We start from the raw sequence: 115,343 nt of genomic DNA on the forward strand, positions 1-115,343 counted from the left end.
GGAGGCGCCATCCGCAAAATGATACTTATGGCAATTAGTGCATCAGACAAGATCCTTAGGCTACGAGAGGCCGGATTAAACCAAGATAATGAGACTTCAGCGCTTACTATTTTTACTAAGAAAGAGGTTGATTTTCTCGAGACTTATTTTTGTAGAACATCTAGACGGAAGAAAAAAGAGCCCTTACAATAGTAATCCATTTAACTCTAAATCAATGGCTTGGGCCTACTGGGTCATAGCCTCGCTCGGAGGCTTTGATGGTATTGTAAAGAAAATAAAACATGCGGCTTCCATTAAAAAAGTAGAGAAAGGACTTGAGCGTTTTTACATTATGTATGACACGGCCAAAATGCTTGGACAGATCACATAAAATAAAAGTGGGTAATAGAAAGGCTACGCCGCTCGCAGGTCTGCTCGGCCCTGCAGCCGCCTTCGGCGGCTTGGGTCTGGCCCTTCGGGCCACGGCTGCGCAGCGCTGGGCCATTTGGCCCTGCGGGCCAAGGGGGCTTCGCCCCCTGCATCCCTAAACCTACCATAAAACACGCCCATGATCAACTACTATGCTTATTACATCCCCTTCCTCCTTATGCTTGGCCTCAACTTTTACCTCTACAGAAAGAAGGCCATTCGCTACAATAAAAACCCACTAAATTGGGGACTTATTAGCCTCCTTATCTATTACCTTTGCTTTGAACTACTCTTTCATATGGCCAATTTGTTATTTGCGTTTGTTGGGTACAGCTACATTTTTTACACAAAGCAGTTTTCAGAAAAAGAAGAGGGATCTCAGCTTGTATATATTCTACTTTATGGTCGCCAAGCAATAGCCTTCCTGTCCACCTTATGGCTAAGTTTGCGCATAGGAGAATTCCTTATCCGCCCTAGTAAAAATCAGTCTAATGCCGACAATCAACAACCCTAGGCCTTCTGCTAAAAAAAAACGGCCCTAAGATAACCTTCTCGCTGTCGACCTCCTATCTATCTTGCGCTTCCCTAAGGTCCGCAATAAGCTCCCATAAGCAAAGGCCGATTTTAATTTTTGCGCCCCAGACCGTATCCGCATTTCTTCCATCGGAAAGCGCTGTATGTGCCGCCCCAACTGCATTTCTTCCTTAATGCCCGCCCCGCCAAAGCTAAGGTCCAAATTGGCCCGCTCAAAAAAATCGAGCCCCACTTTATGGTCCGTAAAAGGAAACGCAAAGGCCCGAATAGGCTGCCGCAGCCAAGCCACCAACTGCTGCTGGTTTTTCTCGGTCTGTACCAATTGCTCCTCCAAAGACAGCTTTTTGTATAAAGGATGATCCCAACTATGCCCGCCTATACTAAACCCCATAGTTTGCAGGGCTTTTAGCTCCTCTAATGTCAAATAAGGTTGTTTTTGGGCCAAAAAATCAGGCACCAAACAGCCAATTCGCTCTGCCCAAACCAAAAGCTCATTCTCCTGAGCATGCCCCGCAGAAAAAAGCAAGTCCGCATCTTTGGCCCCCAAGTCATTCCGCGCTTCCAAATGGCTGTAAATCAAAGCCGCCAAATGCCTAAACATCAAGCGCTTGTTATCTATAAAAGCCCCATTGATAAAAAAAGTAGCCGGAACCCCCAAACGCAACAAAATGGGCGCAATCACATGATAACAACTACTCAGGCCATCATCAAAACTCAAATGAAAAAATGGCTTTCGAGCAGGGCGCCCCGCTTCTACCCAAGCCAATAACTCTCCCAAATCTATGGGCTCAAAATGGGCCAAAATGAGCTGTAGCTCGGCCTCAAACTGCTGAGGCGAAATAAGCGGATAAAGGGGCGAAATATGCGGCTGCGGCTCCGCTTCTACCGCATGATAAAAGGGAAAAAACGCCGCTACCTTTGCTTTTTCTTGCCAAAAAGAAAGGGAAAAGGCCTGAGCCAATTGGTCCAGACCTTTTTTCATATTATTCTTTATCCAAGGCCCTAAGCCTTGTCTTTGGGCATAGTACATTGGCCATTAAATATTGCTCCTTGTTCAATCTGCAATCGCTCGCAATCAATATCTCCTTTCAATTGAGCCGAAGCCTGCAAATAAACCAAAGCACTGGCCTTTACATTCCCCTTGCTCTCCCCCTCAGAAATGAGTTCTTTGCAGTTAATCTGGCCCATGACCTTGCCTTTTGGCGCCATCACTAGGCGCCCCCCACAAGAAATCGTTCCATGCACCTCGCCCTCCAAACGAATGTTCGAGTTGGTCTCTAAACTCCCCTCAATAATGGTCCCCTGCGCCAAAATACATACATCCTTGGCGCCAATAGCTTTCTTCTCTTCCATAAAATTTAATTCAAATTTGGTCTTCAAGATAAGAACTTCTCCTTAATAGGCCAAGTTTTTCCTCTTTTTGGGGCTGCCCCGCCCTGCGGGCGGGTCGGGCTCTGTCGTGGCTCGCTGCTCGCTCGGCCCTGCAGTTTTTTCGCTGCGCTCAAAAACTTGGGTCTGCGGCTGCGCCGCCCCACTTTCCATCCCTCAGCCTGCGGCGCTCCGCGCCTGCAAAACGCAGTTGGACCTATTTCAAGCCCCGCTTTTCACAAATCGTATCATAGGCCTCTTGCAAACGCTTAAACTTAGACTCTCCCACCTTCTGAAACTCCTTGCCCAAGCTCGCCAAACTATCCGGATGATACTTCTTCACCATCTTGCGATAGGCCGCCTTTAATTGGGCATCAGAGGCAGAAGGAGGCAACTCTAAGATCTTATAATGGCTGTCCATTTCATCATAAAACATGGCCTTAATAGAAACAAAATCACTATGCGGTAGGTCCAACTCCAAACTAATGCGCTTGATGGTATCCACCTCCACCTGGTCAATGCTATAATCTGCATTGGCAATGCCAAACAGAAAATAAAGCATCTGCAAGCGGGTTTCATAGCTGCTGCTCAAATAAATTTGCCGACAAGTTTTGGCCATATCCCAATCTTGCTCTAAGGCGGCACTCAAAATGCCCATATATTCCTGCAAGTTGTCTTGGCCAAACTGCTCGACCAAAAACTTTTGAATATAGCTCAGCTCCAACTCTTCTACTTCTCCATCTGATTTGACCACCGCAGCGGCCAAGATGAGGGAGCTCAAAATAAAGTTGGTGCTGTCGTTGGGTTGTGGCAATTGTCTTTTGCGCTTTTTTGGGCCTGTCCCCCCTCCTTTTTGAAGCAGGATATCCAGAAAAAAGCCAATTCCTAAGCCCAGCAAAAGACCAATTGGAAAATAGAGTAAGCCGCCCAACAGCAGACCTAAAATCTTTCCTATATGTTGTTTTAGTACCTTCATCTATGCTATTTTTTACCCAAGGGCCAACTTTGCTGCAGCCACTCACTACTTTTTTGCCACCATTCTACAAAGGCTGGGCTTTTTTCTTCCGTTTTGGCCAATTGCTCTAAAATGGGTTGCTCGGCGCTGGGGTTTTGCTCTTCGCTCAGGATGGCCAAAAAGCGACTAATTTTATCTATGGCCTGTTGGGCCTCGGGTACATAGGCCCAGGCAAACTGCCAAACATGTGGCATCCCCTCCCAGAGGTCCACCCAAATTTTGGCCCCAGCAGCAGCTGCTTTTTCTCCTAGGCGGCGGCTATCATCTAATAAGATTTCATGCGTGCCTACTTGGACCAAAATCGGGGCCGTATCTTTCCAGTCTCCAAACAAAGGAGAAACCAAAGGCGACTTAGGGTTGGCCGAGCCATAATAAGATTTGGCCCAACTTTCCGTATGCTCGGCCCACAGAATAGGGTCATTTTTTTGGCAACGCTCTAGGCTATCTCCAGACAAAGTCAGGTCGGTCCAAGGAGAAAGCACCACCGCCCCCAAAGGCTGTGGCAAATCTAAGGTTTTTAGTTTTAGGAGCAGACTAAGGACCAAACCGCCCCCAGCCGAGTCGCCCATAAAAAATATATCTTTGGGGCCATAGCCTTGGTCCAATAAATAATGGTAGGCAGAAAGTGCGTCATTTAGGCCTGCGGGAAAAGGATGCTCTGGCGCCAAGCGATAATTTATACTCAAAGCGGGGATGCCCGACTGGGCCACAATTTTGCCCACCAAGGCCCGATGCGCTCTGGCCGAGCCCAACAAAAAGCCCCCACCATGTAGGTACAAAATTACCTTGGGGCTATGATGATTCTTTGGGCGGCAAAACTCTGCCGAGCAGCTGGGCAGTTCTATTTCCTCATAATTGAGCTCTTTTGGAGCCGACAAGCGGGCCAAGGCTTTATCATGCTCTTGGCGCATTCGCTCAATATCATCTAAATAGATGAGGCTCATTTGGCGCATAGCGCGCATAGCGTATTTTACAAAGGTCGATTGTATACTTGGCATAGTTCTGACATAATTAAACGCATGATTCCAAAACGGCAGGGAAGGACGCAAATGGCCCAGCGCTGCGGAGCGGGTGGCCCGAAGGGCCAGACCAAAGGCAGGCGCAGCCTGCCTGCAGGGCCGAGCAGACCTGCGAGCCCCGCAGCATAGCGGCGGCCAGCTTCGCTGGCCGCGGGCCCCAAAAAAAACAAAATAGTACAGGGCTTTAAGCCTTTAGAAACAGAAAAATAACAAAGATAAAGAAGGCGCCGTTAAAAAATCGGTTATTTTGCTTTTTAGCACCCCAGTTGCGCCTTATCTTTTGCCAGCTAATTGAGTTTCACCTAATTTAATAGAACGTATGCCAAACTTATTAAAACTTGCCCTACTGGCCCTCCTCTTCTTGCCGCTTCATTTGAGTGCCCAAGACTCGGACGGCCTTTATAATGTCAATATGAAATTTTATCATCTCGACTTGGATATAGACATTGACAAGCCCAAAATTAAGGGCTCGATCTATATTGAATTTGTGGCCGTGAAGGACCAAATAGACGAGCTCTACTTGGACCTTGGCGAGGGGATGAAAATAAGTAAAATTGATGGGGCCAGCGCTTTTGAGCGAGAAGGAGAAGAAATTCTGGTCAAGCTCTCGGGCAGGCCCCTACGCAAAGAAGAAAGAGGCAAAATTACGGTTCATTATGAGGGCGTTCCGCAAAACGAACAGCTGGATGTAGATGGGGAAACCGTGACCAAGGGGTTGCTTGTTAAAGATCGAGGAAAGGATAAATTTCAGAGTCGTTTGCTCGCCCTAGCGGCCTATCCGCAGGCGGGTTATCGTTGGTTTCCCTGCCGCAGAGGCATTGGCGATAAAGTGGATTCAGTTTATGTAGATGTAACGATTCCTGTTCGTTTTAGTACGGCTGTGGTGCAAGAAAAAGAGCGTAAAATTCCTTATACGGCTGTTTCTAATGGCGTTTTGGAAGGGACCGAAATCTTGGAAGATGGCAAAAAAAGAAAGTTCAAATGGCGGCATCGCCACCGCATTGCGCCCCATCATTTGACCGTGGCCGTTTCTAATTTTGCCAAAATGGAAGTGGAATACAAGGCCAAGGGCTACAGCTTTCCGATCAACTTTTACATCTTTCCCGAGCATCTAGAAGAGGCCAATGCCACCATCAATCGCTCTAAGGAAATTATGGCTTGTTTGAGCCGCACCTTTGGTCCCTACCCCTACAGAGACGAGGGCTTTAGCGTGATAGAGCTGGGCTTGCCCTTAGGGTTGGACGGCATGCCGACCCAAACCGCCGTTTTAGTAGAAGACCTCAGAAGTTTTCATATGTACCAAGTGGTGCACCAGGCTGCCAATATGTGGTTTGGCAACCATATTTCGCCAGAAGCTTGGCAGGATGCCTGGATCACCGAAGCCCTAGCCACCTATGCCGAGGCCACTTGGCAGGAGTATAAGCGGGGGCTCAATGTTTACCAAATCATTTTGGACCAAAAGGAATATTATGAGGGCGGAAAACTCTATCTAGACAATATCAATGAGTACTCTCAAGAACGCCTTTCTAAAAAGGGAATGTACGTCATTCACATGCTTCGAGGCATTATGGGCGATGAGTATTTTTATCAAACCCTAAAGGGAATTACGGAGCTCAAAAGAGGCAAAAGCACCTACCTGAGCACCCAGCGCTTTAGAGAAATTTGTGAATATTACGCCAGCGAAAATGAGCCCAAAGACTTTAAATACTTCTTTGACCAATGGGTCTTTGGCGAATATTACCCTACCTACAAAATAGAGTATGAAAAAACCCGCAGCGGCATCAATCTTCGGGTCCTACAAGAAAAAATAGAGGGCCAAAAACAGTTTTTTGAGATGCCCGCCCGCATCCGCTTTACCCTAGAAGATGGCAGCACAGTAGAAAAGGTCGTGCAACTCAAAGCCCTAGCCGATCAAACGATAGAAGTTGAGCTCGGCAAGGACTTTAACAGCCTAGAGTTTGACCCCTTCAACTGGATTTTCAAAGACCTCCAATATAGCCGAGAGATCCTATCTAGCCGCAGCCCCATCGAGAACATGAGCATCAAGACCAGCCAGGGCCGCCGCAAAATTGCCCTCAGTTTTGCGAGCCCCAAAAAACAAAATATCGAGATTCAGCTCATCCAAAAAGCCAATGGCGTAGATATTCTAGAGGATAAAATTCTCCAAAGCCAAGAAATCAAAAAGGTAAAAGGCAAAAAAGAACTAAGTTTCAAATTGCCTGTTCCGCCCAAAAGCCGAGGCGTTTTTGAGCTCAAAATTATCGGAAAATCAGATGTTTTCTCTAAAACAATTCGCGTAACGCAATTAGAAAAGCGCTTTAAGTAATTCCAATTTATTCTTCTGTAGGCTAGTTCTTTATTCAGGACTAGCCTATTTTTTTGGGGCCTGCCGCCTTTGGCGGCCGGGCCCTTTCGGGGCTCGCAGGTCTGCTCGGCCCTGCGCCGCTTTCAGCGGCTGGGTCTGGCCTTCGGCCACCCCTTCAGGCCCCTAGGCCAGATAGAAGTTCTGCGCTTCGGCCATTCTTTGATAAAAATTTTATGCTAGTCAAGGTATTTTTTAAAGACATAGCCTTAGCTATAACTGAGAAAAATGACGATGAATAGCAAGAAATTAAAGCAAAGGATAGAAGTGGCAGGGCTTCTATTTGGCCTTTGCCTGCGGCGGCTTCGCCGCCTGTAGTATCCTGAAATTCATATTCAGAATAATTTCAAATCAGAACTAAAAGCTGCAAAGTATAAATTTCAGCTAATAAAATTTTAAATTAGAGGGCAAACCAATTCATCATTACAACCTTATAGTGTATGCGTATACTTTATGCTTTTGCAGCTGCACTTTTGCTCTCTAGTTTTGGTCTACAAGCCCAAACGACAGCAGGAGACTGGCTAGCGCTGAAGTCGGGCCGAGAATTTATTGCCGCCGACCTCAGTAGCTTTAGCAGCCCACAGCAACAAGATGCCTATCAAGGCAAACTCTTTCGCTTGGCCAACTTTAAAGAACTGCCCAATGCCAAAAAACGGGCAGCCATGCAAGACCAAGGCATTGTCTTTTTAGAATACTTGCCCAAAAACAGCTACCTGCTTGCTATTCCTAGCCGCCTAACTGTTCAAGATTTAGAAGGCTTTGGTATTCGTGGGCTCAAACTGCTCGCTCCCAAACATAAAATGGATGCCCGTCTAGAGGAGCGTCCATTTCCTATTTGGGCCATGCAAGGACAGCAACTTAAGCTTTTTGTCCAAATTCATCAAAGCATCAACTGGGAACAAGCCCTTCAAGAACTACAAACAGAAGGCTACCCCCTGCTGTTTGTCAACCCCCTAAGTAGAACGCTAGTAACAGCCCTGCCTCCTAGCCAAATTGAACAACTGGCCCAAAAACCCTTTGTTCGCTACTTAGACTTACCCTCCGATCCTGGACAGCCAGAATCAGACGATGGGCGGAACCTCCACCGAGCCAACCTCATTGATGGCGATTATTATGGCGCCTATGCCTATAATGGTGCAGGGGTGGCCGTCGCTATTAACGATGACGGTTTCGCTGGTCCACATATCGACTTTAAGGGCCGAGCCAACCAACAAGATGTAGCTGGCGACCTGACCGGTACACATGGCGATATGACCGTGGGTATTGTTGGCGCAGCAGGTAACCTAGACCCTGTAATGAGAGGAATGGCCCCTCATGCTTATTTGCACGTTCGCCAATATAATGGTAGCCTGCCCGGCACAGTGGCCCTCCACCAAGATAGCGCCGTTATGGTTTTCTCTAGCTCTTATTCTAACGGCTGTAATGCAGGCTATACCACCCTAGCCAGAACCGTGGACCAAGAGATTTATAGCAACCCTAGCCTTATTCAGGTCTTTTCGGCCGGAAATAGCAACGGTAGCGACTGTGGCTATGGCGCCGGTAGCCAATGGGGAAATATTACAGGAGGTCATAAAGTAGGAAAAAATGTCTTGGCTACCGCCAACCTCTATAATGATGATGCCCTCGCCAACAGTAGTAGCCGTGGCCCCGCCTCCGACGGAAGAATCAAACCCGATATTTCCGCTCATGGCCAAGGCCAAATGTCTACCGACCCCGATAATACTTATGTACCCGGTGGAGGAACTTCTGCCGCCGCTCCTGGTATCGCAGGGGTCCTCACCCAATTGCATCAGGCTTATCGAGACCTAAATGCTGGCGCAAATGCCCCCTCGGCTCTACTAAAAGCCGCATTGCTCAACTCGGCCAACGATCTAGGCAATGATGGCCCCGATTACTCTTTTGGCTGGGGAAAAGTGAACGCCTATCGCACACTCAAAACCCTAGAAGAAAACCGATACATTAACGGATCGGTCGGACAAGCAGGCAACACTAGCCATACCATCAGTATCCCCGCTAATGTTCGCCGAGCAAAAATTATGGTCTATTGGCACGATAAGGAGGCCTCTACTTCTGCCGCCCTTGCCCTAGTCAATAACCTAGACCTTACGGTTAGCGATCCTAGCAATACTACGCATTTGCCTTGGATCCTCGACCCCAGCCCTACTGCAACTACCCTAGCCCTGCCCGCTACTAGAGGGGTGGATACCCTTAATAATGTAGAACAGGTAGCTATTGATAACCCTAGCGCAGGAACTTATACCATCAATGTAAGTGGTACAGCCGTGCCCTTTGGCCCACAAGACTACTATATCGTCTATGAGTTTCTTACCGACGATATCCTACTCACTTATCCAGTGGGGGGCGAAGGCCTTATCCCCGGCAGCCAAGACCGTATCCATTGGGATGCCTATGGCACAAGCGCTAGCTTTAATATTGAGTATAGCGCCGATAATGGCAATTCTTGGGCTACCGTACAATCTAATGTAGCCGGTAGCGCTCGCTTTATTGACTGGACCGTACCCGCTACAGTAACTGGCCAAGGACTTATCCGCATTACCCGAGGAAGTAACTCGGATATGAGCGATGCCAATTTCTCCATCCTAGAGACTCCGCAAAATATTCGGGTAGTTGCGGTCTGTACCTCTGCCAATACTATCCGCATCAATTGGGATGCCGTAGCTGGTGCCGCCGAATATGATGTCTTTGTTCTTGGAGCCACGCATATGGATTCTGTAGGCTCTACCGCTAACCTTAGTTTTGATGTCCCCGTCAATAATATCAATGACGACCAGTGGTTCTCGGTTCGAGCCAAAGGCCCCAACGGCCTTAGAGGCCGCCGCGCTATTGCGGTCCAAATGCAAGGAGGAAATACTGGAAGTTCAGCCTGCCTCATGGATTGTGGACTAAATGACGATGCCGGAATTAGCCAACTCTTTAGCCCCCAAACACAACAGCAAAGTTGTAATGGGAATAGCCTGCCCGTAGAAGTCGAATTGACCAATATTAGCAATCAAGCACAAAGCAATTTTGAGGTCTATTATCAAGTCGATAACCAAACTATTGTTACCGATACCTTTACCGGCAGCCTAGCCGGAGGCGCTGTTGCTAACTTTAGCTTTAGCCAAGCCCTTACGCTTGCTGGCCCCGGCCAATATCAGTTTAAGGTCTGGACCAATATCCCCGGAGATGGCGCCCGCTGTAATGATACGATCGCCATGACAATTGATTTTAGCAATACTATTAGTGCGTTCCCTTATATCGAGGACTTTGAATCTGGCGTTTTTCCTCCCGCCAATAGCTACCTCGAAAATAATGATGCCGACCTCAGCTGGCAGGAAGATAATGTGACGGGTAGCGATGGCAACCCCACTACCGCTATTGTGGTCAATAACTTTTCCTATAATGCCGCTGGTGAAGAGGATGTCCTCGGCTTCTTTAGTATGGACCTCACTAACGCTCCCGCCGCTCAACTTAGCTTTGATGTAGCCTATGCTCGCTATAGTGCCTCGCTCTATGAGGGCCTAAGAGTAGAGGTCTCTACCGATTGTGGCCAAAGCTATAGCCAACTCTACTTCAAGGAAGACCTTAATCTCGCTACAGCAGGTACCCAAACTGGGCAGTTTAGCCCCGCCGCCGCTAGCGACTGGAGAACAGAGGTCATCGATCTCGCTCCTTATATTGGCAATAATGTGGCCTTCCGATTTGTGAATATCTGTGGCTATGGCAACGACCTTTTCCTAGATAATATCAATGTAACGACGCTTAATAATGCGCCCAGCGTGGCCTTTAGCGCTGGAAGTACCACTAGCTGTAATGGTGCGGTCTCTTTTATGGACCAATCTACAAATACCCCCACTAGCTGGGCCTGGGATTTTGGCGATGGCAATAGCTCTACACAACAAAACCCCAACCATCTGTATACCACCAATGGCAACTATACGGTCCAACTAATTGCAAGTAACCAACTCGGTAGCGATACCCTGGTCCAAAGCAATTATGTAACGGTCAATTTCCCTACAGCCCCCACTGCAGCAACTCCCACTACGGGCTGTGTTGGGCAAACTGTTGCCCTTAGCGCTACAGGCACAGGCAGCATCTGGTGGTCCGATGCAAACGGGAATTTCCTCTTTGAAGGCAATACCTATAATGCAACGCCTACAGCTACAAGCACAAGCTATTCGGTCCAAAATGTAGTCACTTCTGCCGCTCAGCAAGTTGGCCCAGCCAACCCCGCTGCCCTAGGTGCAGGAGGCTATTTTACAGGTACCCAATACCTGAATTTTGACGCCAACAGCCCCATTCGCATCCTCTCCGTTTTGGTAGATGCCGATGGCGCAGGCAACAGAACGATTGAGCTTTATGATGCAGCCAATGGCGGCGGTAACCTGATTCAATCCACTACCGTAAATGTCCCTAACGGACAAAGCCGCATTACCCTCAATTTTGAATTGCCCGCCGCAGGTACCTACAGTATCGGTGGCGCTGCCCTCGATCTCTACCGCAATAATGCTGGCGCTAGTTATCCCTATAGCATCGCTGGCCTGATGAGCATCACGGGCTCTTCTTTTAGCCCCGATTACTACTATTTCTTCTACGACTGGGAGGTCCAAGATGCCCCCTGCCGCTCTACCGCCGTTACGGTTAATGTCTCTGCCGATCAGGCAAACTTTAACCATGATGCCAATGCAAGTACTCTGGCAGTTAACTTCACAGATCAATCCGCTGGAGCCAATAGCTGGAGCTGGGATTTTGGCGATGGCAATAGCTCAAATCAACAAAACCCTAGCTATAGCTATGCCGCCCCTGGCGTTTATCTGGTCCAATTGACGATCAATGGCAACTGTAACTATACCGATACGGTCACGGTTGGCCCCACCGCTATCCAAAGCTGGAGCAATGGCACCGATGTTCGCATCCTGCCCAATCCTAGCCTCGGCCAAAGCCGCCTGCAACTCTCTAGCGCCCTCAGCAATACCCTAAAGGTTCAACTGATTGCCCTAGACGGACGTATCCTCCAAAGTTATGAGCTGCCCGCTGGCCAAAATAGCCTCGACCTTAATGAGGAGCTCGCCCCCGGCGTCTATTTCTTGCGCCTGCAAAATGAACAGGAGCAACTCCTACTCAAATGGATTATTCAAGACTAATCTTTTCCAGTTTTTCTTGATTTCTCATCTAGAGGCCTTCCTTTTGGAAGGTCTCTTTTTTTTGGGGCCTGCCGCCTTCGGCGGCCGGGCCCTTGCCGGGCTCGCAAGCCTGCTCGGCCCTTCGTTTTTCGCTGCGCTCAAAACTCGGTCTGGCCTGCGGCCACCCTTTCAGGCCCCTAGGCCGATAACACTGCGGCTTTCAGCCGCAGCAAAATGAGCGTAGCGAATTTTTGCGCAGGGCCGAGCAGACCTGCGAGCCACGACATAGCCCGACCCGACTGAAAGGACAACCAGCCCCAAAGGGGCGCCAGTTCGACAACCGAAGGGCGTAGCGGCAGCCCCAAAAAATTATCATCCAGTATTAAAGCGATAATTCCCAACTCAAGCCCGAAATATCCACTAATTTTAGAGTTTTGGCCTTGGCCGCTAAGGCTTTGGAAATCGGCAAACGCAGGCGGGCCTTGGCCCCCAAGGGAACCACTAGGCTATGTGCCCCCGCCTTGATTTTAGCGGGATAAGCATTCTCAATTTGTTGATCGGGCAGGCTGGAAAGAGCTTTTTGGTCCCAGTGCTTTAGAACTTGGCCCGCCTCATCTAGCAATTCAATTTGGATAAGAAAGGAGCCATAGACATCTACGCCCTCTATGCGATAGAGCTCAAAGCTCAGGCTATCGGCCTGAAAAAGCGGAGCCGAAAGGGCCAATTTGGGCTTAACCGATTTGTTGTGTAGCTGTCCCCAAAGGCCAGAATGAAAGTATTGATTGGTATAAAGCGCTAGGGCCAAAATGAGCAAACTGCTCCATAAAACGGGCTTTTGGAAGCGTTCCCAGCGGATAGGACCCGAGCTCCAGAACGATAGATAGCCGGCCCAGCCCCAACGCTCCAAAGCATAATGGTCTAGACTATAGCGGCCGCCGCCTGTCATAAATATACTGGCCCCAGCAGATACCCCCAAAATGCCAATTTGCCATTCATCTAGGCAGGTGGTGCCCAGCCAGCCCGAACCCAACAAAATGCCTAGGGCAAGGCCCAAAACGGCCAAGCTCATCAGGCGGCTCAAGAAGCCGAGCATAAAAAAGAGGCCCACAACGCCCTCTATTAGGGTAAAAAAGAGCATGGCCCACCACAAATAGGCGGGATGTTCGAGCAAAAACTCGATGATTGGGCCAATGCCAAGGGCCTGCGGCAAAAAATGGTTGAACTTGATGCCGATATAATTGGCGGCATCGGGATCTAGCTTATTGGAGAGGATCAGGCGGCGCCAAAAAGCCGAGAAATAGGTCCAGCCCACCACTAGGCGGAGGCCCAAATTGAAAACGCCCAATAATTTATACGAAAGGAATTGCTGCCCATCTTGGGGCAAAACTGCTGATTGATTTGACATATAAATGAGTTTTTTTAATGAATGAATTGCTTAATTGCCAAGCATTCATCAACTCATTTTTCCATTGTTGGTAGAGCAGAAAATAGGGCCGAGGAGGGCCTCTGGGGCCTTCAGCATCGAGCATCGCTCTATTTTTCCGCTTCATTTGGCTCAAAAAAAATAGCGAAGCCGAAGAAAGAGGCGCTAGGCCTATTTTCTTTAGCTTCACTATCCTTTGGCTCCATTGCAGCAGCCTGTTTTCGCTTTTTTGTTCTGTTTTCGCACAACTTAGGCCTTTGGCTTTGGCGGCCACAGCCGTGGGCAATTGGTCCAGACTGCTTTGCAGGGCCCAGCGCATTTTGCAGGGGGCCAGCAAGAGCAAGCTGCCCAAAAAGAGCAGACCAATATATGTGCGGAGCCTATTCATAGGCACAAACATAAGGCTTTATTCCTTTCCCTTTTCTTAGCTATTTACTAAGGCTTTCTAAAAGGCTTTTGGCCCCTTCAAACAAACTGTCTAGGGCTTTTTCCATTTGCCAGGCGGCTCGGTTGCGGGGCTCTACATAATTGGAGATAGACCGCAGGGCCACAAAAGGCTGTTTGGCTTGCAGGCAGGCAAAGAAAAAGGCGGCCCCCTCCATACTCTCCAAATCGGCCTCGGGGTATTTGGCCCGAATCTGCTCGATAGAATGGGCCGAACCATGGGCTTTATTGACCGTTAGGCCCGTAGCCAAGGGCAAAAACTCGCTTTCATCGGCTTGAGGGTTATAGAGGCGCTTATTGATATAAGGCGGATTGCTCGGTGCTAAGAGGCCCAAATCAAAGAGGTCTAGAAGGCGACCATCTTTTTCCTCGGCCCCTAGGTCCCCTAAGATTTCGGCCCGAACGTGATAGAGCTGCCCCAAGACCAAATCGGGATTCAAGGCTCCCGCTACCCCTAGGTTGATGGCCAAATCGGGGGGATTTAGGAGGAGTTCTTGGCCCAAAGCGTGGGCGGTGTGCATACTGCCCAGCCCAGTAATTAGGCAATGTAATTCTAACTGACCTTGCTTAAAGCTGCCCGCTCTTCGCTGAGGCTCCCAGTTTTTATATAGCCATTGCAAAAGGGGCGAAATTTCTAGTTCGGTGGCGGCGACAATTAGGAGTTTCATAGTTGAGTGGCTTGTTCGGCGAGATATTCTTCTTGGCTCATGCGGTCATAATAACGCATCTTAAAGCGCTCCTTTTCGAGGACCACTTGGGTGTGGCTGACCGTCTGCACAATGCCATTATTGCGGTACATCACTAGGCCATTTTCGATATCGCCTTGGCCCCCTTCCTGATGAAACTGCCAAACAGATTCTGGGCGGTAAGTTCCTTGCTGGCACTTCCAATCCGTAAACCAATCGGCTCTTTGGGCCTGAATAGGAGCGGGATAAAGGGTAGCTGAAGACCAGATATAGGCTTCGGTGGGCATCAATGTTTCTACATGGGCTTTTTGTTCATCCCAGCGCAATTGGTACAAACTGCCTCGCTCATAAATGACCAAAGTAAAGGGTTCGATGCCTTCAAAATCGTAGTGTTCAAAAAAGCTGGGCGCATCCTCATAATCAAAGAAATCGAGGACCAGCAGGCCACGGCTACGCTTATAAGGCGGTTGGTGTTTATGTTTCACAAAGGCGCCATTGAGCAAACAAAGCAGGCGGCCATTATCTGAGGCGGCAATCCAAGTTCCCCCTTGGCTCGGCTCTTTGGGATAAATTAGTCCCTTTTCTTCATTCTTAAAAATCCCCTCGGGTTGGCGGCGGGCGCTCTCATCTCGGTTAGAGGTCAGTACAAATTGGTCCTTGCCTAGGGGCAAGTAAGTTACGGTACACATAATATTATATAGTTCTTGTTTTTCGGTTGGGGTTGGGGGATATTTTGGGGCTGCCCCGGCCTTTGGCCGGGTCGGGCTGTGTCGGGGCTCGCAGGTCTGCTCGGCCCTGCGCAAAAATTCGCTACGCTCATTTTGCTGGGTCTGCGGCTTCGCCGCCCCCCTTTCCATCCCTCAGCCTGCGGCGCTTCGCGCCTGCTTGCTGCAAATTATTGGCCCAATAAAATTTGCTGGGGAAAGAGTTTTTTGAGGCGGGCATCATGGGTCACAATCAGCAGGCTAGCCTTTAGGGCTTCTGATTGTTCTCGGAGGAGCTGGGCCACTTCTTGGGCATTTTTATCGTCTAGGCTAGCCGTGGGTTCATCGGCGAGGATGAGTTGGGGGCGGCGCAATAGCACTCTAGCGATAGCGATACGTTGTTGTTCGCCTTGGCTTAGTTGCTGGGGTTTGGCCTTGCGTTTATCGGCTAGATTTAGGCGATCTAGCAGTTGGATAATCGCATTTTTATCTTCTTTAATTTGGGCAAAATGCTGGGCGGCCAATAGGTTTTCCTCCACATTTAGGGAGCGGATAAGGTGAGCTTGTTGGAAGACTACGCCTACCTTTTGGCCTCTATATTCATCTAGGCTCCCCTTCATATTTTCTAGGGCCAAATCGCCTAGGCGGATACTGCCTTTTTGCAATTTCCGGAGGCCTGCGATCAGGTGGAGCAGGGTGGTTTTGCCGCAGCCAGATTGGCCTAAAAGTAGGCGTTGTTCGCCGGCGGGGCAGCTAAAATTGGGAAAATCAATCTGTTTTCCATCGGGATATTGGTAACTAATATCTTGAACGTGTAGGTCCATAGGAAAGAAGTTTCTGGTCCAAAAAAATGGCGGCTTTGCCGCCTTGGCCGCAGGCCAAACGGCCTAGCGATGTGCAGGGGTGGCCGCAGGCCAGACCGAAGCGCGCAGCGCTGAAGGGCCGAGCGAACAGCGAGCCCTGGAACGTAGCGCCGCAAGCGGAGCGCAGCGGAGGCCCCAAAAAATCAGCGAGCCCCAGAACGACAACAAGGTCTTTAGACCGCAGTTTGACGACCGAAGGGAGTAACCGCCGCCTCATAATATGAGTGGAGGCCCCAAAAGGGCATAAAAAAGGGGAGAACAGCGAACTGTCCTCCCCTCAAAAGTACAATATTTTGGCTTATTTCTGCAAAATAATGCGTTCGGTCAATACTTGCTCACCGATGATGATGCGGGCGAGATAAACGCCAGCGCTATAATCGGCTAGGTTAATTTGGTAATTGAGGTTTCGGCCCAATTGGCTGGGGAAGCGTTGAACTTCTTGGCCATTGAGGTTATAGATGGTCAATTGTACTTCCTTCTCATTGGCTAGTTCAATTTGAAGCTGAGCGACATTTTGAGTAGGATTGGGGAAGAGATTCAATTGATTGAGGCCTTCAACGCCATTGATATTAGTGGGTTGAGTATAAGCCACCGTGATTGTTTGGCTAGTAGAGCAACCTACTTGATCGTAGACAGAAACTTCATATTGGCCAGAAACGAGGTTATTGATACTAGCGGTAGTATCGCCGGTATTCCAAACGATATAGTAAGGAGCAACACCGCCAGAGACAGAAACATCGATAGATCCAGCGAAGTCGCTGCTTTCGTTCACGATATTACCCAGATTGATGGTCAAAGCGGGGTTAGCGCTAATGGTATAGCTTTCGTTGTAGGTACAGCCAGAAGCGTCGGTTACCGTTACGCTATAAGTTTCGCCATCAAGGACATTGCTTAGAGCGGCAGTAGTTGCGCCATTGCTCCAGTTGTAGGTATAGGGAGCGGTACCGCCTTGAACGTTAAGTTGGAGGGTACCGGTATTGCCACAATCTACGCCATTAGCCATAAAGCTAAAGTTGATAGGGGCGGGACCATTGACGGGGTAAGTTTCGTTAAACTCACAGCCATTATCGTCGGTAATAGTTACGGTATAAGTTCCAACATCGAGTCCGGTGATATCTTCAGTGGTAGCGCCGGTGGTCCAATCGAAAGAGAAAGGAGCCGTACCGCCGGCCAAAGTAATATCAACAGCACCGTTGCCATCGCGTCCGCAGTTTAGCGTACTCAGCTGAGCGCTAACCGTGGGGCCAGTAAAGAAAGAAATCTGGATAGAGTCGGTCAGTGCGCAGCCATTAGCGTCAGTCATTGTGACGGCATATTGGCCCTCCATATTAGCGACAATACCGGGAGTAGTTTCTCCAGTGCTCCAGAGATAGCCTTGAGCGCCTGGGGCGGCAGCAAGGCCGATGGGGTTACTTTCACAGATGGTCGCATCGGGGCCAAGGTCTAGGTTGGCTGTTGCCACCACAGTAGCGGTAACGGGGGTACGAGTTGTACCGCCAGCACAAGAAGTAATTTCTGCGTAGTAAGTAGTAGATACTTGGAGTGCAGGAGTAGTAAATACGGGATCGGTAGACAAGAGCGTACCGCCAGTAGCTTGGTCGTACCAGCTAATTCCGCCAGCGGGCATAGAGGTCAAGCTAGCGCTATTTCCGACACAAGTAGTATCGCCCATGAACGTGGGGTTAGGATTAGCGATGCTCACACAAACGTTAGCGGTATCATTGCTTGCGTTGCCATCGGCAGCAAGTTGAGTAATGATTTCGAAGCAGTAATTTCCGCCACCGGTTGTATTAAAGGTACCTACAGTGAGGGTATCTTGAGCGGCAGAGGCTAGAGGGCCTGCATAAGTAGCGCTAAAGGTTTGCGTACCGTTGGGGCCGTTCAAGTTTACGGTTACAGGAACATTGCTAATGCTATTGCTACCATTATTAGAGAGTGTAATCACCAACACTTCATTGGCATTTTCGCAGGTACCTACGCTAGGTGCGTCAACACCAACAGCTACGGCATCATCGGTAAAGATAGTAATCTCATCGGCTCCGATATCGGGTAGTGTAGTACTCGCAGAGGGGCGAGTTTCGCCATCGATATCTGTAGCTACGCCTACAAGAGCGCCAGCGGCATTGAGTTGGATATTTTGAACGTGTAGGTCCGTGTAGTTAGCTACAAACTGAGGATCGATATCCAAAGAGTTAGCATCATAGCCATAGGGGCCCGAAGCCTGCCAGGTAGCCAAATCGTAGGTCGTTGTACCATAATCGATATGGTTAGTTCCACTCGCTTTATAGAATACGTTGTTATCCATAGCGGTCAAAGGCAAAGCATCGGCAGATTCGAAAGCGTAGGCAGAAGCATTATCGGCCACAAAGATATTATTGCGAATATCTAAATCTGTGGGGTCATTCATATAGAGACCAGAAGCGGCAGTACTACCAGAGCCGACCAATGTATTGTGCCAGATATCTACAGATTGGATATCATCCATATAGAGAGCATCATCACTCTTAGAGAACACCATATTGTTAATAATCTGTCCACGGCGAGTAATAGCGCCATCAAAGTTTCCGTCAGAGATATAGATACCGTAATCTTCTGTCACCACACGGTTGTAGTTGATTGTAAAGTCCATAATATCGAAGCAATAGATTGCATCACTGAAGCTAGAGCCCACAGTTGTTTCAATCGTATTGTAGTTAATCTCTAGAGAGTCTTGATCATCGACATAGATACCGTAGTCATCAAAGTCTACAATTGTATTATTGATGATTCGGTTATATTTATTGCGAGCAGCGCTAGCGCCTTCAAGGTGAATTCCTTTTTCGCCACCGGTGATATAGTTATTTTCGATGAGGGTATAATTAGCATTATTACCTTCAGTCAAGTCGTTTGTATAGCTCCCTGAGATGACCACAGGAATCACATCAAATACAGAGGTTTGGAAAGTAGCTGAGATATAGTTATTCCGGATACTATTGTGATCTGCGCCATTGATTAGATGGACGCCCCAGCCGTCAGCGCCAGAAGCGGCAGTAGTAGCGATATTGAAGTTTTGTACCGTTACATAGTCTGCACCATCCAATAATACCGTAGCATATTGGCTATTAGAAGCGTCATGAGTAAGGAAAGTGGTTGCAGTGTCGCCACCATCAAAAGTGACAGTATTGCTCATGCTAGCACCAGAGATTTCTCCAACTAGGGCCAGTTGTTGTCCAGTATAAACGCCAGGAGCGACTTGGAAAGTAACGGCACCGGCCAGACCACATTGGTAAAGGCGATCTACAGCATCAGTAATGGCGGGGAAATCAGAAGTGGGTGTACCTACAGTATAAGTGCCCACTAGGCCTTGGCAAAGCTCGGCATAGAGCGTATCATTGCTCATACGGTCATCTGTTTGGCCGTTGGGCATGCTGGTCCAGAAAACAAAGTCTACATTTTGGCCAGCGGGGAAGTTAATGCTACTTAGGGTAACATCTACTTCTTGTTGGGGAGCAAGAGGAGCTCCAGTGTAGCCAATTGTTCCTTGAGGCGTTCCGTTATAGGTCCAATCAATATTAAAAGTCGTTAAATCTTGTACACCAAAGTTACGTACGCGTACGGTTACGGCTTGGAAGCCAGGAGTTAGTGGAGAAACGGGATTGACCAAAGCGATCACACCGGCATCATTATCTTTGGGGCGGAACTCATCTGCTCCAATATCTACGGTAGTTGCGCCAGTAAATGGACGGCTTTCGCCATCGATATCTACAGTAACGCCAACAGTATTATCACCAGCATCATTAGCAAAAGCGCCGTCTACGTGTAGGTCCATAGGGCCAAAGAAAACGGGATCAGCTTCTACAGAGTTAGTACCATGGCCAAAAGTGTTACTATTTTGCCAAGTCACTACATCAACATAGTTAGAGGTACCAAACTGGATAAAGTTAGTTCCGGGGTTGAAGCGGAAAAACAGGTTGTGGTCCATATCGGTTAGGGCCAAGGCATCCGCATGGCGGAAAGTATAGCCAAAGTCTGAGGTAAAGATATTGTTCACTGCAGAAACATCGATCAAGTCATTACCATAGAAAGATGCGCTAGTGGTGCTTGTATTTTTGTTCCAAGTGCTGTTATGGAAAACATCAGTTTCGTTCACATCATCTAGGTAAATACAATAGAACCCTTCAGCGATAGACATATTGTTGATCAGCTCTCCACGACGGCTAGGGGTCGCATCAAAGTTTCCATCAGAAATATAGATACCATAATCCTGAGCATGAACATTATTGCTATTGATACGGAAGTTCATCAAGTCAAAGCAATAAATAGCATCAGAGAAGGTAGAGCGAAGGTCATTCACGGTGTTTCCGATGATCTCGACAGAATCTTGATCATCCATATAGAAACCATAATCATCTACGCCAGTGATTGTATTATTGATAAAGCGGTTGCCTACATTGCGGTTAGCGCTAGCGCCCTCAAAGCGGACGGCATAGTCTCCTCCTGTAATATAGTTACCTTGGATCAGGTTGTAGTTGGCATTGTCGCCTTCGCTAAAGGTGCTAGTATAACTAGCAGAAGCAAGAATAGCTACAGCATCAACGATACCTGACTGATAAGGCATTGTAATTTGGTTATTGAGGATTTGGTTATTATTGGCCGAGTTAGTCAATAATACTCCCCAAATATCGGTAGTTCCGGTACTTTGAATCCCTAGGTTTTGGATACGCACCCATTCTACGCCATCTAGAGCCACAGTAGCATTACCATTGGCCCCAGAGCCATCATGCGTTACCATAGTATTAGCGGCATTTCCACCATCAAAGGTTACCGTATTTACTGCAGAAGCCCCTGTAATAGGACCAACTAGGGCAATATTTTCAGTATAAGTACCTGCTTGAATATTAAGCGTAACTGGGCCACTGATTCCGCAGCTATACAAAGTAGCGACAGCATCTCCAATTGTAGCAAAATCTGCCGTTGCGCCTCCTACAGTATAAGCCCCGTTAAGGCTGGTACAGAAGAAAGCAGTTATGGTATCATTGCCCGTAAAGTTATCGGCATTACCGTTGGGCAAAGAGGTCCAAGCTTTGATTGTCGTCAAACCATTGACAAAGTTGTAGTTTCCTAGGTTCACAGTTACGCTAGCCTGAGGAGCCACCAATGTGCTATAATTTACCTGCGTTTGCATCACCCCATTCATTTCCCAGTCAATATTTACTGAGTTGAGGGCATTGGTGCCAAAGTTAGTTAGGGTCACATCTACGGCTTGGTTACCTGCTGTACCGGGTACAGTGGGCGCCACCAAGGCGCTAATTCCAGCATTATCGGGAACAGGAGGCGTACCTGTAATGCTAAAATCATCTAGGGTGAATCCATCAGAACCTGTGATACTCGTGGCTTGAAAGTTATCAGACCAGCCAAAACGCACCTGAAAAGTACTACTGACCAACTGGCTATTAGCCGCTAGAGTAACATCGATATCGATCCCCGTTTCATTAAAATAAACACCATTGGTTGTGTTTCCAGACCAATCTAGAACCTCAATCCAAGCATCGGTATTACTTCCACGGATCCAAACGCGGTCCTCTGGCTGCGACTCATCGCCATGGTCCATCCACCAAAAGCTAAGCTCTAGGTCATTAGAACCCAAATAAGCGCTAAGGTCTCCAGTAAAGGTCAAATAAGAAATACCCATAGTACCGCTCACTTCTGCATCTAGGGTCATGGCGCGGTTGCCACCATGATAAAAACCTGCTCCAGCATCAGTACGAAGGCGGCAGTTCGTGGTATTTTCTTCAAAGTCCCATTGGTAGCCTGTGCCGCTAAGTCCAGGAATAAGGTTGGTAGTGGCTACATAAGTGCCGGCTGTGGCCCCCTCAAAGTCCTCATTATAAGGAAGGGTTAGCTGGGCCTGCGCAGAGGTCCAACTTGCCAAAAGCAGCGCTACACAATAGCCTAATTGTGTTAACGTTTTTCGCATCGTTTAAAATTAAATTTGATGAAGAGTTAATAAAATTGTGAAATCTTCCTAGGTAAAGTTAAGGATTTTTAAATGGAAAACAAACCCTCTTCCCTCCCCTATCTTCTCTCTAAAATTAGATCTGCAATTAGAGGAGCGTAGCGACTGGCTGAGGGATAGATAGCAGGGCCGCCAAAGGCGGCAGACCTAGCGGGCACAGCCCGCGCAGGGCCGAGCAAACCTGCGAGCTGCGACATAGCCCGACCCGACCACAAGGGAGGGGCAGCCCCAAAAAACAACCCTAATCTTTCAGAAAAACCGACTTCCCACAAAAAAGCAATAAAAAACAAACCGAAAAGCTTAGATATTGTTAGCTTAACAACTACAATTTTAAACCTTATTATATGTCTGCTCTGCCCAAAAAAGCCAAAAGAGTTATTGCTTGGTTTCGCCTAGATTTGCGACTACACGATAATGAAATGCTCACCGAAGCGATTAAGGCCAGTGAGGAGGTCTACCCTGTCTATGTCTTTGATGAGCGGACCTTTGGCGGCAAGACGGAGTCTGGCTTTGCCAAAACTGGCCCCAGAAGATGCCAGTTTATTATTGAGGCGGTGGCCGACCTCAAGCAACAACTACAAACCCTTGGCATCGACCTCATTATCCGAAGGGGAAAGGCCGAGGAAGAACTCTTTGAGTTGGCCCAAGAACTCAAAACGGGCTGGGTCTTTTGCAACCGAGAAAGAACCTATGAGGAAGAACTTCAGCAAAACCGCCTAGAAGAAAAGCTCTGGTCTATTGGCCAAGAAATTCGCTTTTTTAGAGGGAAAATGCTCTACTATACCCAAGACCTCCCCTTCCCTATTGCCCATACACCCGATATTTTTACGCAGTTTCGCAAGGAGGTGGAAAAACTAACGCCAATCCGCGCCCCCCTGCCCAAACCCCAGGCATTTCCCCCCTGGAGCCACCGTTTGCCCCTAGGCGATTTGCCGCAATTGAGCGATTTTGGCTGGGAAATGCCCCCCCAAGACCCTCGGACCGTCCTGCAGTTTAAGGGCGGAGAAACAGAAGGACTCAAACGCCTACAATATTATCTCTGGGAGTCGGATTGTATTGCCAGTTATAAGGAAACGAGAAATGGCCTGCTGGGCGCCGATTATTCCTCTAAGTTTTCGCCCTGGCTGGCCCAAGGCTGCCTTTCGCCCAAACAGATTTATGCCGAAATTAAACGCTACGAAAAAGAAAGAACAAAGAATAAATCGACTTACTGGCTCTATTTTGAACTGCTCTGGCGCGACTTTTTCCGCCTGATGGGCAAAAAATATGGCTCGCAAATTTTCTTGCCCACTGGCCTGCGGGGCAAAAAGAAGAAAAAACTCTCTAATAATATGCAAGCCTTTGAAAGTTGGCTGCTGGGCAAAACCGGACAGCCCTTTATCGATGCCAATATGAGAGAACTGGCCCAAACGGGCTTTATGTCGAACCGAGGCCGCCAAAATGTAGCCAGCTACCTCATTAACGACCTCAAAGTCAATTGGCAACTGGGCGCCGAATACTTTGAATCGACCCTGATCGATTATGATGTAACCAGCAATTGGGTCAATTGGCTCTATATCGCTGGCCTAGGCAATGACCCCCGAGAAGATCGCTATTTTAACCCCATCAACCAAAGTAAACGCTATGATCCCGATGGCGAATATATTAAGTTTTGGCTGCCCCAATTGCAGACCCTCAATAACCGAGAAATTCATGAGGTAGATAGCCGAAAAAAACATCAATCCTAATGAGTAGAGGTCCATTTTTTGGACCTTTTTTCTTTTTTGGGGCTGCCCCTCCGGCCCTACAGGCCTTCGGGTCGGGCTGTGCACTAGCTCGCTATTCGCTCGGCCCTTCACTTTTTTCGCTGCGCTTCAAAAAGCTCGGTCTGGCCTTCGGCCACTAGTTTCCATCCCTCAGCCGAGGCGCTGCGCGCCTCTCGCCTAAGCTTAGTCATTAAGAAGAATTTAAAAGCGAAAAATAGGCTTAAACTCCTTTCAAAACAATTTAATTTTAACCCAAGTTAGTAGAGCCTAAAAAATTGCCTATTTTAGGGCCCTTAAACACTAGAAAAATAAAGGTGGCCCAAACCACCCTATATAATTAACATCCAAACCCTTAAGGGGTCAAAAAATAATACAGATGCAATCTTCGGCAGATATTCAAGCCCTGAACGAACGCATTTTTGCAGAAAGCCAAGTCATCGAGCGCCTACTGGCCGAAACCTCTAAGGTGATTATTGGCCAAGAATACATGATTGAACGCCTGCTAATGGGCCTACTCACCAAAGGACATGTGCTCTTGGAAGGCCTGCCCGGTTTGGCCAAAACCCTAGCCATCAATACCCTCTCTAAGGCTATTGATGCAGAGTTTAAACGGATTCAATTTACGCCCGATTTGCTGCCCGCAGATATTTTAGGGACCATGATTTACAATCCCGCCAATAACAGCTTTTCGGTCCGTAAAGGGCCCATTTTTGCCAACTTTATCCTTGCCGATGAGATCAACCGCGCCCCCGCTAAGGTCCAATCGGCCCTGCTAGAGGCCATGCAAGAGCGACAGGTCACTATTGGCGAAAAAACCTATAAATTGCAAGAGCCCTTTTTGGTCCTCGCTACCCAAAACCCCATCGAGCAAGAAGGAACTTACCCCTTGCCCGAGGCCCAAACCGACCGCTTTATGCTCAAAGCCAAAATTGGCTACCCCAAAAAGAGCGAGGAACGCCAAATTATCCGCCTGAATATGAGCGGAGAGTTTAGCCAGGTCCAAAAAGTAGCCAGTATAGAGGATATTTTGCGCGCCCGCAAAACGGTCCGAGAAGTGTATATGGATGACCGCATCGAGCAGTATATTTTGGACCTTGTTTTTGCCAGCCGCTTCCCCAAAGAACACGGCCTAGCCCAACTAGAAGACCTCATTACTTATGGGGGCTCGCCTCGGGCAAGTATCAACTTGGCCCTAGCCGCCAAAGCCCATGCCTATATGCGCCGCAGAGGCTATGTGATTCCAGAAGATGTGCAGGCCATCGCCCCCGATGTGCTTCGACACCGTATTGGCCTAAGCTATGAGGCCCAAGCCGAAAATATTAGTCAAGAAGATATTATTGAGCAATTGCTCAATAACGTAAAGGTCCCCTAAAGATGAGCCAGCAAGTTCGAGATTTAATCAAGAAAGTGCGCAAAATCGACTTAAGGACCAGAGGCCTCTCTGCCATGGCCTTTTCGGGCAGTTACAAAACCCACTTTAAGGGTAGAGGAATGTCCTTTAGCGAGCTGCGCAGCTACCAATATGGAGATGATATCCGAAACATTGATTGGAATGTGACGGCCCGCACAGGTACGCCCTATATTAAGGTCTTTGAGGAAGAACGAGAGCAGAATTTTATGCTTTTGGTAGATGTGAGTGCCTCCACCAATTTTGGGAGCCACGATATCAATAAACGAGAGTTTATGGCCGAGCTGGGCGCCACTTTGGCCCTAGCCGCTATCCGCAACAACGATAAGGTGGGCGTCATCTTTTTTTCGGATAAAATTGAGCAGTATTTGCCGCCCAAAAAGGGGCGAAACCATGGTTTGCGGATTATTAGGGAGCTGCTCCAATGCCAGTCAGAAAGTCCGCATACAGACATAGACCAAGCCCTGCGCTACCTCACCGGCCTGATTCGCAAGCGCTGCACCGCTTTTCTTTTATCCGATTTTTTGGACCCCAATTATGGCCGCTATCTCAAGGTGGCCGCTAGCCGCCACGATTTGGTCGGCCTACAGGTCTATGACCCCCGAGAGGTAGAATTGCCCAATTTGGGCCTTTTGCCTATCCGCGATGCCGAAACCGGCAGTTGGCGTTGGATAGACAGCGCTTCTGCTAGCGTTCGTCAGGCCTATAAAGCTCGTTTTGAGCAACAAACCGCCAGCTTTAAGGAGCAATTTGGAAAACTAGGGCTCGACTCCTTGAGTTTGTGCAGCGATCAGCCTTTTGTGGGCGCTTTGCGGCAGTTTTTCCAGGAACGTCCGGCCTTATAAATGATTAGAAACTACCATGATGCACCGCCTCCTTTTGTGGATTCCTTATATATTTTGTTGTTTTTATTCTATGCTAAATAGGATTTGGGGCCTCCTGCCTTTGGCAGGCGCTATGTCCGGCAGCTCGCAAGTCTGCTCGGCCCTGCGGCCCTACGGGCCTAGGTCTGCGGCTGCGCCGCACTGCCTACCAGCGCTAGGCCCTGCCCGCCCTCGGCCCAATAGCGTCCTACAGGCGGCGATAGCCGCCGCAGGCCTAGGGATGGAAAGCGGTGGCCGCAGGCCAGACCGAGGCGGCTTTGCCGCCGAAGGGCCGAGCGAAGAGCGAGCCGCGACACAGCCCGCCGCCAAGGCCGCAGGCCTGCAGCGGAGGCCCCAACTCCTGCTGATTATTCTTGCCTTTTTGCTGCCGGTACTGGCTTCGGCCCAAGCCAATATTCAGTTTTTGGTGGATAGTACAGAGCTGTTGATTGGGGACCAATTGACGGCTAGGATGCGGCTAGAAAGCCAAGAGGATGTGCTGGTCCGCCTGCCTAATCCTGCGGTATATTGGAGTAATGAGGCGCTAGAAGTGATTCGACTTTCGGATCAGTTGGAAGAAAGTAGCCCTGATGGGCTGAATAGTTTTGAGAAAAAGGTCACTTTTACCTTTTGGGATACGGGCCATTATCAGTTGCCTGATTTGCCTATTTTGTATCAGAAAGATGGGAAAATAGATAGTCTTTGGTTGGAAGTGCCCATAATTCGGGTAAAGTTTCCGCCGGGTATTCGGGGCGATTCTAGTTATGTTGCGCCGATTAAGGACATAATGGATGAGCCGCAGAATTTTATAGAAAAGCTGCTAGAATGGTTCTTCTTTTATCTGCCGATCATTGCGGTAGTTTTTCTCATTTTGTTTGCTGCTGTCTTGGGCTTTTTGGCCTATTTGCTCTATAAAAAAGCGCAGGCTAGAAGAACCTACAAAACGCCTGAAGAGCGGGCGCGTATAGCCCTAAAAAAGCTATTGGCCAAGGGCTATTTGGAGCGAGAAGAATGGGCGGAATTTCATACGGGCATCAGTTGGATTATCCGGAGTTATTTGCGGCTTCGTTTTAGAGTTCGGGCCTTAGAGGCCACAAGCAGTCAGTTATTGGATCGGCTAAACTATGAGCAACTAGAGCAGAGTTTACTCTTAGAATTGAGAGAAGTACTAGAAACTGCGGATTTGGTTAAATATGCCAAGGCTTCGCCTTTGCCTGCGGCCAATGATTTTTCTTTGAAATTTATTCATAAAATGTTGGAATATGTAGAGCGGCAGGAAGCCCTCCGCAATAGTTCAAATTAAGCAAAAGCATGTCCGGTCTTTCATCTATTATATTTGCACAAGCTTGGGTCTTGCTTCTTTTGCCCTTACTGCCTTTGTTTTGGTATTGGCGGAAGCGGAGTTCCTATTATGCTGACTTAGAGTTATCTTCTACGGCGGGTTTGGGTTCGGCGCAGAGTTGGCGAAGTCGTTTGCGGCCTATATTGCCTTGGTTGCAGCTTTTGGTTTTGGGGAGTTTGATTTTGGCCTTGGCACGTCCGCAAAAGGTCTTGGTCAAGGAAAACATCAAGGCGGATGGCATTGACATTGTGGTGGCCTTAGATGTATCGAGTAGTATGTTGGCTCGGGACTTTAAGGAAGACCGTTTGGATGCTTCTAAGCGGGTGGTGCAGAGCTTTGTTGATCAGCGGCCCTACGATCGTTTGGGCCTAGTGCTTTTTGCGGGCCGCAGCTATACGCAATGTCCGTTAACGACAGATCATAGCATGCTCAAGCAGCTCATTAGCCGGGTAGAATGTGGCTTAATTGATGAGGGGACCGCCATTGGGATGGGCTTGGCCAATGCGGTTCGGCGTTTACAGAAGAGCCAGGTTAAAAGCAAAGTCATTATCTTATTGACCGATGGGGTAAATAACTCGGGGCGGATTCCGCCTTTGGTGGCTGTAGAAGCGGCCAAAAAGCTGGGGATAAAGGTCTATACGATTGGTGTAGGGACCAGAGGGCGGGCCTTGGCGCCCATTTACCGCAAGGCCAATGGCAGCTTTGTGTTTAGCCCCACCGAGGTAGAAATTGACGAAAAGCTTTTGCAGCAGATTGCCGAAAGCACCAGTGGGCTTTATTTTCGGGCCACAGATGAAAAAAGCCTAGAGAAAATTTATGCTCAGATTGACAAATTGGAGCGCTCAAAAATTGAGAAAGAAACCTTTGTTCGTCATCGGGAACTGTATCAGTACTTTCTATTTTTAGCCCTGAGTTTACTGCTCCTCCATCTTATTCTTCAACAAACGGTATTGCGTAGCATCGTCCAATAGTCTTTTATTATGCAGTTTGAATCACCCAGTTTGCTGGCCCTACTAGTCTGCATTCCCCTAATTATTATATTATTTATTAGGGCGCAGCGGCTCAATGCCCAAATTCGAGCTCGTTTTGGCAGTTGGACAGCCTTTCAGCGGATGATCCCTGCTTTTGCTCCTGGCCGCAACAAGCTCAAGTTTGTGCTTTCTACCTTGGCTCTTTCGCTAATGATTTTGGCTTGGGCCAATCCGAGGATGGGCAGTCGTAGCCGCAAAGTAGAGCGTGCTGGGGTAGATGTTTATCTGGCCCTTGATTTATCGAGGAGTATGTGGGCCAAAGATGTGCAGCCTAGGGGTATGGATCGTTTGGAGAAGGCCCGTTTATTTAGTTTAGATTTGCTTCAGGGTTTGGCCAATAATCGGGTGGGGCTTATCTTCTTTGCGGGAGAGGCTTTTTTGCAAATGCCGCTTACTTTGGACCATAGTTCGGCCCAGGTATTTCTTTACAATGGCTTAGAAGAAGTAGAGCTTATTCAAGGGAGTACGCCCGAGAAAGTCTTGGAGCTGGTCCAAAAATCAGAAATACAGCCAGATGGCAAGCAGCATCAAAAAGCGGTTATTTTTGTTAGTGATGGAGAAGAACACAATCCTAAAACCTTAGAAGCGGCCAAAGCCGCCCGCAAAAATGGCGTATTTAGTTATACGATTAGTGTGGGCTCTAGCCAAGGGGCCAAAATTCCTCTGCAAAGAGAAAATGAACTGGGTTTTCATAGAGATAAGCGAGGAGAAGAAGTAGTGACCGCTACCAACAAAAAGATGTTGGCCGAATTGGCCAAGGTAGGAGGTGGCCGCGCCTTTGATATTGACCAAGGGAAAAATATCTTGCCCGCCTTGCTCAAAGACTTTAAGAAATTGGAGCAACAAGAGTTTGATGAATTGCAATATGACGATTTTGACAGCTACTATCAGTATTTGTTGGCCCCTGCCCTGTTCCTGCTCCTCTTTGAGTTTTTTCTGGCCTACCGCAAAAAATCATAAGCGATGAGAGTAATTATTTTTCTGCTTTTTGCGCTCCCTTTGGGGCTATTGGCCCAAGAACCTTCTCGGAAGAACTTGATTGAAGGCAATAAGCACTATCGGTTGGGCGAAAAAGAAAAAGCAGGGCAAAGTTATCAGAAAGCCCTGCAAACCGATGAAAACAACAGCAAAGCCTGGTACAATCTGGGCAATGTCTTTTATCAGGCAGAAAATTATGAAGAGGCAGAACAACACTATAAAGAAGCCCTTCAGAAAGCAGACAACCCCGAGCTAGAAGCTCGGGCCTACCATAACCTAGGAAACATCTACGCCAAAGAGAAAAAACTCAAAGAGGCTGTAGAAGCCTATAAGAATGCCCTGCGTATTCGGCCCAAAGATGTAGAAACCAAGCATAACTTGGCCCAGGTTCTCCGAACAATTAAGCAGCAGCAACCGCCGCCCCCTAAACCCAAGAATGACAATAAAAAGGAGGAGGAACAACAAGAACCTCCGCCCTCCGATGAAATGTCTAAGGATGAAGTAGAACGCATGATGGACATGATTGAGGAGGAAGATAAAGAGACTCAAAAGAAAAAGAAGAAGCTTCCTAAAAATCGCCAAAATCCAGAAAAAGACTGGTAAGCAAATTGTATTTATAATGAGCGGAAGGAAGCAGGGCTTCCTTCCACCTTTTATTCTTCATTTTTAAATTCAACTGCATTATGAAAACGCTTTTTAGTACTTTGATGGGACTCTTTTTTGCGCTTGGCCTAGGGGCCCAGTCGCCCACTATCTCACTAGAGGTTCCTTATGATACCGTAGGAACTCAAGATGTTTTTCAATTGCACTACCATATTGAGCATGCAGAGCAAGTAGAGTTCAAACAGCCCGATTTTATTGACTTTGAGGTAGTGGGGACCGCTAGCAACAGCCAAACCTCTATTATTAATGGGCAAAAGACTAGCAAAAAAACCTATAGCTTTAGCCTAAAGCCACGTTATGCGGGTTATTTGGCCCTACCTGCGGCTACGGCCTATATTGATGGGCAGAACTATAGCAGCCCCAATGGGTCTGTCTTTGTGGTAGAAGGAGCACTAAGAGGCAACAGCAAAGGAAATATTTTTGGCAATTCTCCCTTTTCTAATGACTCGCCTTTTGGCCAAGGCTTTAATATGCAACCCGATAATTTCAACTTTGATATGGAAGGCTTTGACGATTTGAGCGATGGCCGCATACAAGAACTAATGCAAAAACAAGAGGAACTCATGCAACGTTATTTGCAAAACCCCGATTCTCTGCTCAAACAACTAGATCCACAACTTAGAAATATGGACCAAGAATTTGAGGAGCTTTTTCGCCAAATGGAAGACCAGTTTCCCGGTTTGCTTGGACCAGATGCCCCCAAAAAGAAACAACCCAAAGAGCAAAAAACCTATCGGCTTTAAGGAAAGCAGCCAAGCGCAACTTGGCCTAGCGATGTGGAAGGGTGGCCGAAGGCCAGACCGAGGCAGCAAAGCTGCCGAAGGGCCGAGCAGACCTGCGAGCCCTGAAACGACAACAAGGCCGTTAGGCCGCAGTTCGACGACCGAAGGGAGTAACCGCCTGCCGAAGGCAGGAGGCCCCAAATAAATAGATAAGTCAACAACTACCAGATTAAAACTACCGTTTTGAAAAGCTACCAGCTAAGTCTACTTCTCCTTAGTTTTTGGGCCATGAGCAGCAGCTTGTTGGCCCAAAAAATCGCTTTTGTAGCCGACTGCAACGCCTCTAAGGTGGTGCTAGGCAATGCCTTCAGACTCTCTTTTCGTTTAGAAAATGCCGAAATTAAGAAGATTCGATTTCCAGATTTTGAAGCCCAAGGCTTTCAAATTGTGGAGGGGCCTGTCAATGAGAGCCGATACACCAATATTAACGGCAACCGCTATACCTTTGAGGCCTATACCTTTAGTTTGGCCCCCAATAATGAGGGCAACTATACGATTGGTCCCGCAGAAGTGACCACCTATGGCGGTAAGGTCCTGAAGACCATGCCCGTTAAGATTAAGTGCGTGGCCCCAAGTACTAGCAATGTACAAAGCCTAAATGACCACAACCTGCCCCCAGAATTGGCCGGAAAAGTGCTTTTTCGCCTCGAATGTGAACATAAAGAAGCCGTGGTGGGCGAACAAATTCGGCTCAATTATAAGGTCTATACCCAAATTGACATTTCTAATATTGAGCTGGTCAAGGAACCCGAATTTCCTAAAATGTATACCAAAGAATATCGCTTCTTTGACAAAGATCCTCGGGTAGAGGTTATCAATGGCCAACAATATGCCACGAAAATCATCTACTCCATGGGCGTTTTTCCGAGCAAAAATGGCGAACTGACCATTCCCCCCGCCGAAATCTTAATTAGTGTGGGCCGACAAGATCCCCGCAACCCTTTTGCCAGCCGCAGCCTCAAACAATACCCCCTGCTCAGCCTGCCCAAAACAATTCCCGTTCGCTCGCTTTCTGGCCAAGATAAAGATTATACGGGGGCCGTGGGCGAATACGAGATGGAGCTCTATCTGGAAAAAGATGAAATTACAACCGATGAAGCCCTAGAACTGGTGATGCGTATTCGGGGCCTAGGCGATATTAAACCCATCACGGCTCCTCCCCTCCATTTTAAGGAGGGCAGCTTCAAGATTTTGGAGGTTGAGCAAAAAGAAGATATCCGAGAAGGCGGCCAAGGCATTGGCGGCGAAAAAACCTTTAGCTATAAAATTGACCCGCAAGAAGTGGGTAATTTGAGCTTGCAAGCCAGCTTTGTCTACTTTGATGTACGCGACCGAAAAATGCTCCGCATAGATAGCAGTCTAGCAATTAAGGTAACACAAGGCAAACGCATCCTGAACCAAGAGGTAGCCGAAAAAGCCGTAGATAGCAGCCAGGTACTAAGCATGCAAGCCGCCCTAAAATCAGCTAGTTGGCGGCCAATACCCCAGCCATTTTTTGGTACTTATCGCTTTTATCTGCTCAGTTTATTGCCCCTTTTGGCCTTTGGCGGAGGCTACTTGCTCCTTTTGGGCCAAAAGAAAAGCCAAGCGCTCAAAGAAAAACAAGCCCTAAAAAATGCCCCTTACCGACATGCGCAGGAGCAACTTCAACTAGCCAAAACAGCCCTAAAAACAGATACTGTAGGCGATTTCTATCGGGCCATTGAAGAGGCCCTAAAAGGCTATATCGGCCTGCAAATGGATATCCCTTTAGCAGAACGAAGCAAAGAACGCCTGCAAGCGCTTTTGCCCGAAAAAGAAGCGCAGGAACTAGGCGAAATCCTTGAGCATTGCGAACAAGCCCTCTTTGCTGGCCAATCTCCCCATAAAACCATGGAAGAACAACTCAAACATAGCCAAAAGCTTATTAAACAACTCGAAAAACGCCTCGCCTAATGCTACGCCTTTTTAGCCTCATTTTGCTCCTCGCCGTAGCAGCCCCAAGCTGGGCCCAACTGCCCGACAGCTTGGCCAAACAGTTTGCTATTGGCTATGCCCATTATGAAAAAGGAGATTACGAAAAAGCCCTTTCTGCATACCAAAAAGCAGCCTTGACAGGCTATTGCTCTGCCGAATTGCAAAATAATTTGGGGCTGACCTACGAAAAATTAGGCCAATATGGCCCCGCCGTCCTCGCCTTTGAACGCGCCCTCTTTTGCCAACCCCAATTTGCCGCCGCTCAAGACAACCTTAAGGCCATTTCCAGCAAATTAAGCCGTCCCAAAGCTCAAGAAAAAGCCGGTTTTATCTTCCAAACCTGGGACAATATGGCCGCTGGCCTCGGTAGCCATTTCTGGGCCTATAGCTTCCTGTTTTTCCTCTTTTTGGCCGCCGGTAGCCTCGCCTATTTTCTCTTTTTTTCAAAAAAACAAGGCAAAACTTGGCTGCTCATCCCCCTCAGCCTGCTGCTCGCTTTCTTTAGCTTTATGCTCAGCCGAAGAGCCAATTACCTGCAATTTAATCGCCAATGGGCCGTCGTCATGAGCCCAGAAGCCGCCATCCTAGACCAACCCTCTATCCAAGGCAAAGAAGTAGAACTGGTCGGCAGCGGAAATAAAGCCCTAATTCTAGAAGAAAAAGAAGATTGGTATTATGTTCGCTTGCCCAATGCCGTACAAGGCTGGATATCGGCCAAATTACTAGAAAAAGTACGCTCCTAATTTGGGGCCTCCGCTGAATATAATGTGGCGGCGGTTACTCCCTTCAGTCGTCGAACTGTGCCCTAAAGGGCTTGTTGTCGTTCTGGGGCTCGCTGATTTTTTTGGGGCCTCCGCAGCAAAGCTGCGGCGCTACGTTCCGGGGCTCGCTATTCGCTCGGCCCTGCGGCAGCAAAGCTGCCTCGGTCTGGCCTTCGGCCACCCCTACACATCGCTAGGCCTGCGGCGCTCCGCGCCTGCATAACGCAAAATATAAGACCTCTTAAAATACTTATTATCATGAAAAACATCTTTTCTCTAAGCCTCATGGCTGTCCTCATTCTCTTTAGCTTTAGTAGCTGCGATAGCCTACAATCTGCCATAGATGAGGCCTCAAAACTCAATGGCGGAACCGCCGCCCTTACCCAAGCCCAAATTGGCGAAGGACTCAAGCAAGCCCTCAAGCAAGGGGTCAGCAAAGGAGCCAGCCAACTGGCCGCCCGAGATGGGTTTTTTAAAAATCCTTCGGTCAAAATCCTCTTTCCCGATGAAGCCAAACAAGTAGAAAGCCGCCTCCGTGCCCTTGGCGCTGGCAACCTTGTCGATGATGCCATCGAAAAACTAAACCGCTCGGCAGAAGATGCCTCCAAATCAGCTAAAGACATCTTTGTTAAAGCCATTACCCAAATGACTATCCAAGATGCTACCAATATCCTGATGGGCAACAAAGATGCTTGTACTAGCTACCTCAAAAAAACCACCTCCACCCAATTGTACCAAAGCTTTCAGCCTGTGATCAAAAATTCATTGAATAAAACAGGCGCCCTAACCGCCTGGAATAATGTGATCACTCGCTACAATAAAATTCCACTGGTCCAAAAAGTAAACCCCGATCTAGATGATCATGTCACCAACAAAGCTATGGATGGCCTATTCCAAATGGTCGAAAAAGAAGAGGCAAATATTCGCAGCAATCCAGTATCTCGCGCTACCGACCTTATGAAAAAAGTCTTTGCCAAACAAGATTAGTAGCCTTTTTAAGTAGTACTTACGTTAGTAAAAAGAGAAGTCAGTTGATCCTCAACTGACTTCTTTTTTTGTTACTTTTGAGCCCCTCAGACCAAAACAGTCTACCCTAGCCTAAAAATATAATTTATGTTTTATCGCACACTTTTATACCTTTTGCTCTGCTGCCTAAGCAGCCCCGCACTCTTTGCCCAAGGCGTACAGCTAATCCCACTAGAAGAAAATTTGGCCCTCAAAAAAAGAAGCCAACTCAAAAATAATCAGGTCTGCCCCAACCTCCAACTGAGCCTCCCCTTCTTCGAGGATTTTGCCAATAACCCCAATGGCATTTACCCCGATTGTAGCCGCTGGCAAGATAATCAAGCTTATATCAATGATCAGTTTGGCTATTTGCCGCCCAGCTTAGGCGTAGCCACCCTAGACGGTTTGGACCAAACTGGCGCCCCCTATGATGCCAATGCTAGCGTCTCTATCCCCGAAGCCGCAGATACCCTCACTTCTCAAGCTATAGATTTAAGCAATCGCAACCTAAGCGACCAAATTGTCTTGAGCTACTTCTACCAGCCCCAAGGCTGGGGCGACCGCCCCGAAGAAGGCGACTCCCTGCTGCTAGAGTTTTTGGACCAAAACGGCAACTGGCAAGCCGTCCGCGCCCATGCTGGGGTGCCTAGCTCCATCTCTACTACCGACCTCATTGATTTTGAAGAAGAATTGGTGGTCCTCGAAACTGACTTTTTTCACGCCAATTTTCAATTCAGATTTAGAAACCTAGCTACTATTACCGGAAGTAACGACCACTGGAATATTGATTATATTTATCTAGATGCCAACCGAGATACTAGCCAAGCTAGCAATTATGCCGATGTCAGCTTTCGGATGCAGCCAAAATCTCCTTTGGCCCCCTATACCGCAGTTCCTTGGCGACATTTTGATAATACACTTTGGTCCGACTCTATTGTGATGCAGTGCTTTAACCATAATGGCCTATCGGGTACCCTAGACCGCAGATACCAAGTTTATGATAGCGCACAAACAGGCTTTCTATTACTCAATAGCCAAGTGCCCGCCACCACCTATGCCCCTAGCCCCAATCCAGATGATGACTACCGAGACCTCAGCCTAAATGCCTTTTCTCCCTTTTTGCCTAGCCAAACCACAGAACTCATCAGCCGCTATATTATTGAAAACCCTAGCGATTTTCAATCTGCAGCCCGCTATCAGGCCAATGATACCGCCTACCTAAAAACCCAACTCTCCAACTATTTTGCTTATGATGATGCCTCGGCAGAAATGCGCATTATTGTCCAAGGAATTGGCACCCAACTGGCCGTGGCTTTTCAGGCCCAAATAGATGACACCCTCAGAGGCATCTATTTTCATTTGCCCTATTTTACCAACCGAGATGCAGAACTCGACTTTATCAATGTTAAGGTTTGGGAAGATTCTGCTGGAGTTCCTGGTCAAGAACTCTTTTCTAAGGATATCTATAAATTGAGTTATGTAGAGGGCTTTAATGGCTTTCATTATATGCCCCTCAGTGATTTTACCGATAGCCTAACGCCTATTGCAATAGCCGCCGGTAGCCGCTTTCATATTGGCTGGCAACAGGCCTCTAGTACGCCAGTTCCAGTAGGTTTTGACCGTAATAACAGCGATGCCGAAGCCTTTACGCATGTCAAAGTAGGCGGAAATGCCTGGCAGGAGCTAGCCCTAGGCGGCGCCGTGATGATTCGGCCAGTGCTTAGCCCCTCGGCTAATCCGGTGATTGTGTCTAGTACAACAACATTGGCCCCAAAAACAACATTAGACTGGAAGGTATTTCCCAACCCACTAGCAGAAGTTTTGGTGATAGAAGGACTAGAAGAACGGCCCAATGCAAAGCTCCAGCTCTATAATAGTTTGGGCCAATTGGTGGGCCAAAGTCCCGCCCAAAGCCGCTGGCCCCTTCCTCAACTCCCCAGCGGAATCTATTATCTATCGGTTTGGGAAAATGGCCAATGCCTAGGCAGTAAAAAGCTATTACAACCCTAAATTGCTATTAAAGCGCTGCGGGGCGGCTTGGCCGCCTTGGCCGAAGGCCAAATGGCCCAGCGCTGCGGCGGGGTGGCCGAAGGCCAGACCAAAGGCGAAACGAAGTGGAGCCTGAAGGGCCGAGCAGACCTGCGAGCCCCAAAGCATAGCGGCGGCCGCCCCACCATAAAGGGCGGCCGCGGGCCCCAAAATACCCTAAAAAGAACTACATAAAACATCTAAAATGAAAGTTGACATTCTTGCCATTGGCGCACATCCCGACGATATTGAAATTTCTTGCTCCGGCACCCTTTTGCACCATATTTCACTGGGGCATAAAGTAGGGCTGTTGGACCTCACCGCTGGAGAATTGGGCAGCCGAGGCAGTGCCGAAATTCGCCTGCAAGAAGCTCATGCCGCCTCTCAACTGATGGGCGCCAGCTTTAGAGCCAACCTTGGCCTAGCCGATGGATTTTTTGAGCACAACCAAAATAGTATTCTGGAAATTGTGCAGATGATCCGATTGGCCCAGCCCCGAGTCGTTTTGGCCAACTCTATCCATGACCGCCACCCCGACCATGGCCGAGCCGCTAAACTCATTGCCGATGCCTGCTTTTATGCCGGTTTGCGCCGAATTGAGACCCAATGGGAAGGCCAAGCACAAAATGCCTGGCGACCAGAAGTCGTCTACCACTACATCCAAGATTATAACCTAAAATCCGATTTTGTTTTTGATATTAGCCCCTATATGGACAAAAAAATGGAGCTGATTCAAGCCTTTAAATCACAATTCTATGACCCCAATTCTAGCGAGCCCCAAACACCCATTTCTTCCGCAGAATTTTTAGAGTTTATTCGAGCAAAAAATGCTACCTACGGCCGACCCGCTGGCTTTCATTATGCCGAAGCCTTTACCGTAAACCGCAGCATTGGAGTAGATAATCTGTTTTCGATTAAATAGATTTTTTGTCCTGCAAAAGCCGCAAGCCTCATCCGCTTGCGGCTTTTTTTATTTTTTTTCTTAGCCTTGGAACTTATCTCAAGCGCTTAGAGTTCTGCTGCTGTCTACACTTAGTTTAGATATTAAACTAAGTCCATGTTTAACCTCAAAATCATTTCATTATGGGAGACAGCCGCGAACGCGATTTAGTCCTCGCCCCCAACGAGTACGCCTTTATTTCTGACCAAACCAAGGGAAATGTCATTACTTATGTAGGGCCTTATAAAACTAGTATGGCCAATACTGACAAGCCCGTTTTTTTCAATAAAAAGACAAAAGTCTTTGACATTTGTGATTTGGACGGTTCTATTCAGACCTTTTGCACGGCCCCAGAAGGCTGGTATATTATCCTAAAAAATCCTGCAACTGATAATAAACCGCCCCAGATTGGGACCTCCAACCAGCTTTCTTCTTTGCAAATTGGGCGCAAGGTAAATTTACCTGGTCCCAACTTTTTTGCCCTTTGGCCCGGCCAAATGGCCGAAGTGTTAGAGGGCCATCATCTGCGCTCCAATGAGTACTTGCTGGTCCGTGTCTATGAAGAGGAACAAGCCCGCGCCAATTGGGACAATGCCGTAATTACGCCTCAACATAGCCAGCCCGAAGGACTAGAAGAAGAGCAACAAAGCAAGGATAGCATTGATGCCAACCGCCTCAGTATGGGCCAATTGCATGTGATTAAAGGGACCAATGTGTCCTTTTATATTCCCCCCACAGGAATTGAAGTGCTCCGAGACAAAAAGGGAAATTATGTCCGCTCAGCCGTTACTTTAGAGCGCCTAGAGTACTGTATTTTGCTCGATGAAGATGGCAATAAACGCTATATTCAAGGACCCGATGTCGTCTTTCCTCGCCCTACCGAACGCTTTATTGAGAAAAATGGCAGCCGCAAGTTTAAGGCCATTGAACTAGATGAAAATAGCGGGATTTATGTTAAAATCATTGCCCCTTATACCGAAAATGGCCAAAGCTATAAGGTGGGCGATGAGCTCTTTATTACGGGCCGAGAACAAATGATTTATTTTCCCCGCCCAGAACAAGCCCTGATCAAATATGGCGAACAGGAAATCTATCAAGCAGTGGCTATTCCCCCCGGCGAGGGCCGCTATGTCTTAAACAGAAAGAGCGGAAAAATTAGCCTGCAAAAAGGACCCGCCATGTTTTTGGCCGACCCCAGAGAGGAGATGATTTTACGCCGTATCCTTAGCCCCAAACAGGTAGAACTTTGGTTCCCTGGCAATCAAGAGGCCCTGCAATATAACCTCCAACTGCAAGAGCTCTCTAAACAACAGCAGGCCCGCCTGCGCAAAGCCTCCAAAAAGCGGAACAAACTCAATTTGCCGCCCATGGCCAAACAACAACAGGCCCTGATTGATATGGATTTCTCGGAGGAAAATGAAGATGGCGAAAGCGTCTATGAAGGTATCGTCAGCAATTCTTTTTCTAGAAACCGACAACCCCAAAACAACAATAGCCTGGTCCTCGATAGTAAGTATGAAGGTGCCGTTACTATTGATGCCTGGACCGGCTATGCCGTGCTCATTACAAGCAAGTTGGGAGAACGTAAGGTTATTGTTGGGCCCAATACTTACCTACTCGATTATGATGAGGTCCTACAGGGCATCGAGCTCTCTACGGGCACCCCAAAATCTGATGCAAACCTAATGCGAACGGTCTATCTGCGCATCCTCAATAATAAGGTGTCTGATTTGCTGCGGGTAGAAACTGCCGATTTTTGCGAACTGGATATCCACCTCTCTTATCGGGTCAATTTTACGGGCAATCCCGAAAAATGGTTCGATGTGGAAAATTATGTCAAGTTCCTCACCGACCACCTCCGATCGGTCCTCCGAAATGCCATTAAGCAATATAATTTGGCCGATTTTTATGCCGAAGGGATTGCCGAATTGCGCAATATCGTTCTAGGTAGCCGACCCGAAGGCGAAGAGCAGGATGGCCGCCGCCCAGGCCGCCTATTTACCGAAAATGGCATGCACATTTATGAGCTGGAGGTCCTCGATATTAAGATCTTAGATGAGGAAATCCAAGAGCTGCTTTTTACTAGCAAACACCAAGATATTCGCAGCCAGCTAGAGCTAGACAATAAGCGAAAGGAGTTGCTCTATAGCCAAGAAGCCGAAGAAATGGCCCAGAAAATTGCCGCTAGCCGCTCTAAAACGAAGCAGTTTGCCCTTGAGCTCCAAGAGGCAGAAGAAAAACAGGCCCAAATGCTCAAGTTGGCCAGCCAAGCGGCCCGCATTGATCTAGAACGCCAAGAACTTACAGCCCAAATGGAGATGCAAGAAAAGGCCCTCCATATTGCCCGACTACAACGCCAAGATGAGGAAGAAACTGGCTTGCTCCAACTCGAACTCAAGAAGGGCGCCCTCGAACAACGCCTCAAAGAATTGGAGGGCGAGGTGCAGGCGGTGGTCCAAAAAGCCGAAGCCGTTAGCCCCAACCTGATCGCAGCCCTACAAGCCTTTGGCGACAAAGCCCTGGCCGAAAAAATGGCCGAAAGTATGGCCCCGCTATCTATTATTGGCGGAAAAAGTATTGTCGAGGTCTTTGGCAATCTGCTGGCCGGAAGCCCCCTCTCCTATCTGCTAGATAAAAAAGGAGAAACTCAGGATCCCGGTTTAGAGGAGTAGGTTTTGGGGCCTCCTGCTTGCGGCAGGCGCTACGTTTCGGGGCTCGCAGGTCTGCTCGGCCCTTCGCCAGCAAGCTGGCTCGGTCTGGCCTTCGGCCACCCCTCCACATCGCTAGGCCAGTTCTGCGGCCCAAGGCCGCAGTTGGGCCGAGCCCCTTAGGCCAACCCCTTTTATTGGCCCTATAATAAGCAAAGCGCCCCGCTGCCAATGGCAGCGGGGCGCTTTTTTTGGCCCAAAAGTCAGGCCCTAATCCTTAGCTAAATGCTTGGCCAAAAAGCGTTGCATCCGCCCATAAAACTCAAAGCGGTTTTCCTCATTTCGGAAGCCATGGCCCTCGTTTTCCTTAAGGATGTACTCTACCTCTACTCCTCTTGCCTGCAAGGCCGCCACCATTTGGTCCGATTCGGCCTGATTGACCCGAGGATCTTTGGCCCCCTGCGCAATCAATAAAGGCGCCTTGATTTTATCTACATGAAAAACAGGAGAACTGGCCCGCATCCGAATACTATCGGCCTCATTGCTGGGGTCACCCACCATTTCATGTAGCATTTTGCGGTAGGGCTCCCAATAAGGCGGAATGGTCTCCATAAACGTAAAGAGATTAGATACCCCCACATAATCTATAGCACAGGCATATTTCTCTGGACTAAACGTAATCCCCGCCAAACTACAATAGCCCCCATAACTTCCGCCATAAATGGCTACTCGCTCAGGGTCGGCAATGCCTTCCCGAATCAACCAATCTACTCCATCACTGACATCATCTTGCATCTTGAGGCCCCACTCCTTAAAAGAGGCTTCCCAGAATTTGCGGCCATAGCCCGTACTTCCTCTAAAATTGACCTGCAAAACGGCATAGCCTCTATTGGCCAAAAACTGCACCTCGGGGTTAAAGGTCCAGACATCTCTGGCCCATGGCCCTCCATGTGGATTAACCACCACTGGCAAGTTCTTGGCCGCCTTGCCCTTGGGCAAGGTCAAATAACCATGAATCTGCCAGCCATCTCGGCTGCGATAGCTGATGGGCTGCATTTCCGCCAATTGATTGGCCGGTAGCCAAGGACTCACCTCCGCTATTTTGCGCAGCTCTTTTTGGTCCAAATCATAGAAATAATAAGCCCCCAAAGAACGATCGCTATAAGTGCGGACAATAAACTTATTTTCGTCTTCATTGGTGCTGCTCAATACAATCTCCAAATCCGGCAAAAGGCTTTCTAGATGCTTATAAATGGCCGCCACCTGAGAGTCCAGAAAATGATACTCTCGCTTCCAACTAATATAGGAAATGGTGCTAAGGGCCTTACGCTTACGCGAATAAGACATATAAGAAACATTGACCTCGGGGTGCTCAAAAATGAGTGTTGTCTCCTTAGCCGTTTTTAGGTCAAACTTGACCACTGCCGTTTTATCTCGGCCCAAATCAGAGAGGGCGTAGATTTCCTCCTTACCTTCAAAATCAAAGTAAAGCGGGTAGAGTGTTTCCTTAAAAGAAGTATTGAGGACCAAGCGAAAACTATCTTGTTCACTCTTCCGATAGAGCAAACTACTATTTACCCCATCGGTAGCAATAGCTAGGCGGAGCCGCCCCTGATGGTCCGTTTTCCAGCTTGTGATATTTCCTGGGTTTTCGGCCAAGAGTTCTAGCTCCGCCGTTTGGATATTGAGGCGGTAGGGGTCAAAGACTTGAGGGTTGCGTTTATTCATCCCAATAATGAGATGTTGTTCATTGCTGCGGAGGTCATCAATAATTTCTACCCGAACATTATCGAAGGGCGTAAGGTCTATTTCCTCTTGGCCCGCTCGGTCTACTGAAAAGAGATGAAAATTTTCATCTCCGCCCTGATCTCGCACATAAACCAAGCGCTCATTATTGGCCCAAAAGAAGCCAGAAAGATCGCGGTCGGTCACCTTGGTGAGGCGCAAAGGGGCTTGCTCTTGAGCGACATCTTGAACAAAGATATTTTTGCGGTTTTCATAAGGGGCCAAGTAGGCCATATATTTCCCATTTGGAGATAGCTTATAGGCACTACTAGCGGGATTACGGAAAAAGTCTTCTAAGGGAATTAAGTTCTTTTGCATATCAACGTCCTTTTCTGGGGCTGGATTTTTAAACAGGCAACTACTACCTAGCATTAGCAGCAGTAGGCTAAGTATTTTGATTGAATAGCTATTCATTGGTCTTCATTGAGTAAAGCAGTTAGTTTTGCGAGGCTTAGCTATTCTAATGTAGAATTTAGGATTGGTATATTGCAGTTCTTTAGACTAAAAAAAGATTTCTCTAGACTTAAGCCCGCTCTTTTTTGGTCCATTTTGCGGTGGACAGGCGGCGAAGCCGCCGCAGGCAATAGCCAGATTTAAACGCACTCACTTTTATAGTTTGCAGCAATTTCCCGCTAGTCGGCCCTGTTTTTCTCGGCCATAGCGAAGGCTATGCCCTTAAAAAATAGCTGGCCTAGCAGAAAATTCATAGCAAACTATGGCCAAAGCAGCGCGATTAAATCTGGCTGAGGGATGGATAGTGGTGGCCCAAAGGGCCAGACCGAAGCGCTTTAGCGCTGAAGGGCCGAGCAGACCTGCGAGCCACGACACAGCCCGACCCGGCCAAAGGCCGGGGCAGCCCCAAAATAAGAGCATAAGGCTTTTCTTAATAAGCAGTATAATGATGCGTTATTTCCTATTGTTGCTCCTGCTTTGGAGTAGCGGGGCACTTTTGGCCCAAAAAGAAGATATTGAATTGGTGGTGAGCCAAGGCCACCACAGTAATGTCCGCTGCCTAGCCTTTTCGGAAGATGGGCGTTTTTTGGCCACGGCTGGCGATGACCGCAGCCTGCGCATTTGGTCGATGCGGCTACAGCAAGAGTATAAAGTCCTTTGGGGCCATAAGGCGGCTATTACGGATGTTGGTTTTTCTAAAGATGGGCAGTTTTTGGTCTCTATCGGCAGTCGGTTGCTTTGTATTTGGTCTATGCCTGAAGGCAAACTTTTGCATCAGATAGAGGTAGATGCCCAGAGCAAACGCCTACAATTTTCGGAGACTAAGCCAGGGCATGTGATGGTCCGACTACCCGAGGGCATAGCCTGGGTAGATTTAAAAACGGGGGCCATAGACTACAGCCCAAAGCCCTTTATGCGCAATTGGAGCAACTGGATTTTGGGGCAAAAAACAGCCCGTGTGATTATTCCAGAACGGCTTGATAGCATTTGGGCCTATAGCCTAGCGGGCCAAAGAGAACAACTATTTGTAGGCAAAGGGAGCTATTACAAGCTGCTGCTTTCGCCCAATGAGAATTATCTGGCGGCCTATTCCGGCAGCCGCATGGCCATAGATGTTTGGGCCTATAGCAGCGGGAAATTCATAGGCAGTATTGAGGGGCTCAATCCGGTACAAGACTTTTGTTTTGATATATCGGGCGAGCGGCTCTGGATTATGGACCTACATGCCGAATGCAAGGTCTATAGCTGCCCTCAGCTCCAAGAAGAGCTAGTGGTCAATAAGAAAAGTTGGGGCAAAGAAGGCCTTGGTCAAGGCGATTTGGTGCAGGTAAATATTGGCCAGCAGATTCGCCCCAGCCCCAATGGGCAGTTTATGGGGCTGGCCATTACTCGCACCGAAGTGAACCGCAAGACGGGCAAGATGAATGACCTCAGAGGACTGCAGTTAGTGGATGCCCAAACGGGCAAAGAAAGGGGGCTATTTAAGGGGCACTTTAAGTGGATCACCCAATTGGGCCTCTCGCCCAAAGGCGATAAACTCCTCTCTGTTAATATGGGTAAAACCCGAGGGCTGCGCTCTTGGTCCATCAAAAAAGGAGAAATTGAACGCTATATCCATAGCTCCCAAAGCCTTAGCCAAAGCCAAGATAAAAAACAACTGGCCCTACTTGAGTTTCATGAAAAATCTAATCCAGAACTAACGGTCTACCAACTCCCTAGTTTTAGAAAGCTGGCCAAAAAAAAGGTAGACAATTGCAGTGCCTTTGCCCTAAGTGGCGATGGCAAAAAAATAGTCGCCCTACAAGTAGATGTCAATCTTAAAAACCCCTTAAATAACCGCTTCTATTACTCTATTTGGAAGCTGCCCAACTACAAACTAGAACAAGAAATTGAGATTGAATCTAAGGAATCTGCCCTACCCATATTTAAAAGTCTATTGCTTGATTCTGCTGGCGACTACCTCCTGGCCGCCGCCCAAAACCAAGCCTACAGCCTAGAGCTAAGCAGCCAAAAACGTACTCGATTTGCCCTGCCTAGCTCGGCTACTTATTGGCGAATGCTCTGCCTGCATCCGCAACAGCCCGCCCTACTCTTTGCGGTCAGTGAAGTCGTCTATAATCAAGAGAAAAAAAGAGTAGAGGAGCTAAGCAAGCTGCTGCTCTACAACTATAAAACAGGCGAACTCATCGAGGAAGTAAGCAGCCCCAAAGAGGGCATTATCCAAAGCGCAGCCTTTAGCCCAGATGGCCAATATTTATTGACGGGGCAAACGGCCTATCAGGAGGTCATCAACTTTGATGTGCTGCTCTGGGATTGGCCCCAAAAACAACTGCTCTGCCAATTTGAAGGACATAATGGCGGCATCAATGACTTGGCCTTTGACCCCCTCGGCAAAAAGGCTTATAGCTGCTCAGAAGATGGATTGATTAAGGCCTGGGATATAGAAAAATGTGCCCTGGCCGCCTCTTTTATTGGCTATAATGAATTAGATTACCTCATTATCTCGCCCGAAAATTACTATAAAACGAGCCGAAGCAATACCGCTGGGCTCGGCTTTAGATATGCTGGCGACCTCTATACCTATGATCAATTTGATCTCCGATTTAACCGCCCCGATAAGGTGCTCGCCCCCTTCACCAAGGCCCAACGCAAACTAAATATTTATACCAAGGCCTGGAAAAAAAGAGTGCGGCGACTCGGCTTTACCGAAGAACAACTAGAGCGCAAACTCCAACTCCCCGAACTCCAAATTGTCAATCAATTGCAACTGCCCATTTATGTAGAAGATAGCCTGATTCAATTCCAGATTCTAGCCTTCGATGAGCAAGAGGAACTCAAAAAACTCCGCATCTTTGTCAATGGCGTGCCCTACCCTCAAGCTGAAGGCATCGAGCTAAGCAGCAGGGCCGGCGATAGTCTTCGCCAAGAGCTAAGCATTCCGCTGGGCCAAGGCCCCAACAAAATTCAACTCTCAGTGGTCAATGCCGCAGGCCTAGAAAGTGCAAAACAGAGCTTTCAACTCGCCTACCAACCCAAAGAAAAACAAGCCAGCCAACTCTACTTTTTGGGCCTTGGAGTCAGTGAGTTTAGAGATAGTAGCCGCAATTTGAAGTACCCCCAGAAAGATGCCCAAGATTTAGGCAAGGCCCTAGCCCATGCCAGAAAAGAGGAAGGGGTTCACCAACTTTTACTAGACCCCAATGCCCCTCTAGAGCAACTGCAAAAAAGCGCTAGAGCCTTTATGCTACAAGCCAAAATCAATGACCAAATTGTCTTTTATATCTCTTCGCATGGCCTGCTAGACGACAGCCTAAACTACTATCTAGCCCTCCCCAACAGCCAATTTGAGCAACCCCAAAATGGAAGCTGGGCCTATGATGATATGGAGCAATTACTAGATGGGCTCCCCTGCCGCAACCGCCTGCTCCTGCTTGATGCCTGCCACTCTGGAGAGGTCGATAAGGAGGTAGAAACCGAGAAGAAGTCGGTCAGTAGCTTTGCCCAAAACATCCTCAAAAGAAGCAAGTCGGGCAGTACCCTGATTCGGCCCAAAACAGGACTCAACAACTCTTTTGCCTATATGAAGGCCCTCTTTTCGGACCTAGAACAGCAGCGGGGAGTCACGGTTATTTCTGCCGCTGGCGGCTTCGAGCTGGCCTATGAATCCGATGAATGGGGCAACGGCCTCTTTACCTACGCCCTTTTAGAGGGCATCAAAAGCAAGAAAGCCGACCTCAATAATGATGGCCAAATCCCCATCCTAGAACTGCGGGATTTCCTTAGCCAAAGGGTGCTAGAGCTCAGCCAGGGCCAACAGCAACCCACCGCCCGTCAATCCAATGTTTTCAATAATTTTATCCTCTACCGTTATGATTAGTTTCTTTTCTTTTGGGGCCTCCGCTGCGGCCAAAGGCCTTGCGGCGCTACGTTCCGGGGCTCGCAAGTCTGCTCGGCCCTTCGGCGGCATAGCCGCCTCGGTCTGCGGCTGCGCCGCCCCCCTCCACATCGCTAGGCCAAAACCAAAAACTGCCCTAGGGGCAGCCAAAAAGGGCCTTTCGGCCCTAGTACTAAATGCGCCGAATACCGCCCAACAGGCTGGCAAGTCGCCCTTTCTTTTGGGCCTTTTGCTGCTGTTGTTCTTGGGCCTACTGCCCGCCTGCCAGCCTGCTCAATCGGCAGAGGCAGAGCCCGCCCCCCTCCTTGCCAATAGTAACCCAATAGATAGTTTGCCCCCAAGCCAACTCCCCCCCGCTATTCGCCAAGAGCCACAGCCTCGGCTAGCCCTATTTAGCGACAGTCTGACGACCCTAAGGATTGGGGGGCATCAGGTGGATATACAACTGCCCAAGACCCCCTTTAAGGGCAGTGTGATTATTTTGCCTGGCTATAATTTCCCGAAGGAGGATGCCTGCCAAAAAGCCCCTCTCTTTTGCCAGACCTTTTTGGAGGCGGGTTATCTACTCATTATGCCCGAGATGGGACGCTCCTTATATAGTAGTCAGTATTTTCCAGAAACCCAGGCTCGTTACAAGCGCTATCCCGACCAAAACTGGGTATTAGATAGTCTGCTCCCATATTTGCAGCTAGAATATGGGCTATTAGTAGATGGGCAAGACAATTTCTTAGTGGGCATTTCTACGGGGGGCCGAGGAGCGGCTCTTTTGGCCTTGGCTGCGCCCGAGTGTTGGACCGCAGTGGCCTGCCTGTCTGGAGATTTTGACCAAAGCCAGATGCCCAATGATGGACTGATGCGCAACTTTTATGGACCTTATATACAATTTAGTCAGCGCTGGAAAACGGTGGATAATGTTATTGCTCGCATAGACGACTGGCAAACCCCTATTTTTATTGGGCATGGCGGAGCCGATAAGGTGGTCCCGCCTGCCCAGTCTAAACAACTTTTTGATAGCTTGCAAAGCCGTTTAGATCAGGAGCTACTCTATTACTCTGCTCCCCCCAAGGCCGAGCACAACTATGCTTATTGGGGCGCTGAGGCCAAAAACATACTGGCCTTTTTTCAATCATTGCCTTAGCGGGCTGTTTTTTGTCTTGCTTTCTGCTTTGCCCCCTAGTTGCTTGCCGCAGCTAGGGGGCTTTGTTGTTTGGGCTATGCGCTAGCTGAGACTATTTAAAATATGCTGCATTTATTTTTTATCGCCTAGGGACAAGCCCCTAGGCTAGCTTTTCGGACAGCCCTCTGCGAGGGCCTTTATTTTATTCCAACATACAAAATATTGAGGTTTCTCCTCGGAAGGGGTTACCCTACCCCTCAAGAGGGGTTACCCTACCCCTCAAGAGGGGTTACCCTACCCCTCAAGAGGGGTCACTCTACCCATCGGAAGGGGTTTCCCTACCCCTCAAGAGGGGTCACTCTACCCCTCGGGAGGGGTCACTCTATCCCTCGGGAGGGGTTACTCTACCCATCGGGAGGGGCTGCCCTACCCCTCAAGAGGGGTTTCCCTACCCATCGGGAGGGGTTACTCTACCCCTCAGGAGGGGTTACTCTACCCCTCGGGAGGAAAATACTAGCAATAAAGAGGGGGAGATGGATTTAAAGACAATATAAAAACAGTCATTTACTCCTTTACATCACTACAGCTGAGCAACTTTTACAACCTTCTGACTGATAGCAATGCGCAGGCCCTCAGCTAGAAATAGTCCTTAAAACAACTGCTAACAAGAGCCAAAACTCTATAAAACACAAAAAAATAGCCTATTAAAGTATTTTTTATTAGTTATAACTTGCATTATAAAATTATTTACCCTATGTTTATAACGCAAATAACGCAAGAGCACATTGCTTTTACTAAAGAGCTCTAGTTGTTAGACATCTAATTCTTAATCAAATAAATACCTAGTACTATGTCTAGAAGAAACATGATTAGCATTGAATTGCTTGCGGCTACGGTCCAGCAGATTCAGAGCGCATTCGAGACTATTGAGCAGTTGCTTGATGGTCATGTTGTAAACATCAGCCCGGAGGATCGTCAGCGTTATGGGAGTATAGATGAGCAGGCCAAACTATTTATCTTTAAGGCGCATGATTTTTATCGGGCCAAGGGGCAGTTGCTTCCGAGCTACTTTGATACTGTGGAGTATGAAAAAGACTTTGAGGGGCGTAAACTATTTGAGCGTTTTGAACAAAAGGCGGTAGAATTACAGGAAAAAATTCGCGACACTCGGACGCTTTTGGATTATGATACCCTTCAGTATTCTTATAGTCTGTATCGACATCTAAAGAACATGAGCCAGGAAGACATTCCGGGCATTGATTTTTGGTTAGAGGAGATATCTCAGTTTTTCAAGCGTAGCGTTAACAATGGTTTGGAAGAGCAGAGCAATGATGAGGTGGAGCCGCCTATTGTTGAGTAGTTAGTTATTGTTTTAGATTTTGTGTTTATATATTGGTTACAGGCAAGCTCTACTTTTGTGGGGCTTGTTTTTTTTGTGGGTTTGGGTGGCGGCAGCAATGGCCCGCAGGGCCAAACGGCCACAACAAAGCCTTTAGGCTGCAGTTCGACGACTGAAAGGAGTAACCGATGCGGCAGCAATGGCCCGCAGGGCCAAACGGCCTAGCGATGCGGCGGGGTGGCCGTCAGGCCAGACCGAGGAGCGAAGCGACGAAGGGCCGAGCAGACCTGCGAGCCCCAAAGCGTAGCGCCGCAGCGAAGCTGCGGAGGCCCCAAATAAAAAGGCTGAAGTAAATTCTTGTTATCTTGCTGAAGCTTTGTTAAATTTGGGGCTTGTTTTTGGGGCTTAGGGTCCTGAGCAGATATTAACAAACCGTATTACGAATAATATATCATGGGAAGAGCATTTGAATATCGTAAGGAGCGCAAGATGAAGCGTTGGAGCCAGATGGCCAAGGTATTTACAAAAATTGGAAGAGAGATCGCATTGGCGGTAAAAGAGGGGGGCCCTGATCCGGAGAACAACCCGAAATTGCGTTTGGCGGTACAGAATTCCAAGGTGGCGAACATGCCTAAAAAGAACGTAGAGGCGGCCATTCAGCGGGCGACCTCTAAGGATGCGGAGGACTTGCAGGAGGTGGTATATGAGGGTTATGGGCCTCATGGTGTAGCTTTTATTATTGAGACCTTGACGGACAATCCGACTCGGACGGTGGCCAATATGCGTTTTTATTTTAGTCGTTCTAATGGTTCATTGGGGACCTCGGGTTCGGTATCTTTTATGTTTGATCGTCAGGGTGAGTTTATCATTGATGCCGAGGGGTTGGATATGGAAGAGTTGGAGTTGGAATTGATTGATGGAGGAGCCGAAGAGATTGAGGTGAATGAGGATCAGATTTGTATTTATACGGCCTTTGAGGACTTTGGGAACATGCAAGCCAAGTTGGAAGAGTTGGGATTGGAGGTAAAAGAGGCTAGTTTGCAGCGTTTTGCCAATGCGAGTAAAAAGTTGGAAGATGCGGATCAAATTGCTGAGATAGAGAACCTTATTGATAAGTTTGAGGATGATGACGATGTGCAGAAGGTTTTCCACTCTATGGAAATTTAAAATTTAGGCAAAAAAGTAGGCGCTTTATTTGGACAAAACAATTGGAGCGCCTATATTTGCATCGCACTTGAGGAAACGATAGTGCATAATTACTCTTGCCCAGGTGGTGGAATTGGTAGACACGCTACTTTGAGGGGGTAGTGCCTAATTACAGGCGTGCAAGTTCGACTCTTGTTCTGGGCACCAAAAAATCTCGATATCGGAAGATGTCGGGATTTTTTTTTGTAGCTTATAGTCATTCCTAAACCAAAGACTTCTAGTCAATGACTAAAAACTACCAATCACTGCTACGGGCAGTAGAACGAGAGCGAGAATTTCATAATAAGACAGCTAGGATTACAGGGGCGAACTACAATGTCTTTAGTCTATTGCAATTAGATCGAAAAGAAGATAAACTACATAGTCCCTTTATAGCGGATTTACTCCATCCTCAGGGCAGTCATCAGCAGGGGACAGTATTCTTAAAGGCCTTTATAAACATGCTCACTCAGAAATTTGAGGATCTATCTAAACTAAGCAACTTAAAAGCAGAGCGGACTCGAGTCAATACTGAGGAATTTATAGGCAAAGTGAGAGCAAATGAAGGTGGTCGCATAGATATCTATATTACAGATGGGCTACACACTATTGCAATCGAGAATAAAATTGATGCGGACGATCAAGAGAATCAACTATTGCGTTATGCTAATCATTTGAAAGGGAAAGAGAATACGGCTTTGCTCTACTTAAATCTAAAAGGGAGAGCTCCTTCAGAAAAGAGTACTAAGAGAAAATTAGTAGAAGGTACAGACTACTATGGGCTTTCTTATCAGAAAGATATTTTAACTTGGTTAGAGGACTGCAAGCGTATTGCAGTAGATCTACCTATTCTTAGAGAATGTTTGAAGCAGTATATTAACACTATAAAAGAACTTTGCGGAATGAGCCTAAACGAAGACAAAAAGAAAGAAATAGAAAAGCTTATTAAGCATCATTTTGGGGCCGCATTAGATATTGCCACTCATTTTGAAGCAGTTCGGCTTCAAATTATAAATGATTTTAGGATAGACCTTATTGACTACTTAACAGAAAACCTAGATAGTGCCATTTATCGGGTAGAGCCTTGCTTCGAGATTAACGCTAAGTACTCTAAAATTGTAATTCTGCCGCATAAAGAAAAGCACCCTTATAAACTTTACTTTAACATTGAATCCTTTAGTGCTGAGGGGTATTGGGGAGGCGACCTATATGTTGGTCTTCTCGCTAACCCTGGTCGTGGAGGCCTCAGTGACCAAGAAAAAAAAATTCTATCGGGAGAAGGCTTAAAGGGCTGGCTTCCTAAAAAGGAAAACTTAAATGTAAACACCAAAGAAGAAGCAACACTCAAACAGCTTAGTCAAGAAAAAAGTCGTAAGCAGCTAGTAGAACAACTAGGGCTACAGTGCGTACAGTTTATCCAAGAGCATGAGGACTTGCTAAAAAATTTATACAGGAAGTTTTAGGCTGCGAGGCAGAGGAAGTAAGCTAGGAAATAAAAAAGCATTATGGATTAGTACTTAAGCTCTAATTAAACGTATCTTACTTCTAATTAAAACACCTAATATAGAAACAAATGATTCGCATAAATCATATACATATAGATGGGTTTAAAGACTCTGAAGACCAAAAAGATATCCAACTAGCCCGTGGTCCTATTACAGTTATTTATGGAGAGAATGGCTCTGGTAAAACCACTTTACTTCAACTGCTTTTTGCCTTTCTTAACAAAGATGAACTTACACTCAACCGTCAACAAGTACAAAAAATAGAAATTAACTACACAATTGACGGCCTAGAGAAAGTAGCCTCTGCTAAAAACATAAGTACCTGGACAGTAGGTTTTGAATGGAATAACTGGGAAGAGCTCACACAAATCAAGAGTATCTTTCTAAGCGTTATGAGAAGTTCTAATGAAAGCAAAACAAGAGCAACACACGATAACCAACACTTTATTTTAGGTGATTTTTCGGATGAACGAGACTTAAGAGAAACGCTCAAAAAACTAGAACAACTACTTTTTGAGGCTAATAAAGAGCAATATCTTGGTGTACTTCATAGCTCTATACGGAAAATAAGATTAGCTATAGATGATTTTTATCATAATTACAAAATGGATTTCAAGGGAGCCTCTCCTAAAAAATTACTAGAGATTCTAAATCAATTAGATTTACTGATTAGTATTGCTTCTAAAAAGGGAAGCCAAGAATTCAGTTCAAAATTGCAAGAATTAAGTAGTAAGCTTCAGCATTTTTGTACCATGAGCGGCTATTCAGATCTTGAACCAATTAAGTTTGAGGATGATATGAGCCATATTCCTCACTATAATGTTCATCAACTATCTGCTAACGAAATCAGTAAAATTCTGACTAACTATTATAAAGCAGGGCAAGAACAAATTAGAGAAAATATCAACTTAGCCTTTTTTGACACTATTGAAAAAGCAATAGAAATAGAGACTGAAAAAAATAGCTTTGATCTTCCTAAGGATTTTAATACCCGTATTGCTAGACATGCTGACTATATTCTTCAAGCAGTACAAATTCACACATCAAGTCTAGCTGATAAAGTTCGTATGTTCTTAAAGGAAGGGGAAAATGCTCCTATCCCAGATAGTAAAATATTTAGAGCTCTTCTTCTTGAAGTGCTAAAAAGTGCTGAGCAAAAAAATCTAAAGCTTGAGGCTATAGAAAAACTTCAAGAAGTTTTCAATTCCCATTTGTACAAAGGCAAAAAACTAATTATAACAAAAGAACAAGCCTATATCTCTATAAAAGAAAATAGAGGGCATACACTCCAAGAGTTATCAAGTGGTGAAAAGCAACTACTAAATATATTGACTTTCATTCTTTTATTGAGTAGAGAACGAAAACTCATCCTAATTGATGAGCCCGAAATCTCTCTTAACATAAAATGGCAGCGCAACTTCATTCCACTCTTGCAAGAGCTTAATCAAGATGCACAAATCATTGTTGCTTCTCATAGCCCTTCTATTGCGTACAAAAAAACAGAAACACTAGTAGAGTTGCTCTAAACCCTTAGTTTGATGATCTCAAATGATATTCACGAATGTTTAGCTGCTGCAATTATGGCTGGCAGTCCCACCATCCTCATAGAAGGAAAAGACGATGAAGAAGTCTATACCAATATTAGCAATGAACTAGGGCTAACATTAGAGTTTCTCCCCATAGATTTTGTAGACACAACTGGCTATGGGGTTTTGGGTAATTGTGATCAGCTTGTAGCTAGCCTAAGGGACTTAGACAACAGCTGTAAAGACCCTAAATGGATCAAATTTATTGGTGGAGTTATAGACCTAGATAGTCGCAGCTTTGCCAATCAAATTAGTAGGCCGCCTAGGAATCTATACATATTAAAGATGTATTCTATTGAGTCCTACTTTGTTAATCAGGAGAGCTTTATTGCCGTATTCAATAGTCTCAACTCTGCACCTATTTCCAATGCGCTTAAAGACAGTTACTACAATGATTTTAATAGCTTCTTTGCCCCTGTAGAAGAGGAGCTTTTTTGGGTGGCTACAGAGGCGCTACAAAATGTTTGTGGGGCTAATCCTAGTCCTGAAATTACATACGGTGTTGACTTTAGTTTTAAAGGCTATATGCAAGCGCCTTCAGTCAACCCTAAGCGGCAGATAGTTGATCGGATTCAAGCTAAAAAGGAAGCTTTAAGAAGTTGGTTAAACAATGCTTTTAGTACTGCCGTTATACAAAAACAGCTCATCATTAAGGGGAAATGGTGGCTATCCGTTTTTTTAGATATTATTGTTGAATATGCTAAAAAGCTAGAAGCAGACTGCAGTTTCGCCCCTTCTGGTCCTTGTCGCTATTGTGCTATAGAAGATAAAGGTAACTGTCAATTCAAACTCAAAGTTAAAAGTCCAACGCCAGCGGCACTTAAGGCAATGGCCTATCAGACCTCCGTATCTGATCAAGATCCTGGGCTCTGCAATTTTCTGGAGTTGTTTAATTAAAAAGCAAAGCCGCCAGCTTATTTATATAAGCTAACGACTTTATACCCTACTCCAAATTCCACCAAAGCTTCCCCCCTACTCCCCCATCCGCTCCAATTTCTAGCTCCCAAATACTACCCAAAGGCGTATGGCAACCATAGGGACAAGTATAGGGGTAGTCGAGTAGCTCTTTCTTGGGGTCCAAATACTCCAAAATCATATTGATGGGCCCACAATGGCTAAAGATGACCGCGGGCCGAGCCCACAACTGCTCCTCCTCCCCCCGATACCAATCCTGCACTCTTTGTTCTAATGACTCATGCGGCTCTATTTCTTTCTCTCTTTCTCTTAATGCCTGCACTATCTTCGGCTGCAAAGCTGGCACAAGCTGGGCATAGGGCGCATAGGTTTGCCCTACCCGCAAATAATCGCTACAATATACGGCCTGAATATCTTTCTTTGCCAAATATTGGGCTATGGCTAGGGCTTGCTTTTGTCCTTTTCTGCCCAAGGCTGGCCCCGGAAAACCCCGATATTCTTTGGGAGCAGGCTGGGCGTGACGCACTAAATAAAGCTTCATATTTTATGTTGGCAGTCTCCTTTTTCGTTAATAATTTCATGCTCCCCCGCTTGGTTCTGCACCAATGCAAAGCCATTGTAAAAGGGCTCTAGCTGCAAAAACCGACGATTATATACGGGCCGCCCCGCCAAATCGATATGCAACCAACCCGCCTCATCTTTGGCCCGAGCAAATCCTTTGTGAAAAACATCTAACTCTAGATAGCGATAAGGATGTAAGGCCCTGCCCTGAGAATCAATATGCAAACAATAACCATCGGCCTGACGAACACAGGCGTAGCCATCTCTAAAGTCGCCCGCATAGCAATAACGCGCCCCATAAAGCGGATCTCCCTGCAGATCAATATGGAAGTATTCGCCGCCTTTTCGGACCGTGCAAATGTCTTGCTGATAGTTGCCACACCAGTCATAACGCTCCCCATAAATGGCATGTCCTTTTGTGTCTATATGAAACTGCCCTTGCTCAGAACAGACCGCCGCCCGATCACAATAATAACCAAAGGTCCGCAAATACCGCTGAGGGTATATAGCCACTCCAGTTGTATCAATATGATAACTACCACTATGATCTTCTACAGGCGCCAAACCCGGCGCATGAAACTTTAATACCGACTTAAAAGGGCCAAAAATAGCCCGCTCTTCCAAGCAAAATCCATTGCCCTCCGCATTGACTTTTATGTTTTTCCAATTCATCTTTTCTCAAATATCAATATAGATTGTAAATCATTTAAGGGGCGCTTTTCTAAATAAATAAAGCCTGTTTGCTCCGCCAATTTCCGATAGGCCGCTAAGGTCCGCTCTTGGCTCTTACAAATGGCCAACATGTTCAAACTAAGCAGCTCGGCCCCATCGGCTAGCTGCTCTTTTAGGATTTCTAAGATATACAAGCGCCCTCCTTTTGGCAAGGCGGCATAAACGTTTTCCAATATTTTCAAGGCCGCTTCATCTGGCCAATCATGTAGTACTCTAGCCAGAAAAATATGCTCGGCGACTTGGGGAATAGGCGCAAAAAAATCTACAGGAATAGGCCGAAAAGGCAAGTCTCCCGCTGGCAATAAAGCCAATACCTTGGGCTTGTCTAATAAATAAAATGTAGGCCCAGGATAAACTCTCGCCAAGTCCTTGAGCAAAGCCCCCAAACCGCCGCCAAGGTCCATTACAGCTTTGGCTTCCGACAAATCTAATTGCTCAGCCAAATTTGCATAATCATCCCGCGCATACTCATTCATGGCCAAATGATACACCCGATTGCTCTCGGGATGCTCATCCAAATAATCAAAAAAAGGCTGCCCGTAAATATGGTCAAAGGCAGGTTTGTCTTCTAAAACACTATAGGCCAAATGCTGCCAAGCCCGCAAATGCTCCTCCCCCCAAAGCAAACAAGCATACTTCAAACTTTTAGGATGTTCCTCCGCCAGCTGCGCCCCTTTTTTAGCCAAAATATACTGCCCATTTTCTTCTGTTAAGGCCTCCAATTGCTCCAATGCCGCCAATAATAACTGCAAACTTGCCCGCTTGGCCCCTAGCTTTTCGGCCAAATTGGCCAAACTAAGCGGCCCCTCCCAAAGCAGATCAAATACCCCCAACTGACAGGCGGTCCGCAAGGGCAAATAATGCCAATAACTGCTAAAACTATTCTTCAACTCCTGACTAATACTCATCTTTTTCTGTTCTACATGATTTGATTTTGGGGCCTCCTGCCTACGGCAGGCGCTACGCTTTGGGGCTCGCAAGTCTGCTCGGCCCTTCGGCGGCTTTGCCGCCTCGGTCTGGCCTAACGGCCACCCCGCCGCATCGCTAGGCCAAAAAAGGCCTGCGGCTGAGCTAGAGAGCTAAAACCGCCTACTTCCGCATCGTACAGCCTTGGCAAAGGGGCTTTTCCTTATAATTTTCAACCAACTCTAAGTAGGCTTTGCTTTGCAGGACCTCCACAAGGCTGCGGTCCTGAATATTACCAAAGTCGCCTAAGGCTTGCCGCTGCTCATCAGGGGCGCAGCAAGGCGATATTTTCCCCGTGGCCGAGACCCAAAGTTCTTTATTTAGAAACGGACAGTCGTAGTCTTCCGGGACCGCCTCTGCTGCGCCTGCAGTTAGCGGGACAATATTTTCTAGTAAAACAGCTTTGCCATTGGGCAGTAAATATTGGTCTCTAGCCGCATAGGCCTCTTCTACATATTGGTTCCATTGGGCCATGCTTTGGGCATCCTTACGGAAAGATAAGTCCTTGATTTCATCAAAATGATCCCACAACTGATGCCCTTTTACCCGATCTACGCCAAGACTAGCCGCTAGCTTAATAATATCGGCCAGTTCCTGCATATTGTTTTGCATAAAGGTCAATTGGAAACTTACTCGGCAATAATAGCCCGTTTCTGCAAAATGCTGGTCTCGTACAGCCACAAAGCGACGGACATGATCTACACACTGCTCAAAGTTAATCCCTGGCATGACTTCCTCGGCTGTTTTGGCGGTGGCCGCATTCCAAGAGATTTTAATGTCTGTCGTTTGTGGTACAATCAGTTTGGCCCAAACTTCTACGGGCTTTTTAGGAAAGGTCCCATTGGTGGTGAGGTTAATTTTGATTCCATACTGCTCACTCAAATCAAAGATTTGCTCAAAGCCTTTATACAGCAAGGGTTCCCCCATCGTAGAGGGGATAATCTCTTTGACGCCCAAGGCTTGGGCCTGCTCAAAAATCTGGACCACCCACTCAAAAGGCATACGGCGACGCTTGACGCCCGTGTTTTTATAGAGGTCCGCGATAAATGTACTATAAGGACTATGCTCCTCGCACATAATACAATGCAAGTTGCAATCTTCAGGGTTGGTGTCTATGGTAATTCGCCAAAAGTCTTTAGGCTTGGACATGCAAAATAGCTTTATACTGTTCTAAAATGGTTGCTGTATGTGTTTTAATGTCAGGGACCTCTCCAGCGGCATCATAGAGATAGCCTCTTTGGCCCAATTGCTTCATTTCTTCAGGATGTTGGATGGCCCAGGCCATTTGCTCTTGTAGCGATGGACCATCTCGGTGCTTGAAGAGCAGGCCATTGACCCCATGCGCTACATATTCCGCCATGCCCCCATAATCTGCCGTGATGACCGGCAAACGGGCCGCCTGCGCCTCATGAATCACCAAAGGAGAGTTTTCGCCCCAAATAGAAGGGACCACAATGGCATCTACCTGAGCAAAAACCTCTTGGACCAAATCTTCATTGGCATAGCCCCCACAAAATGAAATCCGCTGACTTTGCGCTGCGCTCATAGCGCTTAAGGCTTTTTGGCTTTGGCTGTCTTTCCAGCCCCAGATTTTTAACTCTGCCCCTTGCGCTAAGCCCTTAAAGGCCTCTATGAGTAAGTTGACCCCCTTGGCGGGAATATGCGTGCCGATATACCCAAAGCGAAAAGGTCCAGCTTTACGAGCTGTTTTGGGCGGACTTAAATAATGCGTCGGAAAGCCATAATCTAGATAACTTACTTTTTCCGCAGGCAAGTTAAAATCATGAATAAAGCGATTCATCAGATAGCGAGAGGGCGCAATAAAATGATCGACTAGCCCAATAATTTCTCTTGTTTTCTGCATCCGTCGGCCTATCCATCGGCTCCAATAGGCCAGATCTTCGGCTTCTTCTTCTGGATGGCCAGAAAAGAGCATTTTGTAGCAAGACTGTGCACATTTTTGGTCCTCTTGGCCCGTACAGAGCTGATAGCAGTTTTGGCCATCAAAGTTGCGCTGTAGAAACTGACCTCGGGGACACATCAGCCAGAAATCGTGCAAGGTAAAGAGAATGGGCACCCCCGCTTTTTTAAGCGCTTGGACCAAGCCCAAAGACAGATGATTAAGATGGCCAATATGAGCCACATCTGGACGGTCTTGGGCCAAAATAGCCGCCAGCTTTTGGTCCACCTGCGGCTGCCAATAGCCATCTTTGTCTCTGGGCATATTGACCAAATGAAACTCTAGGCCCTGCTCATCTTTAAAAGAACGCAGCTCAAAATCTGGCCGATAAGGTTCCTCCTCTCGGCTGAAAATGGTGAGCCGATGCCCCTGCCGATGCAGTTCTTGGCAGAGGCTCTGGCTATAGACTTCGGAGCCTGCACTGTAGCCCGGCGGATAGCCATGGATAATTTTTAAAATGTGCATTTTTTCAATTTATGGTTTAGGGAAGGCTGTTGGGAACTAGCTCAAAAGGAGGGTTTTGTCTTTGTGCTCCTTTTGAGCTCCACTTATTGCAGATAATCAAAAGGATGTGCCAAAAAAGAAAAACAACCCAAACAGCTAACAATCAATAATTTACAAAAACAAGCTAATTTAAAGCTGCTGTAAAATTTTGGAATCTATGTATTTTTTTACAGTTTCAGGATAACTTTAGGGCAATACTTAGGCGGCGAAGCCGCCGCAAAGGAGCGAAGCGACTGGCCTAGCGATGTGCAGCAGTGCGGCGCAGCCGCAGACCCAGCAAAAAACTTGTTTTTTTGTGCAGGGCCGAGCGAACAGCGAGCTGCGAAACGTAGCGCCTGCCGAAGGCAGGAGGCCCCCAAAAAAACCCTTACTTAATTTATGACCATGGCAAAAGAAAACATTTACATCAGTTGGCATTATACGACCCATGGCACTGCATTTTTGCAGCATCAGTTGGCGGCATTTTGGCGGGGCGAGCTGCAATTATCGGAAAAGCCCTTGTATAAGGAGGGGCTTTGTCAGTTGGAATTGAGCGAGGCTTTTTCGGCAAGTCGGCAGCCTGGTTTTTTGTTTGACAGGGTCTATTATTTATGTGCCGAGCAGGCTGTTTTGGACCGTTTATCTCTTCGGCGTTTAAGCTATCGAAAGAACATGTATGAGGTAGACAAAGCGGTTGCGGAGACGCAGATGCAGGAGGTTTGGAGAGAGGTGATTGCGCAGGATCTTCCGTCTTGGGTAGATGAGATGGCTTATGTAAAGGCCCATTATTCCAGTCGTTTGGGCGACTTTGAGGGGCAGATTTGGCGAGATATGCAGCATTACCCTATTGACAGCCAGCTAGCATGGTTTAGGCGAAAATCGCCTGCTGCGCCTTATTATCGTGCTCGTTTTGAGGCCGTTCATTTTAGTCAGGAAGAGCTGCCGAACTTGCGAGATGAGCAGAGCATTTTGGCTGTTTTGCAAGGCTTTTTCAAAAATATTTTGGCCCATCATGGAGCCGAGGCCAACTACATCATCAATGTCAGTTTGGGCAGTAATGAAACGCAGGTGGCTTGGTTTGTTCTGGCCGAGGCGGGGCTTTTGCCCCCCAACTGTCGATTTATCAAGGTCTATGATGTTAAGACCAAAGGCAAAGACCCTCGTTTCAAGAATTTCCAAATTCAGGAGATTCCCAGCCGCCTAATTTCTAGTTTATCGGCCAACTTATATGAGCATGACAACCTACAATCGCCCTTGCGGCGTTTGGCCGACCTTAAGATGAAGACCTATATAGAGCAAGGTTTTGCCATATTGATTTTGGGCGAAAGAGGAACGGGAAAGTCCAGAATGATTTCGAGATTGGAGCGAGAAAACCGCAAGGTATTAGCCATTAATTGTGCTTCTTTTGATGATGACAACAAGGCTGAATCGGAGTTTTTTGGACATGCCAAGGGGGCCTATACGGGGGCAGAGCAAGCCAAAAAGGGCTTATTTGAAGAAGCTCGGGACGGGATTCTCTTCTTTGATGAAGTGCATCATTTGAGTAAGCGGGTACAGGGCAAACTCATGAAAGCCCTACAAACCGATGAGAACAACAATTATCGGTTTCGGCCTATGGGAGACAGTCAGGAACAACAAAGTCAGTTTACTGCTGTTTTTGCTAGCAACAAAAGTATTGAGGAGCTGCGAGAGCTTTTATTGGCCGACTTCTTTGACCGTATCTCTCAGCTCCTCATTGAGCTGCCCCCACTGCGAGAAAGTCGAGATGAAATTGAAAAAGACTGGGAAACTGTTTGGACGCAACTGCGCTTTGCGCCTAGCTACCCCTGTCCCAAATCTCCAGAGCTCTTCCGATGGCTCAAAAAGCAGCCCTTATGGGGCAACTTTAGAGATTTGCAAAAGATAGCCATCTACTATAAGGCCTTTTTAGATTTGCCCAAAGAGGCCCAACAACTAGAGGGGGTAGAGCAGCCCCTAGACTTTGCAAAAAAGGAATTTAAGGCCTATCATGGGCATTTCCCTAAGCAAACTAAGTTGCCCCGAGCCTTTCAAGAACTCTTTGATCTAGAGCTCATTGCCTCAGAGACAAAAGAAAAGACCTATAAAATTCTGGAGAAGCGCTATAAAAAGGCCTTAATTGCTTGGGTGGAAGAAAACTTTCCCGCTCAACAGGTTTGGGAGATTTTGGACATGAGCGAAAGTAGCTACTATAAGATGAAAAAAGAGGGCTAAATAGGATGATTTAGGCCTCCCTTCTCAAGAGCGCTCATGCCTCTAGCCACTTCTGGATAATCGGCAGCCTGCTGTAAGGCCGCTGTATATTCGGGCCGAAAAAGGCGCAGGGAGTAGGCCGCTCCATTTAGTTCAAATTCTATCTCTTTCATTTTTTATCTTTGAGTTCACTCAGAATAATTGACATGATTAAGATAGATAAAATAAAACAACTGGCCCAAGAACAGCTGGAGCAATGGATCAGCATTCGCCGACATCTCCACCAATATCCCGAACTCTCTTTTGAAGAATGGGAAACCGCTAATTATATCGCCTCTTGCCTAGATCGCTGGGGCATTAGCTACCAAAGAGGAATGGTCAAAACAGGGATTTTTGCCCAAATTGAAGGCAAAAATCCCGATGCGGCCTGCATTACGCTCCGTGCCGATATAGACGCGCTCCCTATCCAAGAGCAAACAGGCCTGCCCTTTAGCTCTAAAAATGAGGGCCGTATGCATGCCTGCGGCCATGATGTACATACCACTTCCCTACTCGCTACCGCCTTTATTCTGCATGAACTTAGGGAGGAGTTTGAGGGCCGCATTCAACTGATCTTCCAACCTGGCGAAGAACTGCTGCCCGGTGGCGCTAGCCAAGTCTTGGCCGAGGGTTGGCTGGACCAAAGCCTAGATTTTCCGATTTTGGGCCAGCATGTAGAACCTAGCCTGCCTGCGGGGCAGGTTGGCTTTCATCCCGGCCCCTTTATGGCCTCCGCCGATGAGCTTTATCTCTCTGTTTATGGTAAGGGCGGACATGCCGCCCGCCCCCAAGATTGTAATGATGTAATCCTGATTGCCTCGCATCTAGTAGTAGCCCTACAGCAGTTAATTAGCCGATTTAGAGACCCGCTGCAGCCTTCGGTCCTTAGTTTTGGCAAAATGAATACGGCTGGTGGCGCCACCAATGTATTGCCCGAACGCATTGATCTTGAAGGCACATTCAGAGCCTTCAATGAAGAATGGCGAGCCGAAGCCCATCAAAAAATGCAGCAGCTCTGTCAGCAAATGGCCCAAAGTATGGGTGGCCGTGCCGAGCTAGAAATTAGAAAGGGCTATCCCTACCTACACAATGAAGAAAGCCTAACGCATAGCCTGATGCAGGCCGCCCGTGACTATGTCGGCAAGGATAATTTGGTCCTCCTCCCCCAACGCATGGGGGCTGAAGATTTTGGCTTTTATGCCCAACAAATGCCCGCCTGCTTCTATCGCTTGGGCACGGGCATTGGTCCAGGTTTGCACCACCCCAAGTTTTCTCCCGATGAGAAAACTAGCCTACCTTTAGGCGCTGGACTCATGGCCTATCTGGCCCTTTTTCAGCTAAATCAACAGATCAAAAAGGCCTAGTTGTTTGCTTGCTGGCTTTTGCTTAACTTGCAGCCAATTCGCATTTTAAACATAGAGGCTCGACCTCTTCAAAGCTTTTTATTTCTATGAATTTTTTTGTGGATACGGCCAATCTGGCCCAAATTAAAGAAGCCGCCGACCTTGGCGTTTTGGATGGTGTAACCACCAACCCCTCTCTAATGGCCAAAGAAGGCATCAAAGGCGAGGAGGCCGTCCGCCAACACTATCTAAATATCTGCAAGCTTGTAGATGGCCCCGTAAGTGCCGAAGTAATTGCCACCGACTTTGAGGGCATGATTAAGGAAGGGGAAGCCCTAGCCGCCCTACATCCCAATATCGTCGTGAAGATCCCTATGATTGAGGATGGCCTGAAAGCCCTTCGCTATTTTAGCGATAAAGGCATCAAGACCAATTGTACGCTCATCTTTTCTGCTGGACAGGCAATTTTGGCCGCCAAAGCAGGCGCTACCTATGTTTCTCCCTTTATTGGCCGCATTGACGACATTAACTGGAGTGGCGTGGAATTGATCGAGCAGATTGTACATATCTACCAAAACTTTGCTTTCCGCACTCAGGTTTTGGCCGCCTCTATCCGCAATCCCTTGCATATTGTGCAGTGCGCAGAACTTGGCGCCGATGTGGTCACTTGCCCCCTTTCTGCCATGAAAGGCATGCTCAAACATCCACTTACCGATATTGGCTTGCAAAAGTTTTTGGCCGATCACGCTAAAAATAATGGCTAGTTAAAGCCCAAGAAGATAAAGGCTGCTGAAAAGTAGCCTTTTTTTTTGGGGCCTCCCGCCTGTGGCGGGCGGTTACTCCCTTTGGTCGTCGAACTTCGCCCTAAAGGGCTTGTTGTCGCTTTGGGGCTCGCAGGTCTGCTCGGCCCTGCGCGGCTTTCAGCCGCTAGGTTGTTTTGGGCCGATGGGCTAAAGCCCATTTGCGCTGAGCTATTCTGCAGCTGCAAAACGGCATCTTACAGTTGCGCTAAGCTATTCTGCAACTGCAAAACCGCATATTCCATTTGGAGGAAGCTATTCTGCAACTGCAAAACGGCATCTTACAGTTGCGGCAAGCTATTCTGCAGCTGCAAAACGGCATCTTACAGTTGCGGCAAGCTATTCTGAATTTGTGAAACGGCAGTTGTAAACTCGGGGATACTATTCGCAATTTGGGGGGACTGTTCATAATTTTGTGTATCCGAATAAAATTTTGGTATTTGGCCAACAGTCGCCTAGGAGCAGAAAGGGCGTAAACAGTCTCCAAAATGTTAGATAATATCTCATAGCCATGGACTAAAGTCCATGGTTGTGGGGCTATGCAAAGAGCGGGCTAAAGCCCTTGTTTGCTGATAGGGCCTAGGGAAAGAGAAAATCCCCTCGAATGAGGGGATGGCAATTTTTTAGTTAGCCTAGGGCCTTGGCCCTAGGGTTTCTATAAATTTTATGAGAGGAATATATAGTAGGCAGCAAAAAGGGCATACACAAAATTTCAAACAGTCTTGCAAAAATTCGTCCTACAGGCCCGAAGGGCCGCAGGCCTAGCGATGCGAAAGGGGGCGGCGCAGCCGCAGACCAAGGCCGTCAGGCCGCAGGGCCGAGCAGACCTGCGAGCCCTGAAGCGTAGCGCCTGCAGCTTTGCTGCAGGAGGCCCCAAAACAACAACAGCAAGAGCATAAAAAACAGCAAACTAAAATGGGAAGAGCAGAAGATTGGGCATTCATTGCAGAGCATCAGGCGGGGGATTTGGTACAATTGGCCTTGCAATTGGCCAAGCGACCAGAGCTAGACCGCAGTTTTATTTTGGCGCAGGTCAATGGGCGACAAAAGGCCAAGGAAAAGTTGCCAGATTGGGCGGGTAGAGCGGGCTTAATTTTTCCTTCTCGTTTGTCGATGCAGCAGTCTTCTAGCCAGATGACGGCCCAAAAAAAGGCCGAATATTTGGCGGGGGGCACCCTAGTAGATTTGACGGGAGGTTTTGGGGTAGATAGTTATTATTTGGGCCAAAAATTTGAGCGAGTATATCATGTGGAGCCACAAGAGGAGTTGCAAGAAATTGTGCGGGCCAACTTTGCGCTTTTGGGTTTTGATCGGGCGGAGTTTTTTTTGGGCAAGGCCGAAGAATTTCTGGAACAGGCCAATTTGCCTACGATTGATTGCTTTTACATTGATCCGAGCAGAAGGTCGGAGGGCCAAAAAGTCTTTCGTTTAGATGATTGCCAGCCGCAATTACTAGAGATCTTGCCTCGATTATTGGAGCTTGCGCCTAGGGTTTGGGTCAAGGCGGCCAGTATGTTGGACATACAGCAGGCCTTGCAGCAATTGGGGGCTAAAGTTCGGCAGGTTTATATTTTGGCTTGGCGCAATGAGTGCAAAGAACTGCTCTTTGAAATTGGGCGGGAGCCACAGCCCTCTCCGCAGATACAGATAGAAGAAATTTACCCCAAGCGGGCTTTTTCTTTTCCGTTTGCCTTAGTGGAAGAAGAGCGGGCTCAGGTGAATTATGGGCCCTTGGGCAGTTATATTTATTTGCCGCATACGGGTCTACTCAAGGCGGGAGCCTTTAAATTATTGGCGGAGCGTTATGGGCTGAGCAAATTGGCCATCAACAGCCATATATATAGTAGTGAAAAAGAAATATTGGATTTTCCGGGCCGGGCATTTCGGTTAATTCGGGCCATTCCCTACCCGAGCAAGGCGGCCAAAAAGCTAGGCCTAAAAAAAGCGCAAATTATTAGTAAGAACTTTGGAATGAGCGTAGAACAGCTACGGAAAAAGCTAAAAATAAAGCAATCTGGGGGGGGCTACCTCCTAGCGAGCAGAGATCAAGACAACAAAACTTGGCTCTATGAAATGGCGCCCTTGTTCTAAATAGAGTTTTTCCTCCCTAATTTTTTTATTAAATTGTACACGTTTTAGCGACTCATTTAAAAAAAGTGTGGATTTATTTCCTTTTAGATGAAAAAGTCAACCTAAGGATTTTTTGGCTGTTAGAAGCCATGACATCCTTTTTTTATCTCCAATTCCCCATAGCCTTAGGGCTAGAGACCGAGAACTCAACTATGCCGACTCCCCGTTTCCTACATTTTTTTCCGGAGACCAAGTACAAAGCAAAATTAGAAGAAACGCTTTTGTGTTTAGGTAGCTTTTGGACCATGCTCATCTGTTTGACGTATTGGGTCCTTAGCTTCTTCTATAACTATCAGGAAGCGACGTCTCTTGGGGCATTATTGGGTGGTTTGGCTTATTTGGGCCTCTTTTTATGGATAAAGTTTAGGGCCTTTTCGCCTTGGTTATCCTTTATCTATATTCTCATTTCGCTCTGTTTATTGGATGGGCTTTGGATGATGGTGGGGGGAATTTACAGTGATTTGCCCATCTTGCTCTTGCTGGCCTTTTTTACCTCTATGATGATCTCAGCCAAGGGTTGGTTGTGGCTGGCCATGCTGCTCAACTTTAGTAACTTTGCCTTTCTGTTAGTCCTGCATCTTTATTTCCCGGAGAGCATCAACTATCATCCGCCTGCGGCGGAGGTAGCCTTTACGAGTTTTACCAGCTTGGGGGTAGCTTTATTTTCGATTTGGGTCTTGATGGGCATTTTAAAGGAGCGCTATCAGTTGAGTCAGGAGCAATTGGAGCAAAAAAACATGGCTTTAATAGATGCCAGCCAGGCCAAGTCGCAGTTTTTGGCCCAAATGAGCCATGAGATTCGGACCCCCATGAATGGGATGTTGGGCATGGCCCAGCTCCTGCTAGACAGCCCCCTAAGTGAAGAGCAACAAGAGTATGCGCAGACCCTCAAACAAAGCGGTGAGCAACTCTTGCAGATTGTAAACGAGATTTTAGATTACTCTAAGTTAGAGGCGGGAGGCTGGCATTTGCAGGAGCAAGAGTTTGAGCTAGAGCGTTCGGTAGAGGAGGCCATGAACATTGCCGTTTCTAGGGCCTTGGCCAAGGGGCTGAGTTTGCGTTATTTTCCAGATGCCCATTTGCCAGACCAACTCATTGGAGATGCAACAAAGATTCGGCAGATGTTGCTCAATTTATTGGACAATGCCATTAAGTTTAGCCATCAGGGCTGCATCTCTATTTATATGTCTAAGCTCCGAGAAGAAGAAGATCGAGTTTGGGTAGAATTTCGCTTAACAGATCAGGGCGTGGGGATCCCCCAAGCCAAGCAAAGCGATTTATTTAAGGAGTTTTCTCAACTCTCCAATCAGCAGGCGCATAGCAATTCGGGTACGGGTTTGGGCCTAGCCATTGTTCGGCAATTGGCCGAGCAGATGGGCGGCCAGGTAGGTGTAGATAGTGAGGAGGGCCAAGGCGCTAGCTTCTACTTCCGTTTGCCCTTACAAAAAGTAGCCTCCAAGTCGGCCAGTTTGTTCAAGGGCAAACGACTCTTTTTATTGAGCAAGAACAAAGATGCCGCTCGTTTTTTCGAGGCCATCTGCCAACGTTGGGAGATGGAGTACTTTCAGTTTTGGGAGCCCGATGCGAGCCATGAAGCGGTTGAGTTAGGCATTATTCCCGCTCCTGATTTTGTCTTTTTTGATAGCCAGTTGCAAGATCCTACAGAGATCTTGAGTTGGCCTTGTCCACAGTTTTTACTTTTGGCCTTGGGCGAAGAACGAAAACTCAGCCGCAACTTTCAGGCACAGTTATCTGCCCCCTTGCGCCCCCTCCGAATCAAGCAGTTGTTGCTCAAGCAAATGTCGGTGGTCCAAGAGGAGAAGGAAGAAGGTCCTAGCCTCCCCTGGACCAATAAAAGGGTACTTTTAGCCGAAGATAATAAGATCAATCAGCGCCTGATGCAGCAGGTATTAGAGCGGATGGGGCTGAAGCTGCATATTGTACAAAATGGGCAGGAAGCCCTAGACTTTTTGGCCCAAGAAGAGGTAGATCTTATTTTGATGGACCTACAAATGCCCATTTTAGATGGCCGAAAAGCCAGCCAAGCAATTCGAGCACAACAAATCAATACCCCCATCATCGCCCTAAGCGGAGAGGAGGAAAAAGCCATTGAGGGCATCAATGGCTTTTTGCAAAAGCCCATTGAGCTAGAACAACTAGAGGCTTGTTTGCGCCAGTTTTTTTGCTAGCTTTGCGCTATTGTTTTCACGCCTCCTCTCCTCTTGATCATGAAATTTACTGCCGAAAAAATAGCATTTTATAGCCTTGGTTTTCTTTTTTGTATCCTGCTGATTTATAAAGCAATCAGGATGAGCATGACCCATGATGAAGCGGCTACTTTTTTGGTCTATACCAAATGGTCTATTTATGATATCTGGACCAATTCGGGCCCCAATCCTACCGCCAACAACCACTTACTCAACACCTTATTGATTAAGTTTTGGGTGCAGCTCTTTGGCGATCATCAGCTGATGGTCCGCTTAGCCAATATTTTGGCGGGATGCAGTTTTTTCTATTTCTCTTGGCGCCTGATGCAGCAGGTTTTTGGCCCAAAAAATAAGCTTTTGGCCCTCTTGGGCTTCAGCCTCCTGCTGATGAATAATTATCAGTTTGATTTTTTTGCGGTGGCCCGCGGCTATGGCTTGTCTATGGGCTTTTTTATGCCCGCGATCTATTTTTCGCTGCAGGCGGTCTCCAATTCTTCTATCCGAAGCTGGAGCGGGGCTGTCGGCCTTTGCCTACTGGCAGTTTTGGCCAATTTTAGTAGTCTCGTTTTTTGTATCGCCTTGCTGGGCAGCACGCTGCTGCTGGCACTCAAGAAAGAGCGAAACTGGCGGTTTTTGGGGCAAAGTCTAGGCATTGCAAGCCTGGCAGCTCTCTTACTCGCCCTCGCTATTTATCCAGCAGTCATTACCTTAATTGAGCATGACCAACTCTATTTTGGAGGCGAAAATGGCTTTTTCCAAGATACTATGGGCAGCCTCGCCCAATCTTATACACACAATATTTCCTTTTTGCATTCGCCCGAATATATCCACGGGGGCTTTGGACTCCTGCTTATTTTTGCCGCCTCCCGTCTGCTTTTTTCGCTCTTCAAAGAAAAAAGTCAAGGCCCTGCGCTTTTCCTTCAATTGGGCCTCTCTTGCCTTCTAGCTAGCTGCATCGGCCATATTCTACTCTACCTCCTTTTCGATGTCAAGTTCCTGATTCAACGAACAGCCCTGATTTATTTCCCCCTACTGCAGTTTTCACTCATTAGCCTGCTCTATAGCCTTTATCAAGTTTTTCCCTTGGCCAAAAAATGGAAAAATACGGCTTTGGTCTTCACTAGCGTTCTGGGCCTAAGCCTTTTTGGCCTCAACTACCGCCCAAATACCATGACCGAATGGTACTATAATGTAGAGGATAGAAAAATTTTGAGCGAATTGGAGACCAGCATTCCCAAAAATGAAACCCATACCCTAGGCATCTGGTGGCTCTTTTTCCCCACTTTCGAGTTCTATCTAGAAACAGGGGTCTATCAAAATATTCAGCTCAATCCACACAATATGCAGCTCGACCTAGAGCAGGATTATGACTATTATTTTATTGACCACAATGCAGAACGAGTGGCCGCTTTAAGCAAAAAATACGAGCGCTTCAAAAATTACCAACAAGGCATTCTCTTTCGCCACAAGAACTTTCCCATTCAGAAAAATAAGTAGTTTTTTTGGGGGCTGCCCCGCCCTCTGGGCGGGTCGGGCTATGTCGCAGCTCGCAGGTCTGCTCGGCCCTGCGGGCTTTTCGCTCCGCTTCAAAAGCCCTAGGTCTGGCCTTCGGCCACTGCTTTCTATCCCTCAGCCGCGTCGCTGCGCTCCTATGCGGGCGCTGCGCGCCCTGCAAAACCGCAATTGGACCAAAAGGCTAGCGCTTTTTGGGCGGAAAAAGCTCAAAGCGCTTCTGAAAATCTTTCAATAAGCCATTTTGCTTTAAAAAATGGACATATTTCTCTCGCTCTGTCGTTGGCCGCTGTTTAGGCTTGGGGATGTCTTCTTCTTTAGGCTCCTCTATCGTAAATTTATACTGCAATTTTGGCAAGCCAAATTCTTCTCTCAACTGATTGAGCAACGCCTGTTCATCGCCAATAGCATCCTTTACTCTTTGGCTACTCACAACCAACCCTAAGGCCTGTTCTTCTTTGGGCAAAACCGTCAATTTAGCCGAGCGCAAAAGGGCCTTCATAGAAGGCGACTCCATTTTTTGGGCATAGACTTCCCAAAGGGCCAAAACAGCCTTTTCTTCCCAACTTTTATGTACAATTTGCTTTTTACGCTCTTCTTCCGCCTGAATTTCGGCCTTAAGAGCATCTATGGCGGTTTCTTTTTTCTTTTTGAGGCGCTCCTTTAAACTCTTTTTAGGCTTTTTTTCCAGCTTTGGCGCTGCCCCCTTAGGATCTTCTTTTGTTGCAACTACTTTAGGGCTAGTTGTTTCTTTGGGCTCTTCTTGTTTTTTGGTGGGGGCAGCGCCTTCTTTGACCACTTCCTTCGGCCCGCTTTCTATGGTTTGTACATACTGTACAACTTGCTGCGGGGCCAAAGTTTGGGGCTGTATGGCCCTGCGGATATGGGCCATTTTAATTAGGGCCATTTCGACATGTAGGCGCTTATTTCTAGCCATTTTATAATTCACATCGCAGGCGGCGCTCAGGCTCAGGGCCGAAACCAAAATATCTTTAGGCGCCAATTGGGCCTGCTGCTGATAGCGTTGGCGCAGCTTTTCACTAAGGTCCAAAAGGCTAAGTGTAGTAGGATCTTGGGCCATCAACAAATTGCGCAAATGCAAAGAAAGGCCATCTAAGAAAATATCGCCATCAAATCCCTTCCGCTGAATTTGGTCAAAGATGAGGAGCAATTGCTGCATATCCTCGCCTAAGATGGCATCAATGATCTGGAAATAATAATCGTAATCTAAAATATTCAGGTTTTCGATGACATCCTCATAGCGGATATGGCTGCCTGAAAAACTGACCATACGGTCAAAAATAGAAAGGGCATCTCGCAAAGCGCCATCGGCCTTTTGGGCAATCATATTGAGGGCCTCTTCTTCGGCCTCAATGCCCTCTTCTTGGCAAATTTTGGCCAAATGCGCCCGCATATCGGCTACCTGAATCCGATTAAAGTCAAAAATTTGACAGCGAGAGAGAATAGTGGGAATAATTTTATGCTTCTCGGTGGTGGCCAAAATAAAAATGGCATAAGAAGGCGGTTCCTCCAAGGTTTTTAGAAAAGCATTAAAGGCCGCCTGAGAGAGCATATGCACCTCATCAATAATATAGATTTTATAGCGGCCCCTTTGAGGAGCAAAACGCACTTGTTCAATCAAAGAGCGGATATGCTCTACCGAGTTATTGGAGGCGGCATCTAGCTCATGAATATTGAGCGAGGCATTTTCTCTAAAGGCCGTACAAGAGGGACATTCATCGCAGGGCTCGGTATCTGAGGTGGGGTTTTCACAATTGAGTAATTTGGCCAAAATACGGGCGCAGGTCGTTTTGCCCACCCCTCTAGGGCCACAAAACAAAAAAGCCTGGGCCAAATGCTCTGAGCGGATGGCATTTTTGAGGGTATTAGAAACATGTTGTTGGCCCACCACCGAATCAAAGCGGATGGGACGATATTTGCGGGCGGAAACGACGAAATTACTCATAATAATTTAACTTGTAGGGCAAAGATAGGCTTTCTAGAGGAACTTAGAAGCCCTTCTGAATAAGAAGAGGGCAAAAACTTCTGCGGTCCCTTGGCCTAGCGATGTGCAGCAGTGGCCGTCAGGCCAGACCAAGGCGCTGCAAGCGCCGCAGGGCCGAGCGAACAGCGAGCTGCGAAACGTAGCGCCCGCAGCCTGCTGCGGGAGGCCCCAAAAAATAAAACAAATCCCCTTAAATATGCGTATATTTACAGTTATTATTTCATTCTTTTTTTTGCTGAGTTGTTCATCTTCTCCAGAAGCTGTGGCCGAGCAGCCTGCGCCGGTGCCTGTAGAAAAAGAAGAAGCCGCCGCTCCACCTGCAGCCGAGCCAGAGCCTATTGCGGTCATAGATAGCAGTGCGCCCAAGCGGGCCCAAAAGCCCAGTTTGCGGCCAGCTTTTCCTCAGTTTGATAGTTTGGCCCATGATTTTGGGGAAATTATTCAGGATTCGGTACTTCGGCATCGCTTTCATTTTGAGAATATTGGAGAGCGGCCTTTAGAGATAGAATCGGTGCAGGGGAGTTGTGGATGCATACAGGGCAGTCAGCCATTTTTGCCTATTGGGCCGGGCGAAAAAAGTTATATTGATGTCCGTTTTGATAGTCGGGGGCGGCAGGGAGCTGAGTACAAATACGTTTTGGTTAATTGGAAGGGCAAAGAGGAGCCATTGAAGTTGGAAGTCCGGGCAAAAGTCTTGTTAAAAGAGAAAAAATAGTGGTATATTCGAGAAGATAACCAAAAAACTATTTTCGATGAAAAACTTTATCTTTTTGGCCTTTTTAGGGGCCTTGCTATTGGGGCAAACGGCCTGTAAACGCAGCGTAGAAGGCGAGACGCAGAGCTGGGAGGCCAACAAGGGAAATGTACAGAAGCTATCGGCTAAGTACAGTAATTTTAAGCCTGCATTTGAGGAAATCTTAAAAAAAGCGGAGGCCAAAATGACCGAAGCGCAGGCGATGACTGATGAGAAGGCCAAGATTTCGGCCATGGCCGAGGCCAACTCGATTATTCGGCCCAAATTTGTTCAGGGCTTAGAAGGGATGGACCGCAAGATTTCTACTTTGGAGGACCTAATGGCCAAGGCGAGTCAGCAATCTACGGACCATAGCGACCGCGATGCCGCTTGGGCAGCTAAAAGCAGTGGTGAGCGGGCTATTCGGGAGGCTCGTGAGCTTATTCGCGGCGCCAAGGTGAGCTCGGCAGCAGTAGCCGATGGCATTATTAATGATGCAGAGCGGCAATTGAGTTCGGCCCAAAAGCGCTTGCAAGAAGTGGTCAAAACGGCCCAGAAAAAAGCCGATGAGCAAGAAAAAGCAAAGGCCGATCAGAAAGCGGAAGAAACCGCTAAGCAAGAAGTTGAAGAGAAAAAAGCTTCGCCCATCAAATGTGGGTACTGCGGTACGATGAACAAGCCTGGCAGCTTAAAATGTAGCTCTTGTGCTGCCCCCTTAGAGGCCAATAAATAGGTGGAACTAGGGGCATAAAAAAGCCGCAAAGGAGAAATTCCTTTGCGGCTTTGCTGTTTTTATTGGCCAAAAATCTGCGCCCAATAATAGCCCCATTCGCTATCTTCATCGGCAACAAAGCCTGCACCCATAAAGCGGGCGTCGGGGTCCAGCATATTTTTAAGATGGCCAGGGCTGTTGTACCAGAGCTCAAAAACGGCGGCGGCTGTGGCGGTGCCCACCGCAATATTTTCGGACATAGGGAAAAGCTCCGTTTGGCAAAAGGGCTTAATTTTTTCAAAGGTATCGGCTACTTTTTTTAGTTTTCGGCCTTTGCGGTCATAGAGCCCATGTTCAAAATATCCGTCTATTATCATATCTTTGGCATGATATCTTGCTGCCCAACTGAGTTCCTTAGACCAGCTGAGGGCTGCCAGCCCCCTAGTTTGTCGAAGTTCATTAACGAGTTCTAGCAACTTTTGCTCCTCACTCTTATTAGAAGAAGCAATGCGTTCATTGCCCTGCGGCAAGCCCTTAAAACTCTGCGCCTCTAGGCGAAGGGCCGCCATAGAGAGCAAAGTCAATAGGATGAAGAAGATTTGAAATTGCATTGCGCTAAAAGTTAAAATTGAAATAATGAAACAGCTATTTTGTCTGCTCGTTTTTTTGGGAGCCAGCCTTTTTGCTGAAAGTTGGGCCCAGACAAATTCTTGTCAAACGGTAGAACTCTATCTTTATGCCAAAGATAACAGCGGCTTGATTGCAGATGCAAATATTCGCCTTTGGCGGCCTGCCGATAGCCTGAGTTACCGCCTAAAAACCGATTCTCTGGGCCGTTGTCGGGCTTGTTTGCCCTTGGCCAAAAAGGAATATCAGGTCCAAGTTCGACACAAAATTTTTTCTACTCAAAATTTTTCGCTGCAACTCGACGGAAGCGATAGTACGATCTATAAAAAAATAGGCCTAGACCGACTGCCGGGCTATTTGCTCGAGCTCAGTATTACCGAGTTTTTGCAGGGCCAAGGCGATAGCCTAGCCGCTGGCGAATATAGCCTAGAGGGCGTCACGATCGAAATCTATAATAAAACGCAGTATAAACAGGAGCTCCGCCTAGTGGAACATCCCCATCATGAAATTTCTTTTTTGATGGAGCAGGGCAATGAGTACATTTTTATGCTCCGCAAACAGGGCTATTATAGCAAGCGTATGCGGGCCAATGTGAATGTTAATGATTGCATTTTGTGCATGGAGGGCTTTGGAGAGCTTACCCCCGGGGTGGCCGAATCGCTCACGCAGGACAATAGCATGGGCACTTTGGTCAGCAATGTAAATTTGAAGCCCTTGGCCGTGGGCGAAAAAATGAAGTTGGACAATATTTACTATGATTACGGTAGCTCGCAAATTCGGCCCGAAAGCTATGCCACCCTCGACCAATTGGCCGAGATGATGCGCGACAACCCCAATGTGTATATGGAACTTTCGGCCCATACCGATTGCCGAGGGAGCAAAGCCTTCAATTTGGAGCTTTCGCAGAATCGGGCCAATAATGTGGTCCAATATATTCAAGAACGCCTCCCCAATGGGGCCGATCGGGTTAAGGCACAGGGCTATGGCGAGTCTAAACCCCTCAATTCTTGTGTCGATGGCATTAGCTGTAGCGAGGAGTTGCACCAACAAAATAGACGAACCGAGCTGTTGGTCCTCGATGTGGTCGATGATGAAGATTATATCAACCGCCCGCTGGCCTCAATCATGCAAGAAGAGCTGGAGTCCGAGATTTTGGCCGCCAATAATAGCTCTTACTTTAAAGAAAAGGACCCTAGCCAGCAAAAAGCACAACAAGAACCCAGCATTCCCGGCCCAATTCCCCCAAATTATAGCGGCTACAAAATTGAGCTGAGCCGCAGCCAAGAGAGCCCAGCCCTAGACCACCCTATTTTTATGGCCTTTTCAGAGGTCTTTCTAGATATTGACGAGCAGGGATTTATCAGTTTTATGGTGGGCGATTACCCCGCCGAGGAGGAGGTCAATAAGGCCCTAGACAAATTTCGTTCACGCTTTTCTAAGGCAAAGGCAGTTTATTACAAACTGGGAATTCGACAATAATTTTTTGGGGCTGCCCCTGCGGCCTGCGGCCTTGGGTCGGGCTATGTCGCAGCTCGCTGTTCGCTCGGCCCTGCGCTTTTTCGCTACGCTCAAAAAGCTGGGTCTGGCCTGCGGCCACTGCTATCTATCCCTCAGCCTGCGGCCCTTTGGGCCTGCTAGACGCAATTGGACCAAAAAAAGCCGAGCCTGCAGTAGGCAGACTCGACTTCACTTAATAACCCTAAAACCTTAACCTTTGGCCTAAATTGACTTAAGCCTCTGGAAAACCAAAAAACGCTTACTGAACATGAATGCTGATTTTCTCCTTTTTAGGCTCCTGATTTTTAGGAACCTCTAGTTGGAGAATGCCATTTTCATAGCTAGCAGTAATACTTTCTAAGTTGTATTTATTAGATAAACGGAGCTTGCGCTCAAAGGTTGTAAAGGCAAACTCTCTTCGTCTAACTTTAACATTTTCAGGCAGTTCCTTAACATTTTTCTGGGCCGAGATATGTAGCAGGTCCTTCTCTAGCTCCAATTTAAAGTCTTCTTTTTGGAAGCCTGGAGCCGCTAGTTCTAGCAAAAGGCCAGCTTCTGTCTCAAAAACATTGAGCATAGGTTGCTGATGGCTTTGGTCTTGGCCAAAAAACTGTTGTAGGGGTTCTTGCTTGAGCAGTTGCTCTAGCTCTTTACCAAATTCATTGAAGGGGAACCCAAAGAAGTGATTTGCTTTTGCGTTTTTCATAACTCTATTATTTTTCTTACTCTTTTACTATTTAAGCTGGCCTTGGGCCAGTATGTCTATTGAAGCTTCATCCTCTATTAGACAAGTTTGGGACCAAGGGCCAAAAGAAGAAAAACAACTGCCAAAATGGCAAGAAAATAAAGAAAAGGCTGCCAAAATGGCAAAAACACTAATTTTGAGCTGTCATTTTGGTCCAATTGCGGTTTTGCAGGGCGCGCAGCGCCCGCAGGCCTAGCGATGCGGAGGGGGGCGGCGAAGCCGCAGACCGAGCCAGCTTGCTGGTGAAGGGCCGAGCAGACCTGCGAGCCCCAAAACGTAGCGCCTGCCGTAGGCAGGAGGCCCAAAAAAAATCCCCTCTCTAAACGAAAGGGGATCTAGTTTTACTTTTTCAGTTTCATATAATCTTTAAGGATAAAGGCGACCTCTTCGAGGTAAGCGTCTTTTTCTAGGCCGGCATGCCATTTCTCAAAGCTTTTGGCCTTCACGCTATCGAGAGCGATTTGCTCCTTATCGGCCTTGAGGTTATAGATAGAAAAGTCCTCAATTTTGGGCATCATATCCTTATACTGTTCGGCCTCTTTATCGGTTTTGGCCTGATGGGCCTCATAATCTTCTAGCTGAAGTGGATAAACGGTTTCGCCTTGTTGTTTTTCCAGCCATTTTCCGTGCTCTTCTAGCAGCTGGAAAGTTTTGCTTTTTGCTTGGCGTTTTGCGCTTTTGCTTTGCAGTTTGGGCAAGGCCTTCATTTTCTTTTTATGGTAATTGGCGGGATCAATTTCGGACCAAGCCATGGGATAATCCTCATCTTTTTCGCCTACTTTGAGGTAGCTATAGCTACCGGGCAGCACGATATCGGGTTCAACCCCTTTGAGTTGGGTAGAGCCGCCATTGATACGATAGAACTTTTGGATCGTAATTTTGAGGCTACCGAGTGCGCCTAAATCTTTGTAGCGAGGCGGCACCACTGCGTCTAGGTCCATAAAGCGCTGCACAGTTCCCTTACCAAAAGTAGAGGGGCTGCTGCCGACAATAATGGCGCGGCCATAGTCCTGCAAAGCGGCGGCCATAATCTCGGAAGCCGAGGCAGAATAGGCATTTACGAGAATAATGAGGGGGCCCTTATAGAGGGCGCCGGCCTCTTTATCTTCTAGTACATAGGGGCGATTATCGCGGCTTTTGACCTGTACCACGGGGCCACGGTCAATAAATAGGCCAGTCATTTTGACCACATCAGAGAGCGAGCCGCCACCATTAAAGCGCAGGTCGATGACGATGCCATCAATATTTTCTTGGAGTAATTTGCGGACCTCCAATTCCACATCGGTAGCACAGCGGCGGCCTTTGGGGTCTTGAAAATCGGCATAAAAGCTACGCAGATCAATGAGGCCCATTTTCACGCCGGCCTTTTTGTGTTCTACGATAGCCGATTTGGCATAACTTTCTTCTAGGACCACCACATCGCGGATGATTGGAATCACCTTAGTTTCGCCACTTGTTTTCTTGACGGTTAGGCGCACCTCGGTGCCTTTTTTGCCTCGAATCATGGGTAAAACGTCATCAATGCGCATATCTACTACATTGACGGCTTCTTCATTGCCTTGGGCCACCTTAACAATTTTGTCATTGACCTCTAGCTCGCCTTGTTTCCAAGAGGCTGATCCGGGCACAATATTCACCACCTTAATGTAGCCATCTTCTTGGCGAAGCTGGGCACCGATTCCCTCCAACTTGCCCGACATACGGATATTAAAGTTTTCTTTTTCTAGTGGGGGGAAATAGCCAGAGTGCGGTTCGTGGGCATTGGCAAAAACATTAACATAATTGGCAATACGGTCGTCGCGGCTATCTTTCTTAATATTTTCGGACCATTCTCGGTAGCTTTTGAGTAGCTTTTCGCGTTCCTCTTTTTCTATTTCCTCAAAGGTTTTGATCTTATCAACTTCTTGGGCTTTTTCTTGGGCTTTTTCTTGTCGCTCTAGGCGGTCGTGCACACGGCCAAGGACCTGCAATTTGAGGTAATCCTCCCAGCGGGCTTTTAGTTCTTCGGGGTCCTTGAGGAACTCTAATTTTTCGCCATCCATTTGAAACTCGCCTTTTTGGGCAAAGCGAAAGGGTTTGGCCAAAATGTCTTCATAGTAGCCTTCTACCTGCTTAATTCTTTGGTCAAAAGTGTTATTGACCAGATTAAAAAAGCTAAAATCGCCAGCTTGGGCGGCATCATCGAGTTTAAATTTGAAGTCTTCAAACTTTTTGACATCATCGGCCAAGAAAAAGCGCTTATTGAGGTCCATCCGCTTCAGGTAAAGAGTATAGACCTTTTCAGAAAACTCATCATTGATGGCTTCTGGCGCATAATGGTTGTAGCGCATACTTTGGAGCAGCACTTCGAGCAGCAGTTCTTCTCGGTTAGAGAGGTCCCCACTAATTTGGGGTTGATTATTTTGCCCTTGCTGCCAGCGGAAGGCAATGAGTAGGCTACAAGCGGCAGTAATTAAGAGGAGTTTACGGATCATAACTATAGTTCTATTGATTAAGCGGAGGGCAAAAAAGAAGATAGTGTATTTTTGTTAAAATTTGCAGTTTCTAGATTTGGTTGGCTCGTAAAATAGGGCCATTCATTTTGCTTTAACAAATTTTAATACGCTAGAACGATATTTTTAGTTGATTTCTTAGAAAAATTTGGGCCAAATCAATTTTGCCTTAAGCAAAAGTCTTTTTATTTCTTTTTTCATTTTTTTTGGGGCTGCCCCGCCCTTTGGGCGGGTCGGGCTATGTCGCAGCTCGCTATTCGCTCGGCCCTGCGCTTTTTCGCTACGCTCAAAAAGCTGGGTCTGGCCTGCGGCCACTGCTATCTATCCCTCAGCCAGATTTAATTGCGCTGCTTTGGCTATAGTTTGCTATGAATTTTTGGCTATGGCCTGCGGCCCTTTGGGCCTGCTAAACGCAAAAGCCCCAATTTGCTAGAGCAAATTGGGGCTTGGGCCGGGGGCTAGGCTTTATTGTACGGCTTCATTGAGGACTTGGAGGCGTTGAGACACTTCTTGTCCAGCCTCATTATAGAGGCGAAAAATGTAGTAGCCATCTTCAAAAGTTTTGAGATTGATGGCCTTATAATTATTTCCTGGCGTCAGTTGCATTTTATTTTGGGCCACTAATTCTAGGCTTTGGGCCTCATAAATTTCAAAGTCGAGCTCTTGAGCTTCTTGAGCTTTCACGCCAAAAAGGAAATAGCCTTCTTGCACGGGTTCTGGCGACATACTGAGGGTCACGGGCAATTCCTTTTGTTTATTTTCGGCCCCCATCAGGCTAGCGAGCAGCCGTTGGCTAAAGGCGGCATCGCCTGCGCTTCGGTCTGCGGGAGCTAGAGCCTCGATAGGTTCTTTAAAGAGCTCGGCGGGAATTTGGTCCTCTACTTTACTAATGGGCAGGCTTTCAAATTTTTCTACAACCAAGGTTTTTACATCTAACCGACCTCTTTGGGCAGACTCGGTAATAATCGTTTCGGTTTTAATGGCAGTAGCAGCACTATCTTCTGCATTTTCGCAGTCACATTGGCAGCCATAGGCCAAAAAAGCCATTGTGGCAGAAAGGTAAATTGCTTTTTTAAACATCATTTTAATTTTAGGGCCAATAATCGGTTAAAAAAAAGAGCGTACTGTATGTACAGCCGCTCTTTTCAAATATTTCGTTTAGGCAAAAACAGCCTAAGAATTAGTCACGTTTGATCACAACTGTATTAGTCATTTCTTTACCTGCTTCGTCTTTTAGCTTGAAGAAATACTTCCCTTCTTCTAGGCTAGTTACGTTGAGGGCTTTGTAGTTGTGGCCTTGGTTGAGGCTAAACTTGTTGTTGGCGGCTAGTTCGAAACCTTCTTCATCGTACATCTCGAACATAACATTTTTAGCTTCTTCTGCTTTGAGGCCAAAAACGAACATATCGTCAACGGCTTTATCTTCCATGGTGAGTTCGACGCCAGCAAGCTGGTCTTCTTTTTCGGCAGACATCAAAGAGCTGTGAATATCGTTTACTGCATCTTCGCTTTGCTTAGCGTTTGCTTTTTTGGCTTCTACAACAAAAACGTCTTCAGCAGTAATCGCTACATCTGCGCCTTGGAACTGAACAGTTTGTACACCACGAGTGCTATTTACATTTTTGATATTTACGGCAGTAGCAGCTTGTTGGTTATCAGAGCCACAAGAGCCCATAGTGAATAGTACAGCGGCAGCGAGGAGGAAGCTTGACAACTTTTTCATAAGAGGTGGTTTTAATGTGATAGTAAATAATAGGTTTTGGCTTTTAGAGCCAGTTGTTTTGGGTTTATTGCGGTTAAAACGATGGGGTTTAATCCGCTCTATATATGTTTATGGCAAAAGTACTGACTTTGTTACCTTTAAATCGGTTTTTTTTTCATTTTTTTTCAGACTTCCACTAAACCTAAATAGATTATTTCTAGAGAATTGGCCAGAAGTAGGATATAGGGGCCAGATTCTAGGCTAGCTGTAGGAATGAGCAGATTGGTTTTTCCTTTGGGTACTGCGGTAGTTTCTTTAGCTAGGCGATTAAATCCGTCTTGGTCAAAAAACTGAAGTTCTAGGTCCATTTCTTTGGTGGTAGCTAGCTCTAGGTAGAGGTAATCATTACCTTCTTTTTTGTAGGCTAGTTGAATAGGGCTTTCGTTTAGTTGGTTGGCCTTAGCGAGCAGCTCTCTAAATTGTGCTTGGCTTTTGCTTGATAGGCTTCCCTTGCCTCTCAAAAAGAGTTTAACTTCTTTCAGTTCTCGATCGACGGTTATTAAGCGTTGAAGCCTTGGAAAATCAGAAAAGTGGACCTGCTGTCCTCTAACACTACTATCTGCCTGCAAGCCTTCAATATTGACTTCTGGCCTAGGGGCTGGCCCTGGTCCACAAGCGCTGACCAAAAGAAGCAGGACAAAATAAATAATGCGATGTTTTAGACACATTGGGAGTGATGTTTATAGACAGCTTGTCTATCGTTTAGAAGTGTAATTCAGTTGTCAAACAGTTGCTTAGCTCCTGTAGGGAATTTAGAGAGGAGGTTTTCTTTTTTAGGTCACGGAATAACACTTCTTGAGAAGTTAAATATAAGCATATTTAATGAGCCTTTAAGGTATTTTATCACAAAAAAGGACAGCTTTTCAAGTGGCTGTCCTTTTAGGGGGTATAGGCTTATATTGAGGCTAAACTATTCTCTTTCAATAGAGAACATTTGGTTTAGCTCGGCGCCAGCTTGGTTTTTCAGTTTGAAGTAGTAGGTTCCTTCTTTGAGGCTACTTACTTTGATGGCCTTATAGTTTTTGCCTTCTGTTACTTCAATGTTGTTATTGGCCGCCAGTTCAAATCCTTCCTCATCATACATTTCAAAGGTTAGATTTTCTTCGGTTGTTGATTCTAGTGAGAAAGCGAAGATATCATTGATGGGGCCTTCGGCCACAGTCATTTTAACGTCTAATTTCTGCGCTTCATTTTCGGCTTTGGCCAAAGAGCGCATGATGCCTGTAACGGCTTCTTCATTTTGCTTATCCTTTGCTTTTAGGATAATCATATTCTCGGCGGGGATGCTAACGGCATCGCCGGCGATGCTAAACTTTTGTGCGCCGCGGGTTTCTTCTAGATTGATGCTTCCTGTCATGCTACTGCCTGCCTTTTTGGCGAGGTCATCGCCACAGCTACTGAGGCTAAAAAGGATCATGGCGCTAAAGAGGAAAAGTAAATTGAGTTTCTTCATGGTTGGTGCGATTTAAAAGTTGCTTTTTATAAATTTTCTATTGATTTTGCTATCTTATTTGGGTTGGCCTTTGGGCCAACCGTTTAATATTTCACTATTTCCTGGTCCTAATATCAAAAATAATGCAAAACCAAGATAAGCAAGAACTTAATATTCAGATTTCTGAAGAAGTAGCTGATGGCATTTATTCTAACTTGGCCATCATTAGTCATTCTCCGGATGAGGTAGTTTTAGATTTCGTTCGTTTGGTCCCTAATATTGAGCATGCTCGGGTAAAATCTAGGGTATTGATGAGTCCGCATCATGCCAAGCGTTTATTGGCGGCTTTATCGGATAATTTGCAGCGTTACGAGCAAGAGTTTGGTCCGATTCAGGACCCTAGAAATGGCAGCCGCAACAGCAGTTTGTCTTATTCTGGTCCTAAGGGGCAGGCTTAAATTAATACCGCCCAAAATCAAGCCAAAAGCCCTTTTTAAGGGCTTTTTTTATGGGCCTAGGGGTATTTCTCTGGATAAGGCGGCCAAGCCGCCGCAGAGGAGCGCAGCGACTTGGCTGAGGGGCTGTAGCAGGGCCGCCGCAGGCGGCAGACCGAGGCGGCTTGCCGCCGAAGGGCCGAGCGAACAGCGAGCTGTGCAATGGCCCGACCCGCAGCGAAGCGCAGGGGCAGCCCCAAAAAAGGGGTATTAATCAAATAATTGCCAGAGAACAGAGAGTCGGAGCCAGTTATTGGCCTCGGCATATTGGTAGCTACTAAAGTAATTTTGGTTTTCCCAGAAGTAGCTAATATTTTGGTAATTGAGGCCAATTCGGAAGCGATAGACCTTGAGGACGGCAAAGGCGTCTAGTTGGGGATAAAACTGTAGGAGTTGTTGGTCTTGCAGGTAAAATTGGTTCCAAGTTGGGGCATAGGCTTGGGCGTAGAAGGCTGTTTGGTAGCGTAGGCGGAAGCCCAGTTGCCAGCTTGCGTTTCGGAAATATTTGCCTTTAAAGTAGAGTTTTTGTTGGAGTTGGCCTTGGGGCAGGGGCCAGTATTTTTCTTCTCCAACTTGTAGCTGCCCAACTAGGCGAGTCTTGGAATAAAAGCCTTTGTAGTGGAAGCTTTGCTGGAGTTCGGCTTGCAGCAAGCTCAGGCTACTATTGAGTTGTTCGCTTTGGCCGTTTAGGTTGTAGATAATGGGGTTTTGGCGGAGGAAATACTGGGCTTTGAGGCTTCCCTCCTGCCCTTTCCAGCTCAGGCCGAGGCCGAGATTGGCTTCTTGGCTTTGGCCAAAGTCATTGTTCCAGATTTCTTGGCCAGAGAGATAGGCTTTTTGTTCTAAAAAGCTGGGGCGAAACTGCTGCATTTGTCCCCAGGCTGCTACAGCTAGTCCTTTAGACAAGGGGCGTTCATAGCGCAGTTTGAGCTGATAATCTAGGGTTTGATCTCCAAATAAAACTTGGCCTGAGGCGCTTAGATTTTGGCCTTGATAATTGGCGGCAGCAAAAACGCTATTGAGTTGTTCTAGGGGCAGGGGTTCTTGTGTAATGGCTTGAAATCTGTGGCCCAAAAAGAGCTGAATATCAGCGAGCTGATAGCTCAATTGATTTTGAATCAGCTGTTGTTGCATGGCCATTCTCAGGCCTCGGTTATTAACCTGAAGTGGTCCGTAGAAGCTACTATCTGTGGCTAGATTATTATCAAAAAACTTGAATTGTTCTTCTTGGTAATGCAGTTGGTGCTCCCAGTTTTTCCAGTTTTGGCGATAGAGCAGTTCCAAAAAGCGATTTTCCTGTCGGGGCGAGTCATTATCGCCTTCATTGAGGCTAGTTTCGGCAGTTTCTAAAAAATCATTGCTCAGGCCTTGCAAAACACTATCTTGCAGGCCGCCATTTTCGCTTTGATTTTGGCTAGAAGAGACGACAAACAGGCTGCCCTTATAGTTGGCTTTTTGGTAGTGAAGCTGCAGGCCGAGGTCTCTATGTTGGCTAGAGAGGCTATTAAAATAGCCTCTTTGGCTCAGCACGCTATACTGGATGCCATAATAGAGTTGTTTATTGTATTGCTGGGCCAATTCGGCTTTGAGGGCCAGATTTTTCAGATTAATTTGGCTGTAATAAAGGTTGGTTAGGGCTTTATCATTTTCTACCTCATAGATGCGGAGTTGTTTGGGGCGCAGGCGGTAGCGGTCCAGATGTTCACCAGCGCCTAGGCGGGGGCCTAATTCTTTTTCTTCATACTGCCAAGTTTTGGCAAAAACGGGCGTTCCCCAATGGCCTAAATTCCCGTAGTTTTGGGTCCAACTTTCTTCTGCCCAGCCCCAGGCAAAATCATGCATATAATGGAGGCTAGTATCTAGTTTGGCCCATTTGTTTTTGCTTAGGGCATAGCGCCATTTTATCTTCAGGCTATCGCCTAATTTCTGAAAGCGTTCGGCTTCTGTGGCTGCGGGCAGGCTATCTTGCTGAAGGCTATCTACTGGCGTTTGGGCCCAGCTGCTACTGGCCCAAAAGAGCAGAGTAGCGAAAAGAACAATTCGCATAGAGCTTTAATTTTTGCGCAAAAAAAAGCCATGGACCCAAAGAGTCGATGGCTTTTTATCAGAACTTAGAAAGAAAAAGCAATTTACTTCTTCTTTTTCTTGTCAGCAACAGCTTTAAGGCTAGTGCGTAGATCTTTGTTATCTACAGTACCAGCAAGCTCTTTACCTGCTTTAAACTTTACAGTTACCTTATCGCTGATTTGGATTTCCTTCTGCGTAGAGGGGTTGATTCCTTTACGGGCAGCACGGTAATTCACATCAAAAGTACCGAAACCCACCAAAGTGATTTTTTGGCCTGCTTTCAAAGTGTCAGCAATAGTTTCTAGGGTAGCATTCAAGGCTGCAGCAGCATCAGCTTTTTTCAAGCCAGCAGCTTCTGCAATTTTGTCGATCAAATCTCCTTTGTTCATAGTTAAATTCTAGATTATCCAAATGATACAGTAATTCTTGCGCCCTAAAAAGCTAGCTTGGGGTAGTTTGAATAGGCAGGGGGGCTCTGTATCTAGGGCTTCTTACTGTTCTTCAAACCAATGGTCGAAGGTCTAGCTTTCGGCGCTTACAAATTTATGTCCTTTTGTAGCATTTCCAAACATTTACCCAAAAAAAGCAAATAAAGGCCCTAAAAAAGGCCATTTTAGTACTGTTTTGGGGCCTCCGCAGCCAAGCTGCGGCGGTTACTCCCTTGGGTCGTCGAAGACGAACTAAAGTTCTTGTTGTCGCTTCGGGGCTCGCAGGTTTGCTCGGCCACTCGTTTTTTCGCTGCGCTCAAAAACTCGGTCTGGCCCTCTGGGCCAGCCCTCCGCATCGCTAGGCCAATAAAGGCCTTCGGCCCAGAGCGGCTTCGCCGCCAAAAGAGCCTGCCTAAAATAACAACAGCCAGTCAGAAATCTGACTGGCTGTTGTTGGCCTACTAGGACTCGAACCTAGAATGACAGAACCAAAATCTGCTGTGTTACCAATTACACCATAGGCCAATAAAATCTTTGCTACGTATAAGAGCCAAACTCTTCTTGGAAAAGTTGTTGGCCTACTAGGACTCGAACCTAGAATGACAGAACCAAAATCTGCTGTGTTACCAATTACACCATAGGCCAATTCCGTAGCGGCACAAATATAAGAAGGAAAATTAAATGGCCAAAACTTTTCACATTTTTTCTAGAAAAATTTGTCGTTTCCCTTCTTCTTGGACCAAAATCCTCAAATGCAGTGCATTTTCGGCTAGCAAAGGTAGCAAAATTTCTGGCCATTCTACAAAAAAGTAATGTTCATCTTCTAGGTAATCTTCAATCCCAATATCTAGGGCTTCTTCTAGGCGATCTAGGCGGTAGAGATCGGCATGGCGGACGAGCAGGGGGCTGCCTTGCAAGCTATATTCGTTGATGAGGCTATAACTAGGGCTACTGGCCTCTTCTTGGCCCCCTAGGGCTTGCAGTAAATAATGGACCAGGGTGGTTTTTCCGGCCCCCATAGGCGCATCTAAAAAAACTTTGCGGTAAGTTTGCAGGGGTCCGGCAGCTAGCTGCTGGGCCAGTTCGGCCAATTCGGCCAAATTGTTTACCGTATAATCTGCTTGCATAATGAATTTAATTTCTGCAAAATTAGTCCAGTTTTTTGGGCTTCCCAAAAAAATGAGCGCTGGCCTACTTCTTTTTGGCCTTTTTTTTACGGCCTGCAAAAGCAGCAGCCCGCTGGCCTACCTACAAGCCCCGCCCCAAGACAAGATGCAAATTGATGGACGGAGCGAGGATTGGCCAGAGGGTCTACAGCGGTTAAGAGAAAAAATTAACATTCAGTATGCGGCCAAAGAAGACGAGGAATTTCTCTACCTATATATACGTATAGATGAGGCGAACTACCAAAATTACGTTTTGGCCAATGGGGCGCAAATTTGGATAGACAGTTTGGGCAAAGACAAAAAAAGCTTGGGGCTCAATTATCCGCTGCCCTTGGCCAACAGCCGCTTAGAGGAATTGGCCCAAAAAGCAGGGGTTGACGAGGCCAAATTTTTGGCCCTCTACACCCAAGAATTGCAAGAATTTGAACTCCTCAATTTTGTTGCTGAGGATATTCGCGTAAGTAATTTGGCCTCTAAAGATTTTAAAACTGCCGCTCATTTTGATGCAGGCAAGCGTCTCTGCCTAGAGTTTCAACTGCCTAAAAAACGCCTAGGCCTCGCCCCAAAACAAAAAACGCCTTTTTCCCTAGGCTTTTTTGTCCGAGCGGCCAAAGTCTCCCCCTTTGAGCAGGCAGAACAGGCGGGTAGTCTCTTTGACGAACAAGACCCCCAGAATGGCGTAACCAGTAGCAACCCCATGCTGGGCGGTAGCAGTCAACAAATGAACAGAAATAACAGCTTATCTATTTCGCCTAAAAGTAACTTACCAAAAATTTGGACTAGACTTAGCCCCAAAGAATAAGATGTTTCGACATCTAAATAGTTGTTCAATTTTTGTGACAAGAGATATATTAGATATATTTCAACAGTGTTTTGCCTTAAAATGGCACTTTTGTCCTTTTTTTTCTTTCTCCTCTTCATTTCTGCTAAAGACTCAAAAGTAAAAAAATGCAAGATAAATAGCTGTTTATCAGCTAAATATATAGTAATATTACTAAATTCAGGAAAGCTAGGTAAAACACCTAAAAAACGGATAATAGGCCTTTTTCTGAGCCAGGAACGAACAAAAGCCACCATATTTATAACACAACAAACAGCGACTAGCTTAGCTTGCTAACTAGGAAACTGTTTGGGGTAAATAATGGGGATTTTTATAAGCATCAAACTTGGGGGAGTTTGATGCTTTTTTTTGGTCTATTTTGCGGTGGGCAGGCGGCAAAGCCGCCGCAAGCGAGCGAAGCGAAGCGGCTGAGGGGCTGAAGCAGGGCCGCCGCAGGCGGCAGACCAAAGCGGCGCAGCCGCTGCAGGGCCGAGCAGACCTGCGAGCTGTGCAATGGCCCGACCCAAGGCCGTAGGCCGCAGGGGCAGCCCCAAAACCTTCTATTCTGGAATAGGATGATCCAGCATTTTAAAGGTAAAGAATTCGAGCATATTAACCACTGCGTCTAGGCGGCCTTGCTCTACAGAAACATCGGTAATAGAGGGAAAATGCTCGGCAAAATAGATGTGGTCGCTGGCCATTTCGATCAGGCTAGAGGCCAGGGTATTGGGGTAGGGAAAATTGGGATTAACCGCCTGAATGGCATCTGCAATCACCTTAGACAGTGTTTTATAGTTGAGGAAAAGGCCATCTTTATTTTCATCATCGACCTCTTTGGTATGGTAAGCCTTAATGCCCTCGGCCACCACAATGCGGTGCAGGCGGTTTTCGTCTACATATTCTACGGCAGGATTGGTTTGGGAAGAAGTGACCAGGGTAGACAAAATAATTTTTAGTCGCTTGGCTGGGCAAGTAATATTCATGCTATTATAATCAATTTGGAACATGGTCCATTCCCAGTACCAGCAGACCAAATAGAGCAGCAATTTGTGCTTATTTTCAAAGTAGCGATAGACCGAAGCCTCTGTTGATTGTATTTTGCAGGCCAGCTTTTTAAAGGTAAACTTCTCGAACCCCAGTTCCTCGATAAGGATAATGGCATACTCGATAATTTTTCGGCCTAGTTTAGTTTGCTGCGGGTCGCGCAGATAGAGGTTTTCGTTGAGTTGAATATGGATAGCAATCATATGTGATTGTTGAGCAGTGGTTCTAGAGCGGTATTAAGGGGCAAAGATAGGCTTAAAATAAGAAAAAACCCTTTTGCAGCTACGCAAAAGGGCCTTATCCAAATAGCTAAGGGAAAATTAGCTGGCTGTTTCTTGCGGTTGTATCCGCTTTAGTTCGGCCAAGGTTTCCCCTTTTCTATCTAGCCCCTGCCAATTCCATTTTATTTCTTTAAACTGGGCATAATCCTTAAAATCTTCAAAGACATCTAGGATATCGGGGGCAATATATTCTGTTCGGCTAACATCAATAATCAATTGACTTTTAGCGGGAAGATTAGACAAATATTTTTTTACTGCGCTTTTGTTGAGGAAAGAGAGATCTTCTGAGAGCGTTAGGTAAATCTTATTGCCCTCTTTAGTTTCTACAAAAGGCAGGCGATAGTTATTGCGTAAAATATAGAAAACGGCCACTGCCATCCCGATCATAATTCCAATGAGCAAATCGCTGAGCAAGATGGCTATAATGGTAACCAAAAAGGGCACAAACTGTTTGTAGCCTTGTTGCCACATCTGCTTAAAAACGCTAGGGTTGGCCAATTTATAGCCCACCATTACCAAAATAGCGGCTAAGCTAGCCAATGGAATCAGGTTGAGCAGAAAGGGAATCGTCAAAACGGCCAAAAGCAGAAAAAGCCCATGCAAAAATGCCGCAGTTTTTGAGCGTCCGCCCGACTGAATATTGGCCGAAGAGCGCACAATAACTTGGGTTACGGGCAATCCGCCTAGCAAACCGGCCGCAATATTCCCTATGCCCTGCGCCTTGAGCTCCTGATTGAGGTTGGTGGTCCGTTTGTGTGGGTCCAACTTATCGGTTGCCTCGGCACAAAGCAAAGACTCCATACTCCCCACAATGGCCAAGGTAATCGCCGTGGTATAAACAGCTGGATTAAAGAGCTCGGCAAAATTGGGAAACTTCATTTCATTAGAAAAAGCCGCCCAAGAATCAAAAATGGGCAGACTGACCAGATGTTCTGGGGCAATTTCTAATTGCGGAATCCCTTTAAAGCTCAAATTCAGTACGATGCCTGAAAAAACCGCCACCAAAGGCCCTTGAATCCATAAGGCCCAAGGCTGCTTTTTAATCATCTCTTGTTGCCAAATAATGAGAATGATAAAGGCGACCAAAGCCGCTACGGCAGGTCCCCAGTTTACATTCAGCCCCTCAAAAACATCCGTAAAGGCCTTAAAAATTTCACTAAAAGTGGTCTCTCCATCGGGCTGAAGATAAGCCATCTCCCCCTCGGGGTCCTTATCGTCGCCTAGTGCATGCGGAATTTGCTTGAGGATAATGATCAAACCAATTCCCGATAGCATGCCTTTAATCACTGCTGCAGGAAAAAAATACCCAATGCCGCCAGCCTTAAAAAAACCTAATAACAACTGCAAAAGGCCAGAAATGACCACGGCTAGCAAAAAGGTCTCAAAACTGCCCAATTGCTCAATTGCTGCAATGACAATAGCCACCAAACCCGCAGCCGGGCCGCTAACACCTAGAGATGAATTGGAAAAAAGCGTAACCACTACGCCACCCACAATGCCGGCAATAATGCCCGACAAAAGAGAGGTGCCTGAGGCCAGGGCAATACCTAGACATAGAGGAACCGCTACCAAAAAAACGACAATTGCCGCAGGTAGATCGTTCTTCCAGTGCTTGAAAGTAAGGGGAGCTTTCATAAACTAAAATAGAATGTAGAACACATTTAAGGACTAAGCCAACTGTGCTCAAGGGTAAATAATAGTAATACTATCAAGCACAAAGGTAATTAACTTAAATTAGTTAGTTTTCCTTTTTTTTTATTTTTTTATTGATTTTTTGGGGCTGCCCCTTCGCTTCGCTCGGGTCGGGCTGTGTCAGGGCTCGCAGGTCTGCTCGGCCCTGCGCAAAATTTCGCTAGGCTCATTTTGCTAGGTCTGCGGCTTCGCCGCCCCCTTTTCCATCCCTCAGCCAGATTTAATTGCGCTGCTTTGGCTATAGTTTGCTATGATTTTTTTGGCTAGACCAGCTATTTTTTAAGGGCATAGCCTTCGCTATAGCCGAGAAAAATAGGGCCGACTAGCGGAAAATTGCTGCAAACTATAAAAGTGAGTGCATTTAAATTTGGCTATGGCCTGCGGCCCTTTGGGCCTGCTAGACCTAAAAAAGGCCCAAAACCTTAGGGTTTTGGGCCTTTAGGGCCGGAGCGCTTTCTCTTTATTCTTCTTTTAGGCTAAAGCTCCCCATAAAAGCTTCTATTTCTTTTGGGCCAACTTCTTGGGGTTGCCTGTTCACAATCAGCAGTTGATAGACCTTATTGTCTTTGCGGTAGAGCTCGTAGACGGCGGCGGCATCAAAGCCGAGCAGCCTATAGCGTTTAGACTTTTTGGGCCAGGGGCCTTCTTCTCTTTGGATGCTTAGGGGTTGGAGGCGGATAGCGGCGCCTAGGAGCAGGGCTTCAAAGAGGCTATCGTTGGCAAGGGCTTGTTGGTCTTTGTTTAGTGGCATACAGGCCGCCTGATACTCCCAGATAGAATCGGGACTTTTATAGAAATAGGCTTCTATTCCATTTTGTTCTAGGCTATCGAAGGGGGCGGGAAACTGCAGGCTATAATGGCCCAATTTGGAGTGGACCTTTTGGCCCTTTTGGCAGGCAAAGAGGCTAAGCAGCAGGGTTAAAAAGATAAAAACTCTCATGATTGATTTTGGGCCAAAAGTACGTTTTTTTTGGGAGAGATTGGAGGCGGCGAAGCCGCCCCGGCCGCAGGCCGAATGGCCCAGCGCTGCGGAGGGGTGGCCGAAGGCCAGACCGAGCCGCCTTGGCGGCGAAGGGCCGAACAGCCTTGTGAGCCCCGCAGCATAGCGGCGGCCGCCCCAAAATGAAGGGCGGCCGCGGGCCCCTAAAAAATACTTTGATTTGTGAGTCGGAGGGCAGCACGGAGTGCATTGAGCATATTTCCATGCGTTTGAATTTCTTGAATATCGAGACCAATATCGACAATAGTTTGGGCCACATTGCCAGAAATGCCAGAGAGCATTGCTTGGCAGCCCATCAGTTTGGCGGCCTTGCTCATTTTGATCAGGGCATTGGCCACCTCGCTATCCATAACGGCGATACCGCGAATATCGAGAATAAAGACCTTGGCGTTTTTTTCAGCAATGGCCTCGAGCATAGCGTGCATCACCTGTTGGGCGCGTTCGCTATCTAGAAAGCCCACCAAAGGCAGCAGCAGAATGCCTTCCCAAAGCGGGGTAATGGGTGTAGACATAGAGGAAAGCGTTTCCTCTTTTTCTCGGAGCAATTCATCTTTGGCCGAGCTATAGCCATCGGTGAGGGTAGAGACCGCAATGCCCGTAAACTTTCGGTAAGTTTTGAGTAGATTCAGGCTGAGCAGGCCTTGTTGTTCTAGTAGATCTTGGACCTCTTGATGGTAATAATTGAGGAATGCCAGGTAGGCATCGAAGGGGATGCCCACGCTGGCGAAGACCTGTCCAAAAAAGCGTTGGCGTTCGATATACTCATCATCGGCTTGGCCGGAGAGCAAATCATCCCAGAAAATGTCTTCACTATCTCGGATTGCCTGCAAGACATCTTCGGTATAATAGCTTAGGAAGAAAGGGTGATTTTGCAGCCAATCATAGAAGCGTTGATAGAGTGCATCTTTTTGATCATAAATTTTTTGGCCTGCTTGGGCAAGTTCTGTTAGCTCTTCATCTTGGAGAAAAAAGAGTGCTTGATAGTAGGGCCAATTTTTTTCGTTAGGATCAATCATCTGTACTTAATAATTTTGGATATGCAAGAGGACCAGGGTTTGGTTGAGCAGGATGTAGCCTACTTCACCAAAGGTAAAGGGTCCTTCATAATTGCCTAGCTGTTCGCCATCTAATTTAAAGTTCAGATAATTCACGATACAATTGCAGGCTGTAATGGCGGGGGAATTGGGCATTTCTTTACGGAAAGCCTGGGGATTATAATCTACTGTTTTGGCCAAATGATAGACTTGGTCTGTAGAAACGGGGGCATAAAAATAGACTATTTTTTCCTCTACTCGTTGGATAGTGGTGTTAATCAGGGCTCCGGAATAGTTGGAAATCAGGGGTAGGCTTCCGTCTATGCCCTTCCTTTTACAATAATGTGCAAAATTTTGTTTTTCGCCATTGATCAGGGCTTCGCTGGCTTGAAAATCGGTAGTTAAGAACTGAATATCGTCATCTTGGCCTTCTTCGTAGGGATTATAGATTTCGATTTCGGCATACTGTGCTGCGGGCAATTCGACATGCATAAGGACCGCTCGGTTCTTCATTTTTTCTGCTTTTGGGCCATAATAGGCAGCGGGCAGATGGCTGGGGTCGGCTTCTAGTTGTCGGCCAGTGATCCAGCCTAGAATGGGTTGGTCGTAGAGTCTATCATATTGGCCAATATCTAGGGCATAGGCCTTATGCACTTCTGAAAAAGCGGGCAGTGCAATATAGCTAAAGCCATTTTCTGGGCGATCGTCCAGTAGTTGTTCCAGTTCTTGGGCCGAGTAGCTTTTGATTTCGGCTTTTAGGGCCAGATCGCTCAGATTAGAGACAAAAAGGCGGTTAAGATCTTTTTGCGCTCCTTCTCGGCTCATGAAGTAGGGCGTACTTCCGCCCAGCCATTGGCCGGCGGGCAGTTGGTCTAGTAAGCGTTGGCTACCTGCGATCAGCAGTATTTGGCCAGATTCAATTAGTGCTTGGGTTTCTTTTAGGGAGAGGAGTTGATTTTGAAGCTTAGCCATATTGTTCTATTGTTAAGTTAGAAAATGGCCTATTGTGTTTATTGCTTAATTTTGCTCAAGGAACAAAGTTCTTCAAAAAGATAGTGGGTTAGTGTAATCGTTTTTACTTATCCTGAATATAGAGCAGGACCAGCGTTTGGTTGAGTAAAAGGTAGGCAATTTCGCCAAAGGTAAATGGCCCGCCATAGTTGGCCAGCTTTACGCCATTCAATTGAAAATTGAAATAGATAGAAATGCAATTAAAGGCTGTTTGGGCGTTTTCATGGGGCATTTTATCTAAGAACGCATTAGGGCTATACCTAATTTCCTTGGCCCAATAATAAATTTGGTCGGTAGATACTGGGCCATAAAAATAGACTCGATTTTCTTCAATCCGTTCAATATCGATATTGACCAAAGCGCCAGAGTAATTAGCGAGCAGGGGGAGTTGGCCCTTAATGTTGTTGCTACGGCAATAGTGGGCAAAATTTTGTTTTTCGCCATTGATGAGGACCTCTGCGGCGGAGAAGTCATTTTCTAAGAACTCGATACGGTCGCCTTGGCCTTGTTCGTAGGGATTATAGATTTCGATTTCGGCATATTGGCTTTCGGGCAGTTCAATGTGCATCAATACGGCCTTATTGCTTAGGCAACTAGCTGTTGGGCCATGATAAACGGCTGGAAACTGTTCATCTTTGGCCTCTAGGTCTTTTCCAGTAACCCAACCTAAAATTGGAGAGTCGTAGAGGCTTTCATATTGTCCAATTTCTATAGCATAGGCTTTATGGACCTCAGAAAAAACGGGCATAGCGATATAGCTAAAGCCATTTTTGGGCCGATCGGCCAGTAGTTGCTCAAACTCTTGGGCCGAATAGCTTTTAATTTCAGCTTTTAGGGCCAGATTGCTCAGGTTGGAGACAAAAAGATGGTCGAGATCTTTTTCTGCGCCGGCTTCACTCATAAAGTACGGAATAGTTCCCCCTAGCCATTGGCCTGCGGGCAACTGATCGAGTAATTCTTGGCTAGCGGCAATCAGCAAGAGCTCTCCGGCTTGAATGAGGCGGCAGGTTTCTTCTAAGGTTAATATTTGGTTGTTCGGCATGAGCCATTTTGTTAGCGGTTAAGATATGTATGGCCAACTATTCTGTTTTAACATCTAGAATAACCATAGTTTGGTTCAGGACCAGATAGGCGATTTCGCCAAAAGTGAAGGGGTAATGGTAGCCTTTGGTGTAGTTTTCTTCTCCGCCCAATTGCATAAAGTTAGCGATACAATTGTAGGCGACTAAGGTCGTTTCGGTTTTTGGGGGCAGTTTGGCCTTAAAAGCGGCTTGTCGATTTTCTATAGTTTTGGCAAAGCGGTACGTTTGGCTTTGAAAAACGGGAGCAGCAAAACTGACAGTTGTGGCAGCTTCTTCGGCCTGATAGATAGAGGTATTGAGTTGGGCACCGCCAAAATCTCCGACCAAGGGGTATTCCATATCAATTTGATGTTCTTGCAGATAGCTCAGAAAGTTTTGTTTTTCGCCATCAATCAAACAGTCCTCTACCTGATAGCCATCTTCTAGGAATTGGATATTGGGGCCATCATTTTGTTCATAAATATTCACAATAGAGAGCTCTGCATATTGCTCTGCAGCAAGTTGGGCGTGCAGGGCCACAAGTTGGTCCGTATAGACCGCTCCATCTTGGCCATTCACCACTAGTGGTTGAGCGGCCTCGCCCCAAACAATACCTGTGACCCAACCTAGGGTAGGCACATCAAATAGCTTTGGGTTTTGGCTAATTTGCAAGGCATAATTGGCCTGTACTTCCTGAAAAGCGGGCATAAGTAAATAGCTAAAGCCATTTTCTGGACGATCGTCCAGCATTTGCTCCAATTCTTGAGCGCCATAGGCCTGAATGCTAAAATCTTGAATTTCAGTAGTCAGATCTGTCACAAAAACCTGCTCTCGGTTCAAAGCACCGCCCTCTTCAGTCATAAAGTAGGGAATGCTGCCGCCGATCCAGTTGCCTTTGGGCAAAGTTTTCAAAATTGGTCCATCTGCGGCAACAACTAAGGTTCGGCCTTGCTCAATCCATTCTGCACAGGTTTTTTGGGAAATCAGTTGGTTTTTATTCATGGGGGAAGGGAGGCTTTAACGTTTAAAAATGGCTTTTAGGTCGGCCGCATACATCTTTTCATTTTTGGCACAATAGGCCCAAAGCTGTTGCCTAGCTTCATTTAAGCTTAATTTTCCTTTGCGGAGCTGTACCTTGAGGCTATTCAGTTTTAGCTGTAGCGACAAGCTTTTTAACTTGGGCTTAATGCGCTCTTCTAAGAGGGCTGCCCATTCTTCTTCTTGAGGATCTGCTAGCATAAAGTTTCTGATTTAGTTGTTTCTCTCTACAATTTAATAAAAAAAGGCTTCTTTAGGAAGCCTTTTTTATTCTTAGTCTAGTGGTTCACACTGCGGTCGCATTTTGTCAATTGTACTTTTTGCCAAATCATTAACGCCTTCTAGTTCGCCTTCTTCGGCTTTCCAGAAAGTAGCACAGGTCTTTAAGGGACTATCACAAAGCATTTTAGATTGTAGTTTCCCCGTGCTATCTTGGGCATATAGCCAGAGCTCGCAATGCTCATAATTTCCCAGATAAGTCCCTTTGGCTTTGGGTTGGCCATTCTGATAAAATTCTGCAAAAGGCCCATTAGCCTCATTATTGCGCATAACCACCCATTCTTTGATCTGCCCATTGGGGTAGTAGGTTTTCAGGCTATCATCTAAGGCGCCCTCCTTATAATGGCCGGCCTGTTTTAGTTGGCCATTGGGGTAATAATAGCTCAGCGGACCATCTAGTTGTCCTTTTTCATTGTACTGAAAATGGCCAGCCAATTGCCCATTTTGGTGATATTGTTTTTCTTCTCCAACGCTTAGGCCCGCCTTCATTTTGCGCTCCAAAAGCAATATTTTTTGGCCTTCTTGCAGGCTATACTCCTTATACTCGCCTTCTTTTTGCTGATTGATGGTATCAAATTGGTATTCCATCAATAAATCGGCCTGCTGTTCTGTTTTCCAGATTTTTGGATCTTCATTTTTTGGAGCCTGCTCCTCGCCTTGGCAAGCCATAAGAAGAAGAAAACTGCCTGCGGTTATTATTTTTTTGATCATGCTAATTAAGATTTTTATTTTTTGGGGCCTGCCGCCTTTGGCGGCCGGGCTGTGTCAGGGCTCGCAGGTCTGCTCGGCCCTGCAGGCTTTTTCGCTTCGCTTCAAAAGCCTTTGGTCTGCGGCTGCGCCGCCCCCTTATCCATCCCTAGGCCAATTGAGGCTTAATTGATTGGGCTAAAATAAGCAAGTTGTTTTTCTAGAAAAGGACATTTCTGCAAAAAGTTACGTTCTTTAAAAATCGGGCGCTTGACAAAATAGTTGTATCTTTAGATACTCCCTTATTTTTGGTACTCATTCAATTCACAAATTAGTTATTCCCCAACCCTTTTGTCCTATGAAAATTTACGCTTTTTTTTTGGCCATTTTGGCCATTAGTCTTGTTTCTTGCCAGTCTGCCCCCAAATCTTCAGTTACTGATGAGCTGGCTAGTTTTCCTAAAAAAGAATTTGCCAAAGTAGTAGCTTATGATTATGAAAGCATGCAAGGCGACTATATTTTGAATAAAAACGGGGAGTTACACCCTTCTGTTAAGGCTGAAAAAGAACTGACGGAGGAGCAGCAAAAGCTTTTGCTGGCCACATTGAATAGTAAAAACAGTTATGGTGGCTCGGTCACTCGTTGTTTTTATCCTCGTTTGGGTTTTGTTTTCTACAATGCTGCTGATGAGCCGGTGGGCCAAGTAAGTATTTGTTTTCAGTGCAATCAGCAGGTGGCTGGGCCGCAGATTCCGGTACAAGAGGCCTTATTGGCCGAGGGCGAACTGATTGGTTATAGTGCATTGGGCCGAGAGAAGTTATTGGAGCTTTGCCAAAGTTTGGGGTTTAGCAATTGTAATGAATAGCTGGTTTAAGAAAATAGAAAGGCCGTTTTCCGGATAGGGAAAACGGCCTTTTTTTGGTCCAATTTTCTGCGTTTTACAGGCGGCGAAGCCGCCGCAAAGGAGCGCAGCGACGCGGCTGAGGGGCTGTAGCAGGGCCGCCGCAGGCGGCAGACCGAGGCGCGCTAGCGCCGAAGGGCCGAGCAGACCTGCGAGCTGTGCAATGGCCCGACCCAAGGCCCAAAGGGCCGCAGGGGCAGCCCCAAAATAGCTTAATCTACAGGCGTAAGCAGTCCTTCATTATTGGTTTTGATGAGGCAAACCATAGCGTTGGTGGCTACATTCATGGTGCCCGTCATGAGGTAGCCCTTGAGTTCTCGGCGGGTAGTACCGGGGACCAGCTCGCGGATAGGCATGACCGTTCCGGCTTGGTTACCGGCTAGGGCTTGGCTACCATTATTGACAGAAGCGCGGCCAAATTGGCGAATTTCGCCATCCCATTCTGGGGTGAGGTTGGGGCCTACTTTTGCCATAGCGAGTTCATCGCCAAAGTTGGCATCATCATATTGGTAGACGGCACTGATGACAAAGCTAGGTTCATTGCCAGCCACCTCGGAGGGGACCAAAGCGATGCTACCGGCTAGCAAATCTTCTGTGGTATTGGTAAAGCCGCCATTTGTTTTGCCTAGATATCGGCGTTGAATTTCTCCGACGCCTTCATCGACTTGTAGGAGGAGGAGGTCCCCTTCATTCACTTCATTTCTAGTGGGGTCTCTATTTTCGACATGGCTCAGAATCGTAATTCTGGCATTTAGGGAATCGTAGCAAGAGCCTCCGGCCACCAAAAACATATCTTGGCCGCCAAAACTTTGTTGCGAGACCTCGCTACCCGAAGAGGCGCGAAATCTGATGACGAGGATATCGGTCGTAAAGTTGGGGTTGGTTGGGGTACCATTTTGCTCATCTCGTTTTTCGGCGGTAGCGGTTACCATATAGGCGCCATTGAGTACCTCTACAGAGGCGGCGCGATCTTCACCGACAAATCCGCGGACAGAGCGCCAGATGATATTGCCATCTAGGTCTAGGCGCATAAGGAGCACATCTGTTTTATCTAGGGCTTGATAATCTTGGTATTCGGGTTTACCGATATAGACATCGGTAGTTTCTCCGGCCAAGACAAAGCCTCCATCGGGAAGTTCCTTAATATCATAGACAAAGTCCTTATAAATTTCTGAAGAGCTTAGGGTAGATCCATTGAGCAAGACTTTTTCCCAGACCACATTTCCTTCTAGGTCTAATTTATAGAGCACGATATAAGTGGCATCTAGGGTAGATTGTCCGCCAACTGTCACTACGGTAGTTCGGTTACCGGCTACTAGGTAGCCAGACTCATCGGAGAGGACCAGCACGCGGTGGCCTGTTTCTTCATAGCCGTTACTTCCATCGCCAAAGGTTTTGCTCCATTCCTCATTGCCCAGAGAATCTGTTTTAACGAGGTAGAAGTCATTGTAGCTAGCGGCATTGACAAAAGCGTTGGAAGAGCCGAGGATAATGAAGCCTTTATCGGTAGTTTCCTTAACGTCTTTTCCGATTTGGTCATTTACATGTCCGTAATACTTAACGAAAGCATCTTCTTGATTGGAGGGAGAGATATTCTCTTTTTTGCAAGCGCTAAGGCCCAGTAGCAGGAGCATACAGCTAGCGAAGAAATACTTATTGATCATAGTTTTCTAATTTAGGTAGGAAATTAATTCCCTTTAATATCTGAGGCTTTATCTTTAATTTCGTCAATCACCTTAGAGCTAGCGCGGCCACGGCGAACATCTTCGATGATACCGGGTTGATCTCTTTCGAGTTCTCGAACGAAGCTATTGAGTTCTCGTTTTAGTTCGGAGTCTGTAGTTCGTTTAGCGTTTCGTTTTTCTTTTTTGATAATTTTATTGAGTCGGCGATTGATATAAATTTCGTTGTACTGTCGTTTTTTTCTGGGTTTGTAGAAAGACTTTTCGAAGCCGATAGTTAGCGAATAGTTATCCATACGGAAGTCATTATCTACATGTCCGTATTCGTAGAGTAATTCGGGGTTACTATAGCGATTTTCTCTATTGACGGAATTCATCAGGAAGCGGTTATATCGGGCTTCGATAATAACGAAATCGTGTCCTAGGCGAATTTTTGCGCCTGCGCCAGCGAGTAGGGAGACATTAAATCCTTCTCTTAGGGAGAGGCGGTCGGCTTCTCCGGCTTGGGTTTCGGCAGAGAGGCCAGATCCGGCGATAACGAAGCTACGTTCGCCACCGACAACGGCTCCTCCGCCATCAGATTCTCGGGTGGTATTTCTTTGGATATTGACCATACTTGCAGAGAGTAAGAAATTGGGTGCTCCTCCGATATAGGCGTAGGGGATTACTTTTTTGTAGCGTTTAAAATAGTGTTCATAGCGTAGCATCAGGGGGATATCGATCCAGTACTGTCGTTCATCGAACTGCAGGCTAGAGTATTGCAGTGTATTTTGGGCGGGGTTTTGCAAACCTGTCGAGAGGAACATACTATCGATAGCTCGGTAGCTTCTGAGGGCAAAATTACCTTCTAGCGCGAGTGTAAAGTCTCTCCAGATAGGCATTTCTATACCGATAGCGCCAGAAAAGCCGAGTACAAATTGGTTATAATTTTCTGCTCGATAATTATTATTATCTACATTATAGGTTTCTAGTGTTTGCAGGCGGGTATTATTGACGCCAATATTTCCATAAATAGAGACTAGGGGTTTATGTCTGTAAGTTCTAGAGAGATAAATCAGGTCATAAGAATTACTGGGGTTCAGAGAATCTGCCTCATAGAGGGGATTAATTTTGAGGAGTTCTTCAAAGGAGCGGGTAGCATCATCTAGGTCATTTCGGAAGAGGTAACTTTCGGTAAGTAATTTATAGCCTTCTTCTCTTTTTGCTTTAACGGGAAAAGCTCTTTTATTCGCTAGGCAATCTCGGATCAGGTCGCCCACTTCTTCTAGCTGCCCTTCTTCATAGGCTCTTTTAGCCTCATCTAGGTGATCGTTACAGAGGTCCTCATCTAGTGATTGTGCAGATAAGGCTTGAGGGCTGAGGGCTAGGGCGACAGCGGCCCAAAGCAATTTTAGTTTCATAATAAAAAGCGAATTAGTAATTATTAAACTCGAACTCATTTTGGTAGACGGCAAGCGTCTGGCTTGGCTAAGGAGTAGATAAGGCCTAAAAAAGGGGAAAGCTAGCCCGGCTAGCCCTCCCCTGGCTCTATCTTTAGAGGTATATTATTGTATTAGCTCCCTTGTTGGTATTCATTACCACAGGTAGAAAGGGGAACGCGTTCGCCTTCTGCAGTAATAATATACAGGCGTTGGTTGCGTGGATCTCTTTCGGGATCATCGGTACCGATATATTTCTTCCATTCTTTATTAGAAAGGTTGCGGCGCACCATAGCGCAGAGTTGGCTAGCGTAGCGGAACATATCCACCTCATAGATTTTCACTTCTCCATTAGCGCAGCCGGTAAGGACTTTTTGTCCATCATGAGTAAAGGCCACAGAGAGGACCCAATCTTCATGATCTTCTAGGCGAACGGGCTGGAACTTAGGATCTTTGAAGGGGAACTCCTCTTCATTATCATAGTTCTCATAGGCTTGATTCCAGATTTGCCAAAGTGTAGCTCTTTTATCGAGGCTACCCACCACGAGCATAGTTCCATCATCAGAGAAGCTGAGGTCACTAATTTTGGCGCTATGATAAACCAGGCGTTCGGGAACATAGCGGTTGCCGTCTTGGTCCAGACCATTTTTATAATGGTAGATATCAAAGATGAGCAAAGAGCCATCTTGGTAGCCTACGGCAACAAATCGGCCAGTGGGGCTAATAGCTACAGCGGTAGCATTGCGTTTGTTGTAGGGGTTTTCTAGTTTAAAATCCTCTTGGCCCGACTTAATATTCCAGATAGAGACATCAGGAGATCCTCCGGCGCCAGCCACATGTTGTCCATCGGCAGAAACGGCAATAGAAGTCACTCGGTAAGGCGTACGTTCTACAATAGGAGTAACTTCTCCTTTCATATTGGTATACTTGATACTGCGGTCATCTCCGGTAGAGATTACGGCATTGCCCGTAGGCAAGAAAGCGAGGTCCCAAACGCGGCGGCCACGGTGAACGTCTACCTTAAGCATGCGTTCTTCTTTGGCCACATCCCAAATTTCCATATAATCTTCATCGCCAGCACGGACCAAGAACTTTCCTTCGGCACTCATATCCATACAACGATAAACTCGGTTATTGCGGTTGCGGGTAAGCACCTGCGGAGCGCCTGCGGTTTTTTGTTCCTCTTTGCTATCAAAAACCTGTAGGGGCCATTTAAACAGCCAGCCATCAGAACCTGTAGTATAGACTTTTTGGTCAAATTCTCCTTCTGCGGTAGAGACTACAATAGATCTCATGGCACCAAGGTGCGAGAGGCCATCAGGAGCTACATTCAGGCTATTAAAGTCTGGGTTATCTCCTACCCCCTGCATTTTATCTATTGCCTTATAAAGGGCTTCATAGATATAGGCATCATGTTCTTTTCCCCCATTTACCCGATTCAGCTCAAAGGCTTCTTTAGCCAAAAGTGCTTCTAGGTCGGGTTCTTCTACTTTCCAAGACTTTACGGCTACAGACTGGGCCAAAGAAAGGCCTTTTGTCATAATCGCCTTAAGGCGTTCTTCTTGGGCTCTACGTTCTGACTTCATGGCATCGCGGCGAGCTTGTTCGGCCCTGAGCTTAGCAATTTCTGCTCTTTGGCGTTCCAATTCTGCCGTATCCAGAGCGATTAGGGCCTTTGAGCGAGCCTGATTGGCGGCTCTAGACTTCAATTCAGCAATATCTGAAGAGCGAATTGCCTTTTCGGTAGCCTGACGGGCCAAGAAACTTTCTCTTTGGGCACGATTAGCATTTACCTTGGCCATATAGCGGCTCTCATTGGCTCTTTGCTTGGCTATTTCTGCCTGATAAGCAGCTAGGCGAGCCTCTTTTTCTTTGCGGCCAGCCACCTGAGCCGATCGGCGGGCACTATCTAAGGCCACACCGGCCAAGAGCAATAGAATAAGACAGATGGCCCCAAAGCCCAAAGAAAGATAAGTAATCAGCATACGGGTTTTCCGTTTGCGGTCATCATCTTCCCGCTTATCTCTAAGTTTTTTATCAGAGGCTTCATGACTTTTGAGTAAAAAGTCAATCGTTTCATCATAAGTAGTATTATACCGAGAAGCCCAAGCCTTAGTAGGCGCTAGGCGCTCAGGATGTTCCTCATCATAAGTATGCGGTTCATACCATTTGAGGCCCAAACTCAATTCGGGTTCTACCCAAAGTGCCCCCTTCCCTTCAAAGTAAAGGGCAGCGGCAGTAGATAAGCGAGTATAGGTTTCAGCGGCCTCATGCTCTTCTTCAGCCCAATGCGCCAAACGATCCCAATAAGAAATTAAGCTTTCATGCGTAATACTAATTACGGTATCTAGCTCCAAATCATCCCGATTTGGGGGCGCCTGCAAAAAGCGGCGGTCCGCCCGAGAAAAGGCCACAATAACCGGAGCCAAACTCTCTATACTTTGGTCCGTCAACTTGCAAAGCTCGCCTACAGTAGCCACCCTACGACTAGCCGAACCATCGGCATTGCGCTCAGAAAGCGCCCGAAACATTCGTTGACAAGTAACTTTTTGCTCTTCTGTTTTCAGCTTATTATAGGCCTCCTCGGCATGCACAGAAAGTGCCTCCTTAATAGTCCCTACATTCTCATAATGCTTAATCCCCAAAGGAAGACTAGGGTCAGAATCTACCTCTACCCAATTATCCCAGACACGCATCATCAAATGCTGCAAACGAGGCAAATCGTCAAAGTCTTCTCCAATATCGGAAATCATGCGGCTCACTAGGTCCGGAGCAATACTCGCCCCCACCGCCTTAACCGGCATAATCATCACCTTCTTGAGCTCTTCTACCTTCATTTTCGGAATCAGAAACTGCCCATCGTTAATCGCCTCCGGCAAGCCCCTAAAATCCGTACAACGTCCAATATAATCCGAGCGCATCGTCAATACAATATAAATAGGCGCTTCGCGCTGCCTAGATGCATTGAGCAATAAATTGACAAAGGTAGCCGCATCTTCCTGAGCCGCTGAAGAAGTTTTTGCAAAGGCAAAAATCTCTTCAAATTGGTCAATGACCACCATCAAATTGGCCCGCTCTACATCCGCATCTTTATACGCGTCTACCAAACCCAAACTCCCTCGGCGCAAGCTTTTCTCGACAATAGCCGGATAGTTAGGGTCCATCTTACTGTCAGGGTGCAAAACCCCTCTAGAAGCCAATTGACGACTCAAGTTTCCAATCGGATTATTGCCAGGCTGACAAACCGCAATTCGCCAACTCTGCCCTGCCTGCCCCGCAAAACCATCTTTTAGCTTGGGGACCAAGGCCGAACGAACTAGCGAGGACTTACCTCCACCTGCACCTCCTACCAACGCCAAAAAACGATTGCCACGAATTTTACGCAACAATTCATCAAGCTGCTTATTCCTTCCGAAAAAAAGCTCTCTTTCTTTGGCCTCATAAGGGCGCAGTCCAGGATAAGGTTCCTTAGTTAAAATTTCAAAGGATGCCATACTTTATATATAGTGTTAGTCTTGGGGGAGTTTTGGCAAAATAATGTTGCCTAGTTGATTCTTCTCAGTGTAGTATGTTTTCAGCTTTAAGATAAGCGAATTATCCAGAATAATAAAACCCCTCCTTAATTATTCCTTAAAATTCAAAGGGCCTTTTTTCTTTCTAACTTTACTTTTGTCACCTCTCCTCCTGCCCTTTTTTAGGGCCTAGCCCTAGCTCCTTACCCCCCTCATAAAAAACAACCAAGCCAACTTGCCCCAAAAGCCCAAGCAGCAACAACAAATAAATGGTACCAAAAGTCTACCCTCAACAACTAAACGCTAAACTATTCCCCCAAAAAAAATCTATCCTTTTGCGCAAAATTTTATTTTGCCCTCCTACTTTAATTAGTATCTTAGCCCCGGAAAGCAGTATTTGCAGCCTTTCAACCGCTCAAAATACTGCAAACCAATTCTTTAAGATAAAAACTTCAGGAATATGGCTAAGCGCAAAAAAAAGCCTGCATTTTCAAAAGAACAGTACCTCTCTTGGTACGAATTGATGTATCTCACACGCAAATTTGAAGAGCAGTGTAATATTGTATACTATCAGAAAAAAATTCGTGGATTTCTCCACCTCTGTATTGGCCAAGAAGCCATCTACGCCGCTATGCAGTCGGCCTGCAGAAAAGAAGACTCTTGGATTACCGCCTACCGCGTACACGGTATGGCCCTAGCCGCAGGCATCTCCCCCAACGAAACTATGGCCGAACTCTACGGTAAAGCCACTGGCAACGTAAAAGGTAAAGGAGGCTCTATGCACTTCTTTAATGCCGAACGCAACTTTTATGGCGGCCACGGTATCGTGGGCGGCCAAATTGGCCTCGGTACCGGACTCGCCTTTGCCGATAAGTACAAAGGCAACGATAATGTCACCCTCGCCCTCTTCGGCGATGGCGCATCTCGCCAAGGGATCCTACACGAAAGCTTTAATATGGCCATGACATGGAAACTTCCCGTCCTCTTTATTTGCGAAAATAATAAGTACGCTATGGGAACCTCTGTAGAACGTACCTCTAATGTGACTAATCTCCACATCTTGGGCGAAAGCTACAAAATGCCCAATAAAGCCATTAACGGCATGGATGTAGAAGTGCTCCACAACGAATTGAGCGAGGCCATCAACTATATCCGCCAAGGTAACGGCCCTATGCTTATCGAAATCGAAACTTACCGCTATAAGGGCCACTCTATGTCAGACCCCGCTAAGTATCGAACCAAAGAGGAAGAAAAGGAATATAAAGAGAAGGACCCCGTAGGCCGCATAGAACACCTTCTGCTCGATAATAAAATGATTACGGAAGAAGAATTGAAGGAAATTCAAAATCGCCTCAAAGAAAAAGTGAAGGCCGCTGTAGACTTTGCCGAAAATTCTCCTCTCCCCCAGCCCGAACAGTTGTACGAGGATATGTACACCCAAGAAGATTACCCTTTTATTAAGGACTAAATCTCTCCCTCAGAAACCCAAAGAGCAATGGATAACTATTTCTGTTGCTCTTTTTTTGTTTTGGGGCCTCCGCCTCGCTTCGCTCGTCGGCGCTACGCTTTGGGGCTCGCTATTCGCTCGGCCCTGCGCAGGCTCCGCCTGCTTGGTCTGGCCTGCGGCCACCCCGCCGCATCGCTAGGCCTGCGGCCCTTCGGGCCTGTAGATCGCAAAACACCAAACCTTTGGACCAAAAAAAGAGCGACTGAAAACTTCAGTCGCTCTTTTTAATGAAATGATGTCTAATTATTCATCCCCATCATCATCTAAGTTCATCGCTGTAGATTGGCCCTTAGGCATCATGCTCGTATCATCCCAGAGCTTAGATACCCAAAAGCGAAGTACCGCCTGTTTCTTCTCTTCCTTATCCAAGTACCCGTAATTTCCAGCTGTTTTTGCTTCTAGTCTGAAATTGTTTTCTGCGCCCGTCCAACGGAAACTGATTTTCCGCCAAAACAAACCATAGCTTGCTTTTACATGCTTGACCACCCCTTGGCCATAAGTAGCCGTGGCAATTGCATAAGTAAGGGCATACTTCGCTCTTTTCTTTCGGCCAGCAGCATGGGCAATAATTTCAAAAGCCTGAACGCCCTCCAAATCTGAAACGATCGGGTGCCAGCGGCCATCGGCAGGGATTTCTCCTTGAATAAAAGTGCCTACCCGACCATTTGCTCCAAGCATGCCATTCACCTCTAGCTTAAAATTGGGCAAAGTGGTCCCGATCCCTACATTACCTCCCTTACGTAAGAAAAGAAGGCTTTCATTTTCGCCATCATTAAAACTGAGTCCTTCACTATGTGGAGTGGGGTTCATAGAAATGCTAAAAGAGGCCTGAGGGTCTCGGATGCTTTGATAGAAGCTCATCAAGCGCTTATTTGGGCCCTGAGTGGCCAACATAAGGCCCTCAGTTGAACTTTGGGAAAAACCATCGTCTACTTTATTGACCGTAGAGTCGATAAGGTCGGCAAAGTTCACTTCAGTGGGGACCATCCCCCTTTTGAATAAATTTTTGAGTGTGCTACGCGTGAGTAAAGCCATTGAGTTGGATACTTTAACTTGAGCTTGTTTAAATTTTTTAGTCAGCAGCTAGACTAAGGCAAAAAAAAATGCTGCAAAGCGCTTATTATTGTTGATTACGACAAAAACAAAAAAAGGCTTTGCAACATGGTTGTGAATTTATCAAAAGAATTTATTACGGAAAAAATATTAGCATTTTTTCCCGAAAAAAAATTGGCTCGAAAAACCAAAGCGCCTCTGTGGCAAATTGTTAAAGCGATAATTTATAGGCTTAAAACAGGTTGTCAGTGGAGAGAATTACCGATACAATCTTTTTTTGACGAAGTTCTAATTTGCTGGCAAACAGTATATTACTACTTCAATAGCTGGTCCGAGTCTGGTATTTGGCAAAAAGTGTGGATCCAATTTCTAGCCCATGAAAAATCTTGTTTAGATTTATCTAGTATACAGCTTGACGGAAGTCATACCCCAGCGAAAAGAGGGGGCGAAGCTGTGGGTTATCAGGGCCGAAAAAAGTCCAAAACCACAAATGCTCTCTTTCTCACAGATAAAAATGGGCTGCCAATCGCTATGTCTCCGCCTTTTGCGGGAAACCATAATGATTTGTTTGAAATCGAGAGTCATTTCCAAAAAATGCTTGCCGATCTGCAGCTTTCAGACATCTCTCCTGATGGTTTATTTATGAATGCTGATGCAGGGTTTGATAGCAAAAAACTTAGAGAAAACTGCCAAAAAATGGGCATTATCCCTAATATTGACCACAACAAAAGAAATAGAAAAAAAGCTTATTATCAAGATATTATAGATGAGGAACTTTACAAAGAACGCTTTTCTGTTGAGCGAACTAACGCATGGATTGACGCATTCAAAATTTTACTCATTCGTTTTGAAAGAAAAGCCGACAACTGGGCGAGTCTACACTATTTAGCCTTTATACTTATTTTCCTAAAACGAAATTTTTAAACAAACTCTTAAATGTAAAGGCGGGTGAATGCCATCAAATTTAAAAAATTGTTTGGAAAAGGCGCAGTCAAAACGATTTTATAATTTAGATTTTCTTAATAACGCCTTTATTTATTGTTTTTTGGGCTTTGGCGAGGCGGCGCAGCCGCCTGCGAGCGCAGCGAGCCATGGCCCAGCGCTGCGGAGTGGGTGGCCGTAGGCCAGACCGAGTTTTTTGAGCGCAGCGAAAAAAACGAAGGGCCGAGCAGGCTTGCGAGCCCCGCAGCATAGCGGCGGCCGCCCCTACTAAAAAGGGCGGCCGCGGGCCCCAAAAAATGGATCTTATAGCACTAAAAAAGGCCCAAAAGTGCGTAGACTTCTGGGCCAAATCGGTTATGTTTTATACTATTGTTTAATCGTCTAATTCTCGTTCTTCGGTCATTACAAAGTCGCCATCAAGCATCATATTGTCTAGGCCAGCTTTGGCTGGAGACTGGAAGGCCACCTCGTCGAGGAGATAGAGTGGATTTTTCTCGAAAGGAATGAGGACAGACCAAGGCGTGGTAGCCTTGAGCAAGGGAGAAGAAGAATTATCGATAGCGGTATCACCTACATCGAAGCCCTCGCCGCTGGGGAAGACCTGCACGGCAGAAAACTTAGTGACAAAATCGACATATTCTCTTTTTTCGATAAAGCTAAGGAGGACATCCTTCGCCATTGTGCCGCCTAATTCAAGTTCTCTTTGGCCGCCATACATCCAGGGGCAGACAAAGTCCATAATATCCTTATTCAATTTTTTGAGGAAGGTACCGTTGTTCATACCTTTTTGGAAGCGGAGACCGCCGGCCACTTTCACTCTTTCGTAGATAGGATTACGGAGTTTGATATCGACAAAAGGCGAAGCTAGCGGGATGAGATAATCGCGGATAGCCTCTAGGGTGGCGTTATTGACCATGGGGAGTCGGCCTTGGTGAGAAGCCTTAATTCTGGGTACAACAACGAGGACCACCTGTCCTTTTTCGATGAACTCTTCATTGCCAATATGCGTCACACATTTAACTTGGAAGATATCGGGAAACTGGTCGAGGATAAGGCGTTCATAATCCCAGGCAGAGACGGCTCTACCTTTATGGCGGAGGCGTTCGCTGCTTCGGGTATAGAATTCTTTTTTATTTTCGCCGGGTCGGCCTTCAAAGGAGCCAAAAGGTTGTTGGACCGAGCGAATTTGGACCAATGGGCTAGCCAGATTTTTAATCTTATTGGGGGCTAATTTTTCTTCTAAGTGTTTCACCTCCTCTTCGGGGTTTCCGGCCCAGGTTGCCGAGATGGCTTGGGTAGAGAGGTGCAAAATGGTGGGCATACGGCTAGCGTCGCCACGGAGCGAGGCGCGCAGCCAGAACTTTCCTTTTTTGAAGATGGTATTATTATCTGAAATATCTCTGGGGATATCGAAAGTGATAATTCCGGAGTTATTAAAGAAATTGGTGGTATCGTTTAGGATTTGGGTTTGCGAGAACTCCTTCCATTCGTCATTAACGAGGAAGCTCCAAACGATTTCGGCCTGTTTTGCTTCGCTGCTTCGGCCCTTCATCATAGAAAAATAGTCTTGATTTTCTTTGAGTTCGAAGTAGATAGAGAGCGTAGCGGGTGGATTAAAATCTTTGACTCCGAGGAAGAGGTAAGCGTCTTCATCGTAGGCGGGAAGCAGAGTGGGTTTAACTGGGCGGCCTTGAGAGAAGTTGCGCATCACACCGAAGGGGTGGATATGGAACAACTCTTCAGCCACAGCTCCAGAGCTATTTACGGTACCGATAGACATGATATTGACTTGGGCCGTAGCGGTATAGTCGATACTCATATTTCGGATAACGGGTGTAAAAGGTTGGTTGGGGAGTTTCTTTTTCTCCTTCGTTTTGGGGTCTGCATTATGGGCAGCCACATCGGCGTAGAGATTGGGAAACTCATCGTGGGCGAAAGCCGAGGGCGGGTTGGTCAATTCCATGCGGAAATAGCCCGTTTGGGTTTCGCTGGTATAGGTATCAATTTGTTTAAGGTTGGCCTGAGGTTCTAGGTCAAAGAGTTTAAGGTCGATATGATTTAGGCAGGTAGTCTTACTAATGCCATGAACATTATCTTCATCTTGTTCGAAGAGGAAATACTCTTTAACATTGTTCTTATTTTTGGGGAAGAACTCCCCTTCTTGGAGGGCCGACAATTTGATTCGGTAATCTTCATTGCGGATACCGAGGCCATATTCTCGATAATAGCCACGGAGGCCTTTTGTATTATCGGGTAGATTATGCCAATTGATATTGATTTTGAGGTTAGTCAGTTCCTTTTTGAAGAGCTCGGTTTTTCCGATAAGGAGATAAGAGCCTAGCTTTGGGGTAGGGCCAAAAGCTTGGAAAGGGATACTACCTTCTAGTTGGCCGTATTCATTGCTTAGGTTGAGGCGTTTGATTCCTTTGACTTCAACATCAATGTTAATGCGTTCTAGGCTTAGCTCTTTAAGGAAAGAGTAAGAGTAGGTCACATTTTCGTTTTTGTGGAGGACCTTCATAACGGGAAGGCTAGTATCGAAATCGGGGCCTAAGACATTGGCATTATAGCCTACGATAGCGGGGGCATTGGCGGATACGGTAGCGAGCAGGCTAAACTCGGGGATATTCCAATTTTCTGGGGGAAGGAGTTCGCAGCTTTTGGCTTCGATCCAACCTTCTTCTCCAGAGAGGACTAACTTCAGGCTATTTTTAAAGACCTTAGAGAAGGCATCTTCTTTAGAGAGGCCTTGATTTCGGCTAATATCCTTAATCAGAAGATTTAGGGTATACATAGAAGACTTATCGAATCGCATGCGCAACTTGATACTACGGTGGCCTTCTTCCATTTCGAGGATAGGGGCAGCCATGGCCCAGCCTACTTCGGCATAGACCATTTGGCGTTCATCGGAGGCTTTTTCGAGTAATTCTTCTCCGAAGGAGGGCCATTCCTCTTCATTATTGATAAAGCGTTTGCCTAGGCCATCTCTAGAGTTGGCGATAGGGGCGGCATACATATTTGTGATAAGGCGATAAGAGCTCCCGATACCGATTTTGGGATTTTTGCTCACAAAAAGCGTCTTGACTTCATCTATTTTAGCTTGGTTTAGTTCTATGCCATAATCGGTTTTATAGCGAATAGCTTTACCGTCTTCATCGACGCCAGCGTCTAGGAGTGTGCCTGCGGGCAGGAAGAAGCTATCAATATGTTTAGCTAAGTTGAAATAGACATTCACCTGATCGGGTTGCAGGCCTCTTTCTTGCATTTTGAGCACATCGTAATAATAGAAATCGAGATGCTTTTCGGTGAGGGTATTCAGGTGGTCCTGATTATGTTTAAAGAGTTTCACGAAAGCGATAAAGAGCGCCAAATCGGGGCGGTGATCATCTTTTTCTTTGAGTGATTTCTCTAGATATTTTGGTGCTTCTTGTACGATATAAGAGAGCACGCTATAGAAGGTCCGAAACTGTAGGCGGATCTTTTTGGTATAGTCTTGAATTTTGAAGTTGGCTCTGGGGTCTTCTGCCTCGATAGCGCGGGCAGAGAGCAACTTTTTAGAGGGGAACCAGATACTATGAAAATGCTCTTCAATTTCATTGGGGCTATAGGTACCTGTTTGGTGAAACTCGAGGAAGCGATCTTGTTCTAGGAGTTCGATTAAATTGGAAGAGAGTTGCTGTTTGATGGCGTTCTCTAATTCGTTCTCTAGTTCATCGGTATCGCCGGGTTGGAGGGTATTCATTTTGAGGGCATGCACATACCAGTCATTAAACTGTTTGGCCATGTCGAACACCTGTGTATAGAGGGCCTTAAGCGCTTCTAGGCGGCCTGTGGTGCGGGCTGCATTTTCTAGCTCGGTAATATATTTGGCGTGTTCCTGCTCAATTTTTTTAAGATCGGTTGCAATAATAGAGGCCAAGAACACCGAGAGGTCATTGCGCAAAAAGCGCGACCAATCTCCTGCGGGGGAATTAGTTTGGTCATAAAACTGGACCATTTCGGCATATTTGGCCGAAAAGGCGAGGAGGTCACTAGTAGAGCGTTCATCTACCTTAATATATTCTGGGATGAGAGCTTTGAGCAATCGTTGGCTCTGCGTTACGCCATTCCAGGACAGGCTAGATTTATTCTTTTTGGTACTCATGCTAAGATGCGCTTAAGAGATGGTTATTGTTGTTCTGATAGTGATAGTAGTGGGGTCTAAAGGAATTAGAGTTCGGTACCTTCTGCGAGATAGAAGGGATAGACCATATTATTACGAGCATTTACGCCCTTAATTTCATAGACCACATTGACATTCACACGGCCACGGAGCTGCTCGCTTTCGTCTACATCTACAGAGATGAGGCGGATACGGGGTTCGTGATAAAGGATAGCCGTAGTAATGAGATCTTGTATACGGATTCGGGTAGCGTTATTGATACTTTGAAAAGCCTGGCTATGGATATCGCAACCATAGCTAGGGTTCATGATTCGTTCGCCGGGGAGAGTAGAAAGAAGGATATTAAGGGATTCCCTAATATCTTCTTCATCTTGAGACATCACAATTCCGCGGGTAGAGTCGCTAAAGCGGGGCGGGAAGCTCCAGCCTGAGCCTAAAAATGATTTTTGGATATCGTCTGACATGCTTAGAAATTTCTTATCGTCTAAAAATTGGGATCAACTATTTATCTTAAGAGCAGAGCGGGCAGTTGCATTGGCCTAGCGCTGCGGAAGGGTGGCCGTCAGGCCAGACCGAAGCCCGCAGGGCTGAAGGGCCGAGCAGACTTGCGAGCCCTGTAGCATAGCGCCGCAGCTTTGCTGCGGAGGCCCCAAAAACTACCCAATCAATACAGTAGGAGCACCAGCCACTACGGCACCACCATGGCCACAAGAGTCGCCGATACGGGCAGCGGGTTTCCCCTCAATCATGACCGTTCCGGAGCCAGAGGCAATAGAATCGCCTGCGCAGGCACAGACGGCAGAGTCGCCAAGGCGGGCGGCTGGAATTCCGGTAACCATAACGGTACCGGCACCGCTAACAATGGGCCCACCTACATGAGGTGAAGGACCGGGGCAAACGGCGGGGCAAACGTGCATATCGCCAATTCGAGCAGAGGGCATTCCCATAACTTATTGATTTTAATACTGTTAATTAATCTTTACTATACCACCTTTCACTTCGCAAAGTCCGCCGCCTTCCAATTTGGCCGAGGCAGAACCTTTGAGTTCCATAGTGGTAGAGCCTTCTCCTTTAACGGCAAGGGCCTTGATAGAGAAGTTGGCGACCGCCTCCATTTTGGTATCGGACTTTGATTTTGTCTCGATGTTAATGTCGGCCTCCATTTTAATATTTTTCTTGGCTTTAACGACAAAGTCGCCATCGGTCTCGAAGAGAATCCCGTTCTTATCCATCAACATTTTGTTGACGTTTACGGGGTCTTCAATCAGGATCGTATCTTCATCATCATTGAGCTCGATAATCATCTTGTCTTCTGTAATGATCTTGACAATATTTTTGCCTGGATCATCTTGAAGTTCAATTCGGGTTTTTCCCTTATTGATAGAAATCGACTTAAAGATGTTGGGGTCTGCGGGAATATGCGTTTCCTCGGTCGTAATTCCTCTGCCGCTACTATACATAGAGCCCAGAATGACCGGATAAGTGGGGTCTGAGTTGAAAAAGCCAACCACCACCTCATCCCCTACTTCGGGATAAAAAACAAAACCGCAATCTTCGGTAGCATAATAATGCGCCATACGGGCCCAAACGCCCTCCCCGGCTTGGTCATCAATAATTGGGATATTGATCAGGACGCGAAATTCGCCATCGGGATCCGAGTCAATTTGCTTGACCACCCCATGTTGCAGCCCATGAATAGCGGGCAACATTCCGCCTGCGGGGCGAGAGCTAGCCGTAATATTGGCCTCCATATAAGGTTGAGGGTCCATACCCAAGCCCACCTCGGTCAACCATTGGCCTTTCATGACCGTATGGCGAATTCGGCTAACATAAGCATCGCCGACAAAGCGAGTTCCAAAGCCAAATAGCTCAATCGTTTTGCCCAATTCCGCCTTAGCAGAACCATAAAACTTGAGGCTGCCTCGGATACGAGAAAGATGTCCTCTTTGATAAACAGAATCGGCCCAAGACTGAATCACATCCTTAGTCACTGGCGGAGTTGTTTTGACCGTATTTTTGGGTTCAATCACTGCCCCCAGCTTTCCAGAGTCCAAATCCCCCTGAGCATTTACAGCAGGTTTGGCTCCATCGGCTGTAACAATAGCCAAGTCGGTATGGCTCCAACAAGTAGCACCCACCTCCGTATATTGATGAGTCGAATCGATATTCATATCCATCTCCACCAAATCATTTCCATAAGAAATGACCAGTTCAGACTTTTCGCTCACCGTAGGTTTCTTAATCGTAATTTCGCCATCATTGATAATGGTCACCAAGCTATTCACATCGGCCCGAGACTGGATAAAATCCCAGTCCGTACTCCAATACTGAATCAGTTTTTTGTGTGTGCCCGAGGTCCCTTCCACATCTGCAGAAAGTCCAGCTTCACTCACCACTGCCGAAATAATATCCGAGTCTGCCTGCTCATAAAACACCTTGTTTTTACGACCAACCGTTAGTTTGAGCGCCTTATCCTTACACTTGAGCACCAAAGAGGCACCACTATAATTAGACTGCTTGATACCGTGCTCCACCAAAATCCCCTTATAAAGAGTTTCCTCCTTACCTGGGCCATACCCCGCTTTCACCTCTACCTCCTTGCCTGGTTCAAACATGGCATCTTCAGAGGTAGGAAACTTTTGCTCCCGAGTATCTCCGTCCTTAAGTGTAATACGTGCATAAGGAATTTTATTCAGCTCCTTAACAATATCTACACTCTCCACGACCATTGTTTTAGGCACCTCAGTTCCATCAATCAGTACAAGTACCGACAGATAGCCTTCGCCCATGCCTTTTACTGGAGAATCTGCCATTTTTCTTTATTTATCTTCTAGTTAATTGAGTCAATTCTATCGATTCATTTTGTACTCCCAAGCTTCCATTGCTCGGCGCACCGCTTCCTGAATCAGGATTTCTTTATCTTTTTCGGTCATGCCTTTTCCCTGTTCCTTTCCATCTTCTTTTCCCTGACCTTTGCCCCCAGCATTTTGTGCATTCACATTGGTGTTGACATTCATTTCTTTTACTGTTACTGCCATAAGCTGTATATTTTTTTGCTGTTTTTAAGCAGGTTTTTTGGGGGCCTGCGGGCTTCGCCCGCCGCTATGTTGCAGGGCTCGCAAGCCTGCTCGGCCCTTCGCAAAATTTCGCTACGCTCATTTTGCTTGGTCTGGCCCTACGGGCCACCCTTCCACAGCGCTAGGCCAAAAACGGCTTCGCTTAATGAGCTACCACCTTAGAGAAAGCGTAAGAAAGTTCAATTTCTTGGACCAGCAAATCCTCTGAAGTAGAGTTGAGCGAGCTCAAACTCATTTTAGAGGGATAGGCAAAATTAAACTCCATAGAAATCAAAATTTGCGGCTTTCCAGATTTTGTCAAGTTGGGGTGCATTACATTTACCTGAATCCCCTTGAGCTTAATTTGCTCATTCCAAGAAGCCATGGCCTCAAAACTTTCTTCACACCATTTGGTCCAAGGATCCGAGCTTTTAATGATATCGGGACGCACCAATCGCTTTAGCGTAATGGCCGAGTTTTTCATTTTGTCGGGCAAGTCAATGGGGTAATTGTAGCCCCCCTCATTATACGTCTTCTTTCCCTCCAAACCAATCTCCAAACCACTCACCTCAATAAAAGAGTTATGAATATTGGTATCACCTGGCGTAGGCAAGCCATTAGCTCCGCCACCGTCTATCTTATTGATTGCCTTTTTCATCATTCCTCCAACCATTCCTCCTACAAAGGTATCTACAGCCCCTTTAGCAACTCCAGCCAAAAAGCTATTCCCTTCATGCTTCTGATCATACATCTGCACATCAAAATAGAAGGCAGGAATAGGTGAGGTCGTTTTTTCGTCCTCTTTCATGACTTCATCTAAGAAGCGCTCAAATGGGCTAATGGTATTATTCATATCTTATTGGGATTATCTACAGCGATTGGTCTAAAAGTTAATATGCTAAGCGGTATTTTATCCTAACCGCCCACCTCCGTTTCAAAATGACGGAAGGCAAACTCCATTTCTTCTACAGCCACCTCATTTTCAGATTCGGCATCAAAGTTAGAGGGAATATATTTTGTAATAAAGGCCTTTTCAAGTCGCCAGATAAACTGCGTCTCCATATTGTGGTCCAAAAGGTGGATCTCAATAGTTCGGCGAGAAGTATACTCTCGACTCACCGCTACCTGGTCAAACAAACGGCTCATTTGATCATCTTGAGAAAACGATCCTTTTTTAAGGGTAATACGGCTGTACTGCAACATACCGGGCATGCGCTCCTTTCCAAAAAAGGGAGAATTACCATCGCGGTACTCAATCACCCCAATTTCAGCCTCCAAACCATCTACAGTTTGAAAAGACATTTCAATTGGACCAATAAACACCCGAAAGCTAAAGCGCGTTAGGGGCCAAGTCATTGTGGAATCTGAACTCATAACATCTATTTTTGAGAAAGCGGCTGCCCAAGTTAACTCGCTAAATACTAGGGCCAAGGCAAGATTTTTTTGGGCCTATGCCCTAAAAATAGCGCTTAGCGATACTGCCTTTCATTATCAAGGAGTTAAGGCTGCTTATAAGTTAAGCGCTTTAGGCTACTAAATTAAAGAAAAAATCTTGATAGCACAAAAAAAACCTAGCAGGTTTTTACCTGCCAGGTTTATTTTATTGCTAAGCTAAGTTAAACTTATGCAGTTTCCATAGTCCACTCTTCGCAGCAGAACTCAAGTTCTTCGATAGCGACTTCAGAGTCAGCTTCTGCGTCAAAAGGAGTAGGAGTAAACTTAGTAACGAAAGCGTTGAGTAGCGTCCAAGTGAAAACGATCTCATCAGCTTCATTCATCAAGTGAATGATTACAGTACGGCGCTCAGTGTGTTGGTGGTCAACTGAAAGCTCTTTGTACCACTGATAGAGGTAGTCATCGCTCTGGAAAGTACCCTTCTTCAAGGTGATGTTGCTATAAGACATCAAACCGGGACGCTTAGTCTTGTAGAAGTTGGTAGAGTTACCTGCACGGTACTCCATTACAGAAATCTCAGTCTCAAGACCTTCGATTGTCTGGAAGCCCAAAGTGTTGGGGATATTGTCAATCTCGATAGAGAAATAAAACTTAGGCAGTGGCCATTCTGTTGTTGCAGACATGATATATGGCGTTTAAAAGTATGATCTAAATTTAAAATGTTGATGCTCTCCCGTTTGAGCCCAAGAGAAAGGCTAAAATGCTTTAGATAGTGATCTCTAAGTTAAGC

Annotated in this window: 88 protein-coding genes, 3 tRNA genes and 1 pseudogene; 41 read left to right on the top strand and 51 right to left on the bottom strand. The window is 46.7% G+C overall.

From position 1 onward, the window contains the following. The 3 genes and pseudogenes from SAPGRDRAFT_RS23240 to SAPGRDRAFT_RS04650 form a co-directional block, all read left to right on the top strand. Positions 1 to 192, top strand: a pseudogene (locus tag SAPGRDRAFT_RS23240) (IS4 family transposase); the annotation flags it as partial. A gap of 22 nt (positions 193 to 214) precedes the next feature. Further along, a complete protein-coding gene (locus SAPGRDRAFT_RS23245) occupies positions 215 to 370 on the top strand; it encodes a hypothetical protein (protein WP_002657575.1) in 156 nt (51 codons plus the stop codon). Positions 371 to 547: 177 nt separating this feature from the next. Continuing rightward, entirely contained in the window at positions 548 to 922 is a 375-nt protein-coding gene (locus SAPGRDRAFT_RS04650) for a hypothetical protein (protein WP_002657577.1), read from the top strand. Between the two features lie 24 nt (positions 923 to 946). Here SAPGRDRAFT_RS04650 and SAPGRDRAFT_RS04655 read toward each other — a convergent pair whose 3' ends face one another. From SAPGRDRAFT_RS04655 to SAPGRDRAFT_RS04670, 4 genes are all read right to left on the bottom strand, one after another. After that, positions 947 to 1,924: a polysaccharide deacetylase family protein gene (locus tag SAPGRDRAFT_RS04655; RefSeq protein WP_002657580.1), complete on the bottom strand. Its 978-nt coding sequence runs from the start codon at positions 1,922 to 1,924 to the stop codon at positions 947 to 949. A gap of 20 nt (positions 1,925 to 1,944) precedes the next feature. Continuing rightward, positions 1,945 to 2,295 carry a bactofilin family protein gene (locus SAPGRDRAFT_RS04660; protein ID WP_002657581.1) on the bottom strand — a complete coding sequence of 117 codons (351 nt, stop codon included), beginning with the start codon at positions 2,293 to 2,295 and terminating at the stop codon, positions 1,945 to 1,947. A 232-nt stretch (positions 2,296 to 2,527) separates the two neighbouring features. Continuing rightward, positions 2,528 to 3,286: a J domain-containing protein gene (locus SAPGRDRAFT_RS04665; RefSeq protein WP_002657583.1), complete on the bottom strand. Its 759-nt coding sequence runs from the start codon at positions 3,284 to 3,286 to the stop codon at positions 2,528 to 2,530. 5 nt (positions 3,287 to 3,291) lie between these two features. Beyond that, on the bottom strand, positions 3,292 to 4,323 hold the full coding sequence (locus SAPGRDRAFT_RS04670) for an alpha/beta hydrolase (RefSeq protein WP_253271269.1): 1,032 nt from the start codon (positions 4,321 to 4,323) through the stop codon (positions 3,292 to 3,294). Positions 4,324 to 4,663: 340 nt separating this feature from the next. Between SAPGRDRAFT_RS04670 and SAPGRDRAFT_RS04680 the strand changes: the two genes are divergently transcribed. Further along, positions 4,664 to 6,670: a M1 family aminopeptidase gene (locus tag SAPGRDRAFT_RS04680; RefSeq protein WP_002657587.1), complete on the top strand. Its 2,007-nt coding sequence runs from the start codon at positions 4,664 to 4,666 to the stop codon at positions 6,668 to 6,670. A gap of 476 nt (positions 6,671 to 7,146) precedes the next feature. Next, a complete protein-coding gene (locus SAPGRDRAFT_RS04685) occupies positions 7,147 to 11,850 on the top strand; it encodes a PKD domain-containing protein (RefSeq protein WP_002657588.1) in 4,704 nt (1,567 codons plus the stop codon). Positions 11,851 to 12,211: 361 nt separating this feature from the next. On the opposite strand, the gene SAPGRDRAFT_RS04695 is transcribed toward SAPGRDRAFT_RS04685, so the two are convergent. The 6 genes from SAPGRDRAFT_RS04695 to SAPGRDRAFT_RS04725 all read right to left on the bottom strand — a co-directional run bounded on the left by SAPGRDRAFT_RS04695 (position 12,212) and on the right by SAPGRDRAFT_RS04725 (position 21,905). Further along, entirely contained in the window at positions 12,212 to 13,234 is a 1,023-nt protein-coding gene (locus SAPGRDRAFT_RS04695; RefSeq protein WP_002657590.1) for a TQO small subunit DoxD, read from the bottom strand. After that, positions 13,179 to 13,652: a hypothetical protein gene (locus SAPGRDRAFT_RS04700; RefSeq protein WP_002657591.1), complete on the bottom strand. Its 474-nt coding sequence runs from the start codon at positions 13,650 to 13,652 to the stop codon at positions 13,179 to 13,181. Before SAPGRDRAFT_RS04700 ends, SAPGRDRAFT_RS04695 begins: the two co-directional genes overlap by 56 nt. 28 nt (positions 13,653 to 13,680) lie before the next feature. After that, entirely contained in the window at positions 13,681 to 14,364 is a 684-nt protein-coding gene (mqnB, locus tag SAPGRDRAFT_RS04705) for a futalosine hydrolase (protein WP_002657593.1), read from the bottom strand. Continuing rightward, positions 14,361 to 15,071 carry an NRDE family protein gene (locus SAPGRDRAFT_RS04710; RefSeq protein WP_002657595.1) on the bottom strand — a complete coding sequence of 237 codons (711 nt, stop codon included), beginning with the start codon at positions 15,069 to 15,071 and terminating at the stop codon, positions 14,361 to 14,363. The genes mqnB and SAPGRDRAFT_RS04710 overlap by 4 nt, the downstream gene beginning before the upstream one ends. 206 nt (positions 15,072 to 15,277) lie before the next feature. Then, complete coding sequence (locus SAPGRDRAFT_RS04715) at positions 15,278 to 15,910, bottom strand: ABC transporter ATP-binding protein (protein WP_002657597.1); 633 nt, start codon at positions 15,908 to 15,910, stop codon at positions 15,278 to 15,280. Between the two features lie 337 nt (positions 15,911 to 16,247). Continuing rightward, a complete protein-coding gene (locus tag SAPGRDRAFT_RS04725) occupies positions 16,248 to 21,905 on the bottom strand; it encodes a right-handed parallel beta-helix repeat-containing protein (RefSeq protein WP_002657599.1) in 5,658 nt (1,885 codons plus the stop codon). A 383-nt stretch (positions 21,906 to 22,288) separates the two neighbouring features. Here SAPGRDRAFT_RS04725 and SAPGRDRAFT_RS04730 point away from each other — a divergent pair, with 383 nt between their 5' ends. The 14 genes from SAPGRDRAFT_RS04730 to SAPGRDRAFT_RS04800 all read left to right on the top strand — a co-directional run bounded on the left by SAPGRDRAFT_RS04730 (position 22,289) and on the right by SAPGRDRAFT_RS04800 (position 40,118). Next, on the top strand, positions 22,289 to 23,671 hold the full coding sequence (locus SAPGRDRAFT_RS04730) for a DASH family cryptochrome (protein ID WP_002657600.1): 1,383 nt from the start codon (positions 22,289 to 22,291) through the stop codon (positions 23,669 to 23,671). 394 nt (positions 23,672 to 24,065) lie between these two features. After that, positions 24,066 to 25,061, top strand: a complete 996-nt coding sequence (locus SAPGRDRAFT_RS04735) for an AAA family ATPase (protein ID WP_002657604.1) — start codon at positions 24,066 to 24,068, stop codon at positions 25,059 to 25,061. Between the two features lie 2 nt (positions 25,062 to 25,063). Continuing rightward, on the top strand, positions 25,064 to 25,942 hold the full coding sequence (locus SAPGRDRAFT_RS04740) for a DUF58 domain-containing protein (RefSeq protein WP_002657605.1): 879 nt from the start codon (positions 25,064 to 25,066) through the stop codon (positions 25,940 to 25,942). Positions 25,943 to 26,342: 400 nt separating this feature from the next. Continuing rightward, positions 26,343 to 27,263, top strand: coding sequence for a hypothetical protein (locus SAPGRDRAFT_RS04745; RefSeq protein WP_156001831.1), 921 nt, complete (start codon positions 26,343 to 26,345; stop codon positions 27,261 to 27,263). An 8-nt stretch (positions 27,264 to 27,271) separates the two neighbouring features. Continuing rightward, positions 27,272 to 28,273: a vWA domain-containing protein gene (locus tag SAPGRDRAFT_RS04750; protein ID WP_002657609.1), complete on the top strand. Its 1,002-nt coding sequence runs from the start codon at positions 27,272 to 27,274 to the stop codon at positions 28,271 to 28,273. A 9-nt stretch (positions 28,274 to 28,282) separates the two neighbouring features. Then, positions 28,283 to 29,293 carry a vWA domain-containing protein gene (locus SAPGRDRAFT_RS04755; protein ID WP_002657612.1) on the top strand — a complete coding sequence of 337 codons (1,011 nt, stop codon included), beginning with the start codon at positions 28,283 to 28,285 and terminating at the stop codon, positions 29,291 to 29,293. Positions 29,294 to 29,296: 3 nt separating this feature from the next. Beyond that, entirely contained in the window at positions 29,297 to 29,914 is a 618-nt protein-coding gene (locus SAPGRDRAFT_RS04760) for a tetratricopeptide repeat protein (RefSeq protein ID WP_002657613.1), read from the top strand. 80 nt (positions 29,915 to 29,994) lie between these two features. Continuing rightward, positions 29,995 to 30,717: a BatD family protein gene (locus SAPGRDRAFT_RS04765; protein ID WP_002657615.1), complete on the top strand. Its 723-nt coding sequence runs from the start codon at positions 29,995 to 29,997 to the stop codon at positions 30,715 to 30,717. 222 nt (positions 30,718 to 30,939) lie between these two features. Further along, complete coding sequence (locus SAPGRDRAFT_RS04770) at positions 30,940 to 32,691, top strand: BatD family protein (RefSeq protein WP_002657616.1); 1,752 nt, start codon at positions 30,940 to 30,942, stop codon at positions 32,689 to 32,691. Then, the gene (locus SAPGRDRAFT_RS04775) at positions 32,691 to 33,455 is read left to right on the top strand and encodes a hypothetical protein (protein ID WP_002657617.1); all 765 of its coding nucleotides are present in this window, start codon (positions 32,691 to 32,693) and stop codon (positions 33,453 to 33,455) included. The genes SAPGRDRAFT_RS04770 and SAPGRDRAFT_RS04775 overlap by 1 nt, the downstream gene beginning before the upstream one ends. A gap of 276 nt (positions 33,456 to 33,731) precedes the next feature. Next, complete coding sequence (locus SAPGRDRAFT_RS04780) at positions 33,732 to 34,460, top strand: DUF4197 domain-containing protein (RefSeq protein WP_002657619.1); 729 nt, start codon at positions 33,732 to 33,734, stop codon at positions 34,458 to 34,460. A 126-nt stretch (positions 34,461 to 34,586) separates the two neighbouring features. Beyond that, positions 34,587 to 36,488 (top strand): T9SS type A sorting domain-containing protein, encoded by a 1,902-nt coding sequence (locus tag SAPGRDRAFT_RS04785; protein WP_002657621.1) that lies wholly within the window; start codon positions 34,587 to 34,589, stop codon positions 36,486 to 36,488. 223 nt (positions 36,489 to 36,711) lie between these two features. Then, complete coding sequence (gene bshB1 / locus SAPGRDRAFT_RS04795) at positions 36,712 to 37,428, top strand: bacillithiol biosynthesis deacetylase BshB1 (RefSeq protein ID WP_002657623.1); 717 nt, start codon at positions 36,712 to 36,714, stop codon at positions 37,426 to 37,428. Between the two features lie 161 nt (positions 37,429 to 37,589). Further along, the gene (locus SAPGRDRAFT_RS04800) at positions 37,590 to 40,118 is read left to right on the top strand and encodes a hypothetical protein (protein WP_002657625.1); all 2,529 of its coding nucleotides are present in this window, start codon (positions 37,590 to 37,592) and stop codon (positions 40,116 to 40,118) included. 246 nt (positions 40,119 to 40,364) lie between these two features. Here SAPGRDRAFT_RS04800 and SAPGRDRAFT_RS04805 read toward each other — a convergent pair whose 3' ends face one another. Next, positions 40,365 to 42,197, bottom strand: coding sequence for a S9 family peptidase (locus tag SAPGRDRAFT_RS04805; RefSeq protein WP_002657627.1), 1,833 nt, complete (start codon positions 42,195 to 42,197; stop codon positions 40,365 to 40,367). A 580-nt stretch (positions 42,198 to 42,777) separates the two neighbouring features. Between SAPGRDRAFT_RS04805 and SAPGRDRAFT_RS04810 the strand changes: the two genes are divergently transcribed. The 8 genes from SAPGRDRAFT_RS04810 (at position 42,778) to SAPGRDRAFT_RS04845 (ending at position 53,856) form a co-directional block, all read left to right on the top strand. Continuing rightward, positions 42,778 to 46,209, top strand: coding sequence for a caspase family protein (locus SAPGRDRAFT_RS04810; RefSeq protein ID WP_002657631.1), 3,432 nt, complete (start codon positions 42,778 to 42,780; stop codon positions 46,207 to 46,209). Between the two features lie 238 nt (positions 46,210 to 46,447). Beyond that, on the top strand, positions 46,448 to 47,365 hold the full coding sequence (locus SAPGRDRAFT_RS04815; protein ID WP_253271270.1) for an alpha/beta hydrolase family protein: 918 nt from the start codon (positions 46,448 to 46,450) through the stop codon (positions 47,363 to 47,365). A gap of 829 nt (positions 47,366 to 48,194) precedes the next feature. After that, complete coding sequence (locus SAPGRDRAFT_RS04820; protein ID WP_002657634.1) at positions 48,195 to 48,704, top strand: hypothetical protein; 510 nt, start codon at positions 48,195 to 48,197, stop codon at positions 48,702 to 48,704. A gap of 432 nt (positions 48,705 to 49,136) precedes the next feature. Beyond that, positions 49,137 to 49,850 carry a YebC/PmpR family DNA-binding transcriptional regulator gene (locus SAPGRDRAFT_RS04825; RefSeq protein ID WP_002657636.1) on the top strand — a complete coding sequence of 238 codons (714 nt, stop codon included), beginning with the start codon at positions 49,137 to 49,139 and terminating at the stop codon, positions 49,848 to 49,850. Positions 49,851 to 49,947: 97 nt separating this feature from the next. Beyond that, positions 49,948 to 50,036, top strand: a tRNA-Leu gene (locus tag SAPGRDRAFT_RS04830). 77 nt (positions 50,037 to 50,113) lie between these two features. After that, positions 50,114 to 51,331, top strand: coding sequence for a PD-(D/E)XK nuclease family protein (locus SAPGRDRAFT_RS19810; protein WP_002657638.1), 1,218 nt, complete (start codon positions 50,114 to 50,116; stop codon positions 51,329 to 51,331). A gap of 110 nt (positions 51,332 to 51,441) precedes the next feature. Continuing rightward, positions 51,442 to 52,899 (top strand): AAA family ATPase, encoded by a 1,458-nt coding sequence (locus tag SAPGRDRAFT_RS04840; RefSeq protein ID WP_002657640.1) that lies wholly within the window; start codon positions 51,442 to 51,444, stop codon positions 52,897 to 52,899. A 9-nt stretch (positions 52,900 to 52,908) separates the two neighbouring features. Further along, complete coding sequence (locus SAPGRDRAFT_RS04845; protein WP_156001833.1) at positions 52,909 to 53,856, top strand: DUF4435 domain-containing protein; 948 nt, start codon at positions 52,909 to 52,911, stop codon at positions 53,854 to 53,856. 46 nt (positions 53,857 to 53,902) lie between these two features. On the opposite strand, the gene SAPGRDRAFT_RS04850 is transcribed toward SAPGRDRAFT_RS04845, so the two are convergent. From SAPGRDRAFT_RS04850 to SAPGRDRAFT_RS04870, 5 genes are all read right to left on the bottom strand, one after another. Further along, complete coding sequence (locus SAPGRDRAFT_RS04850) at positions 53,903 to 54,415, bottom strand: phosphoglycerate mutase family protein (RefSeq protein WP_002657643.1); 513 nt, start codon at positions 54,413 to 54,415, stop codon at positions 53,903 to 53,905. Then, the gene (locus tag SAPGRDRAFT_RS04855; RefSeq protein WP_002657645.1) at positions 54,412 to 55,107 is read right to left on the bottom strand and encodes a WG repeat-containing protein; all 696 of its coding nucleotides are present in this window, start codon (positions 55,105 to 55,107) and stop codon (positions 54,412 to 54,414) included. The genes SAPGRDRAFT_RS04850 and SAPGRDRAFT_RS04855 overlap by 4 nt, the downstream gene beginning before the upstream one ends. Continuing rightward, positions 55,104 to 56,075, bottom strand: a complete 972-nt coding sequence (locus SAPGRDRAFT_RS04860; protein ID WP_002657646.1) for a methyltransferase — start codon at positions 56,073 to 56,075, stop codon at positions 55,104 to 55,106. Before SAPGRDRAFT_RS04860 ends, SAPGRDRAFT_RS04855 begins: the two co-directional genes overlap by 4 nt. A 181-nt stretch (positions 56,076 to 56,256) precedes the next feature. Further along, positions 56,257 to 57,282, bottom strand: a complete 1,026-nt coding sequence (locus tag SAPGRDRAFT_RS04865) for a radical SAM protein (protein ID WP_002657648.1) — start codon at positions 57,280 to 57,282, stop codon at positions 56,257 to 56,259. Further along, the gene (locus tag SAPGRDRAFT_RS04870) at positions 57,269 to 58,558 is read right to left on the bottom strand and encodes a glycosyltransferase (RefSeq protein ID WP_002657650.1); all 1,290 of its coding nucleotides are present in this window, start codon (positions 58,556 to 58,558) and stop codon (positions 57,269 to 57,271) included. Before SAPGRDRAFT_RS04870 ends, SAPGRDRAFT_RS04865 begins: the two co-directional genes overlap by 14 nt. Positions 58,559 to 58,981: 423 nt before the next feature. Between SAPGRDRAFT_RS04870 and SAPGRDRAFT_RS04875 the strand changes: the two genes are divergently transcribed. Continuing rightward, positions 58,982 to 60,808, top strand: a complete 1,827-nt coding sequence (locus SAPGRDRAFT_RS04875; RefSeq protein WP_156001835.1) for a sigma 54-interacting transcriptional regulator — start codon at positions 58,982 to 58,984, stop codon at positions 60,806 to 60,808. Here the strand turns inward: SAPGRDRAFT_RS04875 and SAPGRDRAFT_RS22830 are convergent. Then, positions 60,805 to 60,960: a hypothetical protein gene (locus SAPGRDRAFT_RS22830; protein ID WP_002657655.1), complete on the bottom strand. Its 156-nt coding sequence runs from the start codon at positions 60,958 to 60,960 to the stop codon at positions 60,805 to 60,807. The two genes, SAPGRDRAFT_RS04875 and SAPGRDRAFT_RS22830, sit on opposite strands and share 4 nt — an antisense overlap. A 33-nt stretch (positions 60,961 to 60,993) precedes the next feature. Between SAPGRDRAFT_RS22830 and SAPGRDRAFT_RS04880 the strand changes: the two genes are divergently transcribed. The 5 genes from SAPGRDRAFT_RS04880 (at position 60,994) to SAPGRDRAFT_RS04905 (ending at position 68,803) form a co-directional block, all read left to right on the top strand. Continuing rightward, positions 60,994 to 62,190 (top strand): M20 metallopeptidase family protein, encoded by a 1,197-nt coding sequence (locus SAPGRDRAFT_RS04880; protein WP_002657658.1) that lies wholly within the window; start codon positions 60,994 to 60,996, stop codon positions 62,188 to 62,190. 86 nt (positions 62,191 to 62,276) lie between these two features. Next, positions 62,277 to 62,933 (top strand): fructose-6-phosphate aldolase, encoded by a 657-nt coding sequence (gene fsa, locus SAPGRDRAFT_RS04885; protein ID WP_002657660.1) that lies wholly within the window; start codon positions 62,277 to 62,279, stop codon positions 62,931 to 62,933. A 951-nt stretch (positions 62,934 to 63,884) separates the two neighbouring features. Further along, a complete protein-coding gene (locus SAPGRDRAFT_RS04895) occupies positions 63,885 to 65,060 on the top strand; it encodes a THUMP-like domain-containing protein (protein ID WP_002657661.1) in 1,176 nt (391 codons plus the stop codon). Between the two features lie 191 nt (positions 65,061 to 65,251). Beyond that, positions 65,252 to 67,288 carry an ATP-binding protein gene (locus SAPGRDRAFT_RS04900; protein WP_156001837.1) on the top strand — a complete coding sequence of 679 codons (2,037 nt, stop codon included), beginning with the start codon at positions 65,252 to 65,254 and terminating at the stop codon, positions 67,286 to 67,288. A gap of 120 nt (positions 67,289 to 67,408) precedes the next feature. Beyond that, positions 67,409 to 68,803 carry a glycosyltransferase family 39 protein gene (locus SAPGRDRAFT_RS04905; protein WP_253271271.1) on the top strand — a complete coding sequence of 465 codons (1,395 nt, stop codon included), beginning with the start codon at positions 67,409 to 67,411 and terminating at the stop codon, positions 68,801 to 68,803. A gap of 199 nt (positions 68,804 to 69,002) precedes the next feature. Here SAPGRDRAFT_RS04905 and SAPGRDRAFT_RS04910 read toward each other — a convergent pair whose 3' ends face one another. Beyond that, positions 69,003 to 70,784 (bottom strand): DNA polymerase III subunit gamma/tau, encoded by a 1,782-nt coding sequence (locus SAPGRDRAFT_RS04910; RefSeq protein ID WP_002657666.1) that lies wholly within the window; start codon positions 70,782 to 70,784, stop codon positions 69,003 to 69,005. Between the two features lie 235 nt (positions 70,785 to 71,019). On the opposite strand from SAPGRDRAFT_RS04910, the gene SAPGRDRAFT_RS04915 reads away from it, so the two are divergent. Both SAPGRDRAFT_RS04915 and SAPGRDRAFT_RS04920 read left to right on the top strand, forming a co-directional pair. Further along, positions 71,020 to 71,538: a DUF1573 domain-containing protein gene (locus SAPGRDRAFT_RS04915; RefSeq protein ID WP_002657668.1), complete on the top strand. Its 519-nt coding sequence runs from the start codon at positions 71,020 to 71,022 to the stop codon at positions 71,536 to 71,538. A gap of 37 nt (positions 71,539 to 71,575) precedes the next feature. Beyond that, entirely contained in the window at positions 71,576 to 72,289 is a 714-nt protein-coding gene (locus SAPGRDRAFT_RS04920) for a hypothetical protein (protein WP_002657671.1), read from the top strand. A 59-nt stretch (positions 72,290 to 72,348) separates the two neighbouring features. Here SAPGRDRAFT_RS04920 and SAPGRDRAFT_RS04925 read toward each other — a convergent pair whose 3' ends face one another. Continuing rightward, a complete protein-coding gene (locus SAPGRDRAFT_RS04925) occupies positions 72,349 to 72,879 on the bottom strand; it encodes a CAP domain-containing protein (protein ID WP_002657673.1) in 531 nt (176 codons plus the stop codon). Between the two features lie 25 nt (positions 72,880 to 72,904). Here SAPGRDRAFT_RS04925 and SAPGRDRAFT_RS04930 point away from each other — a divergent pair, with 25 nt between their 5' ends. Further along, positions 72,905 to 74,374 carry an OmpA family protein gene (locus SAPGRDRAFT_RS04930; protein WP_002657675.1) on the top strand — a complete coding sequence of 490 codons (1,470 nt, stop codon included), beginning with the start codon at positions 72,905 to 72,907 and terminating at the stop codon, positions 74,372 to 74,374. Between the two features lie 277 nt (positions 74,375 to 74,651). Here SAPGRDRAFT_RS04930 and SAPGRDRAFT_RS04935 read toward each other — a convergent pair whose 3' ends face one another. The 6 genes from SAPGRDRAFT_RS04935 to SAPGRDRAFT_RS04970 form a co-directional block, all read right to left on the bottom strand. After that, the gene (locus tag SAPGRDRAFT_RS04935) at positions 74,652 to 75,098 is read right to left on the bottom strand and encodes an Hsp20/alpha crystallin family protein (RefSeq protein WP_002657676.1); all 447 of its coding nucleotides are present in this window, start codon (positions 75,096 to 75,098) and stop codon (positions 74,652 to 74,654) included. A gap of 380 nt (positions 75,099 to 75,478) precedes the next feature. Further along, positions 75,479 to 77,611, bottom strand: coding sequence for a carboxy terminal-processing peptidase (locus SAPGRDRAFT_RS04945; protein ID WP_002657678.1), 2,133 nt, complete (start codon positions 77,609 to 77,611; stop codon positions 75,479 to 75,481). A 483-nt stretch (positions 77,612 to 78,094) separates the two neighbouring features. After that, positions 78,095 to 78,712 carry a hypothetical protein gene (locus SAPGRDRAFT_RS04955; protein ID WP_002657679.1) on the bottom strand — a complete coding sequence of 206 codons (618 nt, stop codon included), beginning with the start codon at positions 78,710 to 78,712 and terminating at the stop codon, positions 78,095 to 78,097. A gap of 97 nt (positions 78,713 to 78,809) precedes the next feature. Then, a complete protein-coding gene (locus SAPGRDRAFT_RS04960; RefSeq protein ID WP_002657681.1) occupies positions 78,810 to 79,352 on the bottom strand; it encodes a hypothetical protein in 543 nt (180 codons plus the stop codon). A gap of 164 nt (positions 79,353 to 79,516) precedes the next feature. Continuing rightward, on the bottom strand, positions 79,517 to 80,059 hold the full coding sequence (locus SAPGRDRAFT_RS04965) for a hypothetical protein (RefSeq protein WP_002657682.1): 543 nt from the start codon (positions 80,057 to 80,059) through the stop codon (positions 79,517 to 79,519). A 242-nt stretch (positions 80,060 to 80,301) separates the two neighbouring features. Next, a complete protein-coding gene (locus SAPGRDRAFT_RS04970) occupies positions 80,302 to 80,844 on the bottom strand; it encodes a T9SS type A sorting domain-containing protein (RefSeq protein WP_002657684.1) in 543 nt (180 codons plus the stop codon). A gap of 122 nt (positions 80,845 to 80,966) precedes the next feature. Here SAPGRDRAFT_RS04970 and SAPGRDRAFT_RS04975 point away from each other — a divergent pair, with 122 nt between their 5' ends. Beyond that, complete coding sequence (locus tag SAPGRDRAFT_RS04975; protein WP_002657685.1) at positions 80,967 to 81,281, top strand: DUF3467 domain-containing protein; 315 nt, start codon at positions 80,967 to 80,969, stop codon at positions 81,279 to 81,281. A 246-nt stretch (positions 81,282 to 81,527) separates the two neighbouring features. Here SAPGRDRAFT_RS04975 and SAPGRDRAFT_RS04985 read toward each other — a convergent pair whose 3' ends face one another. The 5 genes from SAPGRDRAFT_RS04985 to tsaE all read right to left on the bottom strand — a co-directional run bounded on the left by SAPGRDRAFT_RS04985 (position 81,528) and on the right by tsaE (position 84,939). Further along, positions 81,528 to 83,363, bottom strand: coding sequence for a putative porin (locus SAPGRDRAFT_RS04985; RefSeq protein WP_002657687.1), 1,836 nt, complete (start codon positions 83,361 to 83,363; stop codon positions 81,528 to 81,530). Between the two features lie 83 nt (positions 83,364 to 83,446). After that, a complete protein-coding gene (locus SAPGRDRAFT_RS04990; protein ID WP_002657689.1) occupies positions 83,447 to 83,773 on the bottom strand; it encodes an HU family DNA-binding protein in 327 nt (108 codons plus the stop codon). 492 nt (positions 83,774 to 84,265) lie between these two features. Continuing rightward, positions 84,266 to 84,337 (bottom strand) — tRNA-Gln (locus SAPGRDRAFT_RS05000). A gap of 48 nt (positions 84,338 to 84,385) precedes the next feature. Then, a tRNA-Gln gene (locus SAPGRDRAFT_RS05005) sits at positions 84,386 to 84,457 on the bottom strand. A gap of 50 nt (positions 84,458 to 84,507) precedes the next feature. After that, positions 84,508 to 84,939 (bottom strand): tRNA (adenosine(37)-N6)-threonylcarbamoyltransferase complex ATPase subunit type 1 TsaE, encoded by a 432-nt coding sequence (gene tsaE, locus SAPGRDRAFT_RS05010; RefSeq protein WP_002657691.1) that lies wholly within the window; start codon positions 84,937 to 84,939, stop codon positions 84,508 to 84,510. Between the two features lies 1 nt (position 84,940). Here tsaE and SAPGRDRAFT_RS05015 point away from each other — a divergent pair, with 1 nt between their 5' ends. Further along, positions 84,941 to 85,780 (top strand): hypothetical protein, encoded by an 840-nt coding sequence (locus tag SAPGRDRAFT_RS05015; RefSeq protein WP_002657693.1) that lies wholly within the window; start codon positions 84,941 to 84,943, stop codon positions 85,778 to 85,780. A gap of 578 nt (positions 85,781 to 86,358) precedes the next feature. Here SAPGRDRAFT_RS05015 and SAPGRDRAFT_RS05025 read toward each other — a convergent pair. The 9 genes from SAPGRDRAFT_RS05025 to SAPGRDRAFT_RS05065 form a co-directional block, all read right to left on the bottom strand. Then, positions 86,359 to 87,045, bottom strand: a complete 687-nt coding sequence (locus SAPGRDRAFT_RS05025) for a TetR/AcrR family transcriptional regulator (RefSeq protein WP_002657696.1) — start codon at positions 87,043 to 87,045, stop codon at positions 86,359 to 86,361. A 117-nt stretch (positions 87,046 to 87,162) separates the two neighbouring features. Beyond that, complete coding sequence (locus SAPGRDRAFT_RS05030; protein ID WP_002657698.1) at positions 87,163 to 88,758, bottom strand: SulP family inorganic anion transporter; 1,596 nt, start codon at positions 88,756 to 88,758, stop codon at positions 87,163 to 87,165. 517 nt (positions 88,759 to 89,275) lie between these two features. After that, positions 89,276 to 89,755, bottom strand: a complete 480-nt coding sequence (locus SAPGRDRAFT_RS05035) for a hypothetical protein (RefSeq protein ID WP_037349846.1) — start codon at positions 89,753 to 89,755, stop codon at positions 89,276 to 89,278. Between the two features lie 203 nt (positions 89,756 to 89,958). Beyond that, positions 89,959 to 90,831: a protoglobin domain-containing protein gene (locus SAPGRDRAFT_RS05040; protein WP_002657700.1), complete on the bottom strand. Its 873-nt coding sequence runs from the start codon at positions 90,829 to 90,831 to the stop codon at positions 89,959 to 89,961. Positions 90,832 to 90,837: 6 nt separating this feature from the next. Continuing rightward, a complete protein-coding gene (locus tag SAPGRDRAFT_RS05045; protein ID WP_002657703.1) occupies positions 90,838 to 91,821 on the bottom strand; it encodes a DUF6976 family protein in 984 nt (327 codons plus the stop codon). 103 nt (positions 91,822 to 91,924) lie between these two features. Next, positions 91,925 to 92,902: a DUF6976 family protein gene (locus SAPGRDRAFT_RS05050; protein ID WP_002657704.1), complete on the bottom strand. Its 978-nt coding sequence runs from the start codon at positions 92,900 to 92,902 to the stop codon at positions 91,925 to 91,927. A gap of 37 nt (positions 92,903 to 92,939) precedes the next feature. Then, positions 92,940 to 93,923, bottom strand: a complete 984-nt coding sequence (locus SAPGRDRAFT_RS05055; protein WP_002657706.1) for a DUF6976 family protein — start codon at positions 93,921 to 93,923, stop codon at positions 92,940 to 92,942. A gap of 15 nt (positions 93,924 to 93,938) precedes the next feature. After that, positions 93,939 to 94,160: a hypothetical protein gene (locus SAPGRDRAFT_RS05060; protein ID WP_002657708.1), complete on the bottom strand. Its 222-nt coding sequence runs from the start codon at positions 94,158 to 94,160 to the stop codon at positions 93,939 to 93,941. 72 nt (positions 94,161 to 94,232) lie between these two features. Further along, positions 94,233 to 94,949: a toxin-antitoxin system YwqK family antitoxin gene (locus SAPGRDRAFT_RS05065; protein WP_002657710.1), complete on the bottom strand. Its 717-nt coding sequence runs from the start codon at positions 94,947 to 94,949 to the stop codon at positions 94,233 to 94,235. 334 nt (positions 94,950 to 95,283) lie between these two features. On the opposite strand from SAPGRDRAFT_RS05065, the gene SAPGRDRAFT_RS05070 reads away from it, so the two are divergent. After that, positions 95,284 to 95,790: a hypothetical protein gene (locus tag SAPGRDRAFT_RS05070; protein ID WP_002657712.1), complete on the top strand. Its 507-nt coding sequence runs from the start codon at positions 95,284 to 95,286 to the stop codon at positions 95,788 to 95,790. 248 nt (positions 95,791 to 96,038) lie between these two features. On the opposite strand, the gene SAPGRDRAFT_RS05075 is transcribed toward SAPGRDRAFT_RS05070, so the two are convergent. The 3 genes from SAPGRDRAFT_RS05075 to SAPGRDRAFT_RS05085 all read right to left on the bottom strand — a co-directional run bounded on the left by SAPGRDRAFT_RS05075 (position 96,039) and on the right by SAPGRDRAFT_RS05085 (position 102,420). After that, positions 96,039 to 97,490 carry a hypothetical protein gene (locus SAPGRDRAFT_RS05075; RefSeq protein ID WP_002657714.1) on the bottom strand — a complete coding sequence of 484 codons (1,452 nt, stop codon included), beginning with the start codon at positions 97,488 to 97,490 and terminating at the stop codon, positions 96,039 to 96,041. 23 nt (positions 97,491 to 97,513) lie between these two features. Further along, on the bottom strand, positions 97,514 to 98,908 hold the full coding sequence (locus SAPGRDRAFT_RS05080) for an outer membrane beta-barrel protein (protein ID WP_002657715.1): 1,395 nt from the start codon (positions 98,906 to 98,908) through the stop codon (positions 97,514 to 97,516). Positions 98,909 to 99,060: 152 nt separating this feature from the next. Next, positions 99,061 to 102,420: a WD40 repeat domain-containing protein gene (locus SAPGRDRAFT_RS05085; protein WP_002657718.1), complete on the bottom strand. Its 3,360-nt coding sequence runs from the start codon at positions 102,418 to 102,420 to the stop codon at positions 99,061 to 99,063. A 478-nt stretch (positions 102,421 to 102,898) separates the two neighbouring features. On the opposite strand from SAPGRDRAFT_RS05085, the gene pdhA reads away from it, so the two are divergent. Beyond that, entirely contained in the window at positions 102,899 to 103,906 is a 1,008-nt protein-coding gene (pdhA, locus tag SAPGRDRAFT_RS05090; protein WP_002657720.1) for a pyruvate dehydrogenase (acetyl-transferring) E1 component subunit alpha, read from the top strand. A 282-nt stretch (positions 103,907 to 104,188) separates the two neighbouring features. Here pdhA and SAPGRDRAFT_RS05100 read toward each other — a convergent pair whose 3' ends face one another. Beyond that, on the bottom strand, positions 104,189 to 104,980 hold the full coding sequence (locus SAPGRDRAFT_RS05100) for a hypothetical protein (RefSeq protein ID WP_002657722.1): 792 nt from the start codon (positions 104,978 to 104,980) through the stop codon (positions 104,189 to 104,191). Between the two features lie 126 nt (positions 104,981 to 105,106). On the opposite strand from SAPGRDRAFT_RS05100, the gene SAPGRDRAFT_RS05105 reads away from it, so the two are divergent. Then, positions 105,107 to 105,922 (top strand): IS5 family transposase, encoded by an 816-nt coding sequence (locus SAPGRDRAFT_RS05105; RefSeq protein WP_002657728.1) that lies wholly within the window; start codon positions 105,107 to 105,109, stop codon positions 105,920 to 105,922. Positions 105,923 to 106,313: 391 nt separating this feature from the next. On the opposite strand, the gene SAPGRDRAFT_RS05115 is transcribed toward SAPGRDRAFT_RS05105, so the two are convergent. The 8 genes from SAPGRDRAFT_RS05115 to SAPGRDRAFT_RS05155 form a co-directional block, all read right to left on the bottom strand. After that, positions 106,314 to 110,084, bottom strand: a complete 3,771-nt coding sequence (locus tag SAPGRDRAFT_RS05115; RefSeq protein WP_002657729.1) for a hypothetical protein — start codon at positions 110,082 to 110,084, stop codon at positions 106,314 to 106,316. A 65-nt stretch (positions 110,085 to 110,149) separates the two neighbouring features. Continuing rightward, positions 110,150 to 110,566 (bottom strand): GPW/gp25 family protein, encoded by a 417-nt coding sequence (locus SAPGRDRAFT_RS05120; protein ID WP_002657730.1) that lies wholly within the window; start codon positions 110,564 to 110,566, stop codon positions 110,150 to 110,152. A 192-nt stretch (positions 110,567 to 110,758) separates the two neighbouring features. Continuing rightward, a complete protein-coding gene (locus tag SAPGRDRAFT_RS05125) occupies positions 110,759 to 111,049 on the bottom strand; it encodes a PAAR domain-containing protein (RefSeq protein WP_002657733.1) in 291 nt (96 codons plus the stop codon). Positions 111,050 to 111,070: 21 nt separating this feature from the next. Then, entirely contained in the window at positions 111,071 to 112,915 is a 1,845-nt protein-coding gene (gene vgrG / locus SAPGRDRAFT_RS05130; RefSeq protein WP_002657734.1) for a type VI secretion system tip protein VgrG, read from the bottom strand. A gap of 36 nt (positions 112,916 to 112,951) precedes the next feature. Beyond that, the gene (locus SAPGRDRAFT_RS05135) at positions 112,952 to 113,140 is read right to left on the bottom strand and encodes a DUF5908 family protein (RefSeq protein WP_002657736.1); all 189 of its coding nucleotides are present in this window, start codon (positions 113,138 to 113,140) and stop codon (positions 112,952 to 112,954) included. Between the two features lie 181 nt (positions 113,141 to 113,321). Beyond that, a complete protein-coding gene (locus tag SAPGRDRAFT_RS05140) occupies positions 113,322 to 114,011 on the bottom strand; it encodes a phage tail protein (RefSeq protein ID WP_002657738.1) in 690 nt (229 codons plus the stop codon). A gap of 62 nt (positions 114,012 to 114,073) precedes the next feature. After that, on the bottom strand, positions 114,074 to 114,532 hold the full coding sequence (locus SAPGRDRAFT_RS05145) for a phage tail protein (RefSeq protein WP_002657740.1): 459 nt from the start codon (positions 114,530 to 114,532) through the stop codon (positions 114,074 to 114,076). A 248-nt stretch (positions 114,533 to 114,780) separates the two neighbouring features. After that, positions 114,781 to 115,236: a phage tail protein gene (locus tag SAPGRDRAFT_RS05155; protein WP_002657742.1), complete on the bottom strand. Its 456-nt coding sequence runs from the start codon at positions 115,234 to 115,236 to the stop codon at positions 114,781 to 114,783. Positions 115,237 to 115,343 lie beyond the last annotated feature (107 nt).

Source organism: Saprospira grandis DSM 2844 (genome assembly GCF_000275825.1).
GTDB classification, from domain to species: Bacteria; Bacteroidota; Bacteroidia; order Chitinophagales; family Saprospiraceae; genus Saprospira; species Saprospira grandis_A.

What these genes read in the sequence shown, in the direction of transcription:
- SAPGRDRAFT_RS04650 (WP_002657577.1), top strand. Translation starts at nt 548, where the DNA reads ATGATCAACTACTATGCTTATTACATCCCCTTCCTCCTTATGCTTGGC.
- SAPGRDRAFT_RS05125 (WP_002657733.1), bottom strand. Translation starts at nt 111,049, where the DNA reads ATGGGAATGCCCTCTGCTCGAATTGGCGATATGCACGTTTGCCCCGCC.
- SAPGRDRAFT_RS04700 (WP_002657591.1), bottom strand. Translation starts at nt 13,652, where the DNA reads ATGTTTGTGCCTATGAATAGGCTCCGCACATATATTGGTCTGCTCTTT.
- SAPGRDRAFT_RS04740 (WP_002657605.1), top strand. Translation starts at nt 25,064, where the DNA reads ATGAGCCAGCAAGTTCGAGATTTAATCAAGAAAGTGCGCAAAATCGAC.
- SAPGRDRAFT_RS05155 (WP_002657742.1), bottom strand. Translation starts at nt 115,236, where the DNA reads ATGTCTGCAACAACAGAATGGCCACTGCCTAAGTTTTATTTCTCTATC.
- SAPGRDRAFT_RS05145 (WP_002657740.1), bottom strand. Translation starts at nt 114,532, where the DNA reads ATGAGTTCAGATTCCACAATGACTTGGCCCCTAACGCGCTTTAGCTTT.
- SAPGRDRAFT_RS04920 (WP_002657671.1), top strand. Translation starts at nt 71,576, where the DNA reads ATGAAAAACTTTATCTTTTTGGCCTTTTTAGGGGCCTTGCTATTGGGG.
- SAPGRDRAFT_RS04685 (WP_002657588.1), top strand. Translation starts at nt 7,147, where the DNA reads ATGCGTATACTTTATGCTTTTGCAGCTGCACTTTTGCTCTCTAGTTTT.
- SAPGRDRAFT_RS04735 (WP_002657604.1), top strand. Translation starts at nt 24,066, where the DNA reads ATGCAATCTTCGGCAGATATTCAAGCCCTGAACGAACGCATTTTTGCA.
- fsa (WP_002657660.1), top strand. Translation starts at nt 62,277, where the DNA reads ATGAATTTTTTTGTGGATACGGCCAATCTGGCCCAAATTAAAGAAGCC.
- SAPGRDRAFT_RS04925 (WP_002657673.1), bottom strand. Translation starts at nt 72,879, where the DNA reads ATGCAATTTCAAATCTTCTTCATCCTATTGACTTTGCTCTCTATGGCG.
- SAPGRDRAFT_RS04765 (WP_002657615.1), top strand. Translation starts at nt 29,995, where the DNA reads ATGAAAACGCTTTTTAGTACTTTGATGGGACTCTTTTTTGCGCTTGGC.
- SAPGRDRAFT_RS04840 (WP_002657640.1), top strand. Translation starts at nt 51,442, where the DNA reads ATGATTCGCATAAATCATATACATATAGATGGGTTTAAAGACTCTGAA.
- vgrG (WP_002657734.1), bottom strand. Translation starts at nt 112,915, where the DNA reads ATGGCAGATTCTCCAGTAAAAGGCATGGGCGAAGGCTATCTGTCGGTA.
- SAPGRDRAFT_RS04930 (WP_002657675.1), top strand. Translation starts at nt 72,905, where the DNA reads ATGAAACAGCTATTTTGTCTGCTCGTTTTTTTGGGAGCCAGCCTTTTT.
- SAPGRDRAFT_RS04900 (WP_156001837.1), top strand. Translation starts at nt 65,252, where the DNA reads ATGCCGACTCCCCGTTTCCTACATTTTTTTCCGGAGACCAAGTACAAA.
- SAPGRDRAFT_RS04905 (WP_253271271.1), top strand. Translation starts at nt 67,409, where the DNA reads ATGAGCATGACCCATGATGAAGCGGCTACTTTTTTGGTCTATACCAAA.
- pdhA (WP_002657720.1), top strand. Translation starts at nt 102,899, where the DNA reads ATGGCTAAGCGCAAAAAAAAGCCTGCATTTTCAAAAGAACAGTACCTC.
- SAPGRDRAFT_RS04955 (WP_002657679.1), bottom strand. Translation starts at nt 78,712, where the DNA reads ATGATGTTTAAAAAAGCAATTTACCTTTCTGCCACAATGGCTTTTTTG.
- SAPGRDRAFT_RS05115 (WP_002657729.1), bottom strand. Translation starts at nt 110,084, where the DNA reads ATGAGTACCAAAAAGAATAAATCTAGCCTGTCCTGGAATGGCGTAACG.
- SAPGRDRAFT_RS04780 (WP_002657619.1), top strand. Translation starts at nt 33,732, where the DNA reads ATGAAAAACATCTTTTCTCTAAGCCTCATGGCTGTCCTCATTCTCTTT.
- SAPGRDRAFT_RS04800 (WP_002657625.1), top strand. Translation starts at nt 37,590, where the DNA reads ATGGGAGACAGCCGCGAACGCGATTTAGTCCTCGCCCCCAACGAGTAC.
- SAPGRDRAFT_RS23245 (WP_002657575.1), top strand. Translation starts at nt 215, where the DNA reads ATGGCTTGGGCCTACTGGGTCATAGCCTCGCTCGGAGGCTTTGATGGT.
- SAPGRDRAFT_RS04860 (WP_002657646.1), bottom strand. Translation starts at nt 56,075, where the DNA reads ATGAGTATTAGTCAGGAGTTGAAGAATAGTTTTAGCAGTTATTGGCAT.
- SAPGRDRAFT_RS05015 (WP_002657693.1), top strand. Translation starts at nt 84,941, where the DNA reads ATGAATTTAATTTCTGCAAAATTAGTCCAGTTTTTTGGGCTTCCCAAA.
- SAPGRDRAFT_RS04725 (WP_002657599.1), bottom strand. Translation starts at nt 21,905, where the DNA reads ATGCGAAAAACGTTAACACAATTAGGCTATTGTGTAGCGCTGCTTTTG.
- SAPGRDRAFT_RS05080 (WP_002657715.1), bottom strand. Translation starts at nt 98,908, where the DNA reads ATGAAACTAAAATTGCTTTGGGCCGCTGTCGCCCTAGCCCTCAGCCCT.
- SAPGRDRAFT_RS04655 (WP_002657580.1), bottom strand. Translation starts at nt 1,924, where the DNA reads ATGAAAAAAGGTCTGGACCAATTGGCTCAGGCCTTTTCCCTTTCTTTT.
- SAPGRDRAFT_RS04875 (WP_156001835.1), top strand. Translation starts at nt 58,982, where the DNA reads ATGGCAAAAGAAAACATTTACATCAGTTGGCATTATACGACCCATGGC.
- SAPGRDRAFT_RS05025 (WP_002657696.1), bottom strand. Translation starts at nt 87,045, where the DNA reads ATGATTGCTATCCATATTCAACTCAACGAAAACCTCTATCTGCGCGAC.
- SAPGRDRAFT_RS04670 (WP_253271269.1), bottom strand. Translation starts at nt 4,323, where the DNA reads ATGCCAAGTATACAATCGACCTTTGTAAAATACGCTATGCGCGCTATG.
- SAPGRDRAFT_RS05030 (WP_002657698.1), bottom strand. Translation starts at nt 88,758, where the DNA reads ATGAAAGCTCCCCTTACTTTCAAGCACTGGAAGAACGATCTACCTGCG.
- SAPGRDRAFT_RS04945 (WP_002657678.1), bottom strand. Translation starts at nt 77,611, where the DNA reads ATGATCCGTAAACTCCTCTTAATTACTGCCGCTTGTAGCCTACTCATT.
- SAPGRDRAFT_RS19810 (WP_002657638.1), top strand. Translation starts at nt 50,114, where the DNA reads ATGACTAAAAACTACCAATCACTGCTACGGGCAGTAGAACGAGAGCGA.
- SAPGRDRAFT_RS04805 (WP_002657627.1), bottom strand. Translation starts at nt 42,197, where the DNA reads ATGCAAAAGAACTTAATTCCCTTAGAAGACTTTTTCCGTAATCCCGCT.
- SAPGRDRAFT_RS05035 (WP_037349846.1), bottom strand. Translation starts at nt 89,755, where the DNA reads ATGAGAGTTTTTATCTTTTTAACCCTGCTGCTTAGCCTCTTTGCCTGC.
- SAPGRDRAFT_RS04850 (WP_002657643.1), bottom strand. Translation starts at nt 54,415, where the DNA reads ATGAAGCTTTATTTAGTGCGTCACGCCCAGCCTGCTCCCAAAGAATAT.
- SAPGRDRAFT_RS04970 (WP_002657684.1), bottom strand. Translation starts at nt 80,844, where the DNA reads ATGAAGAAACTCAATTTACTTTTCCTCTTTAGCGCCATGATCCTTTTT.
- SAPGRDRAFT_RS04680 (WP_002657587.1), top strand. Translation starts at nt 4,664, where the DNA reads ATGCCAAACTTATTAAAACTTGCCCTACTGGCCCTCCTCTTCTTGCCG.
- SAPGRDRAFT_RS05060 (WP_002657708.1), bottom strand. Translation starts at nt 94,160, where the DNA reads ATGCTAGCAGATCCTCAAGAAGAAGAATGGGCAGCCCTCTTAGAAGAG.
- SAPGRDRAFT_RS05045 (WP_002657703.1), bottom strand. Translation starts at nt 91,821, where the DNA reads ATGGCTAAGCTTCAAAATCAACTCCTCTCCCTAAAAGAAACCCAAGCA.
- SAPGRDRAFT_RS04965 (WP_002657682.1), bottom strand. Translation starts at nt 80,059, where the DNA reads ATGTGTCTAAAACATCGCATTATTTATTTTGTCCTGCTTCTTTTGGTC.
- SAPGRDRAFT_RS05070 (WP_002657712.1), top strand. Translation starts at nt 95,284, where the DNA reads ATGAAAATTTACGCTTTTTTTTTGGCCATTTTGGCCATTAGTCTTGTT.
- SAPGRDRAFT_RS04935 (WP_002657676.1), bottom strand. Translation starts at nt 75,098, where the DNA reads ATGAAAAACGCAAAAGCAAATCACTTCTTTGGGTTCCCCTTCAATGAA.
- mqnB (WP_002657593.1), bottom strand. Translation starts at nt 14,364, where the DNA reads ATGAAACTCCTAATTGTCGCCGCCACCGAACTAGAAATTTCGCCCCTT.
- SAPGRDRAFT_RS04665 (WP_002657583.1), bottom strand. Translation starts at nt 3,286, where the DNA reads ATGAAGGTACTAAAACAACATATAGGAAAGATTTTAGGTCTGCTGTTG.
- SAPGRDRAFT_RS04760 (WP_002657613.1), top strand. Translation starts at nt 29,297, where the DNA reads ATGAGAGTAATTATTTTTCTGCTTTTTGCGCTCCCTTTGGGGCTATTG.
- SAPGRDRAFT_RS05135 (WP_002657736.1), bottom strand. Translation starts at nt 113,140, where the DNA reads ATGGCAGTAACAGTAAAAGAAATGAATGTCAACACCAATGTGAATGCA.
- SAPGRDRAFT_RS05085 (WP_002657718.1), bottom strand. Translation starts at nt 102,420, where the DNA reads ATGGCATCCTTTGAAATTTTAACTAAGGAACCTTATCCTGGACTGCGC.
- SAPGRDRAFT_RS04915 (WP_002657668.1), top strand. Translation starts at nt 71,020, where the DNA reads ATGCGTATATTTACAGTTATTATTTCATTCTTTTTTTTGCTGAGTTGT.
- SAPGRDRAFT_RS05075 (WP_002657714.1), bottom strand. Translation starts at nt 97,490, where the DNA reads ATGATCAATAAGTATTTCTTCGCTAGCTGTATGCTCCTGCTACTGGGC.
- SAPGRDRAFT_RS04880 (WP_002657658.1), top strand. Translation starts at nt 60,994, where the DNA reads ATGATTAAGATAGATAAAATAAAACAACTGGCCCAAGAACAGCTGGAG.
- SAPGRDRAFT_RS04695 (WP_002657590.1), bottom strand. Translation starts at nt 13,234, where the DNA reads ATGTCAAATCAATCAGCAGTTTTGCCCCAAGATGGGCAGCAATTCCTT.
- SAPGRDRAFT_RS05040 (WP_002657700.1), bottom strand. Translation starts at nt 90,831, where the DNA reads ATGATTGATCCTAACGAAAAAAATTGGCCCTACTATCAAGCACTCTTT.
- SAPGRDRAFT_RS04710 (WP_002657595.1), bottom strand. Translation starts at nt 15,071, where the DNA reads ATGTGTACCGTAACTTACTTGCCCCTAGGCAAGGACCAATTTGTACTG.
- SAPGRDRAFT_RS04820 (WP_002657634.1), top strand. Translation starts at nt 48,195, where the DNA reads ATGTCTAGAAGAAACATGATTAGCATTGAATTGCTTGCGGCTACGGTC.
- SAPGRDRAFT_RS04910 (WP_002657666.1), bottom strand. Translation starts at nt 70,784, where the DNA reads ATGAGTAATTTCGTCGTTTCCGCCCGCAAATATCGTCCCATCCGCTTT.
- SAPGRDRAFT_RS05140 (WP_002657738.1), bottom strand. Translation starts at nt 114,011, where the DNA reads ATGAATAATACCATTAGCCCATTTGAGCGCTTCTTAGATGAAGTCATG.
- SAPGRDRAFT_RS04825 (WP_002657636.1), top strand. Translation starts at nt 49,137, where the DNA reads ATGGGAAGAGCATTTGAATATCGTAAGGAGCGCAAGATGAAGCGTTGG.
- SAPGRDRAFT_RS05120 (WP_002657730.1), bottom strand. Translation starts at nt 110,566, where the DNA reads ATGTCAGACGATATCCAAAAATCATTTTTAGGCTCAGGCTGGAGCTTC.
- SAPGRDRAFT_RS04975 (WP_002657685.1), top strand. Translation starts at nt 80,967, where the DNA reads ATGCAAAACCAAGATAAGCAAGAACTTAATATTCAGATTTCTGAAGAA.
- SAPGRDRAFT_RS04750 (WP_002657609.1), top strand. Translation starts at nt 27,272, where the DNA reads ATGTCCGGTCTTTCATCTATTATATTTGCACAAGCTTGGGTCTTGCTT.
- bshB1 (WP_002657623.1), top strand. Translation starts at nt 36,712, where the DNA reads ATGAAAGTTGACATTCTTGCCATTGGCGCACATCCCGACGATATTGAA.
- SAPGRDRAFT_RS04985 (WP_002657687.1), bottom strand. Translation starts at nt 83,363, where the DNA reads ATGCGAATTGTTCTTTTCGCTACTCTGCTCTTTTGGGCCAGTAGCAGC.
- SAPGRDRAFT_RS04755 (WP_002657612.1), top strand. Translation starts at nt 28,283, where the DNA reads ATGCAGTTTGAATCACCCAGTTTGCTGGCCCTACTAGTCTGCATTCCC.
- SAPGRDRAFT_RS04960 (WP_002657681.1), bottom strand. Translation starts at nt 79,352, where the DNA reads ATGAAAAAGTTGTCAAGCTTCCTCCTCGCTGCCGCTGTACTATTCACT.
- SAPGRDRAFT_RS05105 (WP_002657728.1), top strand. Translation starts at nt 105,107, where the DNA reads ATGGTTGTGAATTTATCAAAAGAATTTATTACGGAAAAAATATTAGCA.
- SAPGRDRAFT_RS04865 (WP_002657648.1), bottom strand. Translation starts at nt 57,282, where the DNA reads ATGTCCAAGCCTAAAGACTTTTGGCGAATTACCATAGACACCAACCCT.
- SAPGRDRAFT_RS04990 (WP_002657689.1), bottom strand. Translation starts at nt 83,773, where the DNA reads ATGAACAAAGGAGATTTGATCGACAAAATTGCAGAAGCTGCTGGCTTG.
- tsaE (WP_002657691.1), bottom strand. Translation starts at nt 84,939, where the DNA reads ATGCAAGCAGATTATACGGTAAACAATTTGGCCGAATTGGCCGAACTG.
- SAPGRDRAFT_RS04895 (WP_002657661.1), top strand. Translation starts at nt 63,885, where the DNA reads ATGGGAAGAGCAGAAGATTGGGCATTCATTGCAGAGCATCAGGCGGGG.
- SAPGRDRAFT_RS04775 (WP_002657617.1), top strand. Translation starts at nt 32,691, where the DNA reads ATGCTACGCCTTTTTAGCCTCATTTTGCTCCTCGCCGTAGCAGCCCCA.
- SAPGRDRAFT_RS04810 (WP_002657631.1), top strand. Translation starts at nt 42,778, where the DNA reads ATGATGCGTTATTTCCTATTGTTGCTCCTGCTTTGGAGTAGCGGGGCA.
- SAPGRDRAFT_RS05065 (WP_002657710.1), bottom strand. Translation starts at nt 94,949, where the DNA reads ATGATCAAAAAAATAATAACCGCAGGCAGTTTTCTTCTTCTTATGGCT.
- SAPGRDRAFT_RS04715 (WP_002657597.1), bottom strand. Translation starts at nt 15,910, where the DNA reads ATGGACCTACACGTTCAAGATATTAGTTACCAATATCCCGATGGAAAA.
- SAPGRDRAFT_RS04870 (WP_002657650.1), bottom strand. Translation starts at nt 58,558, where the DNA reads ATGCACATTTTAAAAATTATCCATGGCTATCCGCCGGGCTACAGTGCA.
- SAPGRDRAFT_RS05050 (WP_002657704.1), bottom strand. Translation starts at nt 92,902, where the DNA reads ATGCCGAACAACCAAATATTAACCTTAGAAGAAACCTGCCGCCTCATT.
- SAPGRDRAFT_RS04660 (WP_002657581.1), bottom strand. Translation starts at nt 2,295, where the DNA reads ATGGAAGAGAAGAAAGCTATTGGCGCCAAGGATGTATGTATTTTGGCG.
- SAPGRDRAFT_RS04730 (WP_002657600.1), top strand. Translation starts at nt 22,289, where the DNA reads ATGTCTGCTCTGCCCAAAAAAGCCAAAAGAGTTATTGCTTGGTTTCGC.
- SAPGRDRAFT_RS04785 (WP_002657621.1), top strand. Translation starts at nt 34,587, where the DNA reads ATGTTTTATCGCACACTTTTATACCTTTTGCTCTGCTGCCTAAGCAGC.
- SAPGRDRAFT_RS22830 (WP_002657655.1), bottom strand. Translation starts at nt 60,960, where the DNA reads ATGAAAGAGATAGAATTTGAACTAAATGGAGCGGCCTACTCCCTGCGC.
- SAPGRDRAFT_RS05055 (WP_002657706.1), bottom strand. Translation starts at nt 93,923, where the DNA reads ATGAATAAAAACCAACTGATTTCCCAAAAAACCTGTGCAGAATGGATT.
- SAPGRDRAFT_RS05100 (WP_002657722.1), bottom strand. Translation starts at nt 104,980, where the DNA reads ATGGCTTTACTCACGCGTAGCACACTCAAAAATTTATTCAAAAGGGGG.
- SAPGRDRAFT_RS04855 (WP_002657645.1), bottom strand. Translation starts at nt 55,107, where the DNA reads ATGAATTGGAAAAACATAAAAGTCAATGCGGAGGGCAATGGATTTTGC.